Below are 115,343 nucleotides of genomic sequence, written 5' to 3'. Positions count from 1 at the left end.
CGATGATATCGCAGGACGGCAGATGGGTGATGGTATTCAACGGTGAAGTGTACAACTTCCGCGAAATTGCAAAGGAACTCACCGTACAGCTGCGCACACATTCCGATACGGAAGTGATCCTCGAAGCATTTGCCAGCCTGGGACCTTCGGCTGTGAAAAAATTCAATGGCATGTTTGCCATTGCACTGTATGATGTAAAAGAAAATGCATTATACCTCTTTCGCGACCGCATCGGTGTAAAGCCATTGTACTATGCGGCATTTGACAACAATGTCTTCTTTGCTTCCGAACTGAAAGCCATCACCTGTATCCGTGAAATAGCACAACGGCTGCAAACCGATCAGGATGCCATCGCGCTCTATCTGCAGCTCGGATATATTCCGCAACCCTACACGATCTGGCAACAGGTGAAGAAATTTCCCAGCGGCTGCTACATGAAAATAACTGCGGATGATATGCAGCTCACCCGCTGGTGGAAACCGGAGCAAGTCATTCAGCCGTCTGTTATAAGCGATGAGAAAAACGCGAAAGATCAGCTGCTGCAGCTCATGAACAGCGCCGTCAGTTATCGCATGATCAGCGATGTGCCATTCGGTTCTTTCCTCAGCGGCGGAGTAGATTCATCGCTTGTTACGGCCCTCGCACAGCGCAACAGTACTTCAAAAATCAATACGTTCACCATCGGCTTTTATGAGAAACAATTTAATGAGGCTGCTCATGCAAAAAAGATCGCCGCGCACCTGCACACCGATCACCATGAACTGATGGTTACACAGGAGGAGGCTATGCAACTCTGGCAAACGTATATTGATACGTATGATGAACCGTTTGCAGATTCATCAGGCATTCCCACCTTAATCATTTCGCAGTGGGCAGGCCGGCAGGTGAAGATGGTGCTGACAGGCGACGGTGGTGATGAGCTGTTTATGGGTTACGGCATGTACCGGTGGCCACAACTGCTGCAAAACCCTTTGGTGCGCATGGGAAGAAGGCCCATCGCCACAACATTGCATGCGGTGGGCGGCAGGTATGCCCGCCTTGCCTGGCTGTTCAGGTATGAAAGCGGCAAGCACCTGAAACAACATATCTTCTCCCAGGCTCCTTACTTTTTTACGGACGGAGAAATTGAAAATTTATTGATACAACCACGCAGCCTGCCTGTACTGCCTGTTTTTGCCACTTCGGCCGGCAGGCGAATGACACCGGCGGAAGAACAATCTTTTTTCGACATTGAATATTACCTCAAAGATGATTTGCTGGTGAAAGTAGACCGCGCCAGCATGAAATATGGCCTCGAATGCCGGACTCCGTTTCTTGATTACCGGGTCGTGGAATTTGCATTGAATCTTTCACCAAGTTTGAAGATGAACCGGTCGGGATTGAAAATCCTTCCCTCATTACTACTGAAAGATTTACTTCCGCCTGAACTTTATGAACGCCCCAAGCGTGGCTTCTCCATTCCTTTGCTGCATTGGTTACAGCATGAATGGCATCACCTGCTGGATGATTATCTGTCAGAAGAAGTTATTCTCCGGCACGGCATCGTGAAATATGCCATGGTCAGTTCACTGAAGAAAAAATTTCTTGACGGCGAACATTATCTTTATAACCGGCTGTGGAATCTCGTGGTTCTTCACCGATGGTTTGAACAACACATCAGTAAATGAAGAGCGAGTCAACACATGTGCGCTGCCTGCTTTGCCATCATTCAGATCTCCGGGTAATGAAGCGTTACGCGGCACACCACCTCGTCTGTTGCAATCACTGCGGTTTTGTTTTCGCCGCCCGCATACCGGATGCGGGCACCCTGCTCCGGCATTATGAAGGTTACGGAAGGAAAAACTATTTGTCACCCATCACCGTGCTTCGGTATGAAGAATTGCTCCTGTCTTTTGAAAAGTTCAGGCAAAGCAACCGGTTGCTCGACGTGGGTTGCGGCATCGGTTTCTTCCTTGAGGTAGCGAAAGCAAAGAACTGGCAAGTACAAGGCACGGAATTTACGGATGATGCCATACGTATCTGCCGTGAGAAAGGATTATCGGTGCAGCAGGGAATGCTGCAGGTTGAAAATTATGAGTCCGTTTCCTTTGATGTGATCACATCATTTGAGGTGATGGAACACATCAATAATCCGCGTGAAGAAGCGCAAAAGTTTCATGCATTGCTGCGGAAGGGAGGCATCGTATATGTTACCACACCAAATTTCAATGCATTGTCCAGGTACTTGCTGCGCGATAAATGGAATGTAATCGCTTACCCTGAACATTTGTCGTATTACACAAAAACGACATTAAAAAAACTATTCACGGAAGCAGGCTTTTCTTTATTGAAAATGCATACTACCGGATTCAGCATTACACGGGTAAAGACAAGCCTCCGGCTGTCGCAGCAATCATTTGTTTCGGCCACTTCCGATGATGAAAAACTCAGGGAAACGCTGGAATCCAGCCGGATGCTGAAGATGCTTAAATCATTTGTCAATCGATTATTGTCATTGTTTGGTATCGGCGATTCCATCAAAGCAACCTTTATAAAAAACTGATGGGGAAAATAATTCTATACATTTCTTATGACGGCATGACCGATCCGCTCGGGCAGTCGCAGGTGATTCCCTACCTCGTCGGGCTTGAGCAAATGGGCCACACCATTCACGTGGTAAGCGCAGAAAAAAAAGACCGCTATCAAGCTGCGGGCCGACCATTTCGGAAAAAGATGAAAGAGATGAAGCTGCATTGGCATCCGGTTTTCTATTCCAACAAGTATCCCGGCATATCCGCCTATCTCACTTACAGGCGGCTGCGCAATGAGTCGGTGCAGCAGCTGATTAAATGCCACGCCGAAGTGGTGCATTGCCGAAGCTATATTCCGGCGCTGATCGGGCTGGATTTTAAAAGGCAGTCTGGCGTTAAATTCATCTTCGATATGCGCGGCTTCTGGGTGGAAGAGCGTGTAGAGGGAGGAATATGGAATCTGAAATATCTGTTATACAGGAAAGCGTATAGTTTTTTCAAACGCAAAGAGCTGGAGTTCCTGGCAGAGAGTGATGCCATCATCAGTCTTACCGAGCGTGCACGCATTGATTTGCTGCAGCGCAACCTGCCCTCGCTCACGGCGGAAAAAATTACCGTGATACCGTGCTGTGCCGACCTCGACTTTTTTTCGCCGGCGAATGGCGCTAAAAACCCGGTGAATGTGCGCAAAGAAATCGGCATCAACCCACAAGCATTCGTACTCTGCTATGCAGGTTCTGTTGGCAGCTGGTACCTGCTGAAGGAGATGCTGCAGTTTTTCAAACTCCTGTCATCATTGACAGCTGATGCGAAGTTTCTCATCCTTACCCTGGATGATCCCAAACTTATCATGAAGCAGGCCGATGCGATGCAAATTCAGGCCAACACCATTATTATAAGGCAGTCGGAACGACGACTCATGCCCAAGTATCTAAGCATTGCGAATGCAGCGATCTTCTTCATAAAAAATTCATTTTCAAAAAAAGCTTCTTCACCCACCAAGATGGGTGAATATATGGGCATGGGCATTCCGATTGTTTGCAATGCCGGCATCGGCGATGTTGATGCCATCATGCAGTCGGCCAATTCCGGTATAGTGTTGCCGGCGCTAAATGATAAATTGATGAGGGAGGCAGCAGGGCGATTGCTGCAATCTACTTTTCCGAGGCAGGCCATAGTGGATGCTGCACAGTTTTATTCGCTTAAAAATGGTATTCAGCGCTATCACCAGATTTATACTTCCTCCTGAGTGAAGATGGATTGCGCTACGGTCAACATATTATTCATCGGCCCTCATCGTCCCGACAGGAACGGCAGTCAGCGGTTCAGAATGGAACAGTTCTTTCCATATCTTGAAAAAGCAGGATGCAGATGTGATTACTCCTGGTTTCTGAATGAAAGAGACGACCGCATATTTTACCGTCGCGGAAACGTGCTGCAAAAAGGGTTGGTGCTATGGAAAGCAATAGCCATCCGTACGCGCGATGTACTGCGGGCCGGCCGCTATGATATAGTTTTCATACAGCGGGAAGCATTCATGACAGGCGCAGTATGGTTTGAAAAAATGTTTGCACGCTCAGGCGCAAAAATGATTTTTGATTTTGATGATGCCATCTGGCTGGAAGACACCAGTGAAGCCAACCAAAGATTTAAATGGCTGAAGCGCCCGGCAAAAACAGCGGAAATCATTGCCATGGCCAATCATGTTATTGCCGGCAACAGCTACCTCGCACATTATGCAGAACAATATAATCGTCATGTCACCACGGTTCCAACAGTAGTGGACACATTGCGTTATACTGCCAGCGACACTCCAGGCAAGGCCGGGAAACCGGTGGTGATCGGCTGGCTGGGCAGCAGCTCTACCATGAAGCATTTCCGGTTGTTGCTGCCGGTGCTGGAAAAGCTGAAAGAAAAATACAACGAACGAATCATCATTAAAGTGGTGGCCGACAAGAGCAGCACGGCAGCAGCGCCATGGATTGTACTGGAACCATGGAGCAGCGAACGCGAAGTGGAACTGCTCCGTTCTTTCGATATCGGTGTGATGCCACTGCCGGATGATGAATGGTCGAAAGGAAAATGCGGCTTCAAAGCCATTCAGTATATGGCGATGAAAATGCCGGCTGTGGTTTCCGCCGTTGGAGTAAATACGTCCATTATTACACATGGCCGCAATGGATTTATTGCCACCAGCGCGGAGGAATGGGGACAGTACCTGTCAATGCTGATCGAAGACCAGGGCACACGGGAGAACATCGGACTTGCTGCCAGGAAAACTGTTGAGGTACAATACTCCGTTCAGTCACAGCTCCCGGTCTTGACGGCACTCTTCCATACCCTGGCCGGCAAGTAACTGCAGCAACCCTACTTCCGCAAGCGTTTATTCAACTGTTGCTAATGGCGCATCCTTCGCCGTACGGATAAATGGCTGCCGCTTTCGCAGGTGCATTTTCTCCTTCTGCTTCCGTTGCCGCTCAACCTTGGTGAGGTGATTGAGTACAATTAATCCAACAAGGAAAAAAGGAATACAGGGAATCTTATACCGCACAAGTGCGCCAAAGTTATACGAGGTGAAGCCGACAGCAAAAGAAAAGACAATGGCGAAGAAGAAACAGAAAAAGAGGTCAGGATTCGAAAAGATGGACACGACAATTCTTCCAATCCCGTTCTTGTAAAGAATATACAGGGTGAAGCCCATAATAAAGATACTCTCCAGCGCCGCTATCAGCATGACGGAGTTATTGGCTTCCCATAAATATGGCCGGAAGAGTGTCACATTCACCGCCACCGGAATTTTACTGATGATGCTCGTCCAGCTTCCATCTATATGGCCCAGGCTGTAACCGGAAGCATTGGCATTCTCGGCAAGATAGCCATGCCACTGCTGAAAACGCTCGGAGGTGCTGATCACATTTTGGAGCGAGAATTGTTCAAACTCGGCACCCAGCCGGTTAACCATCAGGAAGCCAAAGCCGATGGCTATTGCCAGTACCGAAGGGCCGGCCATCACCCGCAGGAACTGGTTACTGATTCTTTTCCGGTAGGTCAAAAATATCCAGAGCAGCAATGCAGGTATGAAGCTGATGATGATGTATGCCTTTACTTCCAGTGCTATGTAACCGGTTACCAGCAATATGAGGCTGTTGCTGATAATATTCCTGCGCTTGAAAAAGATCTGGTGGGAAGAATAGGTCACCCATCCGAGGCAGCCGAACGTGATAGAATCTTTCAGTATGCCTGATCCCCAGAAAAAAACAGAAGGCACGAACAAGACAGCCCAGGCCAGCGGCGTGGTGAGTTGCGGATACATGGATACAAAAGTCTTCAGCAACACCCATGCCCCCGTAAATGATAATGCAGCAATCAAAACTGACATGGCAGGATAGGAATGAAAGGTCAGCACACTCAGCAGGCCATAAATCTTATCCGACATCCAGCCGGAAGGATCGTGAAAATAGGTGACGCCCCGCGTATACTCATAGGTGTTCATCGTTATCTCATTCGAACGCAGGAACAATAAATCAAAGAATGCGCTGTATGACCGCTGCAAGGCGAGATTAAAAGCATTCGCATCTTTGTAATAGTAAAAAGTATCGCCGCCGCCATTGTAATAGAAGAGGTAGATAATACCGAGTGAGAGCGCACCGACAATTCTTATTGCCAGGCCGGGAATGAAATATTTTTTTAGCGGTGAGTTTTCATACCGGAAATTCCGGTAGAGATACGCTATCAGCAGGATCGCAATCAAATAGACCGGCAGCAGGATTATATCCTGAAAATAAAAAACCTTTATGCCTTCACCCCTGAACATCTGGTAATAAAATTAACAAACGCATTCTTAAGCGGGATGAAAAAACACGTTACACCTTCTGCAGTCGTTCGGCTGCTCTTTCCAGCGTCTCCTTCTCTTTGGCGAAACAAAACCGGAGCATATGCCTGTCAACACCATGATGATAAAAGACGGAAGTAGGGATAGCAGCTACTCCCTTTTCCTTTGTAAGGCGCACGGCAAAATCGGTATCCTTCTCGTTGCTGATGCCTTTATAACTCAGCATTTGAAAATAACTGCCTGCTGCGGGCTTCGCTCTGAACCGCGAGCCTTCTGTGAGTTTCAGAAAATAGTTACGCTTCTCTTCATAGAAGGCACGAAGGCCCAGGTAATGCGACGGATCTTTCATCATTTCGGCGAAAGCATATTGAATCGGCGTGTTGGCGGAAAAAACGATGAACTGGTGTGCTTTCCGGAATTCGCGCATCAGTTCTGCAGGGGCGAGGCAGTAACCCATTTTCCAGCCGGTATTGTGATACGTTTTGCCAAATGAAAAAACCACGAAACTTCTCTCCGCAAGCTTCGGATAGCGCATCACACTCTGGTGTTCACCTCCGTCGAAGATGATATGTTCATATACTTCATCACTGAGGATAATGATGTCGGTATTTTGTGTGAGCTTCTGCAGTTGTTTCATATCCTGCGCCGTCATCACCATGCCGCTCGGGTTGTGCGGCGTATTGATGATGATCATCTTCGTGCGCTGATGTATCAGCTTCTTTACGGCATTCCAGTCGATTGCATAGTCGGGCGCCTCCAGTTCAACGTAGATGGGAACGCCGCCGTTAAGTTCTACAGAAGGCGCATAGCAGTCATAGGCAGGTTCAAAAATGATCACTTCATCTCCATCCTCCACCACGGCAGTAATGGCTGCATAGATCGCCTCTGTTCCGCCTGCCGTCACAGTAATCTCCGTTTCAGGATGATATTTTGCGGCATATAAATTTTCCGCTTTTGCGGCAATGGCTTCGCGAAGCGGTAGTATGCCGGGCATCGGCGCATACTGATTCAATCCTTTGCGCATGAATTGCTCCACGAGCGCAATCAGCTGTTCGTCGCACAGGAAATCAGGAAATCCCTGCGAGAGGTTGATGGCGCCATGTTCATGCGCGAGTGCTGACATGATCGTAAAAATGGTGGTGCCCGTTTTAGGCAGCTTCGACTTTATATGAGCAGGATAATCCGGCATAGTGCAGTATCGATGATTTATTAAGATTTGTCTGGCTGAGCTTATACTAAAAGGTGCATTCCTGTCTGCTGATGATGTTATGATCTTGCCGGCAGGCAACATCAGAAGTAACAGCATCTTGTTTAAAATGCACCCGGTTCATACAGCCATGAAAAAATTATGGTGATCAGGTGATAATTATCTTTCTTTGCTTTCATCGCTGATCATTTTCTGACTGCAAGTTAAATTCGGGAAACGAACTGACCAATGTTTTTTATTTTCATCTTCTCCGTACTGCTGCAATATTCCCATAGTTTCGTTTCAACCCCTACGACAGGTACAACGGCAGCTCCCGGATATGAATGGTGGGACCAATGGCTTAAAAAAAACGTATCCGGCAAAGGTGAAGTGAATTATAAAAACATGAAACCTGAGCTGGCCGCGCTGCAGTCATTCATGGCAGAAATGTCGCGTAATGTGCCTGCCTCCGGCGCCCCGAAGAATGAACAAATGGCCTACTGGATCAACTTATACAATGCGGCCACTATTCAGCTTATCCTTCAGCATTATCCGGTTAAGAGCATCCGCGATATCAGTAACGGCAAACCATGGGATGATGTTTTTGTAACCGCAGGCACAAAAAAATATTCGCTTAACATTATTGAAAATGATATCCTCCGTAAACAATTCGCGGATCCGCGGATTCATTTTGCGATCAACTGTGCTGCCAAATCATGCCCGCGGCTGATGAATGGTGCTTTTGACAAAGACAGGCTCGAGATGCAGCTGAACAGTCTTGCCAAATCATTTATCAATGATGCATCCAAAAATAAAATCACGCCGACACAGATTGACATTTCTGAAATATTTAATTGGTATGCGAAGGACTTCACGCAGCAGGGCAGCCTCATCGGATATCTCAATAAATGGTCGGCCGTGAGCATTGCCCCTTCCGCATCCATCCATTACCTCAACTACGACTGGAGCTTAAATGAATTACCATGAAGCAGCATGATAGCTTACTGATGATATTTGTAAAAAATCCTGTTCCGGGAAAAGTAAAAACACGCCTGGCAAAAACCATGGGCGAAGAAAAAGCGATGGAGATCTACCGGCAGCTGCTTGACCATACACATAAAGTGACACAGAAGCTGGCAACTGATAAAATCGTTTTTTATTCGGATGAAATACCGGAAGAGGATATATGGGAAGAGAAAAATTACGGCAAGAAGCTGCAGGAAGGCAGCGATCTGGGCAAGCGCATGGCAAATGCCTTCAAATATGCTTTCAGCAAAGCTTATCGCAAAGCCATTATCATCGGAAGCGACTGCTTCGACATTACTCCCAAAATTATCAACGAAGCATTCGCTGCGCTGCCAGCCAATAATTTTGTGATCGGCCCCTCGCATGATGGCGGCTATTACCTGCTGGGCATGTCAACATTTTATGCTTCTCTGTTTAAAAACAAACGCTGGAGCTCTGACGAAGTGTTACACGACACCCTTATTGATATCCGAAATATCAACGGTTCTTACAAACTACTGAAGGAACTTACCGATATTGACACCGAAGCAGATCTTGAAGCAGTAAGAAAAACCATTTCCTGATGACATATAACTAACAGGTGGAGTTTGCAGTTATTCTATCCATTACTGTCATGGCCTCCATGTGGACTAACTCAACAGCGAAGGACGCACCTTCCATTCTGCTGAAGAACTTCTGTAAAAAAAAATGCATGCAACTGAATCTTAACAACAGCACTTTCTGATGACCTTACCGGAACAGGTGAAGCAGGCGGTGGACTTTCTGCACGCCAAAAATATCACGGCACCATTAGCAGGCATCATATTGGGAACGGGGCTTGGAAATCTTGCCACGCGTATCAGCAAGGAAGTGGAAATTGACTACAGTGATATTCCGCATTTCCCGCTTTCCACGGTTGAATATCATAAAGGCAAATTAATCTATGGTATGCTGGGAGGCAAAAAGGTGGTGGCCTTACAGGGACGCTTTCATTTATATGAAGACTATACCGTTCAGCAAATCACTTTCCCCGTCAGGGTACTAAAATTGCTGGGCATTCAGTATCTGCTGATCTCCAATGCTGCCGGCGGTCTAAACCCGGCTGTCACAAAAGGATCACTGATGATCATTGATGATCATATCAATATGCAGCCGTTTAACCCGTTGAGTGGAAAAAATTATGATGAGTTTGGCCCGCGCTTTCCTGATATGAGCTGCCCCTATGATGCCGGCCTTATCAAAAAAATGGAACATTGTGCGCAACAACTGAACCTCATACTGCACAAAGGTGTTTACGTGGCCGTGAACGGACCTAACCTGGAAACTAGAGCGGAATACCGGTTCTTGCGGATGATTGGCGCTGATGCCGTGGGCATGTCAACGGTGCCGGAAGTAATTGTCGCCAATCATATGTCGCTGCCCGTTGCTGCGGTTTCCGTAATTACAGATGAATGTGATCCCGACAACCTGAAGCCGGTCAACATCGCTGAAATTATTGAAACAGCAGGTAAGGCAGAAGTGAAGCTGACCACGCTCTTCGAAAACCTGGTGCGAGAACTGTGAAAGGTGCAAAGCAGGAAAATGAGTTGCTTAAAAATGAACAGAATATAAAACCAAACAGATGAAAACCTATTACAATCCTGATGACCTGAAAAAATTCGGAGACATCGCCGACTTCGACAAGCCGCTTGCTGATCAGTTTTTCCGCTGGTATGGCGATGTATTCAGCGAAGGTGCATTAACTGCGCGTGAAAAATCGTTGATTGCGCTGGCCGTGGCCCATGCCGTACAATGTCCGTATTGTATTGAAGCCTACACCGAAGACACCCTTGCCAAAGGATGCAGCGAAGAACAGATGATGGAAGCAGTGCACGTTGCTGCCGCGATCCGCGGCGGTTCAAGCCTCGTGCATGCCACACAGATGATGAACAAGGCAAAGGCCCTTACCATGTAATCACATCAACTGAATTCGTTTAAACCATCCTCATCCATTCGTTTCTCATCCTTCCCGGACTGCCTATGAAATCACTGCTCGCACAACATCATGAACTTTCCGACAGCGGCAGGCAGTTGCAGTTATTGGATAACGTGGTGTATGCGTCCGGCATCACCTCCTTCCGGCAGAAGCTGGACACGCTTGGATTTTATCCGCTGAAATCAACGGCAGTTGAAATATTACAGGTGAATATCGGCAAGATGTGCAATCAGACCTGCAGGCACTGCCATGTAGATGCAGGGCCGGACCGCCGGGAAATAATGACAAGGGAAACTATGGAGCAATGCCTGCAGGTGTTGCAAACTTCAGCCATTCCAATCGTTGACATTACCGGCGGCGCGCCTGAAATGAATCCGCATTTCCGTTGGTTTGTCGAACAGTGCAGCAGCCTCGGCGTGAAGGTGATGAACCGCTGTAACCTCACCATTATTCTTGCCAACAAAAATTATCACGACCTGCCTGAATTTTTTGCGCGGCATAAGGTGGAGCTGGTAAGTTCACTGCCCTTCTACAATGCCGACAGAACAGACAGGCAACGCGGGGAAGGCGTGTTTGATACATCCGTAAAAGCCATCCAGATGCTGAATGCCGTTGGATATGGAAAAGAAGAAAGCGGCCTAATCCTCAACCTCGTTTATAACCCCGGCGGCGCCTTTCTTTCCACAGGCCAGCAAGTGCTGGAGTCGCAGTTTAAAAAAGTATTACACGATCAATATGCTGTTGTCTTCAACAACCTGTTCACGATTACCAACATGCCGATCAGCCGTTTTCTCGATTACCTCGTCAGCAGCGGCAACTATGAATCATACATGGAGAAACTGCAGGCTGCATTTAATCCTGCCACCATCAACGGATTAATGTGCCGCAATACCATCTCCGTCGGATGGGATGGCCACCTGTATGACTGTGATTTCAATCAGATGCTCGATTTAAAAATAGGCAGCAATCATGCACACCATATCAGTCATTTCAATATGACCGATTTAAAGCACCGCGAAATAATCATCTCACAGCATTGTTATGGATGCACGGCAGGCGCAGGCTCAAGTTGCGGCGGTGAAGTGGTGAAATAAATCAATGCAGTACATCACAATCATATGGAGGTTATTCCTTGCGCTAATAAAAGTTATAAAGAGTCGTGCACAGAAATTTTTAAGTATGAAAGCAATCCATCTTCCTATCTGCTGCCACATCCTGAGCGTTTAATTTACGCTTGCATACACAGGCGGTCTTGTTTCAACTTATATACAGATGCCAAACGCGGTGATGCCATTCATGCGGCAAATGCTTCCGCTATACCTGCCAGCTTTGAGGGATCTTTTTGAAGCAGCACCATGATTGCTGCTGTTCCTGACCAATTGCATAAATTTACCGCCTTCAATAACTATACAGTTGCATGATGTCAACATCCGCGGTAAACGAACTGAATGAAAAAATACAGCAGCAAAGCACGTTTATTGATGCATTAAAAAATGAGATGGCGAAAGCCATCATCGGCCAGCAATACATGGTTGACCGGCTCATTCTTTCCCTGCTTTCGAATGGCCATATTCTGCTCGAAGGTGTGCCCGGCCTTGCTAAAACACTGGCAATTAAATCACTGGCTGCTGCCATCCATGCCGGATTCAGCCGGATTCAGTTCACCCCCGACCTGTTGCCCGCCGACCTGCTCGGCACCATGATTTACAATCAGCAAAAAAATGAATTCACCGTAAAGAAAGGCCCTGTCTTTTCCAACCTGATTCTGGCCGATGAAATTAACCGTGCCTCCGCGAAGGTGCAGAGCGCATTGCTGCAGGCGATGCAGGAACGGCAGGTTACTATCGGTGATCAAACCTATGCGCTGGATGAACCTTTTCTCGTGCTGGCCACACAAAATCCGCTGGAGCAGGAAGGAACCTATCCGCTGCCGGAAGCACAGGTAGACCGTTTCATGCTAAAGGTTATCATCAGCTATCCGGAAAGGGAAGACGAACGGCAGATTATCCGGCAACAGATTGCAGATGCACCGCTGGCCATTCAACCGGTTGTGACACCCGCCGACATTTTAAATGCCAGGCACCTGGTACGTGATATCTACCTCGATGAAAAAATCGAACAATACATTCTCGACATTGTGTTTGCAACACGCAACCCGGCCGCATTTAAGCTTGAAAGAATGAAAAATCTGCTGCGGTACGGCAGCTCGCCGCGTGGCAGCATCAGCCTTGCATTAGCTGCAAAATCAGCAGCCTTTATGCAACACCGTGGTTTTGTAATACCGGATGATATCAAGGATGTTTGCATGGATGTATTGCGCCACAGAATCGGCATAACGTATGAAGCGGAAGCGGAAAATGTAACAACCGATGACATCATCCGCGAAATCATCCGTAAAGTAGAAGTGCCTTAGTACCGACAAAATGCTACACCGCATCTTTATCAATTTAAACAGCAGGCGTGGAAACCACTGAACTTCTTAAAAAAGTCCGCAAGCTGGAGATCAAAACTAAAGGCATGGTAAGTCAGCTTTTCTCGGGCGAATACCACAGTGCCTTTAAAGGGCGCGGCATTTCTTTCAGCGAGGTGCGCGAATATGAAGTGGGCGACGAAATCCGTTCGATCGACTGGAATGTGACTGCCCGCATGAATCATCCATATGTAAAAGTGTTTGAGGAAGAACGTGAACTGGCCGTTATGATGATGGTGGATGTGAGTCATTCGGCGATGTTCGGCACACAAAAAGAATTCAAACGCGACCTGATGGCCGAGGTGAGTGCCCTGCTCGCCTATTCCGCCATCCGTAATAATGATAAAGTAGGCCTGATTCTTTTCAGCGATACTATAGAAAAATTTGTGCCGCCGCAGAAAGGCAACTCACACCTGTTACGGATAATCAGGGAACTGCTGGACGTTACACCCGTTTCAAAAAAAACCAATATCGCATCGGCACTGCAGTATCTCAACAACGTCATTAAAAAAAAGTGTGTGGTTTTCGTACTGTCGGATTTTATGAACGACGGCTTTGAACCGATGCTGACGATCACTGCACGCAAACATGATGTGGTTGGCATCCATGTGTATGATGAACGGGAAACAGCATTGCCCGACATCGGCCTGCTGCAGGTGCAGGATGCAGAAACCGGGAAGATCATATGCATTGATACCGGCAGTGCAGCACTGCGTGGAAATTATGCAGGCAAATTCCGGCAACACGTTCAGCAGGTGACTTCCGTCCTGCAACGTTGCGGCATTGATTTCATCAGCATCCGTACCGGTGATCATTACATCAGGACACTGATGCAGTTATTTGAAAGAAGGGCTAAAAAAAATTAATCCATTTCAATCATCATTGCGTGAAGAGCAGGAAAGGAAAATGCATGTGGCTGACAGTAATGATGATCATGGCGCCGCTCCTGTTCCTGCATGCACAATCCGTCCGTATCACGGCCACACTGGATTCCACCAATTACCGGGTTGGTGACTGGATCCGCATTCAGCTTTCGGCAGAACATGCCAGCCAGGCAACCATGCTGTGGGATCAACCCGTGAAATTGGCTGTTCCGGGTTTTGAAAAACTTGCTGAATCGGCAATTGACTCCATTCAGCAAAATGATTTTCTTACCGAAAGGAAGACCATTACCATCACAACATTCGACACCGGTGTATGGCAGATTCCGCCAATTACTTGCTACTTCCTGCATGATGGAAGAACGGACAGTGCATCCACAAATTCATTGTCAGTGTATGTATCATACGTTGCGGTTGATACTGCCGCGGCAGCCCGGCCAATGAAAGGGATATTTCCCGTTGCCACTGACCACTTCAGTGTATGGTGGTTGCTTTTGTCCGTCATCTCCCTCATCCTGCTGCTGCTAACTGCGTGGTATTTTCTCCTGGTTAAAAACCGGAACAAACCATCACACATCCTTCAAAACAACGACAGGCGACTGCCACATGAAAAAGCATTTGATCATCTTGTCCTGCTCGAACAGCAAAAGCCATGGGAACAAAAACTGGTAAAAGAATACTACGTGCAGGTGACACAGATACTGAGGGAATACATTGAAACAGGACTTGGCATGCCGGCACTGGAAAACACCACGCATGAACTCATCGCCGCACTGAGAAAAAAACCGCTGGATGAAACGCTGATCCGGCAGTTGAATGCTGACCTGCAACTGGCCGATCTCGTGAAATTTGCCAAAGCACAGCCGGCAACAGCATCGCACCTGCAAATATTACATACTGCCAAAGTATTTATTCAACAAACTGCACCCGTCACACCATCACCGGAACAGGAGGGCGGCGCAACATGATTCATTATGCAAATCCTGAATGGTTTTGGCTGTTGAATATCATTCCGCTGCTGATCTTATGGTATATTCTTCGTCACAAAAAGCAACTGCCGTCCATCCGGGTGTCAACCATTTCATGGTTCGTTACACCACCGTCAGCGCGTAGCTATCTCCGGCACAGCCTCTTTGTTTTACGCTTGCTGTCTGTTGCTGCATTGATAGGTGCTTTGGCCCGGCCGCAAGCCGTGCTTTCAAAAAACACGATAGCCAGCGAAGGAATCGATATCGTCATAGCTATGGATATTTCTGGCAGCATGCTGGCCCGCGATTTTGTTCCCAGCCGGCTGGAAGCTGCAAAAAAAGTAGTCATTGAATTTATTCAAAAGCGCCCTAATGACCGTATCGGAGTGGTATTCTTTGCCGGTGAAGCATACACCGGTTGTCCGGTCACCATTGATCATGATGCGCTCGAACAAATCATCACGCATGTTGAAACAGGATCTATCGAAGACGGAACCGCCATTGGACTTGGACTTGGAACAGCGGCCAGCAGGCTGATAGACAGCAAAGGCACAACAAAAATCATCATCCTCATCAGTGATGGGGAGAATAATGCGGGAGCAGTGAAACCGCTGGAAGCTGCGCAACTGGTGAAATCATCCGGCATTCATACTTATTGTATCGGCATCTTCTCACCGGCATCAGAAAAAAAACCCGTTACAGTTAACGACAGCACCTATGCTGCCATCGGAGGACCAACGGCGGAAACGACGTTGCTGCAGATAGCGGAAGTAACAGGGGGCAGCTACTTTCGCGCCGGCAGTGAAAAATCACTACAGGAGATATACCGGCAAATAGACCTGATGCAAAAAACAAAAGTGGATGTTACAGCTTATAACAGGTATGAAGAACGTTTTAACTTACTGGCTATCCTTGCAGCGCTGTTATTGCTGGCAGAAATAATTTTCCGTTACACCTTACTTCGTACCAATCCCTGATGCAGCTTCAACAACCATATTATCTTTTGGGCTGGCTGCTGCTACCGGTACTTGTGTGGCTGTTCATTCATTACCGGCGCAGTCGTAAAAAATCCCTGCAGCAATTCGGAGAGTGGCCATTAGTGTCGCAGCTTGTTGCAGCTAACAGCCTGGCACGGCCTGTTATTAAATACTGCTTGCTGCTTGCTGCATTTTCTCTCATTATCTTCGGATTGGCGAATCTGCAGACAGGCACAACTTCCCGCAGTATTCATCATGAAGGTATTGACCTTGCCATACTGCTCGATGTCTCTAACAGCATGCTGGCGGCCGACGAACAGCCTAACCGGCTCGAAGTGGCGAAAGCATTTGCCACGCAGTTGATCAATGAAATGCCGGATGCAAAAATTGCCTGTATCACCTTTGCCGCAGTACCCGTGTTGCAGACACCATTAACGGTCGATCACCGTGCTGCGCAATTGCTCATCGGCAGCATCAATGCCGGCGATGTGCCCGAACAAGGCAGTGATATAGGTGCAGCTTTGATGGAAGGCATTCGCTCTTTACCGGAGAATCAGCAGCATTACCGCGCTATCGTACTCATCAGCGACGGGGAAGACCTGGAAAGTAATCTGAAGAAGGCCCTCCATGACGTAAAACAGGAACAGGTGGTTGTGTGTACCGCCGGCATTGGCAGTGAAAAAGGCAGTACCATACCTGTGACGGTAAACGGAATTGTAACCGACAAAAAAGATCAGCAGGGTAACGTGATCATTACCAGGTTCAACCCGGCAACATTAAAAGCAATAGCCCTGAGGAATAACGGCATATTTGTAAAACCGGAATCCGGCAATCAGTCAGCATTGCGCAGCATTGTAAAGCACCTCGATGCCATGAATAAGAAACAATTCGATGAGCAGTTGCTGCTGGAGTATGATTCCATGTTTCAATGGTTCCTGTTCGCTGCTTTACTGTTGTTGATTATTGAATTGCTGATGACCAACAGGAAGATGGCTTTGTTTGGAAAACAAAAATCATCATGAACCGGAATCTATTTCAATATGCCGGCTATTGGCTGCCGTACTGTGTGCTGATCTGCTTGTCATATTCAGCAGCCGCACAATCACCGGAATCGCTGATGGCGGAAGGAAACAAGGCCTACGCCGCCGCTAATTTTAGTGAAGCGCAGCGCCTGTACGAATCGGCATTGTCGCAAAGTGCAACACATCAGTTTCCCGAATGGCAGTTTAACCTTGGCAATGCACTCTATCAGCAGCAAAAATTTACGGAAGCACTTTTACAGTTTAATCAACTTTCAGCAGCATCTGTCTCTGGAGGTTTAAAAGCTGCATCGTATTATAATGCAGGCAATTGCTATCTGCAGCAAAAAAATTACATGGCTGCGCTTACAGCTTATAAAAACACATTACGCCTCAACCCGCTGGATGAAGATGCACGTTATAACCTCACGCTGGTCACCGCCCTGATGGCGAAGGATGCCCCTTCTTCCAAAACTGCTGCTGCCAGGCCTAAAACATCACTTCAGCCGCCGCCGGCAAGCCTGTCACCTGAAGAACAACGCCGCCTGCTCGACCAGTTAAATGATGCCGAGCATAAAACCCTGCAGCAACGGCCCAAAAAACTGCAGCAGCAAAAGAAAAACCTGAAAGACTGGTAACCTGCGTCACTTACAGTCATCTCCGGGTATTACTTCATTGTAACATCACCCGCCTCTATGTAAAAACTGTACAGGTAGCCACCCAAAGACTGACCTGTTAACGGATGTATGGAAAAAAATTTAAAAAAAATTCAGAAAATGTAACCAGGCTATCTTCTTTATCGTATATTTGCGATATACAATAACAAATATGGCCTCCCATAAAAAAGACGAATTCACCCTGAAAGAAAACGAACTGGCTGCATTTGCCAAAGCGTTGAGCCATCCCGCGCGCATCGCCATCCTCAAAACTATTGCAGCACGCAACAGTTGTATCTGCGGGGAAATTGTAGAGGTATTGCCGCTGGCACAATCCACTGTTTCGCAGCACCTCAAAGAATTGCTGAACGCCGGCCTTATACAGGGAACCGTTGACGGGCCCAAATCCTGCTATTGCATCAACTGGAAAACATTCAATAAATTCTTCGACAGCTTCAACTCCTTTTTTAACAAAGCGAAAGCGATGAATGAATCCTGCTGCTGAAAACTCAACACCTCACAAAAAAATTAATGACCATGGAAACCAATGAAAAAATTAAAGAACAGGTTAAGGCCACTTACCGTGAAATCGCACAGCAGGAGAAATCATTCAATGCCGCTTCCTGTTGCGGCGCCACCTGTTGTTCCGGCGAAGTGTATAATATAATGGCAGAAGAATATACTGCGCTGAATGGCTATCAGCCTGATGCCGACCTCGGTCTTGGTTGCGGACTGCCCACCCAATTTGCCGTTATCAAAAAAGGTGATGTAGTGATCGATCTTGGTTCTGGCGCAGGAAATGATTGCTTCGTGGCTCGCGCTGAAACGGGCGAGGCCGGCAAAGTAATAGGCATTGACATGACAGCTGAAATGATCAGCCGTGCAAGAGCTAATGCCGAAAAACTCGGTTTTCACAATGTTGAATTCCGGCTTGGCGAAATTGAGCACCTGCCGATTACTTCAGGACTGGCAGACGTGATCGTCAGCAACTGTGTACTCAACCTCGTTCCTGATAAGAAGAAAGCATTTTCAGAAATATACCGTGTGCTCAGGCCGGGCGGACATTTCAGTATTTCCGACATCGTATTGACAGGTAATCTTCCGGATAAAATTCTACATACGGCAGAAATGTATGCCGGCTGTATCTCCGGCGCTATCCAAAAGGAAGACTATCTCCGCATCATCCATGAGGCAGGCTTTGAAGATATCAGCCTGAAAAAGGAAAAACCGGTCATCATCCCTGACGATATTCTGTCTGCTGTTTTAACGGAAGAAGAGATACGTCTTTTCAAAAACAGCGGAGTCGGTATTTACAGCATCACCGTATCTGCCTCCAAGCAGCGTGAAAAAAAGAATGATGCCGCAGCCGCCTGCTGCGATAAATCGGTTTGCTGCCAATAGATAAATTACCAACGGCGTCATGACGTTCATACAGATGACATCAGCACATTATCCTGCAGTGCGGGAAATATACCTGCAGGGCATTGCCACAGGTAATGCAACATTTCAGACATCCGCCCCGGAATGGGAAACATGGGATCAGGAACATCTTGCATATTGCAGGATAGTCGCCGTGCAGGATAACGTAGTGATAGGCTGGGCGGCACTAACACCTGTTTCCGGCCGCTGCGTTTATGCCGGCGTGGCTGAAGTAAGTGTTTATGTCAACGATCACGCAAGGGGAAAGGGCACCGGTAAAAAATTACTGCAACAACTGATACTGGAAAGCGAGCAACATCAGATCTGGACTTTACAGGCAGGCATTTTTCCCGAAAACACTGCCAGCATCCACCTGCATAAATCACTGGGATTTCGGGAAGTAGGCTACCGCGAAAAAATCGGGAAGATGAATGGCCGGTGGCGCGATACGCTTCTGTTTGAAAGAAGAAGCAGGCAAACGGGAGTTGATGAATAGCAGCCAATCCGTTACAGTCATGACACGCAAAATTGTGATGCCTTTTATTATCAGCTATCGCAGGCGATAACAGGCTGCTGTTGCCATCTTCCCTTCACAGCATACTTACGCGAATGAAAAAAATAATTGATCTGCAGTGAAAAGATGCAGCCATGTTCTTCTATTCTTTATAAAATTTGTCCTCGTGCCATTTTGATGGGTTCCCGATAATGCAAACAAAAATGTTTTGATAGGATTGTTCATTCCGGGTGATGTGATCATGGAAGCGGCCTTGCCACTGAAAATATTCATGTCCATTTTTATTGCACCATTGTGTTACGGATGATTTGAATTGCTGAACAATAACAGACAGCGAACCTGCAACAGGTTTGGAAAATTTGTTTTGATGGCGTGACAGTGATACAACAGCCCGTTTCCCTTGTAGAACATCCGTGCTATGCGGCACCGTCGTCGCCTGTGATGCCACAGCATTCGCATGATCCGCCAATTCAATAATTCCATGAATGTGATTGGGCATTACAATATGTTCGTGCAATACCGCATTTGGAAAATGATTGGGAATATTCAGCCAGCATTCATTTGCGAATTGACCGATTTCCGATATCAACATAACCTATGATGTCCAACAGTTTTGATTTCTCCGAAAAAATGCTCCCGGTCCTTGGTGCAGATAGTAATAAAGTATAATCCTTCCTTAGCATAAGCGTATCCTTTTAACCTTACTGACCTGCGGTGATAGATTTGAAAATTGTATTTCATATTGCTATAGCATTTGATAAAATATTAGACAGCTGATTATATAATTGAGACCCACACTTCATCCGGCAATCCAATAATTCAATAATTAGCAAACGAAAAAAAAGCGGGCTTGCAGATTTTCAAATCTAAAAAATCAAAGCAAATTCGAAGCCGTACGGACATCACATGTGATGTCTCAACTCACCTTTCTTCCAACAATCCTATCAATCAATAAATAGCCCGCGAATTACCAAATACTGATTTGAAACAAGAGGCTGCACCTTCAGTTCAAAACCTTTCCGTGCAATAATTCAGCGATGTGATATTTTTGCCGCGTCATGAAGCGCTCACCCATCCGTATCTTCCTGCTCCTCGGACTGATTTCCATCAGCGGCGCGCTCATCACGCAGCTCTTCTGGCTGCAAAAAGCCATGAAGGCAAAAGGCGATAACTTCGACAGCAATGTAGTGCTCTCTCTCCGCCGTGTGGCCGAACACCTCGATGTCTCTTCCACCAATTCTATCATTACACTGGAAGTGGTGCGTAAAATTTCTGACCGCACCTTTCAATTGTCGGTGAATGACAAGGTGGATTGCAATGTGCTGGAATATTACCTGCGCACAGAACTCTCCTATCCCAGCCTTGATGTTGACTTCAACTACCGGATACACGAAGCGGAATCAGATAAACAGGTATTCAGCAAAGACGTTGACCTGAAAGATCAGAAAAGCCTCTATGCTGTGAGTACCGACCTGCCAGTTTTTTTCAACGGTTCCTATAATGTCATCATTTATTTTCCCACGCGGGCAGCTTACATCGGTGTGAAAATGACCATCTGGCTCTTCTCTTCCTTCATTCTGCTGGTAGTTACCTGTTTCTTTGTCTATACGATCTTTATTATTCTGCGGCAATTCAGGTTAGTAGAAATGCAAAAGGATTTCGTGAACAACATGGCACATGAGTTTAAAACACCCATATCCACGATTGCCATCTCCGCGGAAACCATCAGCAAGCCGGATATCATAGAGCGCCCTGAAAGACTTTACAGCTATGCGAACATTATTAAGAATGAAACCAACCGGCTGCGCAACCAGGTTGACCGTCTGTTACAGATCGCCAAAATGGAGAGCGATAAGATTGATCTGCATGAAGAAGAGACGGATCTTCATGCGCTGATCCGCGAATTGCTGCCCAACCTGAGCATCAGGGCGGATGAACTGCAGGGCCGGCTTAGCCTCCGGCTTAATGCAAAGCACCATATTGTTATGGCCGACCGTGTTCATCTTATCAATATCCTCTATAGCCTGGTGGACAATGCCATTAAATACACGGAACAAACTCCGTCTATCGAGATCTGCACCTGGACAGAAGCGGATGACTTATGCCTGTCGGTGAAAGACAACGGGATCGGTATCCCGGAAGAGCACAGGAAGAAAATCTTCGACAAGTTTTACCGTGTGCCAACCGGCAATATTCACAATGTAAAAGGGTTCGGACTGGGGCTGCATTATCTTAAGCTGGTGGTAAATGCCCACAAGTGGAAAATAAAATTAGAGAGTGAAAAAAATAAAGGAAGTAATTTTATCATCTCAATTCCCTGGATCAAAAAAGAAACTGTACATGGCAACTCCTAAAGCCACTATCCTGTTGGTGGAAGATGATACGAACCTCGCATTCGTGACGAAAGATAACCTCGAAAACAAAGGTTATGCCGTGCAGCATTGTTCAGACGGAACTACGTGTTTTGATTTATTTAGCAGGGAACAGTTTGATCTTTGCCTGCTCGATGTGATGTTACCCAAAATGGATGGCCTTGCACTGGCACAGAAGATCCGGGAAAAAGATAAGCATGTGCCTATCATTTTTATCACCGCCAAATCAATGCTGGAAGATAAAATCGCAGGCTTTAAAGTTGGCGGCGACGATTATATTTCAAAACCGTTCAGCATTGATGAGCTGCTGTTTAAGATTGAAGTGTTTCTGAAACGCAGCAAAGTATTCGTTGAATCGGTGAATACACAACAGCAGTTCACCATCGGCAAATACGCATTCGACTTTGCCAACCTCACTTTAGTCATCAACGGCACAGAAAACACGCTCACCTTAAGAGAGGCGGAAGTGCTTCGTTTTCTTGCACAGCATCAGAATGAACTTGTGCCACGCGAAAACCTGCTGAAGCAAATATGGGGATCAGATGATTATTTCCTCGGCAGAAGCCTTGATGTTTTTATTTCCAGGCTGAGAAAAAACCTGAAGGATGATAGCCGCGTTTCCATTGATAACATCCACGGCGTAGGATTTAAACTCGTTGTGAAATAACCAACCGCCAGACTGGTTTCGCATGTATCACCGGTACATCATTGGGTAAGATGGTTGCTGCCACATTCAGAACGCTTCATTAAAATCAAGATACAAACCACTCGATCCATAGGCGCCGAAGGCATAGTCAATGGTAAGGTTGGTTTTGGATTGCTGGCTCAGCATTATTCTCAGCCCGATGCCGGCTGCCGGATCAATGGCAGCAAACAGGCTGAGGCCAGTATCAGTATCACTGGCGGTGGAAGCATTCGCGAATAATACACCGCCTAAAAGGTCGGGCCATCTCCTGAACACAACAGGCAACGGAAAACGCCATTCCAATTCCGCATATAACAGATCATGACCACGTATCTGTCCTTGCTTATATCCGCGTGCCGATCTGCCATAGGTATCCCAGCCCACCGCCGGCAGATCAAGATATGGCGTGACACCGGAGGTGAGCAGGTTAGCATAAGTCCACAGTGCAATGATATGCCTGGATGACTGATGAGAAAGGCTGAAATAGTGCCGGTATTCAAGCCATAACGTGCTGGCGCCTTTATCGCTGCCCAGCCATTGCTCATTTAACCTGAGTGAAGCGAATGCATAATTACCTTCAGCAGGAAATACCGGGTTGTTCCTGCTGTCGAATAATGCATTCAGCGAAATACCCGATGATTTATATTGCTCTGTATTAAATCCATGCTGCAGGCTATAGCTATCATTACTGGTTGCGGTTACAGAATCAGGCACCTGCTCACTGAACACATCATTAATATGCCGGTGCAGGTCGAGATGATAACCGACGCCGGCAAAAAAACGGGATGTACCCAGTCGCATCATTGCTGTTTCATGAAACCTGATCAGGTCGAAATCAACCTGTTGCTCAAAAGGGACAGGCTTGTCCGCTAACGGCCCCGAACCTAATCCGTACGTCTTCTCGGTAGAAAAAAATAATCGCCAGTCTCCCTTCAGCATCCAACGGTCATTCCGCAAAAAGAGGTCAGACTTGATAAAGTTGATGGATTGCTTTTTTGTTGTGTAAATAACGGCGCCAACGGCATTGGAGAGCGTGGTGGTTTGCCTGTCACCCATGTACCATCCGGCAACACCGGTGACACCAAACATGAAGCCATTGGAAGGATTGGAAGCAATAGCCGGTAACACTGCAAAAGACACCTTTCTGTCCTTTCCCTTTTTTGCACTTACCGCCACGGAATCCTGCCCGAAGCAAAAAATGGGTATCTGTATACATACAATCACGAACAAAGTGATGATGCATTTCATCCTGTAAAATAATTGCTGTGGCAGACAGATATCATCAGCCCGGTCAATGAATTCAACTGTTGATGGTAGATACCTTGCTCTAAATAGCCGTATAGGCGGCCGGCTTTGCATGTAGCGCTAACCTTAATAAAACATTATCCGGTGCAGCACATTTAATGCTATCCATAAGATGCATACAAAGAAACCTGTTGATAGTATCCATGCACCGAGTTCAACACCGGCGTCTTTGGAAGAGCGGTTCGCGTGATTGTTTTTTGTGGCCATGTGTGTGTTTTTTGGATATTCAGGTCATCAATGTAGCTGTTGCCTTTATAAATAGTTATATTAGGAATTTGAAGATATCCACATTTCTAAGCAATATTTGCACACTTTCAGGTAATAGAACCCTGTATGAAGCACGAATATCCTGGCATGGCGCTTATGAAATGGCTGCAAAATAGGATTCGTGCAGCTGTATATTTCAACGGGTATCAGCATCGAAAAGTTGAGCAGGACCTCTCCAGTCTTCGGTGATATGGATGCCAAAAAAACAAAACCCCACTGCAATGCAGAAGGGTTTTGTTGCGAGTCAGCGATAGCTTAATTATTCCAACACCACTTTGCTTTCATTACCCCGATAACAATCAAGTTTAAGATTGTTATCCATCTGGCCCACCATTGATTTCAGCAAATCGCCATAGCTGCTTATATCATTTACGCGTTTCCACAATTCTTCGCGGCGGCAGCCTGCCTGTGGTGCATATTTTATACGGTACCACTTATTGTTTTTATCATACACCATCGTAAAAGTCTTGGTTTCCGTACCATTGCTCATATAGACTTCAAAATAGGTGGTGATCACGAGGTCGCGTACCATGGCAGGCAGCTTTATCGCATTGGCCATTCCGGCATTATCGGCAATCATCATTGTATAGTAATAGCGGGCCGACTCTTTGCCGTCATATTTAAATGTCCTGGTACTGTCGTACTTCAGTTCATAATAAACTTTTTTGCCCGGCCAGTTTACGGACTTGTCCAGCATTCCTTTTTGATTCTGGGTAAGCAACTCCTTCATCAGCACCTGGCTGTTGCCCGCGAATGGAAGGAGGAGTGTTACCATTACAAATATTATTCTTACAAGGTTTTTCATGACCATTTTCTTTTTTCCGTGAGTTTATCGATGTTATTTTTTTGCTTCTGCAGTGCTACCGTTTCCCAGTTTCACATTTTTCAGCAAATTGTTGGCAATACAAGTTCCAATGGTCACACCATCCAGTATGGCCGCTTCATAATGGATGCCGCCATACATACGGGAATAGGCAGCTTCATGGGCAGCGGCATTAAATGATTTGAATGTTCTCGGATTAAGCCCGATCACAAGATTAGTGCTGTCTGTAAACTCCACATTGTCGCCAAAGTAGTGAGTGAGGATAGTGGATGCTGCACCAGAAAATCCGGAGTGGCCTGAAGGATATTCGGGAAATGGTGGCGTTTCAAGGTAAGGCTCCCAATCCGGCTTGCCAAGCACTTCCGCAATGTAGGTTTTCGGACGGAGCAAGTTAACCTTGTATTTTATTTTCCATACAGAGATCGCTGCATTGTATTCTGCCATGCCGAGATATGCGAATAACTCGCAGGTCTGTGCCAGGTTATAGTTGTTCTTGTTGATTTGCTGCTTGGCCATTTTCATCCAGTGGCCCGGCGGAGTGTATGTTTCTACAGGACAATCAGCCCAGTACAAAGAGGTAATCCGGTCATACTCACTGAAAGAAGTATCAATGCCGTAGAGCTTGGCAGTAAACTTGTAAAACTCTGAAGTGGAGTCCTGGCTGTAAGGGATCGTTGGATCCTGCATACATAATTCAGTCGTATCAATACCCATCGGACGTAGCGTGCCGAAGTACGGCTCAAATGCAGTCTTGTCAATATCAGTAGGCTCCCACAGTTCAGGGTGCGCAGGGTCGCCGGCACGTGAAGGGGATTCATAAATATTATTCTCGCGGGTATAATCGTATAAATCGGTTTTCATGTAATCAATAAATGCATTGGCCAGGTCCTCACCATACTTTTTGGAACGGGCAGAAACATCGGCATTTCCGACAAGACTGTCACGCAGGTGGTTCATTTTATCGCGTAACTGAACAAGTGCTACCGTGTTAGGCCCCATGTAACGGGCTATGCCTTCATCACAAACCAGGTATGCACAGTTATTCACTACCGTAGGCCAGTCGTACTCCATATTCGCATCAGGCACCGGCAGTTTATCAAGTCCTTTCAACTGACCGGCCAGTGAATGACCATCCGGAATGCCATGCACAACAGATTCATACATAGCTGCGCCCAGGTAACCCATTGCGCGTGCTGCCGGAGGCGGACCGATTCGCTGAAAGCGTATCTGGTCCAATAACAGGTCAGCCCAGGCTATCGCCATCTTATTGGAAAATTCTGTAGCCGGTTTTGATTTTTCATTGTACACGCTGCCGCTTGTGCCGCCGCCGTTTTCACAACTGTAAAAACTGCCGGCCACCAATGCAAGAAGCAGCATCAGCACAGGAACTGTTTTTTTCATAATAGAATGATTGGTTAGGTGAGGATTCAAAAAAAGCGGCTCAAATGTAGTTATTAAACGTTTTGTTCAATTTCTGACGGATATTTTTTTTGTTAATGAAAGCTAAACAATAACGGCATTTAATTGCTAATGCCTCACCCGGCACCATCATAAACTTTTGGCTACGCCGGCATAGCAGTTCCTCAATTAAGGCTAACAAAAAATGCAGCGTGATCTGTAGCAGGATTTTTTTGTTAATGAAAACCTAAACATCTTATGTGGTGCTATTAAGTTGATAAATTTGCCGGCTTACATGAATTATCCATGCAACCTGCGGTTTGAAAAAATCTTTTCACATTCCTTGCTGAAACGGTTCGTGGCACATTCCCAAATCTTTAAAATCAATAAACAATAAATTACACACTATGAGTAATTTTTTTCCGCGCCTCAGGGCTTACCTCGCTGTAACTGCTGTTGCGCTCTTGCTGGCATCTTGCAAGAATTTCGATCACGTGTATTCACGTAACTTCGATTTCCCCCCTGCTGACAGCACAAAATTTGCACGGCTCGATGAACCATCGGGTAAGTTATTCGACCTGCTAACCGATAAATCCACCGGCATCGATTTTGCCAACCGCATGGATTTTAAGTTTCTTGACGACAACAACCTGTATGTAAATTATTATAACGGCGGCGGCGTGGCCGTGCTTAATATTAACGGTGATTCATTGCCCGATCTGTATATGACCGGTAATAAAGTGGCCGATCAGATTTATGTGAATGAAGGCAACATGCACTTTAAAAATGTTTCCCAAAATTCCGGTATCCTTCAGAAAAATAAAGGCTGGTCAACCGGTGTTGCCGTAGTTGATATCAACAACGATGGATTTGATGATGTGTATGTATGCCGCTCCCGCTGGAAAGATTCCCTTGCCAATCTGTTTTACATCAATAACGGGAACGGAACGTTTACTGAAAAAGGTAAAGAATATGGCATCGACTGCTCCGACAGTTATACGATGGGTGCCGTATTTTTTGATTACGACAATGATGGCGATCTCGACCTCTATGTTAAAAACCATCCGAGCGATTTTGTTGAACGCATGCGCTTCAACAACCTCGAAAAAGTGGAACAGGGCAAAAATCAAAGTGATAAATTCTACCGCAATGACGGCAACGGCCATTTCACCGATGTTTCAAAGGAAGCAGGTATCAACAATCACGGTTATGGCCTGGCTGTTTGCGCCGCTGATGTGAATGATGACGGATGGATGGATGTCTACGGCTGCAATGATTTCGCCATGTATGACTATCTCTACATCAATAATGGTAACGGAACATTCACCGATCATTCAGGCGACTGGCTGTCAAAAAGCTCGATGTTCAGCATGGGCGTTGATATTGCCGACGTAAACAACGATGCTTGGCAGGATATCGTAACCTGCGACATGCGTTTTGATCATTCTTACATGCGCCGCTCTTTTGCCCTGGGCTTGCGCAGAAATGAGTTCAGCAACATGGTGAGCAGCGGTTATCATTATCAGTATGTAAAAAATGCATTGCACATCAATAACGGCAACAACACCTTTTCTGAAATAGCCAACCTCGCTGGCGTAGACGCTACCGACTGGTCGTGGGGCCCGCTGTTCTGCGATTACGACAACGATGGCCTGAAGGACCTGTTTATCCCCAATGGCTACTACCGCTGGCTGAATATTGATGAACGGGAATTGTACCAGGCCATGCGTGATGCAACCCGCCGCCAGGACAGCGTTGCGTACAATAAACTCTATGCACTCGTAAGCAAGAAAAAGCTGATTGTGCCGAATTATATTTATAAGAACAACGGTAACTTCACCTTCTCCAACGAAATCGACAACTGGGGTTGCAACCTGCCCACTATCACGCACGGGGCCGCATTGGCCGACCTCGACATGGACGGTGATATGGATATGGTGACCAGCGTTACAGAATCTTCTACCATTGTTTATCGCAACAACTCTGAGAAACTGGATAACAATCACTACATCCGTTTCAAACTTACCGGAAGCGATAAAAACATTAATGCCATCGGCACCAAGATTTATATCTATTCCAAAAGCGGCATGCAGATGGTGCAGCACCATGTCGTACGCGGCTACCAGTCAACATCAGAGAACATTGCACATTTCGGCCTCGCTAAAGATGACACCGTTTATAAAGTGATCGTTATCTGGCCTGATGAAAAAACGCAGGTACTGAAAAACCTGGCCGCTAACCAGGTGGTGAAGCTCGACTATAAAAATGCCGTCAACGAAAAGATTGACATTCATGCGAAATACACCCCCATGTTTGCCGATGCCACAGTAAAACTTGGCGTCGATTACAAGCACGTGGAAGATGAATATGAAGATTTCAAAAAGGAATTGCTGCTGCCGCATAAAATGAGCCGGTTCGGTCCGGGCCTCGCAGTGGCCGATGTAAATGGCGACGGGCTCGAAGACTTTTTTGTCAGCGGCGCAATCCGTTCACCGGGTGAATTATATTTTCAGACAGCGAACAAAACTTTTGTGAAGGCACCTTCTCAGCCATGGGTGAATGATAAAGCAACGGAACAGCTTGGCGTGTTATTTTTTGATGCTGACGGCGATGGCGATGCTGATCTCTATATGGCAACCGGCGGCAGTGAATTCAGCCCTGAAGATCCGCTGCTGAATGATATGCTGTTTATAAATGACGGTAAAGGCAACTTTACTAAAAACACGAAAGCCATTCCCGACATGCGTGTCAGCGGCTCCTGTGTAGTGGCCGGTGATTATGATAATGACGGTGACCTCGACCTCTTCGTGGGCGGTCGTGTAGTGCCAACCAAATATCCGCTGCCTGCGAAGAGTGCAATTCTCCGCAACGACAAAGGTATGTTTACCGATGTCACGAAAGAGGTTGCCCCCGAACTGGAGAAAGGTGGCCTGGTATGCGGCGCTATCTGGACGGATTACAATGCGGATAACAAGCTTGATCTGATGATTATCGGCGAATGGATGCCGGTGACTTTATATAAAAATGATGGTGCAAAATTTTCCAATGCAACGGCCGAAACCGGCCTTGCCGATGCAACCGGCTGGTGGAACAGCATTGTTTCCGGCGACTTCGACAATGACGGTGACCTCGATTATGTGGCCGGCAATGAAGGATTGAATTCACGGTATTATCAGCCAACAGCTGAACAACCGATTGACTTGTATTCATCCGACTTTGATAAAAACGGCACCAACGACATCGTGCTTTCTGTTTACAACTATAATAAATCATATCCGGTAAAAACCAGGATGACGATGACAGAACAGATTCCGATGATCGGTGACAAATTCAAGCTGTATAAAACATTTGCTTTAGCCACCACGGAAGAAGTGTTTGGCAAGGAAGCACTCGATGCAGCAACACATTACACGGCAAAAACACTGGCTTCTTCCTATATCGAGAATCAGGGCAACGGGAAATTTGCGGTGCATGCCTTGCCCATGGAAGCTCAATTCTCCTGCCTGTACGGCATGTTGCCTTATGACATCAATAACGACGGAAACCTCGACATCATCGCTCACGGTAACTTCTTCAGCCCTGAATCAGAAACAGAGAAACAGGATGCCTGTATCGGGTTAACGATGCTGGGTGATGGAAAAGGCAACTTCAGGCCATTGAGCATCAAGGAATCAGGCTTTTTCTCCAATAAAGACGCTAAGGCGCTGGCAATTATCTACCTCGGTAAAAATGAATCACCTGTTTTGCTGGGCACCAATAACAATGATAAAATGTTCGCCTATAGTTTCCTGTCTAACATGCAAAGCAAGATTGCGCTGACCGAAAAGGACCGCTTCGCGGAAATCTATTATAAAGATGGCCGCAAGGAAAAACGCGAGAACAACATCGGTTCAGGTTACCTGTCTGAAGGTTCGAAAACAATATCCTTTGTGCCCGGGTTAGTTGATAAAGTGGTGGTCACTGATTATCTCGGTCAGCAGCGCACCACCTTCCAGGGACAAGCCATAGCATCCAAATAACTATTTCAGCTAACGTTTAAATAATCAGTAAAATGAAATCAGGAATGAGAAATACGGGATATGTGGCTGGAATACTGCTCTCCATAGCGCTGCTGTCGGCGTGTAACAGCGGTTATAAGAAAGCAGATCTTACAGTAGTGGATTTCCCGACATATGACAGCACCAAATTTGATCCGCTGGATAAACCAAGCGGTAAACTGTTCGACATACTTACCAGCGCAACAACCGGCCTGGACTTTTCGAACAACGTCGGCTTTCGTATGCGCAATGACAATAACATCTACCAGTATTTTTATAACGGTGCAGGTGTTGCCGTACTGAATGTCAATGGTGATTCGCTGCCGGATATTTATTTGACCGGCAATCTTGTGCCCGACAAATTGTTTTTGAATGAAGGCAATATGAAGTTTAAAGACATTTCCGCGGCAGCCGGCATTCTTACAAAGAACAAAGGATGGTCAACCGGAGTGTCGGTGGTCGACATTAACAACGACGGATTTGATGATATTTATGTCTGCCGTTCCCGCTGGAAAGATTCACTGGCCAATCTTTTATACGTAAATAACGGTAATGGCACCTTCACGGAAAAGGCCAAGGAATTTGGCATTGATGCCCCTGATACCTACACCATTATGGCCAATTTTTTCGACTATGATAAGGATGGCGACCTTGATCTTTTTCTCGCCAACCACCCGACTGACTGGGTAGAGAAAATGCGATTTAATAATCTCGAGAAAATAGAAAATCACACCAATCAAAGTGACCGCCTTTTCAGAAATGATAACGGCCACTTTGTGAATGTGTCGAAAGAATCTGGCATAGACACGCACGGCTATGGCCTCAGCTGCACAGTAGCAGACTTCAACGGAGATACCTGGCCCGACCTTTATGTAGCCAATGATTTTGCCATGCACGATTACTATTTTATCAATCAGGGCAATGGCAAGTTCAAAGAGTCTGCACGAGAGGTGCTGAAGAAAACATCGCTCTTCGGAATGGGTGCCGACGTAGGTGATATCAATAATGACGGTTACCCTGATATTTTTGTGGTAGACATGAAGTTCGACCGGTCCTATGTACGCCGTTCATTCATGCTCGCACAACGCCGTTCGGAATTTAACAACATGGTGAGCAGTGGCTATCACTACCAGTATGTACGCAACATGCTGCAGCTTAATAACGGTAATGGCACTTTCTCGGAGATTGCCTGCCTGGCCGGTGTGGATGCCACAGAATGGTCATGGGCTCCGTTGCTGGTAGATCTTGATAATGATGGTTACCAGGATCTTTTTGTATCCAACGGATACTATAAAACCTTTAACATCGATGAACGAGAACTGATACAAGGGCTGAAGGATGCCACACGCCGTGGCGACAGCGCGATGTTCAGTAAGATCAGCGCTATCATCAATAAGAAGAAATTAAAAGATCCCAACGTTGTCTTCAAAAACAATGGCGATCTGACCTTCACGCGCATGACCGGCGAATGGGGCTTTAATCAACCCACCATAACACACGGTTCCGCTTTCGCCGACTTCGATCTCGATGGTGACATTGACATCGTGAGCAGCAATACAGAGGAATCGCCTTTTATCTACCGCAACAACGAAGCACAAACACTCAAGCATAATTTCATTGAGTTCAGGTTCGACGGCAGCCCGCAGAATAAGAAAGGTATCGGCGCTGAAGTGCACCTCTATACCAAAAACGGTTTGCAGTATCAGACCAATCACATTGTAAGAGGCTATCAGTCAACCTCACAGGACCTGCTTCATTTCGGACTCGGCGATGCAACCACCGTGGACAAAGTGGTGGTGACCTGGCTGGACGGTAAGACACAAACTTTAACCGGCCTCTCGGCCAACCAAATCGTGACACTGCACTACTCCGACGCCAATGAAAAAGCGCCCGATCAGCCGAAACCGGATTTGCTTTTCACGAATGTCACCGGCAAACTCAAAATTGATTTCAGGCATGAAGAAGATGCTTTCGATGATTTCAAACGCGAATTGTTGCTCCCCGAAAAGAACAGCTACTTCGGTCCGGGATTAGCCGTTGGCGATGTAAATGGTGACGGGCTCGACGACTTTTTTGTAGGCGGCGCCACCCGTCAGTCGGGAGCACTGTACCTGCAGTCAGCCAATGGTGAGTTCGCCGTTTCAGACGGTCAGCCATGGGCTACCGATAAGGCAGCGGATGAAATGGGTGCACTGTTCTTTGACGCTGATGGTGACAAAGATCTCGACCTCTATGTGGCTACCGGCGGAAGCCAGTTTAATATGGAAGACAAAAATTACCGCGATCACCTGTATATCAATGATGGCAAAGGAAAATTCGCCGCTGGCGATAAAGCACTGCCTGATGTATTTACCAGCGGTTCGTGTGTGGTGGCAGGAGATTATGATAATGACGGCGACCTTGATTTATTCATCGGCGGAAGACTGACACCACAGCATTATCCCACACCTGCACGCAGCGTAATCCTGAAAAACGACCAGGGGAAATTTACGGATGTAACCGCTGCCATCGCACCTTCACTTGAAAAAGCAGGACTCGTTTGCTCAGCGGTATGGACTGATTTTGACAATGATCAAAAACTGGATCTCATTATCGGTGGCGAATGGATGCCGGTGACCTTCCTGAAAAATAACAACGGTAAATTCGATAACATCACCAGTCAGACCGGTTTACAAAATATGACGGGCTGGTGGAACAGTCTCGTTTCTGGTGACTTCGATAATGACGGCGATGTGGATTATATCGCAGGCAATGAAGGTCTCAATACCCGTTATTATAAGCCAAGTGAAAAAGAACCGATTGATCTGTATGCATATGACTTTGATAAGAACGGCACCAACGACGTGGTGATTTCGTTCTATAACTTCGGGCAAAGTTATCCCGTAAAGAACCTGCAATACAGCGCTGAACAAATGCCGGTGCTGGCCAAGGAATTCAAGACCTATTCAGGATTCGCCCTTTCTTCCACCAAAGAAATCTATGGACCGAAAGGATTGGATAAAGCGTATCACCTCACCGCAAATACACTGGCAAGTTCTTATATCGAAAACCTCGGTAACGGTAAATTCGCAATGCGCCCGTTGCCCGTGCGCGCACAGGTCTCCAGCATGTTCGGTATGCTGGCCTATGATGTAAATGGCGACGGCAACCTTGACCTCTTGTATCATGGCAATTTCTATAACAAGGAATCGGAAACGGAACGCAATGATGCATTCATCGGCGAGACACTGCTCGGCGACGGTAAAGGCAACTTCACCTACCTGCCAAGCCGCGAAAGCGGTTTCTTCTCTGATAAGGATGCCAAGGCGCTGGCTGTAATAAGTGTCGGTAAAAACCAGACGCCTGTAATACTCGGCACTAACAACAACGACAAGATGTTTGCCTTCCAGCTGAACACCAATAGCAGCAAGGTGAAATACACAGAGCAGGACAGGTATGCCGACATCTACCTGAAGGACGGGCACAGGATTCATATGGAAATGAATTTCGGATCCGGCTTTCTTTCACAAAATTCGAAAGAGATTGCTTTCATCCCTTCCATCACCGAAAAAGTGATTATTACCGATTACAAAAATCAGCCGCGCACCGTTTTTCAATCCGAAGCGCTTGCGGCGAAGTAATTGTTCACAGCATCAGCAATGCAAAAGTCCCTGCTTCACGGCAGGGATTTTTTTTGTCCGTCACTACAGCGGGAAGTAACAGGCTGTAGGTTGAATAATGACTGGCGACAGTAATGATGCACAGCAGGGAAATTGTATCATATAGCTTGTGAAAGTGCTCCTGCATTTGTTACGCAGAAACCATAGACAATATTACCGCAGCCGGTTGTAAACTAACAGGCTCCGTAGCTGAAAAATTTATTGGAAAAATTCTTACCTGTTACTCTTCAGGTGCTGCATGCTGCCTACCGTCATCTCCACTTCCAGGTCCCAGTTCGCTCGCAGGGTGATGTCATCTGTATAGTTATAAATTTTCTCCGGTTGCAGGTGTTTCCAGTAGCTGCCGGTGTCCCATCGGTTGTTGCCATTCATGTCTTCAATCACTTTCAGCGAATAATCTCCCGGGCGCATTGCATTAAACTGCAGCTCCGTGAGCCCGTGCTTCAGTTTGCCACGTGCCACAACCTCCCTGGAACTGTTGCTTAATTCATAAAAATAAGTGTGGAGAGAATCTGTAGTCACCTTCAGCAAAAGGTTACCGGTTGCTGATTTTTCGAAGGTGACGAATGTGATGGAGACGCTGTCATTAAACCGCCCATACACATCCCTGAAAGCAGAATCAGGAATCATCAGCGTATAACTTGTTTTTTCGCTGAAGGGAAAATATACCTCACCTCGTTTCCTGAGCGTCAGCGTATCGGCAACCAGATTTGCTGCAGCCGGCGTGCTGACTTTGGTAGTATCATTGGTCAGCAGCAGCACTTTGCCCGGCATCAACATCGTTACCGGCGTTGAAAACTGCAGCAGCATGGGTTTATCCGGTGCCTGTTGCTGGCTGCTGCGCCCGCCTTTTAATGCTGAAGTGATAGTAAATTTCGGCAACAGCACTTTGTCCTTTTCATTCACGGGTTTCATGCGCACCGCAATGGTATCTGTAAAATCGCCATCCTTCAACTGCAATGTTATACTGTCTGATGTAATATCATTCAGAAAAAAAACAGCAGTGTCCCTTGCTGCATTGTATTGAATAACGCTATCTGCCTTCCTGACAGTAAGTGGTGTCACCTGTAACTGATTTATTGGTTTCGCAAAAGCGATAGAAATCCTGCCGGGCTGTGAAGCGTGCGCACCCAGCAGCTTCTGTTGCTCTGCAGCAGGTTTAAACAGAAGCAGAGCATAAAAACCGGTGCTGTCTTTAATCTCAATAGCAGAGTCGGAAAAGGCAATGTCTTCCCCCGGGCTATATTGCAGATCTGCATTCTGATCACGCAGCCCGATGAGCTTGTAGGAACCTTCTTTGATGTGGCTGATTTCAAAATGGCCATCCTTGGCAGAATGCGCATAATAAGACGGCCGCTCTTTGGCCACTACGGAGTCTGTCTGGTCGCTGTATAGCATGGCCAGTACATTTTCTTTCGGCAACCCGTCTTCGGCGCCCCTGACTATTCCCTGGATATTCAGCGAGTCGATGTAGTCACCGGTTGAAAAAACATATTGATAATTCACCATGATATTTCCTTCGGTGATGTCTTTAACTGCTGCGCCGAAGTTAACGGTGTAGGTTGTTTGTGGCTTCAGGGTATCATTCAGGGTAATGCTGAGTGTTTTCCCGTGAACACGGTACTGTGGCTTTATCTTCAATGCCGGCGAAAAAAACACCTGTGAACCAAAATCTCCGGTCTGAATAAATTCATTGAATGTGATCGTGATCTTCTGCGCATGAAAATGAATCGAAAGATTATCAGGATTGCTGCGGACCGGCACAGGCGGTGTAATATCCTTATCGCCTCCGGTAGGTGCCATCTGGCTTGCACAGGATTGCAGGAGCAGGGCAATGATGGAATATGAGAGAATTTTTTTCAGCATGCTGGCAGAATGGCAAAAGTAAGGTGGCAGGGCGAGAAAGAAGAAGGTATAGCAGTAGTAGTCCTTTACGCACGAATCATTCTTTGATGCAATGTTGCGCTTTCCCTCAACATCATGCTGCTATAACCTTGCACATCACTGAATGACTGCCGGTTTCCAGCTGCATAAAATAGATGCCTTCGGCTAAATCATTCATCGTAACGGATATGCTTTGCGCTCCGGCTTCATACGGTGCATTGATCAACGTCCGGATAATTCTTCCCTGCACATCCATCAGTGTTATGATGACTGAGGATTTTTCTGTGAGAAAGAAATCGACCGTTGTCCGGTCAGCAACAGGGTCAATAGCGATGCGCGAACAATAAGCCGGTACATCTTTAACAAATTCAACCTGTACATCGGGCCGCAATGCAACAGGATTAGTTTGTGCCAGTGCGGGTTTCGGAAAAATGAAACTACAAAACAAAACAAGTAAAAGGCAGCAGGAGGAGTGAGATTTTATCATACAAGACTATTGCCGTTTGATAATTTTCTCAAAGCAAAATATTAAAAAAAATAAACCTGCAAATAAAAAGCCCTGCTGCATAGTGTTTTGCAGCAGGGCTTTTATCTCGAAAATGACGGCATTAATTTCTTCTGCCGCCCATAAATATCATGATATAGTAAACCAGTGTAGCCAGGGAAGAAAGTGCAGCAACCACATAGGTCATAGCAGCCCACCACAAGCCATCTTTTGCTTTTTCACTGTCGGCACCTGCCATAAAGCCGCTGTTGTTGATCCATGCCAATCCGCGCCGGCTGGCATCAAACTCCACGGGCAAGGTAACAAAGCTGAATAAAGTGGTCATAGCGAATAACACGATGCCAACGAGCAGTAATTGCGGAAACACCTGCAGGGTGAGGATGCCTGCCAGCAGGATCCACTGCATCCATTGTGAAGAGAAACTCACAATGGGCACCAGCCGCGATCGCAGGTTCAGCCAGGCATAAGCCGTTGCATGCTGAACGGCATGGCCGCATTCATGGGCGGCAATCATGGCTGCCATCACGCTTCTGCCTTCAAACACTTCAGGACTGAGGTTAACCGTTTTATCCATCGGGTTATAGTGATCCGTCAGCTGACCGGGCACAGAAACGATCTTGACATCATAGATGCCATTGTCGCGAAGCATTTTCTCCGCCACATCAGCGCCGCTCCAGCCGTTGGGCGTAGGATACTTACTGTATTCCGACATCTTCGAACGCAATCGTGCCTGTACGAGAAAACCTACAAGCAGCAAACCGATCATTACAACAAAAAACAACATTTGCATAGTTGGTTAAAAGTTTGGTTTTATAACGCAAAGATACCATAGATTGTTCAATGCATCGCGAAGAGAGACGGCTGCCGCCCTTAATTATTTTACCGGAATCAGCACGATTTTAATCCTCTGCAAATGCTGTGTCAGGTGGAAAATAACGCCTGCCTTCCGGCATTTACCCATGTGAAACATCTATATTTGTGCGAAACATAACAGTCTTGGAAGGAATACAATCACATATTGAAGCATTGATCTTTGTTGCCGAGCAACCTATTTCCATCAAAGATTTACAGGAATGTCTTATTCGCCTCGTGGGACTCGAGCTCAGCAAGGATGAAATTGAATCACATGTAGAGGCACTCGTACAGAAATACCACGACGGTGATTTCGCCTTCGAGATGGTTCCCATTGCCGGTGGCTATCAGTTTCTGACCAAACCGGCTTATCAGCCAACCGTCAGCGAGTTCTTAAAAAGCAAGCTGAACAAAAGACTTTCCACCAACTCGCTGGAAACACTGGCCATCATTGCTTATCGTCAGCCGATTTCCAAACCGGATATTGAACGTATCAGGGGCGTAAACTGCGATTACACGATTCAGAAACTGCTGGAGAAAGAACTTATTGCGATCATCGGCAGAAGCGAGGAAGTGGGAAAGCCGCTGCTGTATGGCGTCAGTACCTTCTTCATGAATTATTTTGGTATCAACTCCGTGAATGACCTCCCGAAGTTAAAAGACCTGGAACAGCCAACTGACAATGTGATTGGTTCGCCTTCGGACAATTGATAAAAGTTTCCCGAAAATTTTTTTTCCCGCTAAAACATTATCACCCGAAGAGTATCGGCTGAATAAGCCGTTGCATTTCGGGTGAATGAATTTCTTCTTCCGGGTGCTCCATGCGCGTCAGTATTTCCGTTACCTCATGGATAGCCTGTCCCTTTTGCAGTGCCTCTGCATATGGAATATTGGAAAACGAAACCATCTGGTACGGCGAAATAAAACGATCAGGGTAAGCGGCAGCAATCAGCTTCTCTATTTTTTTCTTGTGCAGGAAATGCGGATCAGCTACCAGGTCACGCATCTCAATGAAGTTATTCAGTGCCAATTCCGCGATAGCATCAGCATTCGGTTTTCTTGATTGTTCAAAGGCCGGAAGAATCTTGCTCCAGTCATCTGCATAGTAATCCATCAATTCATGCAGCACCGTGCAATCTTCAAACCCGCAGTTCATGCCCTGCCCGAAGAAAGGAACAATGGCATGTGCCGCATCGCCAATCAGGCAGGCTTTGTCTTTATAGCTCCAGGGAAAACAACGCACCGTGACGAGGGAAGCAGTCGGGTTGTGTGCGAAATCTTCTTTATAGGTTGGCATCAGCGGGAGCACATCGGGGAAATAGGTGCGGAAAAAGTTTTCGATGTCTTCGCCTGTTTTTAGCGCTGAAAAAGAAACAGGGCCGTCAAACTGAAAGAACAAAGTGCAGGTAAAACTTCCGTCGAGGTTGGGCAGTGCAATCAGCATGAAATTTTTTCTCGGCCAGATGTGCAGGGAATTTTTGTATAGCTGATGTGTACCGTCCTGCCCGGCAGGTATGGTTAGTTCTTTATAACCATGTTCAATATAGGATTGCGATAAATTGAACCGGTCGAGAAACTGCATGGTATGCCGCAAGGCAGAGTAAGCGCCATCCGCGCCGAAAATCAGATCGCTTTCCGCATAGGGCTGCGCACTGTGTGCGTCAAATTTCACCTCCGGCTTTTCAAGGTCTATAGATTCAGCGCGCTGGTTGAAATAAATTTTTACACCGGTCTGCGCTTCGGCCAGGTCCATCAGCGCCATATTCAGTGCACCGCGTGAAACAGAATAAATGGCCTGTCCTTCTTTGCCATATGGCTGCTCATTGGCGGTACCGTCCACAGCATGAATCATCCTGCTGTGCATGGGAATGGCAATCTTACGGATTGCCGCTTCCAGTCCTGCCGCCTGCAGGCCTTTCCATCCGCGGTCGCTTAATGCCAAATTGATGGAACGGCCTGCCTGAATTTTTTCCCTTCGCATGTCAGGGCGGCGTTCATAAATGGTAACATGGTTGCCCCTTTTCGCCAGCAGCACTGCCAGCAGTGAACCGACGAGCCCGGCGCCGAGGATGGTTATTTGTTTTGTCATAGTATGAAACTAAGAGAAGTTTTCAAGATCGCGTTATTGGATTTCACCCAGAGAGGATACCGTTGAAAAAAATTTTAAGGATCATGCAGCAGGGTGCAAATTTTTACTCATAATTCCCGAAGTACTCTGCCGACATTCCAAACGTCTTCAAAACTATTGTATAAAGGCACCGGCGCCATACGAATTACATTCGGTTCACGCCAGTCTGTAATCACGCAGGCTTCCGTTAAGCGATTGAAAATCTCTTTTCCATTAGCGGATGCAATCAAAGACAACTGACAACCGCGCCAGGCAGGATCTTTTGGCGTGATGATCTGTAATGTTTTTGAAGGATGATTATTATTGAAGTCGTCAATAATAAACTCAAGGTATGCGGTAAGCTGTAAGCTTTTATTTCTGAGATTTCCCATACCGGCTTCATCATACAGCTCCAGTGATGCCCGATGAATGGCCATCGGGAAAACCGGTGCATTACTCACCTGCCAGCCGGCTGCTCCGGCTTGCGGATGAAATCCTTTTTCCATTTTGAAACGCGTCGCTTCCTCGTTGCCCCACCAACCGGCAAAGCGTGGCAGCTCAGAATTGTTGCCATGTTTTTCATGCACAAATATTCCGGCCACACCGCCAGGGCCGCTGTTCAGGTATTTATAACTGCACCAACAGGCAAAATCAACTTGCCATTCGTGCAGCTTCACCGGGACATTTCCCACCGTATGCGCAAGATCAAATCCAACCATTGCACCTGCTGCATGACCGGCTTCTGTAATGGCTTTCATATCAAACAACTGACCACTCAGATAATTGACACCACCAAACATGATTGTAGCAAGCTGATCTGCATTGTCTTTGATTGCCTGCAAAATATCTTCCGTCCGCAAAGTGAATTCACCTTCGCGCGGCTTCATTTCAATTACTGCATCATCAGGGTCAAGACCATGATAGCGCACCTGCGTTTCCATCGCATACTGATCCGATGGAAAAGCATTCGCTTCCATCATGATCTTATAACGTGTTTTCGTCGGGCGATAAAATGAGACCATCAATAAATGCAGGTTGGCAGTAAGTGAGCCCATGGCAACTACTTCATTTTTATCAGCTCCGACAATTTTTGCCAATGCTTCTTCGCAAAAGTGATGATAGTACAACCATGGATTCTTTGCATGGAAGTGTGCTTCCACACCATGATGCTGCCAGTCCAAAAATTCCTGTTCTGCATAATCGCGTGCTTTCTTAGGCAGCAATCCCAACGAATTACCTGCTAAATAAATCACTCGTTTACCGTTGATTTCGGGGATATGGAACTGATCACAGAATTTCCGGAGCGCATCAGTAGCATCAAGTTGTTGCGCAAAGGCCTGCGTATTTTCAAACTTCATAGTATATCAAAAATTGAAGAATCAAATATCGGAGGATAAACGGAAAATTGAGGATAACTTTCGGAATACTGTGACAATTATACTTTTAAATGCCGCAGCTTGCGCAATTGAGTCGGATTTCCTTTGGTATGGAAACCATCAAGGCCGTAATCCCTCGTATTGACAATTTTACCGATAATTCTATAGTTGCCAAAAACTATGTATCTGTAAACTTTCTTTCGGGTAGTTAGTTCAGGGCATTCCGGCAATAAGTAAGAGTTTTGAAAATTCAGCGTTTCATTCACGATTCACTCTTCATACTTTGCAGCGAATTCCTGAGAAACCCTTTCCTTAATGTACTTATAAATTTGCCGGATTGCGCCTTCGGCAAAAGCAGTAATAACTACCTCATATTTTTCTACGGTCCTTTGCATGCCGCTCCTTTATACGCTTCATAACTTCTTCAACAGAATAAACTCTTCCATGTTGAATATCTTCTTCCGCCAGGCGGAAGCGATCCTAAAATTCCTTTTCTGTAACACCATATACCTTAAAAAAATGCTCATCCTTACCGGCACCATTCTTTTTCTTGTCCTCTGAAAAATTGATTTCCTCCGCGCCGCTTACATCTTCTGCAAACTCTTTTGCCAGCATCGCCTGTTTACGATTTTTGAATTTTATGGTTAGTGTTGTCAGTATCTGAATGTGTCTTTCTAAAATAATCAATTGTTTGTGCAAGAAGTAATTAAGGGTTTGCAGGTGGTACCAGTTCTATCCTGACATGCCAGATATTTCTCCCTGATAGTATTCACTCTTGAATGTTGCTTCACGTTCAGCATCTAAGTATTGCTTGATTGTTTTATGTGTTAAAGCAGGTGCACTCAATTCACATGAGTTAAGATTTGAAAGTCCGGAAAAATTTGGTTGCCCTTAGATCCATTCAATTTCAAATCACTTCGCTATACCAGCCCGGTTATTTAAACCATTCCGCATACATCACATAATTATTGGCAATGCGCATATTGATCTGTTCAAAATGTTCCGGTGAGAGTTCTTTCACTTTTTTAGCCGGGACACCTGCATAAATGCTGCCTGATTCCACGCGGGTATTTTCAAGCACTACGGATCCTGCCGCGATCAGCGAATTTTTTTCCACTACGGCATGATCCATTACGATAGCGCCCATTCCCACCACCACATTATCTTCCAGCGTACAGCCGTGCACAATGGCACCATGGCCGATGGAGACATTGTTGCCAATGGTTGTGCTGGCTTTCTGATAGGTGCAATGAATTATTGCGCCATCCTGTATATTCACCTTGTTGCCAATGCGGATAAAGTGCACATCGCCACGCACAACGGCATTGAACCAGATGGTGCAGTCATCGCCCGTGATTACATCACCAGCTACTACAGCATTTTCGGCAAGGAAACAGTTTTTGCCAAACTGCGGCTCAATGCCATTGATGGATTTGATGATTGCCATATCAGATCTGAGATGTTTTTCATTTGCAGTGAATACAGTTTCAACGGCCGTAAATCATTTTCAGGTGTTCATTGGTTTCAGCCGCTTTAATGGCGCCGACTCTTTTTTCCAGGTCTGCCATTTGAATATTAATCCAGTCAAGTCCGGTCATCAGTTGCTGTTTTTCATCAGCGCTCAATTCATCACGCATCAGCATATTGGTAGCGGTTTCTTTCTGCTGATCCATGGCCGAATACACATTTTCAAGCGCATTGGTAGCTGCCAGCCGCACATACCATCGCGCGTTATTTGCCGATATCTCATAGAGGAGCGGCAATGCTTTTTCAATAACTGCTGTGTCAGTAGACCACCGGGCGAGGAACTGCCCGTAGTTCACAGTGGAATAGTAAGATACATCGCTGCCGCTCAGGCGTGACATAAAGAAATCATTCTTTTCAGGTCCGCCCATCCTGGCATAAACAGTCTCCAATCCGTCTCTCACCTGCTCCGATGAGTCCTTCTCCAGCATTACGGCCGCCTTGTAAGCTTTCATGGAATCAACCTCCACCATTGCTTTTAATGCAGTGGAGATGACGAGGAATGAACTGTCGCGCAATGCGTTTTCCAGCACACCGGTGACTGATGTATCCTGCCATCCGGCTATGTTCTCTAAAGCGGCAGCACGCACTAATGAGCTTGAATCGTGCATTGCCAGTTCCTTTATTTTATTTGCAAAAACAGATTGGTCCTGTGCTGCCATGTCGGGAGGAATGCTTTCCACGGATAGCCTGCGTATCGCGGCATCGCGGTCGTTCATTCCCATCAGCAAAACCTGTTCATACAATGGACTGGCGGCATGCTGCGCGAAATAGCTGATGGATTCATGGCGGTCCATGAAGAGCGGCGCATGCTCCAGCTGAAAGGCAAAAGCGGAGTCAGATTTATTATCCGTCTTTTCACAAATCAGTGCCTTGCCGGCATCCACATTTACAAGGTCGGGAGGCGTTTGGCAGGAAAAGGAAAATTCCTGCATGGCATCTGTGATCACTTTTGCATAACGTGTTACGTTTCCGCCTTCATAAACATCAATATCAACCGGTAACCTGAAGACCGGTGTACCATCATTGGTGTCTTGCACCTGCTGAACGGTAACGGTTTCCTTTTTTGCATCAGCGTCATATTGGTAACTGATATCCAGCACCGGATGCCCTGCCGAGAAAAACCACTGATTGAAAAACCAGTTTAAATCCTGGCCGGTGACTTCTTCAAAAGCCAGCCGCAGTTGTGCCACTTCAACGGTTCCGAAGCGATGCGCGGTGAGATATTTATTCAAAGCACGGAAGAAGGCTTCATCACCCACATAGCTTCGCAGCAGGTGAAGCACTCTTCCGCCCTTCTGATAGCTGATAGGATCAAAAATATCTTCCTTGTCCTTATAATCATACCTGATGAGCGGCTCATTGCCCAGCCGCGACATATAGAGGTATAATTCAAGATCGTCATTAAGATGATTGTCTGCTTCATCCTTTCCGTATTGATGTTCCATCCACAGGTATTCTCCATAGGTAGCAAAGGATTCATTCAGCGGAATATTGGACCATGATTCACAGGTTACAAGGTCGCCAAACCACTGATGAAATAATTCATGTGAAATGATATCTTCCTTATTGCCGTCAATCATTTCTCTTGTTGTCTGATGCATGTCTTCATACATCAAAGTGGCGCTTACATTTTCCATGGCACCGGAAATGTAGTCGTGCACCACCACCTGCGAATACTTAGGCCAGGGATAAGGCACGCCGAGCAGGCTGGAAAAGAAATCAATCATCTCCGGCGTATTGCCAAAAATCGCCTGCGCATATGGCGCATATTTTTTATCAACGTAGTAGTTGACTTCCATATTCTTCCAGTGATCTTTGATAACGGCAAACGGTCCGGCCGCCATCATCACAAGATAAGGTGCATAAGGGAGGTCGAGTTTCCAGGTATCGGTATGCGTTCCATCTGCATTATCCTTTGAAGAAATCATTAATCCGTTAGAAAGGGTAACAAATCCTTTTTCCACCGTCATCGATAATTCCGTTGTCATTTTCATATTCGGCTTGTCAATCGTCGGAAACCAGCAGGAGTTACTTTCCGTTTCACCATGTGTCCAGAGTTGCCGCGGCTTATCAGGATCTTTTCCGTCCGGATTAATAAAGTATAATCCTTTTGCATCGGTAATGGCTGCCGACCCTTTCACCTTCAGCTCATTGGGTTTCGCGGTATAGTCAATGTAAACAGTGTACTGATCATCGTCTTCATACGTCTTGTCCAGCTTAACATTGATGCCCGTCGAATCGTGCGTGTATTGCAGCGGTATGTTGCCTTGCTTGCGCACGAGCTCCAGTTTATGTAAATCAAAACCCTTCGCATCGAGCCACAATGAATCCGTTGCATAAAAATGAGGAGAAAGCGTAATCCAGGCTTTTCCGTTGAGTTGTGTTTTGCTCCAGTCGAAGCTGACATCCAGCTTCGTATGAATAAGGTCATTAATAATCGTGTGTGAAGAGCGGTAAACCTGCGGGGTAACCACAATGGCATCATCACTGAACTCGTAGGACAAGCTATCCGAAGGATCTAGTGCATAAGGATCATCAAGCGCTGTGGTATCGGCATTGGAGATATCGGAAGCGGACATCCTTTGCTTCACAGAACAACTGATTACACCCGTAGCGAGCAGCAACAGGCTACAATAGATAAGAATTTTTTTCATCGTCATTGAATTAAATTATCCGGGCTATTCAGCAGGCCGTTTGCTGTGTCACCTTTGCGGTAATGAAACATGATACGAAACAAAAATAGGATTAAACGGTGACAGCCAATACCGGTTATGATATCCCGGCCTGACATCGGATGCTTCATTGCCCTGGCATGACACCTTGTTGCCGGCACCGGTTGGACTAAGCCGGATTAATCTTGTTGCCGCGTACGCAATTATCAATTTTATCATTTGCTTTGTATGACCAAACGGTCAAAAAAATAACATTCATGTACAAGGTAACAGTCGATCAGGATAAAGAAAGGGAAATCGAACTAACCGGCAACGATTTCACGATAGACGGCAAGCAAGGCACCTGGGATAAGATTTCCATTGGTAACCGGCGTTTTCACATCGTGAAAGATAACCGCTCTTTTACCTGTGAAGTGCTGCAGTCGGTAAAGGAAAAAAAGACCTTTACCATTCGCGTGAACGGGCATATCTACCAGGTAAAGGTGAAAGACCGGTTTGATGCCTTGCTGAAAGAACTGGGCATGGAAGGAACAGCTGTACATAAGGTGAATAACATAAAAGCTCCTATGCCGGGATTAGTGTTAAAAGTCATGGTGCAGGTTGACCAGGAAATAAAGGAAGGTGATTCCGTGCTGATTCTGGAAGCCATGAAAATGGAAAATGTTATTAAATCTCCGGGAGCCGGCATCGTGAAAGCCATAAAGGTGGTTGCCAAAGACGCAGTAGAAAAAAATCAGGTGCTGGTAGAACTGAAATAACCTGCCACAAAGCACTTCCTTGCTCTGAAAGCTCAGACTACATTATAGGTCAACATTGAGATTGTTTTAGATATGCAAGCAAGCTTACATTACCGCTTCCGTCATATGTTTAACAGCACTCATGCCGGACACCGGCAAAAACCAAAGGGCTCATTAACCATTACATCACTTGCGTGAAGATCAGCATGAACCGTAAAATTATCTTGGATGTGCCGTTGTTGATACTCGTGCTGTTTGCTACGATGCCTGCCTGTGAAGCACAGAATTCCTATAACCCATACGAACTGAAGGTGAACAAAGAACTCGCCTATTTTACTACGGGAGTGGTAATGAACCTGGGAGGGTTGCTGGCACGAACCGGCAAAACACCATTTACCACGCAGCAGGCGCTTACCGACACCAATACTGATAAAATTCCTTCCTTCGATTTAAGTGCTGTCAAACAATCAAACGCTGCTTACCTGAATGCCAGCAACTACGCTTTATATGCTGCAATGGCTCTTCCGCTTCTATCACTTGCAGATGGGCGCATCAACGACAATGCCGTGACCACGATTTTGTTGTATGTCGAAACCATAGCAATCGGTTCGGGTGCTTATAACCTGACCTCCGGGCTTGTCAGCAGGCGGCGTCCGCTGACCTACAACACACAGGACTTCACCATTGAAGAACGCACGGCATCCAACGTAAAAGAGTCTTTCTTCAGCGGCCATACCAGCATATCGGCCTGCGCATCATTCTGCGGCGCCAAAATATTCAATGATTTTCACCCGCATTCAAAGCTTACCCCTGTTGTATGGACCGTTGCAGTAACTTTTCCTGCATTTATCGGCCTTGCCAGGTATAAGGCCGGTAAACATTTTCCGAGCGATGTAGTGACGGGTTACGTGGTGGGTGCCGGTATTGGTTACCTGATTCCGCAACTGCACCGCATTGATCACGGCGACAGGCTCAGCATTGCCCCAATGCTTGGCAACGGCAAAGGTTTGTACCTGAGTTATGCCTTCTGAAACAGCAGCCTATTAATGTTCAATCACGCCGCACAGCAGCCTGTTGTCCCCCTTTCGTGGACTTGTTGACGTTCCTGCCCCTGGATATTTTTACAGCTGTATTAGGTAACATAAAATCCAATAAGATGAAACATCAATTATGCCTTTCGATCCTGTTGATTATGGCCATTACCGTTCAGCCATCATCAGCACAAACCATTAAGAATGCTATCACTAATGAGGCGGTGGTAAAAATACAAACGAACGTTACGGATGATGAGGTGACCATTGAATGGGATACAGAGCGCGAAAAAAATATCCATTGCTTCGTACTTGAACGTTCCCTGGATGGTGTAAACTATGAGATGATGGCCATGGTACCCGCGAAAAACCGATATGCCGTTGGCGCACACTATAAAGTATGTGACCGGGAAACATTACTCCAACCGGGCATGATACTTTATTACCGCTTAAAGACGATTGACATGAATGGTATGCATGGCATTACCACGCTCATTCTCGAAAAAGACGGTGCAGGACTCATCAGCAGCCGCTGATGTTACAATTTAACTCCGGGAACTCCGCCGGCTGATGAGGCCGGCGGATTGCTTTTTATCGTTGCCGTATTGCGTAACGATATCATGCTTTTGGCACATCATTCCTTCCACCGGAGTTTTTTTCCGGTTTCAGAAATGCTGCTTTACAATGCGCAACATTTCGTTTTGTACATTGATTGTATCTTTCCATCCGGAAACTCAGCAAGCTGAAACGGCAAGCTGACTTTCTCCAAACTCCGCTGATATGCCTCCTGACAACGCTTTAGTTATAGATCAGTTTTACCGTGCATTTCAGGCCCGTGACTTCCGTACCATGCAAACCTGTTATCATGAGCAGGTAGTATTTTCCGATCCTGTTTTTCAGCAACTCAAAGGGAAGGAAGCAAATGCCATGTGGCATATGCTGATTGCCAATGGCAGCGACCTTCAGCTCACCTGGCGTGATGTGAAAGCAGCCGGAGATACGGGCACCTGCTATTGGGAAGCGGCTTATACTTTCTCAGGCAGTGGACGAAAAGTAGTGAACATCATTCATGCAGTCTTTGAGTTCCGTGATGGTAAAATTTTCCGTCACACCGACCAATTTGATCTGTGGAAGTGGACCCGCATGGCTTTGGGCATTACCGGAATTTTACTTGGCTGGAGCAACTTCTTCCAAAATAAGATCAGGAAAAAAGCGGGCATTGCTTTGCACAAGTTTATCGAAGCACATCCTGAATATCGCTAAACCTGCAAGCGCTGTTCCCGTTGAATGAAAAAGGTTATACTGCTAAAAGTATTGGTGCTTTGTGTCCTTTGTGGTTAAAGGAGAAAAATGAACCACAAAGAGCACAAAGGCATTCACGAAGAACACAAAGGTTATCGCTCTATTACTATCTTATTACGCACGTAATCATAGCCTATTTTAGAAAACAGGACATAAACACCAGGAGCGAGGTCAGACAAATCGATGTTAAGCGTAGATTGCGAATCGAGTGAAACAAAGTGATGCTGCATCACCTGTCCGAGCATATTTATCACCCGTAAATCCATATCGCCCGCTGCCGGATTTTGAATAAACAATGTAACCGGGCCTGCTGTCAGGCTTGGCGAAACGGTGAATGTATTTTTCGCGATTGAACTGATCACGGAAAAACTATTGGTAGCCGTATCATTAAAGATAAACTGATCCGTTTGATTGTTGGGCATCGTGCTCCAGGCGGTGGCAACATGATCACCTTCACTGGTGAAATACAATTCATCAAACGTAATCAGTTCCGATTCACCGGTGGCCAGGCTTCCGGTAAAAATTTTTTTGGCCGGATCCTGTCCGTCTACCTGGTAATAGATAGTGGCATTGGTCAGTATGTCTGAGCCACGGTTGGTCAGTTGTACCTGCGGCTTGAAGGAAAGAAAGCTGATCGTATCCGCTGCATGGGTGATTTTTGACACCGCGGCATCATTCGCAAAATAAACACCCTGGCAACCGGCAGGTGAACTCAGGATGCTCTTGCGGGTGCCGTTGAGGGTAGCGTTCATCACCGCGACCTGCCCTTTGGTAAACATATACATGCACCGGTCATCTGTATAATCCATATAGTTCATGAACATAACGCCGGGCTCAACGGGCGAACAGTTATCGGTTAGCGGATACGAAGGGCATCCGAAATTGGCATCTGCCTGGTTGGGTGTGTCAGCGATATTGTCACTGCCGCTGCAGGTTCCGTTGTCATCACCCCAAACATGCGTAAGCCCAAACCAGTGCCCCACTTCATGGCTGCAGGTTCTTCCCTGGTTATATGGATACACGACGGTGCCTTCCCTCCCAAAAGCACGATAGAGAATTACCACGCCGTCGGTTTTGGAATTGCCCGAATTGCTCTGCGGCAACGTGGCATAGCCCAACACACCGCCGCCGAGGTTGCAGGTCCATATATTGAGATAATGCTTCGCAGGCCAGGCATCATCGCCACCTTTGGCAGTAAACTTCATGCTGTCACCCGTCGTGAATAAACTCACTGTGGTATTAGTACGGACAATGCCGCTGGTGGAATCGCCGTCAGGATCATACGCGGCAAGGCAAAACTGAATCTGGCTGTTGGCTGCCATCGGCCTGAAGGCTTCCGGTATTTTTGAAGTATCCGGATTGCTCATCATAAAATCTTCATTCAACACATCAATCTGTGACTGAACCTGCTTGTCTGATATATTCTGTGAGCTTGTTTTATAAATCACATGCACCACTACCGGTATCGTAACAACATCCCGTGTTCCGCCAGGATTATTTTTTATCCATTCGCGTGCTGCCAGGGCAGTTTCTTCCACATCCTGTTTAGTGCCCGGCTGCTGCATTTCGTATTGTTCCAGCACCTGTTGCGTAGCACACCGCACCACTTCCTGCGCCTCGGCAAAGGGCAGCATAACAAACTGAAGCACTATCATGAGGACCATTGAAATACGCATCAAGATCATGTCTGAAGAAATTAATCCCTGTTTGATTGTGTATTAACCACAGCTTAAAGTTACTGTAAGCGACTTAATCACCAAATCTCTTGCAGCCCGGCGCTCATAATGGACCTGGCAATGCTGCTCTTTCATGATACGCTGAGAACAGGATGGTATGAACGATATCGTAATGAAAAAAGTATCAATGTGCCCGGTCTCCACGCATTTGCACCACAGCCCACTGATTGCGAAAAAACTAACTTTGTCACTTCCTGCATGACCCTGAATAATATTTTTCTGCTTTGCATTGCATTGGTCTGTTTGCCGACGGCTGCGGCAAAGGCACAGAACAGGAAAACTGTGGTTGCTATACGCATCAGCGAAGCACCCAAGATTGACGGGCTGTTAAATGATGATTGCTGGAAATCCGGTGTGCCATACACTGATTTTGTGGAAGCCGTGCCTGCATTCGGAGCACCTGCAAAAAACCGTACGGAAGTAACGGTAGTGTATGACAACGATGCCATGTACGTTGCCGCAAAATGTTTTATGACACCCGATAGCATCTGGCTGCAACTTACCGAACGCGACGATATCTTTTCATCAACAGATGCCATCGCATTCGCATTTGATACCTATCATGACGGGCAGAATGCACTGGGCTTCGGTGTTACACCGCGAAATGTACAGGGTGATTTTAAGCTGATCCTCAACAGCGACGACGATTTTTCCTGGGATGCCGTGTGGGAAAGCAAGGTATATATCGCCCCTGATGGCTGGTATGCGGAAATGAAAATCCCTTATTCGGCTTTGCGCTTTCCAAAAGTAGCGGTGCAGGACTGGACCATAGACTTTTATCGCATCGTCCGCAGCACGCGATACGAATATCATTCCGCGGGCATTAATCCCGAAGAAAACGGAATCGTATCGCAGTTTCAACCTTTGACGGGCGTCTCGGATATCGAACCACCGTTGCGGCTGTCCCTCTCGCCCTATGCAACTGTATACGCCAATTTTTTCCGCGATAAGCTCAACAATATCTCCAGCAGTGATCTTGATTTTAAAGGCGGCATGGATCTGAAATGGGGCATCAATGAAAGCTTCACACTGGATGCCACACTGATACCGGATTTCGGGCAGGTGCAATCCGACAACATTATTTATAACCTTTCGGCGCTGGAAGTGCAGTACGATGAAAACCGATCCTTCTTTACGGAAGGAACAGAATTGTTTACGAAAGCGGAATTGTTCTACTCGCGGCGTATCGGTTTTGTCTCCGATTATTACAGCACACACAACGACACTACTGTAACAGTAGACAATCCGCCAATCAATACGCGCCTGTTGAATGCAACCAAGATTTCCGGGCGAAACCGGCATGGACTGGGAATCGGCGTATTTAATGCCATAACAGGAAATACTTATGCAACAGCTACCGGCAGCGACGGAGAAACAAAAGAGGTGTTATATGATCCGCTGACGAACTTTAATGTGCTGGTGCTTGATCAGGGCCTGAAGAATAATAGTTACCTGACTTTTACCAACACCAATGTGCTGCGGGATGCCAAAGGCAGAAATGCCAATGTAGCCAATGTGATGTCTTTCATCGCCGATAAAAAACAACACTATGCCGGCTTCGGTTACCTTGCCGTCAGTACACTGATGAACAAAAGCACTGACAACGATGATATCGATTTCAGCAATGGCTACCTGTATCGCCTTTCCTTCAAAAAAATCTCAGGCAACTTCACTTATGATCTTTCTCACCTTGCCATCAGCAAAAACTATGATCCCAATGACCTGGGTTACCTGACTATCAGGAATCAGAATACTGAAGAGGCGATTCTGCGGTACGACATCTATAAGCCATTTGGTAAATTTCTTGAATTGCACAGCGAAAACACACTGGCATACGGCTACCGCAACAGTGATGGAGCCTACACAGGTGCCACCTTTGACGGCAGCACCTTTATGCTTACCGGGAAATACCTTGGTTTCTTCGCTTATTACTTTGCCGCGCCCTTTGGCGAGCATGACTATTATGAGCCACGCGCTGAAGACCGTTATTATGCGATGCCTGCCATCTATGAGTTGGGCGCAGGTATCAGCACCGATTACCGCAAGCACATTGCGCTTGATATCGAAGGCGGCCCTGCCATCTGGAATGAACAAGGACGCATCAAGTACCGGTGGCAGGTAACGCCCCGCATCCGCATCGGCGACAAGGTGCTGCTTGTTCCGCAGAACGAAACACATTTGTATTACAATGATGTTGGATTTGTGGATACGGATGATACAGGCAATATCATTTTTGGACGGAGAGACATCAAGGAATATGATACCAACCTCAGCGGCAATTATATCTTTAACAGTAATATGTCGGTAGGATTAAAATTAAGGTACTACTCTCAGAAAGGAATATACGATCAGTATTATACGCTGGAGCAGGACGGCTCACTGGGAACAACAGGTTATGATGAAAGCAATGACTATAACTTCAATGCATGGAATATTGATCTGAATTTCACCTGGTGGTTCCTTCCCGGCAGTGAAATCAACCTGGTCTGGAAAAATTCCATCATTGGATTTGATGATCAGGCCACCTTAAACTTTATCAAAAACCTCGATCATACTTTTGATTTCCCGCGCAACAATAACATCTCCGTACGCATCAAATATTACCTCGACTACCAGGATGTGAAACGCGGTGTAAAATGAACAGCTTCATGCTTTCAGGCATTTGCTTTTATATAAAGCAGGACAAACGCTAAAACAACCGTCATGCAAAACATTCTCTACCAAAAAGATTATGAAGAAATCATTGCCCGCATCGGCCAACTGCGGCCGGATGCAAAGCGGCAATGGGGCAGGATGAATGTGAACCAGATGATCTGTCATGTCAGTGATCCGGTAAGGGGTGCATTAGGCCTGCGACAGTATAAAGACGCCGGAAATATTTTCTACCGCACCATCTTAAAGTGGTTGCTCTTTTATGTAATGCCTTTTCCGAAAAACTCGCCGACGGATATCGAATTCAATCAGCTGGAAGGCACGGGAACACCGGTGACCGGTTTCGGCCATGATCTGCAGCTTTTGCTTCAACTGCTGGAAAAGCTGCATGCAACACCTATGGACGGTTCCCTCACCCGGCATCCTTTGTTCGGGAAACTATCTGCCTGGGAATGGGGACGACTCACGGCCAATCACCTGGATCATCACTTACGGCAGTTTGGAGTTTAGCATTGCAGAGGCTATATCAAAACAGGCAATTAATGCGTTCATGCCGAATTTATTTCGGCATGACCATAGACATTTTGAAACAGATTGCACAAAAATCGAAGCCGGGCGGATACTATTCAGCCGCTGCCGGATGCAGTTTAAAATGTTGTTGGAATAAACTGTTTAGCCTTTATCTGCGGCATGCTTTCTTCTCGCCGTCACTATCTTATCGATCAGCAACAGGCCGAGCACTACATTCATCGACAGGAAGAATAATGTGAAAGACGGATTTTCCAGGAAGGACCAGTTCACCACCGGCAACGCCACCCTGGGAAGTTCAAACCCGGAAGCGCTGCCGCTCCAGTCCATTTTATAGATAGTATAAGCAAGCATTCCGCCAATGGTGCAAACAAAGAATGCTGCAATGATGTAAATAATCCTGTTATCCACCCTCGTTTTTAAAGCTACGGGATGCGGGCCGGCCAACACCTGTTCCATCACCCGGTTTCGAAAACCCATTGATGGCTCATCCAATTCAACAGCCTTAAGTTGTTGCTGTAAAATCAACAACTCATCATACCTGCTTTTAACCGCAGGATCTGACTGCAGCAATCGTTCCATGATGGCGCGTTCTTCAGGAGAAGAAAGGCCGTCTATGTAATCCCAGATACGATCTTCCATGTTCATCATCTTACCAGGTCTTTAACTTCATGTTTTAAAATCAATTCCAGCTTATCGCGCAGCCGTTGCCGGGCGCGGTGTAATTTTACTTTCACGGTGTTTGCTTCATATCCGGTGGCCGCCGCAATTTCCTCCAGCGATTGTTCCCCCCTGTAAAACAAAGTTAGTATAACGGCATCATCCGGCAATAACAGCCCGATCGCTTTTTCCAGGTATTCCGCCCTCGACTTTTCTTCCACCAGGCTGGCTTTCATATCCGACGCCGTATCTTCCACTTGTACATAAGTTGCTTCATCGTCAATCGATTGAACATCCAGTCTTTTTTTCCGCAGGAAAGTCATTGAAGTGTGGTACACAATACCATACAACCACGTCGTAAATTTTGACGTGCGCTGAAATGCTGCCATTGAACGGTACGCTTTCACAAAACAATCCTGCGCAATTTCTTCCGCATCCTCACGGCTTTTGGTAAAACGAAGCGCCAGCGAAAAAACATAGCGCTGATGACGGTTCACCAATTCCGCAAATGCCGATGCTGTCCCCGCCAGCACCTGGTCGATAAGTTCTAAGTCGGTTTGGTTATCTCTCATGAACTAAACGATTAGACAACACCATTCGCAGACAGGTTACACCCTGCTGCTGAAAGATAAGGATTTGACACCGTACAGGTTGATATGCTGCCATAAACCTTCCTTATCAATCATAGATTTCGCCGGCACCATAGACAGATCGGCGATGGAATGTTGCATTTCTGCGGCAGGTGCGCATTTTTTTTGAAAAAGGCTGTAACCTGCCGGTAAAAACGGTTGTCATATGCTGCATAACAAAAGCAAACAACTTTTTTAACCTCAAATCTCTTTAATTATGGATCCGGTAATGATTCCCATTTTAGTTCCGCTTGGTGTTTTCGCCATGGTTTTTGGCCTTCGCTATTTCGAAAACAAAGAACGTATGTCGATGATTGAAAAAGGCATGGATCCGGGCCTGCGCCGCAGAAGACCCAACAGTCCGCTGACTTCATTGAAGTGGGGCCTGGTACTGCTGGGTGTCGGCCTTGGCTTAGTGATCGCCTACTGGCTGACCACCTTCGTGTTGCATACCATGCAGGGTGAAGCGGTTCCCATTTACTTTGGATCCATCGGCATCTTTGGCGGCCTGGGCTTGATTGTGAGTTACTTTTTTGAGAAGAAGGCACCGCAGGATCAGTAAAAGCCCTGCTTTGTAAAAGCCTTTCTTTGCAAAAGTACTGTTGAAAAAAAGGGTTTGGGTCAGTAGGCCCAAACCCTTTTGCATTATAGCCAACGTTTTTCCTGCAGCATGGCTCTTTGCTGACGGCTATTGCTTCTTCATTCAAAAATGATCGGACTGCGCCCGTTCAATCAGTCCCACACTCCATGCTTCCGCCTTTTCAGAGAATAAAAGTTTGGAGCGTGTCCATGTGGACTTGAAGAAATCGGAAAACCGGTAATGATCGAGAAAGTGCTCATCCTCCCAGGTGCTGTACGTGAAGAATATATGCGGAAAATGCAGGTCCTGTAACAACTCCACATGGTGGCAGCCATCAAATGAGGCGATGGTTTGTTTCACCTCTTTAAATATCTCAAGAAAATCTTCAATCTTATCGGGTTGCAGCGTCAGTTTGACTAATCGGGTAATCATGTTTTCATTATTTAGAAAGCGATGACACGAAATTAGCCACATCAGGCCAATAAATTTTATTTGCTCTGTTAAATTTCCTTGCGTGGAAATCACTTCGAATATTCGGTATCTTTGAGCGATTGTCTGACGCTGCCCGACAGTGAATAAATTGCATTCTTTTTACAGCAAGAGGCGATAACATCAGGGAGCGGCAGCAGCAATGCAAGCGCAGCAGCAGTAATTATTTTTACAACCAATAACATTTCACATGGCTTTAGAAATCACCGGAAAATTAGTTCAGGTAATGCCGGAACAAACCGGGCAGGGTCAGAACGGTCCCTGGACAAAACAGAATTTTGTAATAGAAACACAGGATCAGTTTCCCAAAAAAGTGTGTATCGTCTGCTGGAATGACAAAGCGGAAATCCTGAAGCAATTAAAACCCGGCGATGAACTGAAGGTGGCCATCAATATTGAATCACGGGAGTACAACGGCAAATGGTATAATGATGTAAAAGCCTGGAAAGTGGAACCTGTTAGCGGTGGCCGGAATAATGGTGCGGCCGATTATCCGCCTGACCGTGAGGTAAACGACTATACCCAAGCACCTCCTGCTGATATGAAGGACGACCTGCCATTCTAAAAGGCAAGGCAATAGCAAAGGCAATAATGCAGCGAATTTACTTGACGGCCGCTACAACGTCTTTCATTTATCCTGCCATCATCGCTGATTGCTGAAGCACTTTTTCGTAATAAGCTTCATACAGCGGCAGAATCTTTTTAATATCATATTGCCTGGCATGTTCCAGGGCTTGCAGCTTGAACTGATGGTGCATTGCCTCATCAGAAAGGATGGCCACGGCATGACCGGCCATGGCTTCAATGTCGCCGACATCGCTCATAAAACCGGTAACACCCTGCACCATAATCTCAGGTATACCACCGCTGTTGGTGGATATCACCGGCACCTGACAGGCCATGGCTTCCAGGGCTGCCAAGCCAAAGCTCTCGGTTTCCGAAGGCATTAAAAACAAATCACTCACCGCCAGCAATTCCTCCACCGGATCCTGCTTGCCGAGGAAGCGTACATCTTCCGCGATTTGCAGATCGCGGCAAAGAATCTCCAGGTTCTGTCGCTCGGGCCCATCACCTACCAGCAACAATTTACAGGGAATCTTCTCCCGCACTTTTTCAAATATCATCACCACATCTTGTGTCCGCTTTACTTTCCTGAAGTTGGACGTATGAATGAGAATCTTTTCTTCATTGGGTGCAATGGCCTTTTTAAAATGCTCCTTCTTTGCTTTGCGGAAACGGGTGAGGTCAACAAAGTTGGGTATCACTTCAATGTTTGTGCTGATCTGAAAATTCTGGTAGGTTTGGTTTTTCAGGTCGGCGGAAACGGCGGTGACACCATCGGACTGATTGATGGAAAACGTAACGACAGGCGCATACGTCGGATCCTTTCCTACCAGCGTAATATCTGTTCCGTGCAGAGTGGTGATGTATGGAAGGTCAATACCCTTCGTCTTTAAGATCTGTTTCGCCATATACGCAGTGGCGGCATGCGGAATCGCATAGTGCACGTGCAGGAGGTCGAGCTGTTCAAATTTCGCAACATCCACAATCTTGCTCGAAAGCGCCGTTTCATACGGTGCACGTTCAAACAATGGATAATCGGCAAAGCTCACTTCATGGTAAAAAACATTTTCTACAAAAGAATCCAGCCGGGCCGGAGAGCGATAGGTGATGAAATGTATTTTATGGCCTTTTTGTGCCAGTGCTTTGCCCAGTTCTGTGGCCACTACACCGCTTCCGCCATAGGTTGGGTAACAGACGATTCCGATTTTCATTGCTTTATAAACCGAGGTTAAGAAATGAGTTGTTGAATGAGTACCAGCTGATGACGAATGAAACTGAATCCTTATTGCACCCTTCAGACCAGATGGCAAGTAACATAGCAAGTTAGCAAAAAGTTTCCCCCGTCTTTATTTGCAGCATACTGAGGGCATACAACATTTCTGCTGCATGATTTCTTATTGCAATAGCCGGAACATTATTTGCCCTGCTGCCAATACAACTTTGCGGGCCACACTTTTTTCATTTTGGCAATAAGATAAGCCCCGTAAACAGCAAACGGCCTGATTTGTATTTGCTATTGTTACAACCAACTTAACGGGTATTTGCATGGCTTGATGCACGCAAGCATCATGGCCACTTATACGCTGCGCCCAGATTATAGGAAGGCGCTTCAGCAACCAGGTTTCCATAAGCTCCGCCCAGTATACTACCATTGATACTCCAGTGTTTTCCAAGTGACTGGTTCACTTTTATACCAATCGCAAAAAACTCCTGGTTATTTACATACAATCCGGTCTTTAAATAATCTGCACGTTGTGTGGAATCATTCAAAAATGATTTATCAAGATCCAACAGTAATATCAGATAAGTTTTCTGTTTGAAGAAACCATAGCCGGCTTCTGCTGTTGCGTTGAACGATTCACTGTGATGATTAGAGCGCAAAGTTATGCCGGCTGAAACAGAGGCATACCATGCTTTACCGCTGGTTCCTGCCAGCAGTGACGGCTGGTAACTCCAGCAATCATAGCCTGTTTGAAGTCCGGTCAGTGTATCTGCAGAGCGTGTGTTCGCATCCGTTCTGAACTGTGCCGCCATTTTCCATTCCGTATCTACCAGTTTATATTTGAGGGCTGCACTGATGTTGCCGGGTCCGGCCAGGTTTCCGGAAGGAAATGGAACATCCACTATGTCTGAATCCACTGAAAATGTTTCGGATCCCGTAGCCACAAATTTTAAAGAAGTAGTTGCGAGAAAGGTCAGCTTACCCGTTAGTCCATATTCAAAATATCCCTGAATCGTTTTGTCTGTTACTTTTCGGTAGAGCTGATAGGAGTCACCATTGTTGTTATACAACTGCTGAGTGGCGATACTACTGAACGAAAGTTGCGCATATCCGGCGCTTTTATTTTGAGTCCAAGGCCCTCCTGCTGTTGCTTCGGCAGCAATTAATAATAGCAGCGTGATACATTGAATGATCCTGAAAGTCATGCGCCAAAATACTCAGCAATCAGGAAACGGTGGTACCAATCTTTTCACCTTTCAGTAAACGGAGCAGGTTGCCGGTAACATTAATATCAAATACGATGATAGGCAGGTTGTTTTCACGGCACAAGGTAAAGGCAGTCATATCCATCACATTCAGCTTCCTTTCATACACTTCGTGGAAGGTAAGCGAATCGTATTTGGTAGCGGTATGGTCTTTCTCGGGATCTGCAGTATAAATGCCGTCAACGCGTGTTCCTTTCAGCAGCACCTCCGCGCCGGTTTCAATGGCACGGAGCGATGCCGCGGTATCGGTAGTGAAAAACGGATTACCGGTACCGGCGCCAAAAATCACCACTCTTCCCTTTTCAAGATGGCGTATGGCTCGCCTTCGGATATAAGGCTCGCAGATCTGCTCCATCTTGATAGCCGACATCAGCCGTGTTTTGATACCATATTTTTCCAATACACTTTGCAGGGCCATGCCATTCATCACCGTAGCAAGCATGCCCATATAATCGCCCTGTGCCCGTTCAATACCTGCTTCTTCAGCATCCATGCCCCGGTAAATATTGCCTCCACCGATGACAATAGCCACCTGGATGCCGGCATCCACCGCTGATTTTATTTCCCTTGCATACAGGTTCGTCATCTCAGGATCAATGCCAAAGTCCTGTTTGCCCATCAGCGATTCGCCGGAGAGCTTGAGCATGATGCGTTTGAATCTGACCATAGGTAAAGGGTAGCTTAAAAGGGTAATATATCATGGCATCAAAGAATGCCTTTCAATGCAGTCTATTTGTTCATTATGCCCACGGTCACCGATGAATAAAAACCGGCAATGGCGATGCCTTTGTAAATTGAACGATGCAAACATAAAAAAACAGGACGGCTAAGAAGCCAAAACGGCTTCTTTTTTTTATGCAAATGATTGCTGCAGGCAACAAGCTGAAGTTACGAAAAAAAAAGGGTGTCAATTCAATTATGCCTGCTCTTCAAACAATTGTGCAACCGGCAATCAAGAAAATAAGCGTGCAACAAATAATACAACGTACCATTCCGGAGTAAATCATGCCGGCCCGTTTCATTTATTGTTATGAATCATCTGTTTCCAAAGGCATAACATCCACCGCACACCTTTTATCTTTCTCTGCAAGGCTGTCATGATTCCTGCAGCTTGCTCGTCACCGCAGCCTACCAGGTTCTCCGGAGCGCTTCATCCATTCTTCCTTCATTCCACTCCATGCGCCATTTGCCGGCTCCGCCAGCAGCTTCTTCGTTTCGGGTTGTTTAGAGCCTTGCTCTTTCCCCTTACACCAACAACCACGAATCATGAGTAGCTACGCTCATGCGGTCATTCCGTGGCATTGCGTTTCATTTTCGTCCTCATTCCCTTCAGCACTCAGTCCATACGGCTGCAGCGTGTGCCAGCCGAGGCATTACTGAACAACAAGTTTTTTTGCATTACAACCATTGACGGATTTAAAAACCAAGAAATATATTCCTGGCAGCAAATGCGAAATGTCAATGCTTGATTTCCCTTCAGATAAGTACCTGTCAATGACAAATGCTTCCCCCAGAAAATTCATGATAGTCAAGGTACCAAAACTATTAACTTCAACCAGTATTGAATGTGAGGCCGGATTAGGAAAGACTGAAAGCTGAAACTCATCCACCTTGCTTTCTTCGATGCTGACCTGTGAATCATTTATTTTGGCAATGAATGCATCTGAACACTCTTCCATAAAAGACACTTCAATAGCGCCGAAGTAAGCCAGGTCATAAAAATCTCCTGTCACATAAATATTGTTAAATTCATCAACCCCCAGATCAAACGCGTAGTCGCTCAGCCAACTGCCAGCTGTCAAAGTCCAAATAGTATTCCCATCAGTATCCAGCTTCCCTATTAAAATGTCTTCATTGCCAAAGGTTATTAGTGTATCAGAACCGATATTCAGTGTATCTCCAAATACTCCACAAAAGGCAATGTTATTGTCAACGGTTGATTCAAGACTATATATATTATCATTATACCCGGATTGAATTTGCTTCGCCCATTCGCAGGTACCATTCAAATTATATTCAGCTATAAAAGCGCCCTGCTGGTCTCCAAAGGATAGTTCGATGCTATCAAAATGGGCAGTGTACGCTGCACATCCCCCAATAAAAAGTTGATCATTCAGTATCATTAATGCCCTGACTTCATTATTCCAGCTTCCGTCAATAACATCGGCCCATTCTAAATTTCCCTGACTATTGAATTTTACCAGGAGAATGGCCTGGTTGTCCGATTCCAGCACGATACTATCCAGGACAATATCATTTATGAAATATCCGACAGCATAAATATTGCCGGCCTGATCGGCACAAACTCCCCTGAGAAAATCGTCAAAAAAGCCACCGGAAGCATGCGTCCACTTTATGTTTCCAAATGAATCCACCAGCATCAGAAAAAAATCAGTTCCTCCATTGCTGTAATATGTTGCATAGGGTGTTGAAAATTTATTCCAGTAAAATCCGGTAATTGCTACACTACCCGAATCGCTGAAACAGAAATCAACAGGGATAATGGACGTACTATCCCCACCAAATTGCTTTACCCAAACTACATTTCCATCCAGTGTGAACTTCGCAAAGAAGAAACCTTCTCCCGGGACATCAGTCATAGGTATCGTATCAATTATTCCTGATTCATTGATACTACCGGTGAGATAAATGAAGCCGTCTCTGTATTTTATTTCAGTTCCGTAATCGCCAGACTGACTACCCGCTTTCTTTGCCCATAGCAGATCCCCGGAAGCGTTGTGCTTAACAATGAACAGGTCGTCATACAGTAGTCCGTCGTTCAGGAGACTTGTTGTATTAAACTTAATAATGTTTTGATATCCTCCTATGGTGTAGATATTGCCAAAGTTATCGACAGTAATACCATCACCCCTCGCACATTCTGTACTGGTGCCTGTTCTGACCCATTCCCATTGCTGTCCGAAAGAAGCTGAAATGGCAGTTATAACGATAGCAAAAGCAATTTGACATTTAAGCAACATTATATAAAGAAACGAAACAAACCCGCACATTCCCTTAATACCAAGGCTGTGTGATTTTGTCCCATATTTTGGGGATGGTCATCACCTGATCACGCACTTATTTTTGCCGTCCATTAAGTACAGCACCTACAAGAGGAAACAACACACGTAAAAACTCATTCCACATACAACACATACATTTTCAAAAAAAACAGAATATGAAAACCATGCGTACCATGAAACAATTTGCCATCCTAATTTTAATTAATTTGAGCACTGCTCCATTGTTTGGGCAAACACCACAACTGGTGAAGGATATTTTGCCCGGGACAGGCAGTTCGCTTCCTACTTTCCTTGCAGAGATCAATGATACAGCACTTATTGCGGCTGAAGATGCGAATGGAAACGAATTGTGGAGAACAGATGGAACAAGCGCAGGCACTTTTCTGATAAAAGATATTAATCCCGGTTCCGGCAGTTCATTCCCCTCTTATATCGGAACACTGAACGGAATCGTTTTTTTCAAAGCCACAGATCCTGTCAATGGAACTGAATTGTGGAAAACAGACGGAACAGCAGCAGGAACAGTGCTTGTAAAAGATATCTATATCGGCCCGACCGGATCAGATCCTGCCTTGATTGCAGTCCTTAATGGTGTGTTACTTTTTAAAGCGAAGGATGCACTTCATCAAACTGAAATCTGGAGAACCAATGGCACCACTGAGGGCACTTTTTTGCTAAAGGATATTTACAACGTATTTTTTGGCAACGGCAGTTCCAATCCATATCCAATTGCGATAGTGAATGGTGTTGCACTTTTCGGCGCAACAACATTCAGTAACGGAACAGAATTATGGAAAACAGACGGAACAGCATCCGGCACCGTTTTAGTCAAAGATATTTTTTCAGGATCGTACAGCTCATCTCCAACCTTGTTAAAAGACTATAACGGATTGATAATTTTCCGTGCGCAAGATGGAAACAATGGAACAGAATTATGGAAAACAGACGGAACAACAACCGGCACAGTCTTAATTAAGGATATAAATCCCGGATCACTCGACTCATCACCAGAATTATTAACAGAATTAAACGGTGTACTTTACCTAAGGGCAACAAATACAGCGGTTGGAACTGAATTATGGAAAACGGATGCTACTGAAGCAGGCACCGTTTTGGTGAAGGACATCCGGCAGGGAAAAGACAGCGGCAATCCTTACTATATCGGAGTCTTTAATCAAACCCTGCTTTTTGATGCTTATGAACCTGCGCACGGAAGAGAACTGTGGTATACAGATGGCATCATCACTAGCGTTGCAGACCTGGAACCGGGTGTCGGCTCATCCTATCCTGCTTCCATGGGAAATGTGAACGGTTCACTGATTTTTAGTGCCAGCACTACGTTCAATGGAGGAGAGCCTTGGGTGATTAGTCAGGCAAATAATATGATCGATTGGTTAAAGGATATTAACGCGGGCGGAGCGAGCTCTTATCCTTACTTTATCATGGATGGAAAAGAAAAAATGTTTTTTTCAGCTACGAATTCTATCTACGATTATGCATTATGGAAGACGGATGGCACAACGGCAGGCACCGCCGTAGTAAAATCTTTTGACCTCGGGCCGGGTGGTTTGGAAATTCAATTTATTACTGATTTGAATGGTGTATTATTGTTTGCCGCTGCTGATCCTGTCAACGGATATGAACTATGGAAAATTCTACCTCCCCAATTAATAAACTCCAGTTCAGGCGTCAATGGTATCATTTATCCGGATGGCGCCATCCTTGTGGAAAATGGTGACACACAGCTCTTTACCATTACCCCTGATCCCGGCTTTTGTATCAGTGAGGTTTTCGTGGATGGCGTTTCTCAAGGTAAGATCAGCAGTTTTACATTTAACAATGTAACAGAAGGGCATACCATTTCAGCAACGTACGCTCCATCAATAACTGTTTATTCAGATGAAGACAATGACCTCTTCGGCAATCCATTAACAGGATTCACTGCCTGTGCCATCGATCAGGGATTTGTAATGGATAACACCGATTGTAATGATACTAATGCAGCCATTCATCCCGGCGCACCTGAACAATGCAATGCAATAGATGATAATTGCAATGGAATTACGGATGAAAATACCCTCACCGCAGTTATTTCACCGACTGGTACCGTGGAGGTCTGCAAGGGAACCGATGTAACTTTTACAGCAAGCACCGGTACCGGTTTTTCCTATCAATGGAAGAAGAATGGTGCCATGATAAACAATGCAACTGCATCCACTTACGTGACTGCCGCAAAAGGCGATTATACCGTTGTGATCACTGGCGCCTTTAGTTGTAGTGCCACTTCACCGGCAACTACGCTCAAAACATTGAGCAAGCCCGATGCCATCATCACGCCGCAGGGCAGTCTTGATATCTGTGCAACAGGTTCGGTAGTGCTACAGGCTAATTCAGGAAGTAATCAATCTTATCAGTGGAAGAAAAACGGCAGTAAGATCAACGGTGCAACGAACCAGCAATTTACTGCCACCGTTGCCGCAGGTTACAAGGTGATTGTAACCAAAGCCAATGGGTGTGAAAAGACATCGCCGGAGATTGTAGTCACGAAATCCTGCAAATTGTCGGGAGAAACGGGCGACAACAATGCGGTCAGCGTCTATCCCAATCCTTCAGGCGGAAAATTTGTCGTAAGGTTTATGAACGAAGAAAATCAGACAGTAACCATTGAAGTGATGAATGCACTGGGGCAAGTGATGATGATTGAAAACATCGTTGCTGCAAATGGAGAATTTCTGAAACAAATCGCTTTCGATAAGGAGGCAACCGATGGACTATATTTTGTACGGGTTACCACGCGACAGGGAATTTACACATCACGGATCATTTTGCAGCAATAGGAAGGCGCAACGGTTTGGATTAACCAATGAAGGATTTGAACGCCCACTCATTAACCTTCGTGCATGATTGTCCGCAAAAGAGCATGGGTATGACAACTGATTATGCAGGTGGAAGGAGTTAACCTGAGGTTGATCTGATTATTCCCTGATTAAATCAATAGGTATGGTACCAGAAGCAGATGTGGTGACACCCAAAACGGTATAACCCCAATTACCATTCATCCTGAAGACCGGTTTAGCGGAGGCCAGGCCATCAATCGTATAATTGCCGGACGCATTGTGACTAACCCCGCCATATGAAAAACCTGATACCCAGGAGCCGGTTGTATCATTGATTGGTGTGCATTGTATTTCCCATTCAATTCCAATTACAGCGTCTTTAACTTTAATGGTAAACATTTTGGAGAGATCATCAATGTGGCCTGAGAAAACAGCATCCTGATAAGTTCCATTTGCACGGAAGCCCTTACAGTATAGTTTCCGATATTCCTCCACCCGGTTATCATAATCCATATAGCTTTTTTCCATCTCCTTTGCTTCTGATTGATCTGAATTTTTCTTCCATTCATCCTTGGTAAGATTCATCGCCTGCATTGCTTCATTCCTGTCTTGCCGTGCCTTTTCAGTACAAACCTGTTCATTACCACATTGATGAAGCGCTCTTTGATAATAAATATCAACAGAATCGAATGCTGCTTTCATGATTCTATCCATTTTGTCTATCTGTTCTTTCTTTTTAGTGATGATAATTGCAATTTCATTTAAAAGGCTATTGTAAGCTTCTTGTTCAGCTTTGATAAACCGCGGATCATTGCAATGGAGGTTTTTCGGACGATTGTTTGCTACCGTTGATATTGCCTCCTGCATGGATGTGCCGGTAACAGCACTATCTGCCTGACGATAACTACTTTCTTCACAAGAGAAAAAAAAGTAAAAAGGCAGCAAAATACAATTGGTTTCATAGCAAAAAATTTAATAGGTTTCACTAATGTAAGTGGAAGAAAATTGTCAATACAGAATTTGGGAAAACAATTACCGCGTTAGTGCAGTGATAATATTTGATGAACGATTACCACTTTGCAGTATTTAGTCTCTACTGCTTGCATGGGAGAAAACAGAAGGAGAGGATAAAACGAGCGGAAATGCAGAAAACTGTTTTATATCACTTCAGGATTAGATGTTGAAGCTACCGCTTATGGGTACACCTGGAGGTTATGTTTATTAAATATCTGAATTATTTTTCAGGCATTGTTTATGTCATAGAAAAAATAACGCATGCTGCTTTTTTATTGTATTTGTATGCAAGCCTTGATAATTCGTTTTTTCAATCCCATAAAAAGATACCGGAGCAAGACCTTCAGCAGTATTAAACCCAACCCCCTTCCGGCTGTTGCAAAGCCTTTGTCAATTGAACCATGAAACATAAAAAAGGAGAGAATCAAATTCTCTCCTTTCACTTTTTAGTTCGAAAGCGACACCCGCTTAAAGGCTGTTACCCGCAATTCCTTATCGATTCCCCTCAGCACGTCGGTTACCGTTTTCTTGTTATCCTTCACGAATTCCTGGCTGAGCAGGGTATTTTCTTTGAAATATTTCTGTAAGGCACCGGCAGCAATTTTATCAATCATTGCATCCGGTTTGCCGTCTGCTTTCGCCTTCTCCCTGGCGATATCCAGCTCACGGTCTACCACACTTTGCGGCACCGTGGTCTGATCTACTGAAACAGGATTCATGGCAGCTACCTGCATGGCTAAGTCTTTGCCTATGGCAGTAACGGCGTCGGAAGGCGGCTGATTGAAAGCCACCAATACACCTAATTTGTAATTGGAATGGATGTAAGGCACCACGCAGGCACCTTCGAGGCGTTCCACACGGCGTATTTCAATCTTCTCGCCGATTTTGCCCACCATTTCAATGACCTTTTCGCCGATGGTAACTCCTTCATAAGGAAGTGATGCTATTTGTTCCGCGGTTTCAATGCCATTATCCAGTGCCAGCTTTGCCGCTGCATTGGCGAAAGCCATGAATTCATCATTCTTCGCCACAAAATCAGTCTCACAGCTCAGGTTAAGCACCACACCTTGTGTCATCGTGCTGTTGGCAATGGCGATTACTACGCCTTCTTTTGCCTCCCGGTCTGACCGGAGTGCAGAAACTTTTTGTCCTTTCTTACGGAGGTAGTCAATTGCCTTTTCAAAATCACCGCCTGATTCTACCAGTGCTTTCTTGCAATCCATCAGCCCCGCACCGGTTTGCTGACGAAGCTTATTTACGTCTGCTGCTTTTATTTCCACCATTGGTTTTGAGTTAAATTGTTGATTAATTAAAATGTCCGTCAACACGAAGCCGCTCCACAGCATGCCGAAATCAATATCGATTGCCTGTTAAGCGCAACAATACCTGTTACTTCGCCCGCTGCTGCCGCTGTGCCGGCCGTGCCGGACCACGGCGCCGGTTTTGTCCGCCTGCCGGTGTTTTGCCGCTACCGCCGCCTGCAGTTCTGCCACCTCTCTTCGCACCGCCGCGTTTTTCGCGTTCTTCCTCATCTTCACCCATGTTAAACTCGCGACGCAGTTCAGCACTTTCATCATCATCCTGTGCGGCATCCAGTGCTTCTTTATCTTTCTGCCGTTCTTCCAACCCTTCCATCAGAGCTTCCGTCAGGTAATTGGTGATAATGGCAATAGATTTAGTGGCATCGTCATTGGCCGGAATGGCAAAGTCAACCTGCGTAGGATCGCTATTGGTGTCCACCATACCGATCGTCTGTATATTGAGCTTCTTCGCTTCTGCCAGCGAAATATGTTCATGCATGATATCAACCAGGTAGATGGCAGCCGGCAACCGGTTGAGGCCGGCTATACCACCGAGCACTTTTTCCAGCTTGGCCTTATCACGCATAAGGCGCAGCCGTTCTTTCTTCGTGATGTTCTCCAGCGTTCCGTCAGTCAGCATCTTTTCAATGCCCTGCATTTTTTTAATTGATTTGCGGATAGTGGAAAAATTGGTGAGCATACCGCCCAGCCAGCGCTCCGTTACATACGGCATTCCGGCGCGTTGCGCTGCTTCCGCCACAATCTCTTTTGCCTGCTTCTTAGTAGCCACGAAGAGGATTTTTTTACCGCTTCTTGCGATCTGCCGCATGGCAGCCGCCGTTTCTTCCAGCGCTTCCAGCGTTTTATTCAGGTCGATGATGTGGATCCCTTTGCGCTCCATAAAAATATAGGGCATCATTTTAGGATTCCATTTTTTCTTCAGGTGACCAAAATGTACACCTGCTTCAAGCAATTGTTTATATTGAATTTGTTCCATGATGCGGATTCGGAATTTAGTACGGTGATGAGATTAACGTTTGCTGAACTGGAAGCGTTTGCGCGCCTTCTTGCGTCCCGGCTTTTTGCGCTCCACGGCCCTTGGGTCGCGGGTGAGCAGTTTCAATGGTTTTAATGTGGCCTTGTATTCGGGGTTGATCTTCACCAGTGAACGGGAGATACCAAGCCGGATGGCTTCAGCCTGTCCTTTCACACCACCGCCTGATACATTAATGATCACATCGAACTTGCCGCCGAGATCCAGGAGTTTGAAAGGCTGTTCAACAACCTGCTGAAATATGCGCTGCGGGAAGTAGTCGGTATAATCTTTACCGTTCACCACAATTTTTGAATCACCGGTAGCGGGCATGATATACACGCGTGCCGAGGCTTCTTTTCTTCTGCCTATGGAGTTAGTTTTTTCCACCTTGTTTTAAGGATTAATGATGCGTGAGGAAGTGAATTATTTTATGGGTTGTGGTTTCTGCGCAACGTGATCATGTTTTTCACCTGCAAACACATGCAGCTTGCTAAACATGGCACGGCCGAGACGCGTCTTCGGCAACATGCCGCGAACCGCTTCTTCCAGCAGGTAGGTCGGCTTTTTCACCAGCAGTTTTTCAGGGGTGGTTTCCCTTTTACCCCCGGGATAACCGGTATAGGTAACAAGCACCTTATCAGTCATCTTCTTGCCGGTAAGGCGGATCTTTTCCGCATTGATTACCACTACATGATCGCCGCAATCAATGTGCGTAGTGAAATACGGTTTGTGCTTTCCGATTAATAAGGAAGCAATCTTGGTTGACAAACGGCCGAGTGTTTGTCCGTTGGCATCAATAAGAATCCAATCATGCTTCACCGTCTGATCGTTGGCATGTTTTGTACGGTAACTTAAGGTATTCACGTGGTCAGGATTTATTGCTGGTTAAAAATTGGGATCGCAAAGGTAGAGGGATAAGCCAAAGAAACAAGGAAAAGGGTAGAAAAATTCAGCCTGATACACATAATTAGTTGATAATGAGCAGCACTTTCGCTTATTTTCTGCAACAGGCCGGCATAATTATCCTTCCGGGAAGATTGAGTTTCGGATCTGAGGGGCCGACTGTTCAGCGGTTACAATCTGCCGCCATAAACACAGGCATCATCATCATTCACTGCTCTTTCAACTATCTTGCACCCATGAAAAAATACGATTTTCTCATTATCGGCTCCGGTATTGCCGGGCTTACCTATGCCCTGAAAGTGGCTAAGTTCGGAACCGTCTGCATCATCACTAAAGCTTCGGAAGATGAATCGAACACAAAGTATGCACAAGGTGGTGTAGCCGCTGTTTGGGACTTTGAAGAAGACTCTTATAAAAAACACATTGCCGATACCCTTGATGCAGGGGCAGGATTGTGTGACAAGAAGATTGTGGAGATTGTGGTGAAAGAAGGACCGCAGCGTGTAAAAGAAGTAATTGAATGGGGCGCCCGATTCGACAAGAATGCCGAAGGCGAATACGATTTGGGCAGAGAAGGTGGCCACAGCCGGCACCGTGTTTTGCATCACAAGGATAACACCGGCCTTGAAATAGAACGCACCCTGCTTAAACAGATACAACGGCACCCGAACATCACCCTGTTCACGCACTACTTTGCCATTGACCTTATCACACAACATCACCTCGGCATTGAGGTAACGCGCAGAACAAAAAACATTGAATGTTATGGTGTTTATGCCCTCAATACCAAAACAAAAAAAACGGATACGCTGCTTTCACGCATCACACTCCTTGCCACCGGCGGCGCGGGACATGTTTACCGCAACACCACCAATCCCATCATCGCCACCGGCGATGGCATTGCCATGTTATACCGCGCCAAAGGAAAGGTGCAGGATATGGAATTCTATCAGTTTCATCCAACAGCCCTTTACCATCCCGGGGAGTATCCGAGCTATCTTATTACAGAAGCCATCCGCGGGTTTGGCGCCATCCTGCGAACGCTGGACGGTAAAGAGTTTATGCAGAAATATGACCGGCGCAAATCACTTGCTCCGCGCGACATTGTAGCACGTGCCATTGACAATGAAATGAAAAAACGCGGCGATGATTGTGTGCTGCTCGATTGCCGGCATCTTGATAAGAAAAAATTCATCGAGCATTTCCCGAATATCTATGAGAAATGTCTTTCCATCGGTATTGATATCATGAAAGACATGATTCCCGTGGTGCCTGCAGCACATTATTTATGCGGCGGCATAAAAACAGATGAATGGGGAAGAAGCTCTGTCAGGAATCTGTATGCCTGCGGCGAATGCGCGTGCACCGGCTTGCATGGCGCCAACCGTTTGGCCTCCAACTCGCTGCTGGAAGCCATGGTGTTTTCTCACCGTGCCTACCTGGATGCAGTGAAAAAATTTGCGAAAATTTCCTACCGTGAAAAAATTCCGCGGTGGAATGCCGAAGGCACGTATAACCCGGAGGAAATGGTATTGATCACCTTTACCCGGCAGGAAGTGCAGGACATCATGAGCAACTATGTCGGTATCGTACGATCCAACTTACGATTGAAGCGCGCCCTGGAAAGGCTGGAATTGATTTACCATGAAACGGAAACGCTGTATCAGCGCACCGTTGTGTCACCGGAACTTTGCGAGTTGCGGAACCTCATCAATATCGGCTACCTGATTATCCGTTCGTCCATCGCACGCAAAGAAAGCCGTGGACTGAATTATAATACCGACTACCCGAAAAAGCTGAAGGTGGCGAAGAACACGGTCTTGTAATCATCGCTGCATCAATGGCTGGGGTTCATCATATTCCTCATAACCTTGCCCTTCATCAAACGGCTTTTTACCTGATAAGAAAAAATTGCCTGCAGCGTTTGGGAAGCCGGGCCTGTCCTCTGTGTGCTCCGGTTGCATACAAATAACAGATCAATGCGTTATCAGCAAAGTGCCATTGTTGATGGCTGGCAAATCACTCTTCGTTTTGCGAATGCGAATTGGTCATTGAAAAATCCGGGTCTAATGATGCTCTATGAAAAAGCTTTTCTTCATAATGCCCTTGCTACTGCTGCTTTCTTCCTGCAAAAAGGATCAGGTAATCATCACCGATTCCAATGAACTGCAGCAACAGCCCGCCTGGAAAACGGAAAAGTTCAAAGCGGATTATACCATGCAGTTTCCCGGCTATTATGATGGCGGTTATATGCAGGGATTTGAAGGCGGTACATTTGACAAGATAAGAGATGATACCCGTGTTCATTTCACCTATTCGTATTCGAATGGCCTGCAGTATTTTGATTTTGGCGACACCCTTGCTGATAAAAACACCGATTCCATTGCTGTGGGTGACCTGCTCCTCATTCTTCCCTACCGCATCAGCCTCACCGAAAACGGCGACACGGCCGGTATCTTATTTTACAATGATGTATGGTCTGTCAGTACTGCTGTGCTGTATTGGAAAGACGGCGGAGTTTATAAAAATGCGCTGCGCATCGGGTATGCCAATGACATGAAGGAGGAAATGCTGACCATCCTGAAAACTATCCGGCACAACTGATACCGGTAGACATCTCCTTTATCACCTTGCTACACTGATTACGAATCTTGCACATCAGTAGCTGTGCCTGACTGAACAATATCCGTTGCACCAGTGACTATAATAATAGGCAAACATTAATTGATGTAGCAGCTCAAACGGTAACCCGCGATGTGAAGGCACGCTCTTCCGGCATTTACCTCCTCAACGACATGATGGGTGCAACTACCATGACACAACAAGTTGTTATTGAATGACGGGGTTGTACGGTTATAAAGTGTGCAGCCCGTATTAATTGCACGGGCTGCACACTTTTAATAAAACACCATCGGTAAATCATGCGGCAGAGGAAGTGCTTATCTCCTTGACACAAGAGAGAAGGACTTGCTGCACGTGTTTCCTGTTAAGTTAATAGAGTCATTCAAACTAAACCTTTCCGTTCTGTCGCATTCCTTTTAATAAATGACTCTTTACTTTTTACCGCGCAATCACCATTTGCCTCGCATCCAGTATCTTCCCATCTGCATACAATGCATATTGGTAAGTACCGGAAGGCCATGTTCCGGTCTCCATCACAACAAATGTTTTTTCGTTGCTGACCGGTATGGCGGCGACAATTTTTCCGGTAGGAGATTCCGTAATCATAATGGACGCTGATTCACATCCTTTTGGAATATTGAAAGGAATCACCGTGCTGTTGTCAAGAGGGTTGGGAATATTCTGACCGAGCAGTGGTGCGAATGAAATTTTAGCAACTGCATCGTCCGGTGATGTTGCGCCGGCAAGCAACTGATTCACCTGTGATTGCAACACATCAAGCTGTTGCTGCTGCGTGGCAACTTGTAAACTGAGTTGCTCATTTTCCGATTGCAGGTCTTTATTCATTCCTGCCAGTTCCTGCACTGCCTTTGTTAGTGGCACCACAAACTCGGCATAACGCAGTCCCATCACATTGCCACTCTTATCCACGCCACTGAAATCATATCCTGCCTTTGCCGCCGCGGCCTCCACTTCCTGTGCAATGAAACCGCTGAAGGCAATTTTCTCAATCTCATAACCACCATCCGGCGCCACCTCACCGGTCATACCCAACAACAGCTGCTGCTTTGCCACATTGTAGTGAAAAGTTACCGGCCGCAATTGCGTGATAAAATTTAAACCCGCCACATTTTCCTGCACCTGGTCCTTTATCCGGACATCACTGCCGGCAGTCCAGTTCACCTGGCAGCTATAACTGGAAACGGAGGCATCGCCGATACGCACTTTATTGCTTGCATCCACAACGGCACCATTGCCGATAACGGTTGCATTCGACAAGCCGTCTGCTGCTACATCAGCACTATAACCCAACGCTGTATTATTATTTCCACCCTTATTATTGCCAAGCGCAGCATAACCCTCCGCCACATTGTTTTTTCCGCTGGTATTGGCAGCAAGGGCATAATATCCGCTGGCCGTATTACCTGATCCGCTGTTATTTGAAAGCAGGGAATTGTATCCACTGGCGGTATTGGAACTCCCTGAAATGTTGGCGTGAAGGGAGTTGTTGCCGAATGCGCTGTTACCGGTTCCATCTGTATTCGCGAATAGCGCACTATTCCCGAAGGCGCTGTTATCATCGCCTGTTGTGTTTGATTGCAACGACTGGAGGCCAACCGCTGTATTGGGTAACCCGGAGCCTCCTCCTGTGCCAACATCTATTCCATTAACAACACCATCAATGATTACATCGCCCGACACTTGCAGCATAGCGGCCGGATTGGCTGTGCCAATGCCCACATTGCCATTGCTGCTGATCCGCATCACCTCGGCATTATTTGTTTTTATCACCACCGGTTGCGCATCAGTGGTGCCCAGGAAATTGGATGACGGATCAATGCCGCTGTTGCCTTTGAGCAACCATCCCGGCTTGGGCGTTACCGGCGACCAGCCGCTTCCGGCATAGTAATAGAAGCCTGCATTGCTGTTAGTCTGATAGATCAGCAGGCCTGTTGCCGGTGCAGCTATTGCGTCGCGCTGACTCTTGGTCATGCGGGGCAACAACACTCCTTTCGTGACAGAGGTGATATCCAGCAACGATGATGCATTCGGTGTCGCGGTGCCGATTCCCGCGGCGCCGTTGGCAGGGAAAATGTTTTGTGCAGAAGTGCTTTTCACAGCAAGCAACAGCACTACGGCAAGGGCAACTCTTGTGAGAAAGTAAAATGGTGTTTTCATGATTTTAATTGCATTTTAAAAGCGGATGGTGAATGGAGCATGTACCTAAAAGATAAAAAATTATGGCGGAAGAAGTAAACAGCCAATGAAAGCGTACCGGTTCAAATGCTGCGCGCTGTTTCCTTTCACTTTCAGGCTTATCCTTGTAATGTATTTACCTTACTACGCTGCGTATCTCCTCATTGTAATCCACCACTACCTCATTCCATACTGTCATCATCTTGTCCCAGCTGCCGGCACCATAAAGTTTTTCGAATGCCTGTTGTACGCCCCAGTCACTACCAAAGTCAGTGTAGTCAGTAAAACTGGTCACAAGCCCGACATCGGCACCGCCCGGATAGTGCACCTGGCTGCGGTAAACCAGGAAGGCCCTGTTGCCCAGGGATGCATAGGTCTTACTCAGCTGTTCAATAATCTGATTGAACCTTTTCATCTCATTGCTCTTTACATCAACGGCCCACGTATCATAATGATCTGATCGAGCCAACATCTCACGGCCGGTTGACATTTCCGTATCGTACTCAAAAATAATTGCTGGGTCATACTTCTCAATCAACGGATCCACATTCTTGTTCCAGTCGTCATTATGTGCTGCCTGGTCTTCACGCGGATCGAGAGCCGCATAACTGGCAGGCCCCATCACCCAGACATACCATCCCGTCCGTACCCCGTAGTCAACCGAACGGAGGCCTGCGGCATAAGGTCCGGCAGGATGAAACCGGGCGATATGCGCTTTCACCGCCGCTTCCATCTTATCAGCCATTCCCGCCTTCGGTAAGAAATGCATGCTTTCCACAATCACGGCCTGCCGTTGCGCCGGCGGTTGTGCTACAGCACTGTACAGCCATGCAGATAAGAAGAGCATGATCAGCAAATTCCCTTTCATGATTTTTGTTTTTATGATGAAGGAAACAAGATAATGTAAAGTTTGATGAAGGTCCGGCAATAAATTAACCAGCTTCCGCTCATCATCAACATAAAACTATTCATTCCATTGATGCCGGATCATGGAAATTTCCGCCGGTAAAAATCTGAACCGTGTGTTCATCAGATTGGGTAATATTGCAATCGATACGATATGACCATGCAATCCTCCCGACAACTGGCTGCCATATTGTTTGCCGATATCCAGGGGTTCACATCGCTCATGGAAAAGGATGAAGCCATGGCAACTCAATTACGGGATAAGTTTAAAAACAACCTGGAAGAGGAAGTTACCCTCCACCATGGCCGCGTCTTAAAATTAAGCGGCGATGGTGCCCTTTGCATGTTTAACAGCGCCATTGAAGCCGTGCAGGCCGCCATTGCCGTGCAGCTTCTTATGCGGCAAACGCCGGAAGTGCCGCTCCGCATCGGCATACATGAAGGCGATGTGCTTTTTGAAGAAAGCGATGTATATGGCGATGGAGTGAATGTTGCTTCACGCATTGAATCCTTCGCGGTAGCAGGCGGCGTATTCATCTCGGGACGGATCTATGATGATATCAGGAATCAAAAAGATATCGAGGCCGTGTTGATGGGCAAATACGAATTGAAGAATGTGAGTAAGCCCGTAGATATTTACGCCATCAGCAACCCCGGCATACTCGTTCCGAAAAAAGAACAGTTAACCGGCAAAGGAATGAGGGTTAAGACACGGTGGATATGGCCGGCTACCGCAGCTGCATTGACTTTGCTTGCTGCAGTTTTCATATACCTGCTGTTTTTCAAGACGCCGGCCGTGATTGACAAGTCAATTGCCGTGCTGCCTTTTGTTGACATGAGCGCCAACCGCGACCAGGAATATTTCGGTGACGGGCTGAGTGAAGAGTTACTGAATGAACTTGCACAGATTCCGGAGCTGAAAGTAATCGCACGCACTTCCTCCTTTTCCTTTAAGGGTTCAAATGTGGATCTCCGGGTGATCGGTGAAAAGCTCGGCGTAGCGCATATCCTGGAAGGCAGTGTCAGAAAAGATAAAAACAAGATCCGCATCACGGCGCAGCTGATCAGAACAGCCGATGGCGTTCATTTATGGTCGGGCACATTTGACAGGGCTATTGATGACATCTTTAAGGTGCAGGATGAGATTGCTCAGGCTGTTGTAGGCCAGTTGGTATCTGCAATCCTGGATACCGGCGGCGATCAGCATCACAGTAATCCTGAGGCCTATAATTTGATGTTGCAGGGTAAATACTTCGCTTACTCCGGCAGTATCGAAGGATCGCTCAAAGCACTTGAACTGCTGAACAAGGCTTATGCCCTCGAACCCGGCAATGCAAAGATCAGTGTGCTGCTTTCAAATGTATATGCCGACCTCACCAATACCAGCTATTACGGAACTATTGAAGGATATGCCAAAGCAAAGTTGTTTGCAGAAAGAGCCATTAAACTGGACAGTAAGCTGGCAGACGGATGGCTGGCTGAAGGCAGGATCAAGCAGAAGTACGAGCAGGACTGGGAAGGAGCCGCCGCCGACTATAACAGGGCTTACGAGCTGGATCCGGAGAATGGGGCCATCATTCACCGGAGGGCAAGTCTGTTCCGCACCCTTGGTAAATATGACGAATCCATCCGCCTTTTTCAAAAACTGACAGAGATAGATCCGGTCAATACCCGGGCATTTTCAAGCCTCGGCATTACTTATGTAAATGCCCGGCGTTATGAAGATGCTATTAAACAATTCCGGAACGCACTCGAACTGAGTCCGGATTACCCTTTTACGCATTCCGCGATTTCGATTGTTTACTTAGTACAGGGCAAGACAGACAGCGCCTTGCAGGAGATAAGACTGGAACCTGACAGCGGATGGAGGGCAGTCTATCTTGCTTTAATCAATTTTGAATTGGGTAATAAGGCTGAGTCAGAAAAAGAGCTGCAGGAATTTATTGCCACCGGAGCTGAGGACTGGGCTTACCAGATTGCAGAAAATTATGCCTGGCGCAACGATGCTGATAAGGCATTCTACTGGCTGGACCGGGCTTATGATCAGCGTGACGGCGGGCTGGATGAAATTTTGGGCAATCCTTTGTTTGATAAGATAAGGGATGATCCGAGATTTGATGTGTTACTGAAGAAAATGAAGCTGAAGTAATGCAACTGATTTGGGACTATCCTCCATTTTGACGAAGATTTATATCAATTCGCTAACCAGCATCCTCACTTTTCAATGTCCTATATAAATTGTAATTTTTACCCTACATTAAGAACCAATGATTTAAGCATCTCAATTCCCGTTAAGAGTTAATCCCTATATTTCGCCGGAGATATCAGCCCTTACCGTGACCACGCAACCACAACGCCAGCTTGCAGCTATCATGTTCACCGATATGGTTGGCTTTACCGCGCTTATGCAGCAGAATGAAACGATGGCACGGCAGCAGCGGGATGCCAGCAAACTGATCATTGAAGATGCATTAGGCAAATTCCGGGGCAAGCTGTTGCAGTATTATGGCGATGGCACCCTTAGCATCTTCAACAGCGCCGCGGATGCCGTGCAGGCTGCCATCGAAATGCAGACCCGCTGCCGGCAGGATAAAGTAGACCTGCGTATTGGTATCCACAGCGGCGATGTAATGTTTGATGATACCGGCGTATATGGCGACAGTGTGAATATCGCCTCAAGGCTGGAGTCGCTGGCTGTTCCCGGCAGCGTTTTTATTTCGGAGAAGTTAGTGGATGAGATCCGCAATCAAAGCATTGATGCGCATCCGCTCGGATACTTCGAGCTGAAAAATGTACAGAAACCGATACAGGTTTACGCCGTGGCGAACCCGGGTCTCATCGTTCCTTCCAGGGATGAGGTGAAGGGAAAAGTGAAACAATCACTCAATGCCGTGGCTGTGCTGCCTTTCACCAGCCTCAGCTCAGACCCTGAAAATGAATTTTTCTGCGATGGCATCACGGAAGAGTTGCTGAATGTGCTGGCAAAGATTGACGGGCTGCAGGTGACTTCCCGGACTTCGTCCTTTGCTTTCAAAGGAAAGAATGAAGACATCCGTGAGATAGCCGCAAAGCTGAATGTACAGAAGGTACTGGAAGGCAGTGTGCGTAAAGCCGGCAAAAAAGTGCGCATCACCGCGCAACTCATCAACGCCGCTGACGGCTATCATATCTGGAGCGAGACGTACGAGCGCAGCATGGAAGATATTTTTGCCGTGCAGGATGACATCGCAAGGGAGATTGCCAACCATTTCCGCATTAACCTAAGTGAAGCGGATCATAAGAAGAAACTTGCCAAAGCGCCTACGGAAAATCTTGACGCCTACCGGTGTTACATTAAAGCATTGCAGTTGTATGACCGCGCTGACCCGGTATCGCGGCAGCATGCGATAGCCCTTTTTAATGAAGCCATCGAACGCGATCCTAATTTCGCCTATCCGCACGGATGGCTCGCATCACTGTATGCATTTTTCGGGCAGATTGGCGCCATGCCCGCGGCCGAAGCTGCCCGTTTAACGAATTATCATGCGGCTCAGGCAACAGCCATTGATCCTGATAATGCCATGTCGCTGATTGCCATGGCAACTATTAAGTTTTACAATGAATGGGACTGGCGGGAAGCAATGCGGCTTACGGAAAGAGCCGTTACCATCAATCCCAATGATCCGATGGTATATATAGTGAGGGCGGAGCTCCGGTTTCCTTTACTGCAATTTGATGAGGCCATTACCGATGCCAAAATTGCTCGCGACCTCGATCCGCTATCAGTGGATATAGTGGCAACACTTACCCGCATCTGCGTCACGACCGGACATTTTGAGGAGGCGGAAAAATATTGCCGGGAGGCGGAGTTACTGGATGCCAATCACATCCTGGTAACTAACATGCGCGGTTACCTCACCGGACTCAAAGGCGACTGGAAACAATCGATTGAACTGTTTGAAAACGTGCAAAAAATTGCCGGTGACTTTCCCCTGATCTTGCTGGCTATTGCTTATGCCAATTCAAAACTCAACGATATGGCGGCGCTGCAGCAGTTGCTGGAAAAGGTGATGAAGCTGCAGGAAGAACAACCCGATACACACTTTGATTTCCTGCTATTTTCCATATCGATGTGGCTGGGCGACAAAAAGAAAATGGACCACTTTTTCGCAAATTGCGTGGAAAAGAAAATAATATGGGCCATCATGTTTTATGGAACCATTTTTATGGATAACCTTAGGACCTATGCACCGCTGATAGCACAGCGGAAAAAAATGGGATTACCCATCCTTGGCGAGTGAAAGCCTCCTGGCAGGCCATGGTGGTCGCATGGCACTTCACCTGCTCAATACGATGTAGTCGCTCAGTACGGTTTTCAGAAATGAAACAGGGTCTTCCGGTTTTGCTGTAAGTGACATTTGCCCTGCAATCTTATCTGCCAACATACGAATCGCTTCATGATGCGCGGCATTATCATAAAATTTCAACCGGTCAAGCGCCTGTTTGACCAGTAACATTTCCTGCTCCGAAAAAACTTTTACACCGGTGTAAACGGGCTCATATGCTGAAGTGGCATGCAGGGCCAGCACTTCTTCCAAACTAACCGTCTGCCACGGTGCCAGTTTGATGACGGCAGTACCGGCCAGCAGGTCTCCAAGCCGCTGATGCCTTTCCGTAGAACTGATCAGCAACAACGCAACAGCCCCAAGGGAGAACCAGATATCGATGAACCGGAACGCCCAGCGGATCAGGTAATCACCGGCTGTTGGTTCTTTGCCGTTCAGTTTCATAATCTTCAGTCCGGTCATGCGCTTGCCTATGCTTTGTCCATTCCACCAAACTTCCTGCACCAGCGAATAAAAAATAAGAAACGGAAAAATCAGCAGGTACAGCACATAGTCAAAATCTCCTGTATCAATCACCGCGGTGAAGAGTAATACCAGCAGCATCATGCATACAAATAATACCAGCACATCAATAAAAAATGACAGCAGCCGGTCACGCACCGATGCCAGCGCATACTGAATGGTTACGTTTTGCGAAGTGATGATGTCTATGGTTTGCATCCTGAGCGCACCGGTTTTGTATCGTCTGTTGCAAAGGTAGCTGATGGTTCATCAAACCGATTCGTAACTTTCCATTGGCAATCATTTAAAACATAAATGCATCGGGCTTCCGTATCAGCGATGAATAAATCCAACCGACAGCGTTTATAATGCGGATAAATTTTTCTGAAATTTTTCCATCTTACAGTTTACATGCGCGAATCTAATTTCATACGGCAGAACCGGGATAAATGGAAGGAGTTTGAAGAGATCCTTAACCATGAAAAAAAAGATCCTGAGAAGCTCGGCAACCTGTTTGTGCAGATCACCGATGACCTTTCGTTCTCGCGCACCTTTTATCCGAACCGTTTTGTTCGTGTGTATCTCAACAACCTTGCACAACGCACCTTCCTCAGTATTTACAAAAACAAAAAGGAAAAACGGGGACGCTTTTTTCTTTTCTGGAAAGAAGAACTGCCATTGCTGATCTATGCTTCGCGTGTTGAATTCCTGCTGTCATTTTGCGTTTTCCTGCTTTCCTTTTGCATCGGAGTTTTCTCCGGCATGCATGATCCGGGCTTTGCCGCTTCGATACTTGGTGACAGCTACGTGAACATGACCGTGGAAAACATCAGGAGCGGCGACCCGATGAAAGTGTATAAGGAATCCAATGGCATGGACATGTTTCTCGGTATCACCTTCAACAACCTGAAGGTGGCTTTCATGACCTATCTGTTCGGCATTCTTTACGCCGCCGGCACTTTAGCCATCCTGTTGTACAATGGCATCATGGTGGGCACCTTTCAGTATTTCTTTATCGAACATCATGTCTTTCGCGAGTCATTTCTCGCCATCTGGATGCATGGCACGCTGGAGATTTCCTGCATCATCATCGCCGGCGCCGCAGGGCTCGTGCTGGGCAAAGGGCTTGTTTTTCCAGGCACTTATTCGCGGCTGCAATCACTGCAGCTTTCCGCCCGCCGGTCGTTAAAGATCATGACAGGCATTGCTCCCATCATCGTAAGCGCCGCCATCATCGAGTCTTTCTTCACCCGTTATACCGATGCACCCGATATCATCAGGCTCTGTGTTATTTTGCTTTCCCTCTGTTTTATGCTGTTGTACTTTGTATGGTATCCATTTCAAAAATCGCGCAGCAATGCTTTGCCCGTTGAAGCGCAATCGCCGGTGATCAGTGAGCAGATGCCTGACTTTACCATCATCCGGAACAATGGAGAAATATTCGGCGACCTTTTTATTTTCTTCCGGAAATATTTCCGCAACATACTCTTGTTAAACGTATCGCTTGCCGCAGTGGCAACCATGCTGCTATGGATAATCAACCCGGACGACTGGCGCAATGACTACCTCTTCGGTGCCTGGTCATTTTTAAGAGCCGGCGCTTATTTTCATCATCATTCACTCATTGTTTATGGCTGCAACACGCTGATGTTTGCCATCAACGGCACCGTAGTTTATGCATGGCTGATAAGAGAAGCCGGGCGCACTGCACAACGTTCCGCGACAACTTACCTGTCCTTTTTCCGTCAGCATTTCATCAAAGTGTGTATTATATCAGCCACCGTCAATGCGATTTTCTTACTGCCTGATATAATGACCTGGCTGCTGTTTCCGCTGCTGTTCCCCCTTTTGTTACTCTGGTTATTCACCACGATCCATCAGCAGGCCAATCCGGTTGCCGCATTCCATCATATCCGCCGTTTTATGGGTGAAAGCCTTTTCAGCATCTACGGCTTGTTCGCAATGCTCACGCTGGTTTCATTCATCCTCTACTTCTTCATTGACTCGCCGGTGATCTGGTTTTTCGTAAATGTGTTTAAATGGAATGTCCTGCTCGAACAGGAAACCGTCAACCTGGTGTATGACTTCATCCTCCGGTTCGTCACCCTTTTCTCCATCAACTTCCTGTTATTTATTTCACTGGCTGGCTTTGGCCTGCAATATTTTTCGCTGAAAGAGATTCATGATGCCGCCAACCTGAAGCATCGTATAACCCTGATCGGATCAAAAACAACGAAGGCATGAATAAACACTTTCGCCTTGTGATAGCAGTGGCCGCTGTATTCAGCTTTTTGCTGCTGCACCAGGCTGTTGCTTTGCCGGCGCAAGCAGCCGCTTACGGATCTGCCATGCAGCCGGAAACTGTTTTCCCCGGTGTTACAGATTCCATTGCAGCCATCACTACTTCTCCTGCTGACTCGTTCCAAATCAGAGAGCGGACGGGGGCGCAACAAGCATACTATAATCAAGACATCAGTCCGCGACAATTTGATATGGAAACCTATAAAAAGCTGACCGACGGACTCGACTACAGTGGCAAGCCTCCGGAGGAGGAACCCGTGGCAAAGGAGCAGCATAAAGAAGAAACGACTGCCATCAATATCTCTCAGCAAACGCTGCGACTGATTGCCTTCGTGGTGCTTTTCACGGTCCTCATTATCATGCTGCTAAAAGCTTTTGGATTTCAGTTTTACACGGGCAGAAAAAAAGATAAGCAGGAACAAGAATATGTTGCAGCAACTCCTGAAGAGAATGGCCCGGCACAGATAAAGGAACGTTTGCTGCAGGAAGCCATTCAACAACGTGATTTCAGGCTGGCAGTGCGCCTCTATTACCTGATGATCATTAAAGCATTAGCTGCCGCTCAGCTGATACGCTGGCAAAAGGAAAAAACAAATTTCGATTATGTGCATGAACTGTACAGTACCACAGCCTATGGCAGTTTCCGCGAAGCGACACTGCTTTTTGAACAGGTGTGGTACGGCGAATTGCCAATAACGGAACAGCACTTTGATGCGCTGCGACAGCAGTTCCATCAACTGCTTGCTGTCATTAAATCAACTTCATGAAAAGCAACCGTGCAGCATGGATTATTGCAGTGATTGCTTTTTGCATCCTGATTGCTTTCGTATTGTACCGTTTCCGTGATGCGAAACAGGTGAACTGGTATGCCATGTACAGGGAAAACGGAGAACAACCTTATGACGTAAGTGTGATCGCGCAATTGCTGCAACACTATTTTCCCGCATATACTTTCACAGCCATGCATCAATCAGCAGCAGCAACACTGCCGCTCACGGATACGGCAAAAAGCAGCTATATCTTTATCGGCGCTCAGCTTTACCTTGCTGAAAATGATATCAGCCGCCTGCGCGATTTTGTATTCCGTGGCAACGATGCTTTTATTGCCGCGGAGATTTTGCCCGGTGAGTTGTTGGACAGCATCATACACCTCGAAGAATTTTCAGGTGGCCGTTTACCTTATCTCACCGATTCCTTCATCCATATCAACTTCAGTCATCACTCCTTGTTCAAACAAGACGGTTTCCGGTTCGGTTATGTTTTTGAATGGAAGAGCGCCATGAACAACTGGAATTATTTTCCCGATTCATTAATGCAGGAAAGTGGCGATGCTTATGTTTCACTGGCAACGGTGAATGATTCTTTCCTCAACTATATTAAAGTTCCTTACGGCGCCGGCAACTTTTACCTGCATTCCACACCGATCTGCTTTTGCAACTATTATCTCCTACAGCCGGAAGCGCTGGAACATGCACAAAAAGTTTTCTCTCACCTGGCCGCTTCCAATATCTACTGGGATGAATTCAGCAAGGTGCCGCAAACGGCTCCCGGCAACCGCGCCGGTACCGACACGCCATTGCATTACATTTTGTCTCAAACCGGCCTTCGCTGGGCCTGGTATGTCTTATTGTCAATGGCTGCACTCTTCCTGCTCTTCCGCGCACGACGCGATCAGCGCATTATTCCAATAGCTGAACAACGCAGCAATACATCCCTTGAATTCATACAAACCATCGGCAGTCTTTACCTGCAACAGCAGGACCACCGTGCACTTGCCCTGCAAAAAATGAAGCTGTTCCTGGCTTTCATTCGTCAGCGTTATGCTATACAAACAAAAAACATGGATGCAGACTTTGTGATGAAACTTGCTGAAAAGTCGCAGGTGCAAAGCGCAAAGATCCGGCAATTGACAGAAGACTATACAACCATTGAAAACATGCATGCAATCAGTAAAGAACAACTGTACACATTTCATGCTGCATTGGCCGATTTCTATCAGGCGTGTAAATGACTGTTTCCCTTTTGCAGCACATCATGATTAGAAGCTATCTCAAAATACCTGGAGTCATCCTGTCCTGATTCATAGGGATCAGGATCTCTTCCATTCATTGACAGATGCCGAAACAAATACGGCATCACCGCATTGATTGCCTTTTTTGAGACAGCTTGCAGTTGAATCTGCGCCTTCCATCCGTTTTGGTTGAAAAAAAATAATTCCCTCAGGCAACATTTAGCTATCTTAATGCATCAGCCCTCAGTGAACCGCTGCCGCATTGGAATTGAATGAAATAATCAAAGGTTGTCTTGCAGAAGACCGGAACTGCCAGGAGGAGTTATTCAACCTCTTTGCTGGCCGGATGATGACATTGTGCATCCGTTATTGCGGCAGCCGGCAGGATGCGGAAGATGTATTGCAGGAAGGTTTTATCAGCGTATTCGATCACCTCGCAGCATTTCGCAACGATGGAGCGTTTGAAGCGTGGATGCGCAGGATATTCGTGAATGCCTCATTGTCTCACCTCAGAAAATCACACATCAAATATGAAACCGCATCATTGGAAACCGTGGAGAGTGATGCTGAAGATGCATCGCTGACCGGCCAATTCGCTGCCAGGGAGCTGCTTGAAATTATTGCATCGTTACCGGCAGGTTACCGTATCGTCTTTAACCTTTTTGCTGTGGAAGGATATAGTCACAGAGAAATTGCAGGTATGCTGCAGATATCGGAAGCGACATCACGCACACAATTTTTTAAGGCAAGAAAAGCGCTTCGCACAAAGCTCAGTCACAAGGAGGTGTCTATATCATGAAAATTCCATCCAAAAACTGGCCGGAGAAGATCAGTGAAAAAATGGCTGACTACGAATCTCCTGTACCCGCAGGCCTTTTTAATAATGTTATCAAAAAAAGACAGCAGCGGAAATGGCTGGCCGGCATCCGTAGAAGCAGCAGGTATTCCTGGCTGCTGTTACTGCTGTTTATACCATTCACATGCCATTATTTTTATCATCCGCTTTTTACGAATTCCGGAAGTATGGTTTCCGGAAGTGATATAGCTTCTGCAACCGGCGAACCGCTTCCCTTAAAAGAAACAAATCCTGTTTCTCCAGATAAAGTTTCTTCCTTTCAACCCATTGCTTCCGGCAATGAAAAAGATCCGGCTCCAACTAATAGCATCGATCGGGATAAACATTCCGTTGTGAAAAGCAAATCGGCTAACCATCCACCACAGATAAGCGATGTCGCGGATGATGCTGCATCCGGAGGTTTCCGCAACACTGCCAAGGTTGCTGAAAAAGAAAAGCAAACTTCTGCAGTGCAGCAGCATTCGCCGACTGCAGCCCATGATCTCCCTTCATCATCAGCGCTACCGGAAAGCATAAGTTTCAACTCCGGTCACCCGTCCCGTGAATCTGATTTGAACCCGCTGTTACCATTGTATGCAGCATCCCTTTTCGAAGCAACCAGCACAAGTGAAACAATACTTTCTGAAAAAACAGCTGCGGTCAATGCTGCATCAGCCGCCACAACCGAAACTTCACCTGCTTCCCGCAATTTACAATGGTCGCTGGAGGTGCTCTTTTCTCCTGACTTTTCTTTTCAGCAGCTGACTGATCAGCCCGGTGATTCATTAATGCTTACTGATTGGAACAAACACATGCAGCATGCATATACTGCCGGATTAAGAGTTAGCGTGCACACTGATGGCGGACTGTTTTTGAAATCAGGCATGCTCTATTCAACACAACAGTCAGCATTTACGCTCCAGAAAAACTGGCAGGTATCCATCATTACTGACAGCACCTATTATTACACCATCTGGTCGCCATTCAAAGATCCGGTTAATGTTTTTTACAGCGACACTGTTATTTCCACCATCGATTCCATTGCATCGTATCAATCATCTGTCAAATATGCATTTTGGAATATTCCCATGTTGATTGGTTACACCTTTGATCTCCAAAAATTTCAGGTCAGTATGCAATCAGGGATCATATGTAATGTAAGCTTCCAACAAAAAGGATCGGGTATTAATCCGGAAACACTGGAACCGGTTACTTTACCCGAAAAGGATGCTTCTTACTATCGTTACCGCGCCGCGTTGAGCTATTATGGTGGAATAGAAACGGAATATCGCTTTAATGATCACATAGGTATTTTCGGAGAACCTTATCTTCAAATGCAGTTGAAAACAATTACCGGTGAAGACGCACCGGTAGCACAGCAGCTTTATCAGTTCGGTTTTAATACAGGCATAAAATTCTCATTCTGAAAAACAGCAGGCAACATTGCAGGCAACTGATGCATCAATGGATGGTAACCGGTTCGTTCAGTAATTAATGCTAACCATCTAAATCAACCATCATGAAAACCTTGAAAGTATTTACAACCCTCTTGCTCCTTTACTGCATTGTGTTTCATCAGCAATTATTTGCACAGGGCTTACATTACAATGCTTCCGCTGTGCTTGATACCGGCAACATTGCCGCAACCATCAACTCCAACGGCCTTCTGTTCAGCAAGATTGATGTCAACGGTGCAGGCACCACAGTCAATATTCAGCCTGGCTTCGAAGTACCGAAAGGCAGTAATGTGCATGCAACTTTTGCGGCAGATCTATGGATTGGCGGCCTCGATGATCAGGGGCAGTTGCACATGGCGGCATCTACCTATCGCCAGGCAGGTGATGATTTTTTCCCCGGACCCATTAACCTAAGCGGCGTTGCAGGTGATACCGGAACGTGGGATCAGGTGTGGAAAGTAGGGAAGAAGGAAATAGAGTATCATAAGAATCATTATGCTGATGCCGGATATGCCCTGCCTTCCGGTATAGCCGGCTGGCCGGGAAACGGACCTGCAGGATTCGATGCCATCATGGCGCCATTTGCCGATCTGAATAACAATGGTATTTACGAACCTGCAGCGGGAGATTATCCATCCATCTATGGTGATCAGGCCGTGTACTTTATTTTCAATGACCTTGCTTTACCACATACGGAAACTGCAACCAGCGCACTTGGCGTGGAATTACATGGCATGGCCTATACGTACAGCGAGGAAACGAATCCATTGCTTTCCAACTGCATTATTTTCAATTACATCTTAAAAAATAAATCAGCCAACAACTATCATGATGTATATGTCGGGTTGTGGAATGACTTTGATCTCGGTTGTTATTCAGATGATTATGTTGGAACAGACGTTGCCAAAAATTCCATTTTCGCCATCAATGCAGATGCTGTTGACGGGCCCGGTTGCGCCTTTAATTATGAAGACACGCCGCCCGCGCTTTCAGCAACATGGCTGAGTCATCCGCTTTCAAAATCTATCGGTTATCACAACGATTTTTCACCGCTTGGCAACCCTGAAAACGGCGAAGACTATTATGGCTACCTGCATGCAACCTGGAAAGACGGTTCTCCGCTGGCTGTAGACTCGCTCCATCCGGAAGGCTATGCAGGTGCGAACCTGGCGGATTTTTATTTTCCCGGGTTTTCTGATTCATCGGTTACAGGGCAACCCTCCAACTGGTGGTGGAATGCCGGCCTTGATCCTACTGATATTCGCATGGTGGGATCAACTGGTCCACTGAACCTTGCGGCGCAGGAAGTGCTCAGCCTCGAATTCGCTTACATTTACAATCCGATGAATGGTGCGGATGAAAATGGCGCCGGCAGGCTGATTCTTTCCGATGTCATTCAATCGGTCATTGATCAGTATAACGCCGGAACGATCTCTGCCATCCATGAGCCGTTGGCAAATACGGTGGAAGTGCAGGTTGCCCCCAATCCATTCCATGATTTCACCAACATCAGCTTCAAAGGAAACTTCGAAAACATCTGTATAATGGATCTTACTGGCAGGATTGTTTTTAGTGAAACAATTCAGGGCCGGTCTTCCATTCAGTTAGATCGGATTGGTTTGGAAAACGGTATGTACGTGGTGAAACTTATTTCACCGCATCAGCAGCTGACAGCGAAAATGCTTATTCAATAGAAAGCCAATTGTTAAAGTAATTTGCAAACCGCCGTCAACATAACGGCGGTTTTGCTTTTATGACATCCTGCTCTATTTGATTTTCTGCAGAAGTTATCTCAGGTACCATCATGCCCGCGTCGTAGTAATATTTACCGCTGCTGTTTTTAAAATTTTAGATACTTTGCGATGAACAGGTAATACATGGATCCAATAAATGAAGACAGTATCTCACGTGGCGATCATCCGGATCAGCAAAGAATAAGTGATGCGGTAAAAAATATCCGTACAGAAATTCAAAAAGTTATTGTGGGCCAGGATGATCTGCTCATGCTGCTCATCACCGGATTATTTGCAGGCGGCCATTTGCTGATTGAAGGTGTTCCCGGAATTGCTAAAACATTAGTCGCAAAGCTGCTTGCAAAAACGCTTTCCATTAAGTTTTCCCGCATTCAGTTTACGCCTGACCTGATGCCGTCGGATGTGACCGGCACTTCTGTGTTCAACTTTAAAAATTCTGAATTCATCTTCAACCGCGGGCCTGTATTTTCAAATATCGTTTTGATCGACGAAATCAACCGTTCACCGGCCAAGACGCAGGCTGCCCTTTTTGAAGTCATGGAAGAACAACAGGTTACCGTGGACGGCTCCACCTACAGGATGGAATTTCCATTCATGGTGCTGGCCACGCAGAACCCTATTGAGCAGGAAGGCACTTATAAACTGCCGGAGGCGCAGCTCGACCGTTTTCTTTTCAGGGTGAAAATCAATTATCCTTCACTGGAGGAAGAAACAAAAATCATTGCGCTGTTTAAAGAAGATTTCAGCAACCGCAAATCGGAGGAGGTGCAGCCGGTATTTTCTGCCGCTGATATTGCAGCATGCCGGCAGCTGACAGAGCGCGTGCATATTAAAGATGAACTGGTGGCATACATTGCGCAGATTGTGCATCAGACACGCAACCATGGCGACTTGTTTTTAGGTGCTTCACCGCGTGCATCACTTGCCATGCTGCGTTCGTCAAAAGCCCTGGCAGCTATCAAAGGCCGCGACTTCGTAACACCTGACGATATCCGGTTTGTAAGTTATCCGGTATTGAACCACCGTATCATTCTTACGCCAGAAAGAGAGATGGAAGGCATGGAAGTGGAAGAAGTGATCAGTGAGATCATCCGCAAAATTGAAGTGCCCCGATGATGTACCTCCTGCGGCACCTGTATTTGTCGAATCGCCTTTTTATTATCGCCGGCGCAACAGCAGCTCTCTTTTCCGTCAGCTTTTTTCTGCCGTTCCTTTTTGTCGTAGCGCAGTTGTTACTCGTCCTGCTCGCTGCCATCACGGTAGCAGATGCGGCCCTGCTTTTTAATCCTTCGGTGAAGATGAGTGGAAAGCGCATCATGCAAAAGATATTTTCGCTGGGCGATGAGAACAGTGTGGTGGTTGCGCTGGAAAACAACAGCACCTTATCACTGCGTATCAGGCTGATTGATGAACTGCCTGAACAATTTCAACGGCGTGACTTTTCCTTTCACTTCAATATTGTACCCGGGGAAAAGAAGCATATCACCTACAGCCTTCTTCCGGTGACACGCGGCAACTATCACTTCGGCGATCTTAACCTGTTGCTGACAACAGGCATCGGGCTCTGCCACAGACGCCTGGTCATTGGTGCAAGCGCCGAAATACATGTGTATCCATCCATCGTGCAGATGAAGCGGTTTGAATTGAAGGCCATTTCAACCATTGCAACCCATGAAGGCATCAGGAAACTCAGGCGTATTGGTCACAGCTATGAGTTTGAAGAAATAAAAGAATATGTACGTGGTGATGATCACCGCAGCATCAACTGGAAGGCATCGGGCCGCCGTCATACCATGATGGTTAACCGTTATGCAGATGAAAAAGCGCAGCAGGTATATGTCGTGATTGACAGGAGCCGCACCATGCGGATGCCCTTTCATGGCATGAGCCTGCTCGATTATGCCGTGAATACTTCGCTGGTAATGGCCAACCTGGCCCTTCGTAAAAGTGATAAGGCAGGACTGATGTCTTTTGCCGATAAATATCAAACCTTCATCAAAGCGGATCGTGGACGAAGGCAGTTGCAGAAGATCCTGGAAGCACTTTTCGCGCAGCGCGAAGAAAACATGGAGGCAAATTTTGAATTGCTGTACCGGAGTGCACGCTACCACATGCATGGCAGAAGCCTCGTATTCCTGTTTACCAACTTTGAAAGCCGCTACGCGCTGGAAAGGGTTTTGCCGGTGTTGCGGCGCATCAACCGGCTGCACCTGCTGGTAGTTGTCTTTTTTCAGAATGCGGAAGTGGAAGACTTCAGCAGGAAAACAGTGACTGCCATCGATGACATCTACGAACAAACCATTGCGAAACAGTTCCTGCATGAAAAAATGCAGCTCGGCACAGAATTGCAACGCTATGGAATACAAAGCATCTTATCAAGGCCTGAAGAGTTGTCGGTCAATACCGTGAACAAATACCTTGAATTTAAAAGCCGCGGACTCATCTGACGGTAAATCGCCGAATCACTTGCGCTGTTCAAAACAATGTTTGGGAAGCGGGCTGAATGGCGCGTACGGTCAACTTGATAGCTGATGAAATGACCCGGAATATCGCAAACAGGCAGATAGCGTACATTGGCAGCCACTAAATACTAACCGCAACAATAATCAGGATTTTATGAGAAAGATCATTTCATTCATGCACATTTCGCTGGACGGTTTTGCAGCCGGACTGAATGGCGAAATGGATTGGATTAAAGTTGATGATGAAATTTTTCAACATGTAGAAAGACGGATCGGCAAAGGTGATACGGCATTATACGGGCGGGTGACCTTTCAGATGATGGAAAATTACTGGCCAACTGCGGCAGATAAGCCGGCAGCCAGCCGGCACGATATCGAACATGCAAAATGGTATGGCAAAGTTCACAAAGTTGTTTTGTCATCAACATTGACGGAAACGGGTTTGACCAGCACGCGAATCATCGGCGACAACCTTTCCCGCAACATTCAGGAAATAAAACAACAGGCCGGAGAAGAAATCCTGCTCTTTGGCAGCCCGACCGCTGCGCATTCACTGATGCAAGAACAACTCATTGACGGCTACTGGCTATTCGTTAATCCTGTAATACTCGGACAAGGCATTCCGTTGTTTAAGGATATCAAAGACAAAATAAATCTGCAACTTATCTCTACGCACCGGTTTAATTGCGGCGTGGTAGAATTGAATTATGAAGTCGGCAATCGATAATCCTGCAGTGCAGACAGCCCTTCGGCCTGTTTCCGGTTTTGATAAACGGTAATCATTTTCTCTTCCCTGCTAAATAGCTGAGCAAGCAGCGGATCATTGCCTGGCCGGGAGCTATCCAAAAAAAATTAGGTTTAGCAAAATATTTTCGTACATTTGTCGCCTTAATAATCAAAAATTTTAATTACAAAATGAAAAAAGGAAAAGTAAAATTCTTCAACACCACAAAAGGTTTTGGATTTATCAATGACAGCGCAACCGGACAAGACATCTTTGTACATGTAACCGGTCTCGCACAGGACATTCGCGAAGGAGATGAAGTGGTATTTGAAGTAACACAAGGTAAAAAAGGCTTAAATGCAGTAAACGTACGTTTAGCATAATCATTTAATTCCTTTCCCGGAAAAGCCTCCTTCATCAGGGAGGCTTTTCTGCTTTACAGGGGTCTCAGCGCCGTTTTTTTCTGCTGTATAACCGATGCCGCTGAATATAAGCAGCCACTTTTTCCGGAACGAGGTAACGGATGGATTTGCCTTCCGTCAACTGTTGCCGGATCATCGTAGAAGAGATAGCAAGGTAGGGAGCATCAAAAAACATAAGGTTAGGATGCTTTATCAATTCCGGAGTTGCAGGCTGCTGCCTGTCATACACCAACACCTTATAGTTATCAAGGATCTTTTTATAGTCTTTCCATAGCCTGAAAATGTGCAGGTTGTCTGAACCCATGATCAGTGCAAATTTCCTGCGCGGATATTGCCGGGCGATCATCTCCAGCGTATGAATGGTATAAGATGGTTTCGGCAGCCGGAACTCGATATCGCTCGCAACAAAATATTTATTGCTTTTGATGGCGATCTTCAGCAGATGAAGCCTGTCTTTTTCAGGGAGCAATAATCCTGATTCCTTCAGCGGATTTTGCGGTGAAACAACGAACCAAACCTTATCCAGCCCGGCTTGCTGCCGCAAGGATTCAGCAATAATCAGGTGGCCGGTATGAATGGGATTGAACGAACCAAAGAAGAGACCGGTCATCGTGAATGGTGAATGGTGAAGTCACAAAATTAGGAATCATTAATACATTCACTATCTGACTACTGATCATTCACCATCCGATATTCACCAATCAAAGTGGCTTGAACCGTTCAAAGCCCTGAAGGCAATCAAAACAATAATGCATGCTGCGGCAAAGTGTTGAGCCAAACATGGATTTCATGGTGGTGTTGCCGCTGCCGCAATGCGGACATGCCGAATATTCAATATCCGCCAGGCTAAAATCGCCCGCATGGCGTAATGGTGTTCCGAGTCCGAATGCTGCAAGGCTGCGCTTTCCTTTTTCCGTGATTCGGTCGGTATTCCAGGTAACGGAATCATCAACCTTCACCTGCACATCCTGATAGCCGAGCGACATCACTTTCTGTTGTATCTGCGACTGCAGCAGCCTGATGGCCGGACAAGCTGTAAAAGTGGGCAGCATCATGATGGTTACGGAATCCTCCTCCACTATGATATCTTCAATGATGCCCAGGTCCACAACAGACAACACCGGGATCTCCGGATCCATCACTTCCTGCAAGGAAGAAAAAATGCTGCCGGTTGCTGTTGTTGCTGCCGTTACCATGCCACGCCCTCCTCCAGTTTAATGACTTCCGCCATTTCCGCAAGCAACAGGGGAAGAAAAGCGGTGTGTTTTCCCTGTCTTCCTCCATAATAAATCGCATCGTCCTTCACTTCCGGAAAATCCAGCCCGGCCTTCTTGAGTTGCAGCCTTATGCGTTCCTCCCAGTATTGCTGTAATAATTTTTCACCCGCGAAGATATCCTGCGCAATAAGTTCATCCTCTCCATCACTTGTTTCAAACAATCCGAGTGCGAATGGCATAGCATAGTTCAATGCTGACTGCATGCGTGTATGACTGAGCGCTGTGCCGTGTCCGAGACGGGTGATCCATGAATTGGCATGCAGCACATGGTATTTCAATTCTCCTTTGATTTTCCTTGCCAGGCGGGCAAGCGCTTCGTAAGACGACGACGACAGCATTTCAAACCGTATGGCTGCCGCGTGATCAAACAGGAAATGACGCGCGAGGCTGAAATCATATTCACCAATCGGCAATTCCACCAGTTGACAACAACGGAAACCGGCGGCATTGCGCAGGAAAGCCATCTGATCAGGTTCTTCAAATCCTGCCTTTTCATGCAGAATGGTATAGAGCGACAATGCATGCCCAATCTGATCCTGCGCCATAGAGGAAAAAGCGATGTCTTCTTCGAGGATCGGGCCGAGCCCCGTCCATTCGCTGTTTCGATGCCCCAGCACCAGGGCATCATCGGCCATCTTCAGCATCAGTTCGTGTAACGGATTCATACGTTGGTTATTTATCAGCCTCTGCATGCTGCAGCTTCTGCTCTTTCTTGAATTGATTGATCTTATCGCGCAGTTTGTAACCGCCGGCTTCGCGGTACATCTTTTCCGGCGTGGTCTCAAACATGTCGGCATTGGCATATCCCAGCGAATAGATGTCCGATGACTTTACCACCCACATATTGGCGCATTTCAGCCGGCGGCCGTATTGTTCCTTGGCAAATATCAACGCCATCTCCGGATCAGGCGCATGTACCACACCGGCGTGGATGTGCTGTTCGCCGCGTTTTTTCTGGTGAAACACTTCGAAGGTGCCCCATTCCTCCATCGTCTTCAGTTGTTGAAAAGCAAGCGACGGTTCCATGTCAAGGCGCTGAATGCGCGGATCGATTATTGGTGCTTTTGTTTTCATCGTGCCATTTATTAAACAATCATCAGGCAAGCGGAATGGAAAACTCCTGGCGTGGATTCATCAGTGCTTCCCGCACCCAGCTGCCGTGATCTTCGGCGAAACGGCGGGCGGCCAATCGTTCTGCATTGCACGGACCATCGCCATTAATCACCCGCAGAAACTCATCCCAGTCAGGATCACTGTATTCCCACTTGCCGGAAACGGAATTTTTTTGCAGCAACGGATCAGGCAGCGTGAGTCCAAGTTCCCAAATCTTGGGCACATACGAATCCAGGAACTGCTGCCGCATATCATCATTGCTGGCCATCTTCACTTTCCAGCGCATCAGCTGCTCGCCATGCTGCGACTGCTGATCCGGCGGACCGAAGAAATGCATGATCGGCTTCCACCAGCGGTTGAGCGCTTCCTGTACCATTTCACGTTGCAACGGTGTGCCCAGCGCCATCGCCACAAATGCATCGTAGCCCTGCTTGATGTGAAATGATTCTTCATAGCAGATGCGTTCCAGGGCACGGCAATAAGGGCCGTAAGATCCTTTGGAGTTAGCCACCTGGTTTACAATGGCGCCGGCATCAATCAGGAAACCGATGACAGGAACGTCGGCCCAGGTAAAGGCGGGATAGTTAAAGACGTTGGAATATTTTGATTTTCCGCTCAGCAAATCGCTGATCATTGCCTCGCGTGATTTACCCAGTGTTTCGGCAGCATTATAGAGTAACTGCGCATGCCCTACTTCATCCTGCACCTTTGCTATCAGTGCCAGCTTGCGGCGAAAGCCCGGTGCACGGGTGATCCATGCTCCTTCCGGCAAAGCACCCATCACTTCACTATGTGCATGTTGTTCAATCAGCCGGATGAGTTGCCTGCGGTATTCATACGGCATCCAGTCTTCCGGCTCAATCTTTTCACCGCTGTTAATCGTAGCCTCAAATGCTGCGAGCAGGACGGGATCATCCACATGCTCCTCACGTTCTTTTTGAGTAGGTTCAGTAAAAATGTAGCCGCCGCCGTACATATAAAAAGATTGAAGGGTGTTTTTCCGTCGTGATGATGAATGGTTTATGCTATTTATTTTCTCATGCCGTCGAGGATGAGCCTGGAGAGGTTATCCGCAATCTGCACAGGTGTAAACTTCCCGTTTGGATCATACCATTCATACACCCAGTTGAGTGATGAAAAAATGGTGAGCACAGTAAATGTTTCATCCAGCTTGTTAAATGTGCCGTTGCTCATGCCTTCTCTTATAATCTTGCGGAAGATGTTTTCGTAGTTGCGTCGCAATGCTTTGAACTCGGTAAGAAACGGCTCACTCAGGTACCGCCAGTCGTGGAAGAAAACAGCGGAGGCATCGGTGTTGGAAGTAATTACCGCAATATGCGATCGGATAGCCTTCTCCAATATCTTATCAGACAGCTTTTCTTCATTGATCACTTTGTCAATGCCATTGAAAAATTCAGCAGCCATCCGGAAACAGATTTCTTTCAGAATGCCCTCCTTTGAGTCGAAGTGATTGTAGAAACTGGCCGCTTCAATGCCTACATGATCTGCCAGCTCCCGCATGGAAACAGCACGGTAGCCCTTCTCCCTGAATTTATGCTGTGCTATCTTCGTGATCTGATCTTTCCGCTTGATCGTCTTGTCTTTAGGCATCGCAGACTAACATTTGTTAGCAAAAGTAATTGGTTATTTCTGAAATAAAAAAAAGGCCGGGAGCTGCAGCCCAAAGCTGATCATCGCTGTGAACAGTGTTTGTGTGGCATTACAGGTTCGCAAGGTTGTCCAAAAACCAGCTTACAGATTATTGCAGCCGGCGATAACAAAAAACATCATTGCCAATTGTAACATAAGATCATCTTTGTATGTCCTATAGCAACCCGGACAGATTCCTGTGAAAATTAGTTTTGGTGGCTAACCGTCAAATGTTACTTGCACTGAACATGAAAATCAACAGCATCTCCTTACCAACCATTGAGTGCAGTCAGTTGGCTGCAACATGGTTAATGGTTTTGCTGTTGCTTTTTACATCAGCCTGGCCGGTAGTCGGTAAGTCGAAAGCAGTGGTGTTTCAGCAGTCGATGTTGTCGAAACCGGAAGGAGAGTTTGATGTGCTGGTGGTACCCATCAAGAGAGCCGAAAACCTGTTGCTGGTGGAAGCAACGGTTGATTCCGTCACCGGTAATTTCATCCTCGACACCGGTGCTCCTTATCTTGTATTGAACAAGACTTATTTCCGGAAAGGAAAAAGTAAAGATGGTGTCAGCGCCGGCAGCGTGACCGGAGGTTTTAATGCACAGATAACACAAACTACCGTTAACCGGCTTTCTATCCAGGAATTGTTTTATAAGTCCATGCGGGCCGATCTCGTCAGCCTCGGGCACATAGAAGACAGCAAAGGGGTGAAGGTACTTGGCTTACTCGGCACAAGCCTGTTCAATGACCTGGAAATGGAGATAGACGTAGACAAAAGTGTACTATACCTGTACCGGCTTGATAAAAGCGGCGAAAGGATCAAACAAAACAGTGCAACTGCAGCGACAAAATCTGATCTGCAGGTTCCCATTGATATGGAAAACAATGTCATTTTCATTGCGGCAAAAGTAGGCGAGAATAAGCTGCGGTATTGTCTCGACACAGGTGCGGAAATTAATGTGCTCGGCAATGATGTCCCCAAAAAAGTACTTGAGCATTTCCGGCTTGGCAGCAGGAATTCACTCACGGGTACCAACAATCAACGCGTTGAAGTTTTCGGCGGCGAGCTCGATGAACTCACGATCGGATCACACACCTTTACGAATTCACAAACCATTCTGGCCGGACTGGCCGGACTTCAGGCAGCTTACAATACCGGCATCGACGGCATTCTCGGATTTAATTTCCTCGCGGAAGGGCGCGTGATTATTAATTTCCGTAAAAAGCAATTAACCATGTATTTTTATAACACGAAGCCACAATGATGAAAAGCTCTTCATACCATCCAATGCATGTTGCCGGCAGGCACTCTGCCTTCCTGCTGCAGCTATTGAATGACAGGGTGAATGGATTGTTGCCTAAGCAGTGGCGCAGTTCAGGATGGCTATTAGCTGTAATCTTAATGTGCTTGTTGTTACCGGTCGCTGCCACTGCGCAAAAGAATGAATCGCTGCGGATCGAAAACGGGATGATCATCGTCCGGTTTGACAAACAGTTGCCCGATGAACTCAATAAAATGCTTGGTTTTTTTAAACTGAAAGAAGACAGCCTCTGGACCTACCGGCAACTTGGCACACTCAGTAAAGAAGGGTGGTCTATTCATCATGCAGACAAGAACGTGATTGAGATTGCCAAGCCTGTAGATAAAGGCGATGCCATCAGCTGGGGACAACAGCCCATTTACATCGACCATCCGAAAGCAGTAGCCGGATCACCCGGTTATCCATTGCCTGTGGAGTATGGTACCAACAGCTGGAAATCCGCACCTTCCGTATTTGAGAATCCAAAGAAAGATGAAACCATTTTCCGCCTGCGCGGTTACACACAGGCCTCGCGTGTTTACCTGAGCGGCAACTTTAACAACTGGAGCACCAATGGCATTGCCATGCAACGAACCGACAGCGGTTGGGTGGCCATTCAAAAACTGAAACCGGGCAAGTACCTTTATAAATACATCGTAGACGGATTATGGATTTACGATGCAAACAACCTCCGGCGTGAAAGTGACGGACAAGGTTCCTATAACTCGGCCTATTTTCATTACAACTATGTCTTTGCACTGGATGGATATAGTGACGCTAAGCGTGTAGTACTCTGTGGCAGTTTTAATAACTGGAATGAAAAGGAACTTATAATGCAACGCACGGCAACAGGCTGGCGGCTGCCGCTGTACCTGAATGAAGGCACACATGCTTATAAATTTATAGTGGATAAAAACTGGATCCTCGATCCGAAGAATAAGGTAACGCGGCCCGATGGCAATGGCAACTTCAATTCCTTCATGAGCCTTGGCGATACCTTGTTTTTCACGCTCAACGGATACACGAATGCGAAAAGCGTAATCCTGAGCGGAAACTTTAATGCATGGAACACGCAGGAGTTGCAGATGACGAAGTCTGCCACAGGATGGAAAATTCCCTATGTATTGCGGCCCGGCACTTATGAATATAAGTTTATTGTTGACGGACAATGGATCACCGATCCGGCCAATCCTGTTACTTCCGGCAGCGGTGACTTGATGAATTCTGTGCGCACCGTTAAAGCCAACTATACTTTTCAATTGCGCAAATATCCCGATGCTAAAAAAGTATATATCAGCGGCAGCTTCAACAATTGGGCGGAGCCGGGCTATCCCATGCAAAAGAACAATGGCATCTGGTCAGCGCCGGTTTACCTGCCGGCCGGAAAATATACTTACAAATATATCGTGGATGGTAACTGGATCATCGATCCGGAAAACCCGTTGTATGATGAAAATGAATATGGCACAGGCAACTCCGTATTGTGGATAGAACCGGAGGAAACATACTACGATAATTGAGTTTTATCCAGCAAGGGTTGTTATCTATTGGAATGTATGATCCACGCTGATGCCGCAGGTGTTACTTCCGTTGATGAATGAAGTCAGCTTTATCAAAATTAAATAGCGTATGAAGCAGCAGCCTGTTCCATCTTAAGTGCAAGTGGTTTCAAATTACAACTAAACCGCTGTCACAGCGAGAAACCATTTTGATCTTAGTGTAACAAAAATGCCCTCAGCGTAAACCGGGGGCATTTTTGTTGAGTGATCAATCTCTCTTACTTCGGAGAGGCCGCTTCTTTGGGTGCTGCTTTTTCCGGTTTGTTTGCATGCAGCTTATTATACATGCCTTCCACCTTTTTGTGCTGCACATTGATAGCTTCCCAGTCTTTGGTCATGGCCTGCACATACTGTTCATGTTGAGCAGCCGGCGTGCTGTCGTAACGGTCGAGCCTGGTTTTGAAATCATTCACCATGCTATTCAGCTTCGCCGCTTCATTGCTGAATTCAGCATTTTTTTCTGATGCCGCTTTGGCGGTGTAGTCCTGCACCTTTGGTTGTATTTCATTCAGGTGCTTCGTGAACTCCTGCTTCTTGGCATCTTTCGATTCCGTTTTTTTTGCCTCTGTAGAAGCCGCAGAGGCCGGTGCCTTTGTTTGGGTTGTTTGTGCAGTGGCATGCATGGTCAGCAATCCGCTGATGGCAACAGCAAACAATGTAATTTTTACGCTTGTGCTTTTCATAAGTTTTTTTTAGGTTAAGATTTAATGTTAGTATGAGCAACCGGATTCAATACATGTGCCATCGCTGTCGAGTCTTAACAAATCTGAAAAACTTTAACGCATTTTAACCTGTCTTAACCTTGACAGACATTAGATGCCACTGATTTTAACTATTCCGATTTTATCCGTTGCCTGCGCTGTAACAAAATAAGATGTAAGCCACTGCCTTTTTCAATGCATACCAGCGATTCAGATCAATAATGGAAAGAAATGGTACATACTTAACTTCACCGTTTGCAATGCAAAACATCATCACCACTAATCCATTAACACGTTTGATCAGGATAATCAGAACAGACGCTGAAAATTCCGATTTCATAGAACTGGTAAAACAGCTTGACGCAGAACTCGTCGTACGCGATGGTGAGGATCACGCATTTTATGCGCAGCTCAATAAAACAGGCACAATAAAACATGTGATCGTTGCCTATGACAACTTCAGCCCCGTTGGTTGTGGTGCCATCAGGAATTATGATGCAAATGTGATGGAAGTAAAACGGATGTATACGGTGCCCGCTGAGCGCGGGAAAGGCATTGCCACCATGCTGCTGCAGGCATTGGAAAAATGGGCGGCAGAACTGTCAGCCGGAAAACTCATCCTCGAGACAGGGAAGAATCAACCGGAAGCAATTGGTCTTTATCATAAGAACCATTACCACCGGATTCCCAACTACGGTCAATATGCAGGGTTGGAAAGCAGTGTATGTTTTGAAAAAATATTACCAGGTTGATTAAATAATGCTGCTTTTTGAGTGAGTTATGAAAGTATCATAACACTGCAGCAACCATCGGGGCTGTTGCTTATGCAGTTCACCGTGCAACAAAGCATTAATTTAACACCATGTAAAGTAATGGCTATCGGCAGCACCGGCCAATCACTTGCCTGCTTCTGGAACAGCCGACGCTTTGTCAAATCAGTTTTATGCCAACAGCCTCCCCGAATTATTTCTGGCAGTATAATACAGACTACTGGTTAAAAAAATTAAACAGTGGCGCATGCGGCCTCAGTGAACAAGCGGCTGCACAGATCCATGCGAAGACCGGCAGACAAAAGAGAGCACAATCTGTTTTCAGTAAAGAAACCAAACTATTCATCGCACAATTCAAGAGCCCGCTCATGCTGCTCCTGATTGGTGCTGTTGTTCTATCTGCATTCCTCGGCGATCCTTCCGATGTTGTCATTATTCTCTTCATCATCCTGTCATCAGGGTTGCTCAGTTTTTTTCAGGAACGCAATGCCGGCAGGGTGGTGGAGAAACTGCAGTCGATGATTTCGCTGCGCTGCAACGTGATACGTGACGGAATAGAGCAGGAAATTGACTCCGTGGCGGTGGTGCCCGGCGATGTTCTCGTATTTAATGCCGGTGATATCATACCCGCGGATTGCCTGATTCTGGAATCGAATGAACTGCATGCCAATGAATCGAGCCTTACAGGCGAATCCTTTCCTGTAAGAAAGCAGGCCGGCACATTACCTGAACAGACGGAACTGCCAAAAAGAACAAACTGTCTTTGGGAAGGGTCGAGTATCGTAAGCGGCAATGCCAAAGCGCTGGCGATTCAAACAGGCAACAACTCCCTGTTTGGAACCATTGTACAAAGTGCTTCCGCTACGGTGGAAACAACCTTCGAAAAGGGCATCAGGGACTTCGGTTTTTTCCTGATGAAGATTACACTGGTGCTCTCCATCTTTATCCTCCTTGTTAACCTGCTCAATCATAAGAGCGTCATGGAATCGGCGCTTTTCGCCCTCGCGCTGGCGGTGGGAATGGCTCCCGAATTACTGCCCGCTATCACCACCATCGCCATGAGTGCAGGCGCCAAACGAATCCTTCAGAAAAAAGTAATCGTAAGAAAACTCACCTCCATTCAAAACCTCGGAGAAGTAAACTTACTCTGCACCGACAAAACCGGTACTATAACGGAAGGCATCATCAGGGTACACGGCCTGGTAAATGGCGGCGGAAGTCACGATGAGTTCGTTGAACAACTTGCAGTATGGAACGCCAGCCTGCAGGCAGGTTATGCCAACCCGATTGATGATGCGCTGAAACAACTTAGCCATGCAGCAGGATCACCGCCACTGAAACTCAGTGAAGTGCCCTATGATTTTATCCGAAAGCGCCTGAGCATTGCCGTAAAAACAGCCGATGAGAAGCTGCTCATCAGTAAGGGCGCCTTCAGGGAAATAGCCGGCATCTGCACCGCCGTCAGATTGCCGGGCAACGTCATCACGCCTCTCCATGAGCACATCGATGCACTGAATATGCTCTTTGAGGAATATAGCGCAAACGGCCTGCGTGCCATCGGCATTGCTTACAAACTGATCACCACAGACAACATCACAAAAGAAGATGAGAGAGACCTGGTTTTTGCCGGATTCATTTTATTACAGGATCCGGTTAAACAGGCTATTGCGGAAACTATTGAATCACTGCAGACATTACATATTGGCCTTAAGATAATTACCGGAGACAATAAGAATGTAGCGAAGTCAATTGCCATGCAAATCGGCATTCCCGATCCGGTAATCATGACGGGCGAAGAGCTTATTAATACCAGCTCTGAAGCGCTTGTTCAGCTGGCGAAGAGGACACACCTTTTTGCGGAGGTGGAACCACAGCAGAAAGAGCGTATTATTCAAGCATTGAGGAAATCTTATACCGTCGCCTATATGGGCGATGGAATCAATGATGTGTCAGCGATTAATGCCGCGGATATCGGTATCTCTGTTGACAATGCTGCTGATGTGGCAAAGGAGGCCGCCGATATTGTGCTGATGGAAAAAGATTTATCAGTATTGGTGGATGGTATTACTGAAGGAAGAAAAACATTTGCGAACACCTTAAAATACCTTTATATCAGCACAGGTTCCACGTTCGGCAACATGTGCAGTGTAGCAGCCGCATCACTTATCCTTCCCTTTTTGCCGATGCTTCCGAAACAAATCCTGCTGACCAATTTCATGACTGATTTTCCATACCTGGCGGTGGCATCTGATAATGTAGATGATGATCAGTTAAAAAAACCGGGGAAATGGAATTTGAGGATGATTCGGACCTACATGCTTGTTTTCGGTATTCAGAGTTCTGTATTTGATGTGATCACTTTCCTGGTTTTATACTATGTTTTACGGGTGAAAGAATCCGCATTTCAAACGGGCTGGTTCATTGAATCTGTCCTTACGGAATTGCTCATCCTTTTTATTATCCGCACACAAAAAAATTTCTTTAAAAGCAGGCCTGCGAGGTCATTGCTGTTGCTCAGTGTAACAGCGCTTGCACTCACCATTGTCTTTCCTTACCTTCCATTCGCTTCGGAAGCCGGCCTTATCCCTTTACCGCTTCCTTTCCTCGGAGCAATTGCCGCCATTGTAGTGGCCTACGTCATTACCGCGGATTTATTAAAAGTCTGGTTTTTTAACCGGTACCAAAACAGCTGATGATAAGGTTAGGACAACCGGTGGTGAATGACCACTTCATTTGCCATACAGACTTTTGATAATGATCACATCGCCGGTTCAGGATATCATCAACTCAATGTGAGCAAGCATGCTTTTCAACAGTTGTGCATAACCGGTGTGGAGATTTTGTGTACAATATCAGGCCGGAAAATTTGCAAAGCGTACAGTGCGTGATGTATGTTTGGTTCACTGATTAAAACATCCGGTCGTTTAGCAATAGACGGCCTTCCGATCGAAAGAAAAGAAGAAGCAGCATCGCAAGGTGAGGCACGGGTTCGAAGGTCAGGGCAGCATAGGGAGCTACGGTTGCTTAGGCTGCGAAAGCGGAATTAATCGAACAGATTGATTCCGCTTTCTTCGTTTTAATACTTACTGTATATTCTCCTGTTTCTCCATCAACATTCCTTAAGTATGTGAAACTTGAGTGATGTTTCATCATGAACTGCTGTGCATCCGCTCTGCATTGATGTGCTTATGTACAATTCATCGTGTGCGTTTATTTACTGTCTATATCAATCCACAGATATCCTGATTTGGTTGTAGACTTCCGTGGTTTTGTATTACATGAAATGGTGCAACTAAAAATCAATTGGATCCTGGCATGATATACGATGATAAACAGGACAGGTCATATTGGTTGGCCGTCATTGTGTATTTTTGCAAAATTCAAATTGTACAATATGTCGAAGTATTTCATCAGGGTGAAACCTGTATTGCTTGCTTTTTCAGCCGCCGCCGTTATCATCAGTGCCGTATGTCTCTCTTTCGGTTTCTTCAGACTACCGCAGGGCGACAATAAAGAATTGCTCGGGCTGGTGATGGGCGGAATAAATGCTGTTCATTATTCACCCCAACCGGTTGATGATGCTTTCTCACAGAAGATTTTCAAAGAGTTTATGGAGCGGGTGGATTACAACAAAAAAATTTTCACGCAGGGTGATGTGGATCAGCTGGCAGCCTATAAAACCAGTATAGACGACGAACTGAAAGACAGTGCCTATGTTTTTTTTGATGCCGTGATGAAGATCTACGACCAACGGGTGGAACAGGCACGCCGGTACAGTATTGAACCGCTGAACAGTCCTATCGATTTCAGTATCGATGAAAGCATAGAGACCGATGGAGATAAACTTGCTTTCGCAGCCGATACCAATGCCTTACGCGAACAGTGGCGGAAGTACATGAAGCTGCAGGTATTACAGCAGTTGCGGACTTCCGAACAGCAACAAAAAAAGGCGCATGAAAAATCGGATACGGTGAAGATCAAACCGTTTGACGTTCTTGAAAAAGAAGCACGTTCAAAAGTGCAGAAGAACAACAAGGATTTCTTTGATCGCCTTGATGAGCTGGAGCGCAGCGACTGGCTGGCTGTTTATATCAATACCATTTCCAACATCGAAGATCCGCACACGGAATATTTTCCGCCGGTGCAAAAGCAAAACTTCGATATTCAGATGACCGGACAGCTGGAGGGAATTGGTGCGCAGTTACAACAAAGAGACGGCGAGATCCGTGTTGCCAGCATTGTTGCCGGCAGTGCCTCCTGGCGGCAAGGGCAGCTGAAAGCCAATGATGTGATACTCAGTGTAGGGCAGGGAGCCGCCGAACCGGTGAGCATTGAAGGGATGCGGCTTGACAAAGCCATTCAGCTGATCCGCGGCAAGAAAGGAACCGAAGTAAGACTCACGGTACGCAAGCCCGACGGATCGCTGGTGATTATTCCCATCGTTCGCGATATCGTGGTACTGGAAGCTACCTATGCAAAATCCGCTATCATCAATTCAGGCGGTAAAAAAATAGGTTATATCCGCCTGCCGGAGTTCTACGCCGACTTTGATCAGAAGGGCGGCAGGAGCTGTGCAGGTGATGTGCAGGCGGAACTGGAGAAGCTGAAAGCCGAAAATGTAACGGGCGTTATACTCGACCTGCGTGATAATGGCGGCGGCTCGTTGCAGGAGGCAGTTAAGCTCGGCGGCTTGTTTATTCCCGGCGGCCCCATCGTTCAGGTTCGTCCACGTGGTTCAAAACCAAATGTCTTATACGACACGGATCCTGCTGTGACCTACAGCGGGCCGCTCACCATCATGGTGAATTATTACAGCGCTTCCGCTTCTGAAATTGTTGCGGCAGCCATGCAGGATTATCACCGCGCTGTGGTAATCGGCAGCAGCAGCACCTACGGAAAAGGAACCGTTCAGAATTTTTTCAACCTCGATGATTTTGTGGCATCAGAAGGTAACGATGCTCCGAAACTGGGTTCATTAAAAATCACCATTCAGAAATTTTATCGCATTAACGGCGGCACTACGCAGCTGAAAGGTGTTACACCGGATATCATAGTTCCTGATCCGTACTCACAGATCACCAATGGAGAAAAAGAAGATCCGTATGCCATCGGATGGGATGAGATCGCACCGGCGAAATACCAGTCGTGGAATACCACTTATGATCTGGCAACCCTGAAAAAGAACAGCCAGCAACGCATGGCCGGCAATCCGCTTTTCCAATTAATAGAAGAAGAGGCTGTCGATTACAAGTACCGGAAAGACCACTCCGTGTATTCGCTCAACTATAAAAAATTCAGCGCACAACAAAGCGAGCTGGATGCGAAGGAAAAGAAGTATGATGCCATTGATGCTGACTCCATGCTCGTTTCCGTTTCCAATCTCGCGGCCGACCTGTCAAAAATAAATGCGGACAGTACGGCGATGGCACGCAACGATCAGTTTCTTAAAAACCTGCGGAAGGACCTTTATCTGTCGGAAGCGACCAAGGTGATGAATGAAATAAAATGATTGCGGCAACCCTGTTGGCCGATATTTAATGGCAACCATTAGTTTCGGAATATTGGAAAATGCCGGGAAGATCCTGCAGTCATTGAACACCGGCGGATAGTGATATGCAGCCTTTTTGTGCAATCGCATCATTGCCTGCTATCTGCCATTCACCTTAATATCCACTCCGCCATTTCCCTGATCCGCCTTATTGATCCGGTAACGGAATGAAAGCATTGCATATCGCCCGATTGTGTTGGATTGCTGCTGCATCAGATAATTCAGTTCACTGGTTTGCGTAATACCTGCATTTTTATCCAGGAGATCAAATACGCTTAACGTTATTGTGCCCCTGTTGGATTTCAGCAGATATCTTGATACTTCCGCCCGGATTAACGGAACCAGTGTGCTTACATCAAACCCGTCCACACCATAATGGTTTACATCGGCATTGAAAGAAAATGTCCACTGCTTCGAAGGCATGTAATGCATTTCAAAAAAATAAGACCAGTTGAAATAATGATAATTCATGGCTGACTGAACAGAATACGCTGCGTTGGTGAGCTCGATTCCGCTGCCCAGCGTCGCGTCAATTTTATCCTTTTTCCGGTTGTCAATGCTAAGGTTTATGCCATGTGTAAAAGAGTTGATGATATTCTTCTCGCTGTTGATGAAGCTGATTCCCCTGCCAAAGTGCTCTTCCAGCGAGAGATGAATATTCAGACCGGCCGGCCGGAAAGGCGTTGAAAAATCAGCGCCGGCAGTTGCGGAATATTCACCCGGCACATTCACCAGCGTCAGCGACTGGCTTAAATCATTTTGTATGGTACGGGAAAAATTGATTTTATCCTTTATATATCCTACCCGCAGTGAGGTGAATAAAGAAGTAAAAGAAAACTGATCAAAAAGCATCCAGGTAGCGGAGAGGTTGGATGCATACTCCGGCTTCAGGCTGCGGTTGCCGGTAAACAGTTGCAGCGGATTGATATTGTTGGTCACAGGCAGCAACTGATTTGCTTCCGGCGCATTGACTGATGCATCATACGAGAACTCCAGCCGCGAACCGCGCCTGATCTCTTTCGATAATGAAATCTGCGGCACAATGTAGATATCGTATTGATGCTGCGCTGCATCATTATCCAGTTTGTCGGAAAGTGTTATGCCTTTTGCGGCCAGTGACAGTCGCCATTGCGTTTTTTTTGAGGAGAACCTCAACGCAACTCCCGGCTGTATCCAGAGATCATTGCGGGCGAATCCGGGGCTGAGTGAATCAACAGGCGTGTCATCCGGTGCCGGCATTCCCTGTTCACGATTCAGTATCTCATGCGTGCCGCCAATCCTGAGTAAAGGCACGAGATAGAACTTGCTGTTCAACTGATGTTGCCAGGAAAAACCGGTCGAATAATCCACGGTACTGTTATGATCATCGCGGTACTGCCTGCTGCTGTCTTCGGCAGCATCCGGAAAATAGGCGGTGAGGTTTTTCCATTCCGAACGGGTAAGTGAGCTTTGTGCCGACGATGTGAGTTCAACCCTGAACACATTTTCGCCGTTCCTGTTTTTGCGCAGATACGTAAGTGTTGCATTCCCCTTTACACTGCCCGTCCGTTCATAGGAAATGCTCTTCAGCAAATTAGTGAGCGAATCTGCCGAGAAGTTTTCAGTCTGTGTGCTGTCATTGATGCGCCTGCCGTTGAATGCCAGGCTGCCATTGGCGAACAGGCGCTGCAGGCTGTCCGGCGCATTCCTGCAGTTGAAGTTGATTCTGTTACCGACACTTAAGCTTTGCTGCAAGGTGCCGGCCGAGGTAGCAAATGTAAAGCCCGGTGCAAAATTCTGCGATAAAGATGTTTGGGAAAGCTGCTTGTCATATCCGTTACCAAGGTAGCTGACATTGATCCTGTTGCCCGGCATTGCTTCATGGGTAAAATTCAGCCCTGCCGCACCGGAGGTGACGAGTCCATTCACCTGCTGGCCGAAATTCAACGGCATGGCATCATCACCTGTTTCCAGCCGCATACCACCACCGTTCATCATGCTGCCAATGCCGCCGTTAAAATCTATGTAATCATTAAACGAGAATCCAAACTGGTTAATGTTGTTCAGCATGCCCAATGCCGCAAACTGATCTGATTTGGTAAACCGGTACAACTTTGCTGCTGCCTGGTAATGTGAAGCCGTGCCTGCACCTGCCGTTACATTGCCAAGCCAGGCGCTTTTCTTATCGTCTTTCAAGAGCAGGTTAATCGTCTTGCTTCTTGAGCCGTCATCAATACCCGTAAAATCAGCTTCTTCAGATTGCTTATCAAAAACCTGCACCTTGCGCACCGCATCTGCCGGCAGATTTTTAGTGGCGACTTTCGGATCGCTGCTGAAGAATTCCTTTCCATCCACCAATACCTGGTTGACTGATTCTCCCTGCGCTTTGATGTTACCGGCCTGATCTACCTGAATGCCGGGAAACTTCTTCAACAGGTCTTCAACACTTGCATCGGGTTGCGTTTTAAAAGCGTAGGTATTGTATTCCAGTGTGTCGCCTTTCAGTTGTAATGGAATGCGTTCTGCCTTCACCTCCACGCTGTCCAGCATAACGGGAAGCGCCGGCACTATCAATACACCAAGATCCTGTTCACTGCCGGCTGTAAGTTCAAGCGGAACAAACCGGGTTTGGTAACCGATGCATGCCAGCTGAAGCAGGTATTTCCCGGGTGATACCTCCCTGATTTCAAAATCACCTGTTGCATTGCTGATGCCGAAATAATCCAATGTTGAATCGGACGGATTAAGAAGTGCGGCGGATACAGAAGCCAGTGCAATGCCGTTTTCATCCATCACCGCACCATGCAGGTTCAGCTGTGCAAACAACGGAGTGGAAAAGAAAAAGAAGAATATGCTTAGTGACCGCTTCATGCAACAGGATCAGTGTTCATTAATCCGGATGATCACATTGCCGCCATTTCCGTTTTCTATTCCCATTTCCTTCAGCTTCTCATCACGTATCTTATTGAATTCCGCTTCGGTCACTTTTTTCCCTTCCTTAGGTTTCACGATCATGGCAGCAGAATCACCCGGCCTGACTTCCACTGCAGTGATAACCCTGTCACCATTATTCACAGAAACCTCCAATACCAGCCCGGGTAATCCGGTAAAGCCTGCCGGGCCTGTAGCAACAGGAATTGAAGCTGTAAACCAGGCGGTGATATTTTTACCATCTTCAATGCGCGTTGCTTCCTGGCATGGATAGTTTAATATGTTTTTCTGATTGCCGGTAATTTTCCAGCCTGTTGATTGGAGGTCTCTTTCAATCAGGAAGAGTCTTTGCATGAAGTCGCGCTGATCAATGCACTTTTTGTTTTTTATATCACAATAGAAGCGGTTATCCGGCGCATCCATTTTTATATGAATGCCCTCACTTCCATCGATTGATTCATGTTCCACCATGGCCGGCTCATTTTCCTTATCCGGATCATTGGCATACAATGACTGGTCAGGCTGAAAGTAGAGCACTGTATATGCCATGCGTTCGTGCGGAAGATTAGGAGGCGGCGGTGCATCGCCCTGAATGTTAAAATGCAGGCTTGTTTTTTCATGGTAATAAACGGTACCTGATGTTTGGGCCATAACAGCGGCGTAAGGAAGAAAAGTGACCAATAAAAAAATCATTTTTTTCATGAGTTAAGGTTTTGCCGTAAAAATATCTGCCCTGCCGTCAACTGCCGGTTAATGGTAACCCAATTAAGGTTAATTAAGGTTAATGACTTACAAAGCCATGGGCTTACGTTTAACTTTGCTTCCACGCAGTGATGGATACGCACAAAAAAATATCGCTCCTGGTCTGGCTGATGGCAGTCAGCGAATTGTTACTCGCACTTTTTGTTTTGCGTTGGTTACAATCGGAATACAACAGTGAAAAAATGCTGTTGCAGAAAAATCTCGCTGACCAATTCCGTGATGCAAGATCAGGGTTAATGGACTCCATCATTTCCAGGCGCTTCATTAATCCGATACTGGAGGAAGGTCTGATACACGACATGCAGGCAAGGCCGGATTCAAACCGTACTGCGGGATCATCCTACCGTATCATCGCCCTCGATACCACGATGGTGTCCACACCACATGACTCCGTGCGAACCAGCATCACGCTGCGGCAGGTGGAGCAGATGGCCGGCAACGAAGAAGTGAATATTCAAATTTCCGGAGACACCATGGACGATCGCCTTTACAGAGGCGTTAAACTTTTTGTTTCCCGTGCAGGCGGAACCAACCGTTTTTTTGATCAGCACCTTGAACTGCGGGACACTGCTTTGCTGAAGAAACTTTTTGAGGATAACCTGAACAGGCAAAAGCTGCCGGTGAAAGTGACATGGCTGAAAGATACCTCTTCCCTGGCCGGTGCTGCACCGTTATTTTATTTCGACAGCCATTTTCCTGATCAGCCATTTGCTGCCGTCATTGAAAATTATTCCGGACTGCTGCTGCAAAAAATCCTTCCGCAGACCGGCTTTGCCCTGTTGCTGTTGCTTATAACGGGTGCCGCATTTCTTTTTGCTTTGCAGAGCCTGCGCAGTCAGCAACAGCTGGCCGTGATGAAGGATGATTTCATCAGCAATATGTCGCATGAGCTGAAAACGCCTCTTTCAACTATGCAGGTAGCTGTTGAGGCTATGCAGCAGATGAAGCCGGCAGCGCAAGACGAAAAGCTGGGTGAGTATCTCGGCATTACAGCGCAGGAGTTGACACGGCTCGATGTGCTGCTGAATAAAATTCTGAACAGCCTTCTGCCGGTTCATGCAACAAGCCCTGTACCGTTGCAGGCCGTCGCGCTGAACAGGCTGATTGAACAAACCATACAATCACTCGGCCCCGTGCTGCAACAGCGAAATGTGAAAGTGCATTTCCAGTCAGCACCGGGTGATGTATTCATCCACGGAGACGCGGTGCAGCTGCAGGGGATTCTGAATAATCTTTTTGATAACAGCCTGAAATATGGAATTCAGCAACCCGAAATTTCCATCACATTGTCACAATCGGCTGACAGGGTCACCCTGCTATTCTCCGACAACGGGCCCGGTATTGCAACAGCATATCTTGAAAAGGTATTCGATAAATTTTTCCGCGTACCCTCCGGCAATATCCATGATGTGAAGGGTTATGGACTTGGCCTGCACTATGTTTCGCAGGTGATGAAACAACATCACGGCTCGATTTCCGTAAAGAATCTTGCCGATGGCGGTTGCTGCTTTACATTAATCTTTCCTTTGCTGCCATGAAGACCAAGCTGCTCTATGTGGAAGATGAAGTGAATCTTGGACGCATTGTTTCTGAAACACTGCTGCAACAGGGTTTTGATGTACTGCTTATAAAAGACGGCGCCAAAGTGATTGAAAGCTGCATTTCTTTTTCACCTGACATTTGTGTGCTGGATGTGATGTTACCACACATAGACGGATATGAACTTGGCAAAAAAATACGTGAAAGATTTTCTCAGCTGCCCATCATTTTTCTCACCGCAAAAACACAAACCAATGATGTGGTAAAGGGATTTGAATCGGGTGGAACCGACTATATGCGTAAGCCATTCAGTATGGGTGAACTTATCGCGCGCATAAATAATCAGCTGCAGCTGGTCAACAGGCAAGTTGTTCCTGATGGCAATGAAGAGATTCCATTAAGTGCCTTTACTTTTTATCCGAAAAAACTGGAGTTGCACCGTGACGGTTACGTCATTAAACTTTCTAGCAGGGAAGCTGAAATTTTACAACTCCTCGCCGCACATGTCAACAGGCCGCTGGAACGCAAAATGCTGCTGATGCGCGTCTGGGGCGACGATTCTTTTTTTCATTCCCGGAACCTTGATGTTTATATCCGCAAGTTGCGCGGTTATTTTCAAGAAGACAGCGGCGTTGAAATAATCACCCTGAAAGGAAAAGGGTATCAGTTTATGGTGGAAAAATGAGATGGCAAAACTCAGCCATCGTTGCAACAGTAATGGCTGGATGTATATTAATGTTGGTAAACGACCGGTTTCATCCACTCCCTGCTTTTGCCATTAAATGCATTATCCTGTATGGATACCGTAACGAGGTACATGCCATTTGCTGCATTATTCCATGGTTCCAGCTCTGTGAGTAACACGCCATTAATCAACCTTTCTTCTTTACGGAATATTTCCCGCCCGGTCATGTCTTTCACGCTGATGATTGCATCGAAGTTCAGCATTGCATCATCCAGTGAAAAATAAACCGTAACCAGCTGCCCTGCCGGATTGGGATACAGCAGAAATGTTTCATCCCGTGAGGTAGCACCTTCCAGGATTTCTTTACAGGAATTGGTCACCTTAACACCATCGGAAATTTTTTCGCAACCGTTGCTTTTAGTGACAATAACTTTGTAAGTGCCGGTGGCCGTGGCTGTATATGTTTTTTTGGTCGCACCAGTTATCAGTGTGCTGCCTTTCTTCCACTGATAGCTGAGATCAGATCCGCTGTTTGCCTGCAGCTTCACTGAACCGGTACCGCAGATATCGAGGCTGCTCAGGGGCGTGATGGTGGCAGCCGGTTTGTTCATCGTACTCATGGTGGTTTTCGGCGAAGTGGAAAGGCAACTGAAGCTGTTGCTTTCCGTAACCTGGTAGTCGCCATGTTTGGTGGTTGCATAACTGCTTCCGGTGGCACCGTTGATGGCTGCGCCATTTTTCAGCCATTGATAACTGATGCCGGTTCCGGTATTGGCAACAAACACAACTTCCGTGCTGTTGCAAACGGAAACGGCTCCTGCCGGGCTGATGGTGGCCACAATTTTATAATCATCCACAAGGCCGTTGCAGTCATCGTCAATGCCATTGCACAGATCTGTAGCGCCGGGATGAATCGTTGCTCCTCCGGCCTGGAAACTATCATTGCAGTCAGTGTTATCTGCAACATAACCCATCAGCGAATCTTGCGCATTTGCTACCGCAAACGGATTTCCATAGCCATCATGGTCGGCATCCTGGTAAACAAATACTTCATCGATCAAACCGTTACAATTGTCATCAGCAAAATTGGGCATCTCCGGTGCCCCGGGAAAAACGCCGGCACCTCCGGCATACGGATCATCATTACAATCCGTGCTGTCGGCCGAAAACCCATAAGGCGCTTCGATGGCGACCACTGTTGCCATGGTAGTCCCAAATCCATCCAGGTCGGCATCAACATAAAATACCGAAGTCTCATCCGTCAGTCCGTCACAGTCATCATCCAAACCATTTGCGCGTTCCGCTGCTCCGGGGTGAAACAATGCACCTTCGGATAACGGATCATCATTGCAATCGATGTTGTTGGCCACGTAACCGTTCGTTGCTACGGCCGATCTGATAAACGTTTGCGGATTACCAAATCCGTCACTGTCAGCATCCAGGTAAAATTCAGATTCAAGGCTGCAGTTTTGCAATGACGGATAGATAGTATCATTTGTAGCAAGCCGGATACTGTCGCGTTTCATCCTGTATTGCTGAATGAGGTTTGCATAAGACGGATTCATGATCAGGTTGTGGTTTTCTTCCGGATCAGCAGTAAGGTCAAAAAATTCCTCGGTGAGCGAGCTGCAATAACTGTAGATGTATAAATAATCCATCGATCGTATGGCTTCCCAGTTGTTACCATTATCAGTATAATTCTCGAGAAAAAAATCCTTGCGGTGCACCTGGCCCTCCGCCAGCTGGTGCAGCGATACGCCATCCATATTAAATGTATCGGGAATACCTGCGGCTTCCAGCATGGTTGGCGCAAAATCAATGTTCGCCGCAAACTCATCGGTTACCACGCTGCCGGCAGCAAACCATGCCGGGTAACGGATAAACAGCGGCAGCCGCAATGATTCATCATAAGAGAGTGTTTTTTTCTCAAGATCATGTTCGCCCATCATGTATCCATTATCACTGGAGAAAATAATCAGCGTACTGTCGAGCACATGGATTGAATCGAGATGTGCGAGCAGCCTGTTTACGCTATACTCTGCGGCATGACAGGTTTCATAATAATCGCGTATCGACTGCACGAGTGTGGCGGAATCGCCTTCAAACTGATGGCCTGGATACAGGTAAGATGGAAAATCGCCATGATATGGCTGAAAGTTTTCCGGCACATCAACCGCTGCGAACTGGTACAGGCTGTCTTCTGTGCTGATAGGTTCATAGGGAAGGTGAGGAACACGGTGAAAGAGGCACAGCAGCCATGGCTCTCCCTGCGGCACCTTGTTATCAAGAAAATCAATGGCGAGGTTGGTATAAATCACGGCATCGTGCCCTGTGTAGTTGATCGTACTGCTGTCATTAAAATGGATGGGTGGATCAAGATGTTCATCATCATCTGTTATCGCCCAGTAATCAAAGCCCTGTGGTGTGTCCGGCAGTTTTTTTCCGAGCAGCCATTTTCCGATAAAGCCCGTATAGTAGCCTGCGTCACGAAGAATCGAAGACACATAAGTTAGTCCGGGTTTGGGCGAAGTGCCATTGTCGAACGCACCATGATGATGCGCATACAAACCGGTATACATTGACGCCCTGCTGGGCACACACACGGAGCTTGTTGCGCCCATGAACCGGAAGTTCACTCCTTCTTCAGCAATCCTGTTGATGGAAGGTGTATTAAAAAATGCAGGACCGCCATTCGGCTGAAACATGCCATACCGTGCATCGTCAAGCACTATGACCAGGATATTGGGCTGCTGTGCTGATGCCATGCGACAGTTGCATGCAATCAAGAAAGCGGCACAGGCAAGCATTGTAATATTTTTGATCAGGCTACGGCATTTTCTCTTATTGGCTGCCGGCATTTTTCTATTAATAGCATTATGCGGTGTACCATCATTGAAGTCAATCATATCAGGAATCAGGGTTGTCAGTTAAAGCGCTTGGATGCCATTGTTGAACACTTGCATCCTTTCAATTGCCGGCTGCAGTTACCTCTCCGCATCATCATGCCATGTTAATGCATGAAATCAATGTATGCCTGCAGTGGTCACCGTTGAATTACCACCTGCCGTATCCACTGTAGTTGTTCAGTGTTGTTCTTGCCGTTAATCAATACCTGCAGCACATAACTTCCGTTGGGCAGTGCTTCGGCCGGAATTGAAGTTGTCAGCACCTCATTTACCGGAGCAATGATTTCCTCATACACGGTTTGACCCAGGCTATTCATCAACCGGATGGATGCAACCATCCCGCCGATTGTTGCCGGGATGTTGCACTGACTGAACGGGACGGATATCATGAAGTCTCCATCTGAAGGATTAGGGTAAACGGTAAGCATCTCATCAGGTTTCACCTGGCCGGGAGTAATGAACCGGCATGTTTTAATGACCGTTGCTGCAGGTGAAGTTTTTTTACATCCATTCTTCTTGGTTACTACCACCTTATATACGCCTGCCATGGTTGCCGAATAATTCTGAGCGGTGGCACCATTCACTTTGCTTCCGTCTTTCTTCCATTGATAACTCAGGTTCGCTCCTGCATTGGCCTGCAATAAAACCGAGCCGGATGTACAGATATCCAGGCTGCCGGCAGGAGTGATGATTGCATCAGGCTTGCTGAGTGTATTGATAGTAGTTGGTGGTGCGATGGAATAACAATTAAAACCATTGATTTCTTTCACCTGGTAACTACCCTGCTGACTGGTGGTATAGGAATTACCGGTGGCATTGAGGATTAATACTCCGTCTCTTACCCATTGGTATAAAAGCCCTGCCGTGGTATCGGCAAATAAGGTAACATCGGTACCTTTACATACCTCCACCGTACCGGCAGGTGAAAGTGCAGCCACAAAACTGTTCTCATCTGCCTGGCCATTACAATTATCGTCGAGGAGGTTGCATACATCGGCAGCCAGGGGATTGACATTCGCATTCTGATCATTACAATCGGAATGGTCTGCTACATAACCATCGGGGGCGAACATAGCTAACGTATCCGTCATTAAATCTCCAAAACCATCGCCGTCATTATCAGCATAAAATACGGCTGTTGGTACTTCGGCTGCCAGCTTAACAACCCAGTAATCGCTAAGCCCTTTGTTTGGCTGTGACTTATCGCCATTCATACCGGAACTTGAATGACCGCCAATGATGAATCCACCGTCTGCCGTGCGTGGCACATCATGCAGGCGCTCGTCATTATTAGCGCCGACATCGAGGTCCCAGATTTTATTGCCTGCAGCGTCTGTCCTCACCAGCCAGTAATCTGTCAATCCTTGCGTATCCTGAGATTTATCACCACCGGCATCTGATTCCGACCAGCCGCCAACAATAAAACCTCCATCTTCCAGCTCATAGATGGATTTCCCCTTATCATCAGATGGACCACCTAACCGGTTGTCCCAAAGTTTAACGCCATTGCCATCGGTCTTCACCAGCCAGAAATCATACGCTCCTTTTCCGGCCACAGTGACATCTCCGTTTAATTCCGACCTGGTATAACCAGCCAGCATAAAGCCACCATCATTTGTCTGGTCAAGCGCATACATGTACTCATTGTCATCGCCACCAAAGCGATGATCCCACAACTTCATGCCGTTTGCATCTGCTTTCACCAGCCACATATCG

General features: G+C 46.5%; 94 protein-coding genes (2 of these 94 cut by a window edge). 53 read left to right on the top strand and 41 right to left on the bottom strand.

Annotated features, from left to right (window positions below):
- The 4 genes in view from asnB to K1X61_09315 are tightly spaced (at most 56 nt apart) and all read left to right on the top strand, a layout consistent with a single transcriptional unit that may run on beyond the window.
- Positions 1-1,667: the 3' portion of an asparagine synthase (glutamine-hydrolyzing) gene (gene asnB / locus K1X61_09330; protein MBX7108835.1), read on the top strand. It extends 181 nt beyond the left edge of the window; only the last 1,667 of its 1,848 coding nucleotides appear in the window; the start codon falls outside the window, past its left edge; it ends in the stop codon at positions 1,665-1,667.
- Between the two features lie 56 nt (positions 1,668-1,723).
- Positions 1,724-2,542, top strand: coding sequence for a class I SAM-dependent methyltransferase (locus tag K1X61_09325; GenBank protein ID MBX7108834.1), 819 nt, complete (start codon positions 1,724-1,726; stop codon positions 2,540-2,542).
- Positions 2,542-3,759: a glycosyltransferase gene (locus K1X61_09320; GenBank protein MBX7108833.1), complete on the top strand. Its 1,218-nt coding sequence runs from the start codon at positions 2,542-2,544 to the stop codon at positions 3,757-3,759. Before K1X61_09325 ends, K1X61_09320 begins: the two co-directional genes overlap by 1 nt.
- Before the next feature lie 6 nt (positions 3,760-3,765).
- Positions 3,766-4,866, top strand: coding sequence for a glycosyltransferase family 4 protein (locus tag K1X61_09315; protein ID MBX7108832.1), 1,101 nt, complete (start codon positions 3,766-3,768; stop codon positions 4,864-4,866).
- Positions 4,867-4,893: 27 nt separating this feature from the next.
- Here K1X61_09315 and K1X61_09310 read toward each other — a convergent pair whose 3' ends face one another.
- Complete coding sequence (locus K1X61_09310; protein ID MBX7108831.1) at positions 4,894-6,324, bottom strand: hypothetical protein; 1,431 nt, start codon at positions 6,322-6,324, stop codon at positions 4,894-4,896.
- 49 nt (positions 6,325-6,373) lie between these two features.
- Positions 6,374-7,531, bottom strand: coding sequence for a methionine aminotransferase (locus tag K1X61_09305; GenBank protein MBX7108830.1), 1,158 nt, complete (start codon positions 7,529-7,531; stop codon positions 6,374-6,376).
- Positions 7,532-7,777: 246 nt separating this feature from the next.
- Here K1X61_09305 and K1X61_09300 point away from each other — a divergent pair, with 246 nt between their 5' ends.
- From K1X61_09300 to K1X61_09235, 14 genes are all read left to right on the top strand, one after another.
- On the top strand, positions 7,778-8,515 hold the full coding sequence (locus K1X61_09300) for a DUF547 domain-containing protein (GenBank protein ID MBX7108829.1): 738 nt from the start codon (positions 7,778-7,780) through the stop codon (positions 8,513-8,515).
- Positions 8,512-9,117, top strand: a complete 606-nt coding sequence (locus K1X61_09295; protein ID MBX7108828.1) for a TIGR04282 family arsenosugar biosynthesis glycosyltransferase — start codon at positions 8,512-8,514, stop codon at positions 9,115-9,117. Before K1X61_09300 ends, K1X61_09295 begins: the two co-directional genes overlap by 4 nt.
- Positions 9,118-9,277: 160 nt before the next feature.
- Positions 9,278-10,096 carry a purine-nucleoside phosphorylase gene (locus K1X61_09290; protein ID MBX7108827.1) on the top strand — a complete coding sequence of 273 codons (819 nt, stop codon included), beginning with the start codon at positions 9,278-9,280 and terminating at the stop codon, positions 10,094-10,096.
- Between the two features lie 58 nt (positions 10,097-10,154).
- Entirely contained in the window at positions 10,155-10,487 is a 333-nt protein-coding gene (locus K1X61_09285) for an arsenosugar biosynthesis-associated peroxidase-like protein (protein MBX7108826.1), read from the top strand.
- A gap of 65 nt (positions 10,488-10,552) precedes the next feature.
- The gene (gene arsS / locus K1X61_09280; protein MBX7108825.1) at positions 10,553-11,602 is read left to right on the top strand and encodes an arsenosugar biosynthesis radical SAM protein ArsS; all 1,050 of its coding nucleotides are present in this window, start codon (positions 10,553-10,555) and stop codon (positions 11,600-11,602) included.
- A gap of 323 nt (positions 11,603-11,925) precedes the next feature.
- A complete protein-coding gene (locus K1X61_09275) occupies positions 11,926-12,921 on the top strand; it encodes an AAA family ATPase (protein MBX7108824.1) in 996 nt (331 codons plus the stop codon).
- 47 nt (positions 12,922-12,968) lie between these two features.
- Positions 12,969-13,844, top strand: a complete 876-nt coding sequence (locus tag K1X61_09270; GenBank protein MBX7108823.1) for a DUF58 domain-containing protein — start codon at positions 12,969-12,971, stop codon at positions 13,842-13,844.
- A gap of 20 nt (positions 13,845-13,864) precedes the next feature.
- Positions 13,865-14,827: a hypothetical protein gene (locus K1X61_09265; protein MBX7108822.1), complete on the top strand. Its 963-nt coding sequence runs from the start codon at positions 13,865-13,867 to the stop codon at positions 14,825-14,827.
- Positions 14,824-15,804 (top strand): VWA domain-containing protein, encoded by a 981-nt coding sequence (locus K1X61_09260; protein ID MBX7108821.1) that lies wholly within the window; start codon positions 14,824-14,826, stop codon positions 15,802-15,804. The genes K1X61_09265 and K1X61_09260 overlap by 4 nt, the downstream gene beginning before the upstream one ends.
- Positions 15,804-16,826, top strand: a complete 1,023-nt coding sequence (locus K1X61_09255) for a VWA domain-containing protein (GenBank protein ID MBX7108820.1) — start codon at positions 15,804-15,806, stop codon at positions 16,824-16,826. Before K1X61_09260 ends, K1X61_09255 begins: the two co-directional genes overlap by 1 nt.
- The gene (locus K1X61_09250; protein ID MBX7108819.1) at positions 16,823-17,461 is read left to right on the top strand and encodes a tetratricopeptide repeat protein; all 639 of its coding nucleotides are present in this window, start codon (positions 16,823-16,825) and stop codon (positions 17,459-17,461) included. Before K1X61_09255 ends, K1X61_09250 begins: the two co-directional genes overlap by 4 nt.
- A 190-nt stretch (positions 17,462-17,651) precedes the next feature.
- A complete protein-coding gene (locus K1X61_09245) occupies positions 17,652-17,984 on the top strand; it encodes a metalloregulator ArsR/SmtB family transcription factor (protein MBX7108818.1) in 333 nt (110 codons plus the stop codon).
- 32 nt (positions 17,985-18,016) lie between these two features.
- Positions 18,017-18,880 carry an arsenite methyltransferase gene (locus K1X61_09240; protein MBX7108817.1) on the top strand — a complete coding sequence of 288 codons (864 nt, stop codon included), beginning with the start codon at positions 18,017-18,019 and terminating at the stop codon, positions 18,878-18,880.
- A 19-nt stretch (positions 18,881-18,899) separates the two neighbouring features.
- Entirely contained in the window at positions 18,900-19,394 is a 495-nt protein-coding gene (locus tag K1X61_09235) for a GNAT family N-acetyltransferase (GenBank protein MBX7108816.1), read from the top strand.
- A gap of 160 nt (positions 19,395-19,554) precedes the next feature.
- Here K1X61_09235 and K1X61_09230 read toward each other — a convergent pair whose 3' ends face one another.
- Complete coding sequence (locus K1X61_09230; protein ID MBX7108815.1) at positions 19,555-20,004, bottom strand: hypothetical protein; 450 nt, start codon at positions 20,002-20,004, stop codon at positions 19,555-19,557.
- Positions 20,005-20,470: 466 nt separating this feature from the next.
- On the opposite strand from K1X61_09230, the gene K1X61_09225 reads away from it, so the two are divergent.
- Together K1X61_09225 and K1X61_09220 are read left to right on the top strand one after the other, a co-directional pair.
- The gene (locus K1X61_09225) at positions 20,471-21,766 is read left to right on the top strand and encodes a HAMP domain-containing histidine kinase (GenBank protein MBX7108814.1); all 1,296 of its coding nucleotides are present in this window, start codon (positions 20,471-20,473) and stop codon (positions 21,764-21,766) included.
- Positions 21,753-22,451, top strand: a complete 699-nt coding sequence (locus K1X61_09220; protein MBX7108813.1) for a response regulator transcription factor — start codon at positions 21,753-21,755, stop codon at positions 22,449-22,451. Before K1X61_09225 ends, K1X61_09220 begins: the two co-directional genes overlap by 14 nt.
- A gap of 66 nt (positions 22,452-22,517) precedes the next feature.
- On the opposite strand, the gene K1X61_09215 is transcribed toward K1X61_09220, so the two are convergent.
- The 4 genes from K1X61_09215 to K1X61_09200 all read right to left on the bottom strand — a co-directional run bounded on the left by K1X61_09215 (position 22,518) and on the right by K1X61_09200 (position 26,265).
- Entirely contained in the window at positions 22,518-23,717 is a 1,200-nt protein-coding gene (locus K1X61_09215; GenBank protein ID MBX7108812.1) for an outer membrane protein assembly factor, read from the bottom strand.
- A 123-nt stretch (positions 23,718-23,840) separates the two neighbouring features.
- Entirely contained in the window at positions 23,841-23,981 is a 141-nt protein-coding gene (locus tag K1X61_09210; GenBank protein MBX7108811.1) for a hypothetical protein, read from the bottom strand.
- Positions 23,982-24,300: 319 nt separating this feature from the next.
- A complete protein-coding gene (locus K1X61_09205; GenBank protein ID MBX7108810.1) occupies positions 24,301-24,846 on the bottom strand; it encodes a hypothetical protein in 546 nt (181 codons plus the stop codon).
- Positions 24,847-24,879: 33 nt separating this feature from the next.
- Positions 24,880-26,265 carry a vanadium-dependent haloperoxidase gene (locus tag K1X61_09200; GenBank protein MBX7108809.1) on the bottom strand — a complete coding sequence of 462 codons (1,386 nt, stop codon included), beginning with the start codon at positions 26,263-26,265 and terminating at the stop codon, positions 24,880-24,882.
- Between the two features lie 404 nt (positions 26,266-26,669).
- Between K1X61_09200 and K1X61_09195 the strand changes: the two genes are divergently transcribed.
- Together K1X61_09195 and K1X61_09190 are read left to right on the top strand one after the other, a co-directional pair.
- Positions 26,670-30,281 carry a VCBS repeat-containing protein gene (locus K1X61_09195; protein ID MBX7108808.1) on the top strand — a complete coding sequence of 1,204 codons (3,612 nt, stop codon included), beginning with the start codon at positions 26,670-26,672 and terminating at the stop codon, positions 30,279-30,281.
- 44 nt (positions 30,282-30,325) lie between these two features.
- Positions 30,326-33,919, top strand: coding sequence for a VCBS repeat-containing protein (locus K1X61_09190; GenBank protein ID MBX7108807.1), 3,594 nt, complete (start codon positions 30,326-30,328; stop codon positions 33,917-33,919).
- Between the two features lie 252 nt (positions 33,920-34,171).
- Here the strand turns inward: K1X61_09190 and K1X61_09185 are convergent, their stop codons facing one another.
- The 3 genes from K1X61_09185 to K1X61_09175 form a co-directional block, all read right to left on the bottom strand.
- Positions 34,172-35,824, bottom strand: coding sequence for an Ig-like domain-containing protein (locus K1X61_09185; protein ID MBX7108806.1), 1,653 nt, complete (start codon positions 35,822-35,824; stop codon positions 34,172-34,174).
- A 112-nt stretch (positions 35,825-35,936) separates the two neighbouring features.
- Complete coding sequence (locus K1X61_09180; GenBank protein MBX7108805.1) at positions 35,937-36,329, bottom strand: T9SS type A sorting domain-containing protein; 393 nt, start codon at positions 36,327-36,329, stop codon at positions 35,937-35,939.
- 121 nt (positions 36,330-36,450) lie between these two features.
- Positions 36,451-37,137 (bottom strand): zinc metallopeptidase, encoded by a 687-nt coding sequence (locus K1X61_09175; protein ID MBX7108804.1) that lies wholly within the window; start codon positions 37,135-37,137, stop codon positions 36,451-36,453.
- A gap of 188 nt (positions 37,138-37,325) precedes the next feature.
- On the opposite strand from K1X61_09175, the gene scpB reads away from it, so the two are divergent.
- A complete protein-coding gene (gene scpB / locus K1X61_09170) occupies positions 37,326-37,910 on the top strand; it encodes an SMC-Scp complex subunit ScpB (GenBank protein ID MBX7108803.1) in 585 nt (194 codons plus the stop codon).
- Between the two features lie 40 nt (positions 37,911-37,950).
- Here the strand turns inward: scpB and K1X61_09165 are convergent, their stop codons facing one another.
- From K1X61_09165 to K1X61_09150, 4 genes are all read right to left on the bottom strand, one after another.
- Positions 37,951-39,288 carry an FAD-dependent monooxygenase gene (locus tag K1X61_09165; protein MBX7108802.1) on the bottom strand — a complete coding sequence of 446 codons (1,338 nt, stop codon included), beginning with the start codon at positions 39,286-39,288 and terminating at the stop codon, positions 37,951-37,953.
- 107 nt (positions 39,289-39,395) lie between these two features.
- Positions 39,396-40,664 (bottom strand): kynureninase, encoded by a 1,269-nt coding sequence (gene kynU / locus K1X61_09160; protein MBX7108801.1) that lies wholly within the window; start codon positions 40,662-40,664, stop codon positions 39,396-39,398.
- 952 nt (positions 40,665-41,616) lie between these two features.
- Positions 41,617-42,129: a gamma carbonic anhydrase family protein gene (locus K1X61_09155; GenBank protein MBX7108800.1), complete on the bottom strand. Its 513-nt coding sequence runs from the start codon at positions 42,127-42,129 to the stop codon at positions 41,617-41,619.
- A gap of 40 nt (positions 42,130-42,169) precedes the next feature.
- The gene (locus K1X61_09150; protein ID MBX7108799.1) at positions 42,170-44,863 is read right to left on the bottom strand and encodes a M1 family metallopeptidase; all 2,694 of its coding nucleotides are present in this window, start codon (positions 44,861-44,863) and stop codon (positions 42,170-42,172) included.
- Positions 44,864-45,138: 275 nt separating this feature from the next.
- On the opposite strand from K1X61_09150, the gene K1X61_09145 reads away from it, so the two are divergent.
- The 4 genes from K1X61_09145 (at position 45,139) to K1X61_09130 (ending at position 47,912) form a co-directional block, all read left to right on the top strand.
- Positions 45,139-45,639 carry an acetyl-CoA carboxylase biotin carboxyl carrier protein subunit gene (locus K1X61_09145; GenBank protein ID MBX7108798.1) on the top strand — a complete coding sequence of 167 codons (501 nt, stop codon included), beginning with the start codon at positions 45,139-45,141 and terminating at the stop codon, positions 45,637-45,639.
- Positions 45,640-45,824: 185 nt separating this feature from the next.
- The gene (locus K1X61_09140) at positions 45,825-46,649 is read left to right on the top strand and encodes a phosphatase PAP2 family protein (protein ID MBX7108797.1); all 825 of its coding nucleotides are present in this window, start codon (positions 45,825-45,827) and stop codon (positions 46,647-46,649) included.
- Between the two features lie 125 nt (positions 46,650-46,774).
- Complete coding sequence (locus K1X61_09135) at positions 46,775-47,185, top strand: hypothetical protein (GenBank protein MBX7108796.1); 411 nt, start codon at positions 46,775-46,777, stop codon at positions 47,183-47,185.
- 244 nt (positions 47,186-47,429) lie between these two features.
- A complete protein-coding gene (locus K1X61_09130; protein MBX7108795.1) occupies positions 47,430-47,912 on the top strand; it encodes a nuclear transport factor 2 family protein in 483 nt (160 codons plus the stop codon).
- A gap of 131 nt (positions 47,913-48,043) precedes the next feature.
- On the opposite strand, the gene K1X61_09125 is transcribed toward K1X61_09130, so the two are convergent.
- On the bottom strand, positions 48,044-49,606 hold the full coding sequence (locus K1X61_09125; protein ID MBX7108794.1) for a T9SS type A sorting domain-containing protein: 1,563 nt from the start codon (positions 49,604-49,606) through the stop codon (positions 48,044-48,046).
- 141 nt (positions 49,607-49,747) lie between these two features.
- Here K1X61_09125 and K1X61_09120 point away from each other — a divergent pair, with 141 nt between their 5' ends.
- Both K1X61_09120 and K1X61_09115 read left to right on the top strand, forming a co-directional pair.
- Entirely contained in the window at positions 49,748-52,327 is a 2,580-nt protein-coding gene (locus K1X61_09120) for a carbohydrate binding family 9 domain-containing protein (GenBank protein ID MBX7108793.1), read from the top strand.
- A 63-nt stretch (positions 52,328-52,390) separates the two neighbouring features.
- Complete coding sequence (locus tag K1X61_09115; protein MBX7108792.1) at positions 52,391-52,849, top strand: DUF1569 domain-containing protein; 459 nt, start codon at positions 52,391-52,393, stop codon at positions 52,847-52,849.
- Between the two features lie 162 nt (positions 52,850-53,011).
- Here the strand turns inward: K1X61_09115 and K1X61_09110 are convergent, their stop codons facing one another.
- Positions 53,012-53,518, bottom strand: a complete 507-nt coding sequence (locus K1X61_09110; GenBank protein ID MBX7108791.1) for a hypothetical protein — start codon at positions 53,516-53,518, stop codon at positions 53,012-53,014.
- The gene (locus K1X61_09105; protein MBX7108790.1) at positions 53,515-54,099 is read right to left on the bottom strand and encodes an RNA polymerase sigma factor; all 585 of its coding nucleotides are present in this window, start codon (positions 54,097-54,099) and stop codon (positions 53,515-53,517) included. The genes K1X61_09110 and K1X61_09105 overlap by 4 nt, the downstream gene beginning before the upstream one ends.
- Positions 54,100-54,385: 286 nt before the next feature.
- On the opposite strand from K1X61_09105, the gene K1X61_09100 reads away from it, so the two are divergent.
- A complete protein-coding gene (locus K1X61_09100) occupies positions 54,386-54,718 on the top strand; it encodes a hypothetical protein (GenBank protein ID MBX7108789.1) in 333 nt (110 codons plus the stop codon).
- Positions 54,719-54,859: 141 nt separating this feature from the next.
- On the opposite strand, the gene K1X61_09095 is transcribed toward K1X61_09100, so the two are convergent.
- The gene (locus K1X61_09095) at positions 54,860-55,168 is read right to left on the bottom strand and encodes an antibiotic biosynthesis monooxygenase (protein ID MBX7108788.1); all 309 of its coding nucleotides are present in this window, start codon (positions 55,166-55,168) and stop codon (positions 54,860-54,862) included.
- 247 nt (positions 55,169-55,415) lie between these two features.
- Here K1X61_09095 and K1X61_09090 point away from each other — a divergent pair, with 247 nt between their 5' ends.
- On the top strand, positions 55,416-55,790 hold the full coding sequence (locus K1X61_09090; protein ID MBX7108787.1) for a DUF3127 domain-containing protein: 375 nt from the start codon (positions 55,416-55,418) through the stop codon (positions 55,788-55,790).
- Positions 55,791-55,857: 67 nt separating this feature from the next.
- Here K1X61_09090 and bshA read toward each other — a convergent pair whose 3' ends face one another.
- From bshA to K1X61_09070, 4 genes are all read right to left on the bottom strand, one after another.
- The gene (bshA, locus tag K1X61_09085; protein MBX7108786.1) at positions 55,858-57,000 is read right to left on the bottom strand and encodes an N-acetyl-alpha-D-glucosaminyl L-malate synthase BshA; all 1,143 of its coding nucleotides are present in this window, start codon (positions 56,998-57,000) and stop codon (positions 55,858-55,860) included.
- A 355-nt stretch (positions 57,001-57,355) separates the two neighbouring features.
- Positions 57,356-58,216 carry a hypothetical protein gene (locus K1X61_09080; GenBank protein MBX7108785.1) on the bottom strand — a complete coding sequence of 287 codons (861 nt, stop codon included), beginning with the start codon at positions 58,214-58,216 and terminating at the stop codon, positions 57,356-57,358.
- A gap of 19 nt (positions 58,217-58,235) precedes the next feature.
- Complete coding sequence (gene pyrH, locus K1X61_09075) at positions 58,236-58,943, bottom strand: UMP kinase (GenBank protein MBX7108784.1); 708 nt, start codon at positions 58,941-58,943, stop codon at positions 58,236-58,238.
- A 706-nt stretch (positions 58,944-59,649) separates the two neighbouring features.
- A complete protein-coding gene (locus K1X61_09070) occupies positions 59,650-61,257 on the bottom strand; it encodes a T9SS type A sorting domain-containing protein (protein ID MBX7108783.1) in 1,608 nt (535 codons plus the stop codon).
- Positions 61,258-61,454: 197 nt separating this feature from the next.
- Here K1X61_09070 and K1X61_09065 point away from each other — a divergent pair, with 197 nt between their 5' ends.
- Positions 61,455-64,136, top strand: a complete 2,682-nt coding sequence (locus K1X61_09065; protein ID MBX7108782.1) for a T9SS type A sorting domain-containing protein — start codon at positions 61,455-61,457, stop codon at positions 64,134-64,136.
- A 138-nt stretch (positions 64,137-64,274) separates the two neighbouring features.
- Here K1X61_09065 and K1X61_09060 read toward each other — a convergent pair whose 3' ends face one another.
- From K1X61_09060 to rplM, 5 genes are all read right to left on the bottom strand, one after another.
- Positions 64,275-64,838, bottom strand: a complete 564-nt coding sequence (locus K1X61_09060) for a hypothetical protein (protein ID MBX7108781.1) — start codon at positions 64,836-64,838, stop codon at positions 64,275-64,277.
- Positions 64,839-65,596: 758 nt separating this feature from the next.
- Positions 65,597-66,433 carry a translation elongation factor Ts gene (gene tsf, locus K1X61_09055; protein MBX7108780.1) on the bottom strand — a complete coding sequence of 279 codons (837 nt, stop codon included), beginning with the start codon at positions 66,431-66,433 and terminating at the stop codon, positions 65,597-65,599.
- A 106-nt stretch (positions 66,434-66,539) separates the two neighbouring features.
- Positions 66,540-67,448, bottom strand: coding sequence for a 30S ribosomal protein S2 (gene rpsB, locus K1X61_09050; protein MBX7108779.1), 909 nt, complete (start codon positions 67,446-67,448; stop codon positions 66,540-66,542).
- A gap of 33 nt (positions 67,449-67,481) precedes the next feature.
- A complete protein-coding gene (gene rpsI, locus K1X61_09045) occupies positions 67,482-67,874 on the bottom strand; it encodes a 30S ribosomal protein S9 (GenBank protein MBX7108778.1) in 393 nt (130 codons plus the stop codon).
- 36 nt (positions 67,875-67,910) lie between these two features.
- A complete protein-coding gene (gene rplM / locus K1X61_09040; GenBank protein MBX7108777.1) occupies positions 67,911-68,351 on the bottom strand; it encodes a 50S ribosomal protein L13 in 441 nt (146 codons plus the stop codon).
- A 275-nt stretch (positions 68,352-68,626) separates the two neighbouring features.
- On the opposite strand from rplM, the gene nadB reads away from it, so the two are divergent.
- The gene (gene nadB, locus K1X61_09035; GenBank protein ID MBX7108776.1) at positions 68,627-70,216 is read left to right on the top strand and encodes an L-aspartate oxidase; all 1,590 of its coding nucleotides are present in this window, start codon (positions 68,627-68,629) and stop codon (positions 70,214-70,216) included.
- A gap of 253 nt (positions 70,217-70,469) precedes the next feature.
- Positions 70,470-70,994: a hypothetical protein gene (locus K1X61_09030; protein MBX7108775.1), complete on the top strand. Its 525-nt coding sequence runs from the start codon at positions 70,470-70,472 to the stop codon at positions 70,992-70,994.
- Between the two features lie 456 nt (positions 70,995-71,450).
- Here K1X61_09030 and K1X61_09025 read toward each other — a convergent pair whose 3' ends face one another.
- Together K1X61_09025 and K1X61_09020 are read right to left on the bottom strand one after the other, a co-directional pair.
- Positions 71,451-73,190, bottom strand: coding sequence for a tail fiber domain-containing protein (locus K1X61_09025; protein MBX7108774.1), 1,740 nt, complete (start codon positions 73,188-73,190; stop codon positions 71,451-71,453).
- Between the two features lie 154 nt (positions 73,191-73,344).
- On the bottom strand, positions 73,345-74,076 hold the full coding sequence (locus tag K1X61_09020; protein MBX7108773.1) for a hypothetical protein: 732 nt from the start codon (positions 74,074-74,076) through the stop codon (positions 73,345-73,347).
- A gap of 198 nt (positions 74,077-74,274) precedes the next feature.
- Between K1X61_09020 and K1X61_09015 the strand changes: the two genes are divergently transcribed.
- The gene (locus K1X61_09015; protein MBX7108772.1) at positions 74,275-76,263 is read left to right on the top strand and encodes a tetratricopeptide repeat protein; all 1,989 of its coding nucleotides are present in this window, start codon (positions 74,275-74,277) and stop codon (positions 76,261-76,263) included.
- Between the two features lie 187 nt (positions 76,264-76,450).
- Entirely contained in the window at positions 76,451-78,394 is a 1,944-nt protein-coding gene (locus K1X61_09010) for a guanylate cyclase (protein MBX7108771.1), read from the top strand.
- Positions 78,395-78,430: 36 nt separating this feature from the next.
- Here the strand turns inward: K1X61_09010 and K1X61_09005 are convergent, their stop codons facing one another.
- Entirely contained in the window at positions 78,431-79,159 is a 729-nt protein-coding gene (locus tag K1X61_09005) for an RDD family protein (protein MBX7108770.1), read from the bottom strand.
- 192 nt (positions 79,160-79,351) lie between these two features.
- On the opposite strand from K1X61_09005, the gene K1X61_09000 reads away from it, so the two are divergent.
- The 10 genes from K1X61_09000 (at position 79,352) to K1X61_08955 (ending at position 90,867) form a co-directional block, all read left to right on the top strand.
- Entirely contained in the window at positions 79,352-81,184 is a 1,833-nt protein-coding gene (locus tag K1X61_09000) for a stage II sporulation protein M (protein ID MBX7108769.1), read from the top strand.
- Positions 81,181-82,008 carry a DUF4129 domain-containing protein gene (locus K1X61_08995; GenBank protein MBX7108768.1) on the top strand — a complete coding sequence of 276 codons (828 nt, stop codon included), beginning with the start codon at positions 81,181-81,183 and terminating at the stop codon, positions 82,006-82,008. Before K1X61_09000 ends, K1X61_08995 begins: the two co-directional genes overlap by 4 nt.
- Positions 82,005-83,252, top strand: coding sequence for a hypothetical protein (locus tag K1X61_08990; protein MBX7108767.1), 1,248 nt, complete (start codon positions 82,005-82,007; stop codon positions 83,250-83,252). The genes K1X61_08995 and K1X61_08990 overlap by 4 nt, the downstream gene beginning before the upstream one ends.
- Positions 83,253-83,598: 346 nt before the next feature.
- Complete coding sequence (locus K1X61_08985) at positions 83,599-84,051, top strand: RNA polymerase sigma factor (GenBank protein ID MBX7108766.1); 453 nt, start codon at positions 83,599-83,601, stop codon at positions 84,049-84,051.
- Positions 84,048-85,514, top strand: a complete 1,467-nt coding sequence (locus K1X61_08980; GenBank protein ID MBX7108765.1) for a DUF2715 domain-containing protein — start codon at positions 84,048-84,050, stop codon at positions 85,512-85,514. Before K1X61_08985 ends, K1X61_08980 begins: the two co-directional genes overlap by 4 nt.
- Positions 85,515-85,606: 92 nt before the next feature.
- Positions 85,607-87,238 (top strand): T9SS type A sorting domain-containing protein, encoded by a 1,632-nt coding sequence (locus K1X61_08975; protein ID MBX7108764.1) that lies wholly within the window; start codon positions 85,607-85,609, stop codon positions 87,236-87,238.
- A 183-nt stretch (positions 87,239-87,421) separates the two neighbouring features.
- Positions 87,422-88,414 carry a MoxR family ATPase gene (locus K1X61_08970; protein ID MBX7108763.1) on the top strand — a complete coding sequence of 331 codons (993 nt, stop codon included), beginning with the start codon at positions 87,422-87,424 and terminating at the stop codon, positions 88,412-88,414.
- Positions 88,411-89,745: a DUF58 domain-containing protein gene (locus K1X61_08965; GenBank protein ID MBX7108762.1), complete on the top strand. Its 1,335-nt coding sequence runs from the start codon at positions 88,411-88,413 to the stop codon at positions 89,743-89,745. Before K1X61_08970 ends, K1X61_08965 begins: the two co-directional genes overlap by 4 nt.
- Positions 89,746-89,914: 169 nt before the next feature.
- A complete protein-coding gene (locus K1X61_08960) occupies positions 89,915-90,487 on the top strand; it encodes a dihydrofolate reductase family protein (GenBank protein ID MBX7108761.1) in 573 nt (190 codons plus the stop codon).
- A gap of 188 nt (positions 90,488-90,675) precedes the next feature.
- Positions 90,676-90,867 (top strand): cold shock domain-containing protein, encoded by a 192-nt coding sequence (locus K1X61_08955; protein MBX7108760.1) that lies wholly within the window; start codon positions 90,676-90,678, stop codon positions 90,865-90,867.
- A 64-nt stretch (positions 90,868-90,931) separates the two neighbouring features.
- Here K1X61_08955 and K1X61_08950 read toward each other — a convergent pair whose 3' ends face one another.
- The 6 genes from K1X61_08950 to K1X61_08925 all read right to left on the bottom strand — a co-directional run bounded on the left by K1X61_08950 (position 90,932) and on the right by K1X61_08925 (position 94,907).
- Positions 90,932-91,516, bottom strand: a complete 585-nt coding sequence (locus K1X61_08950; protein MBX7108759.1) for a nicotinate-nucleotide adenylyltransferase — start codon at positions 91,514-91,516, stop codon at positions 90,932-90,934.
- Between the two features lie 91 nt (positions 91,517-91,607).
- Positions 91,608-92,102 carry a phenylacetate-CoA oxygenase subunit PaaJ gene (gene paaJ / locus K1X61_08945; GenBank protein MBX7108758.1) on the bottom strand — a complete coding sequence of 165 codons (495 nt, stop codon included), beginning with the start codon at positions 92,100-92,102 and terminating at the stop codon, positions 91,608-91,610.
- On the bottom strand, positions 92,096-92,848 hold the full coding sequence (gene paaC, locus K1X61_08940; protein MBX7108757.1) for a phenylacetate-CoA oxygenase subunit PaaC: 753 nt from the start codon (positions 92,846-92,848) through the stop codon (positions 92,096-92,098). The genes paaJ and paaC overlap by 7 nt, the downstream gene beginning before the upstream one ends.
- Before the next feature lie 7 nt (positions 92,849-92,855).
- Positions 92,856-93,257: a hypothetical protein gene (locus K1X61_08935; protein ID MBX7108756.1), complete on the bottom strand. Its 402-nt coding sequence runs from the start codon at positions 93,255-93,257 to the stop codon at positions 92,856-92,858.
- A 22-nt stretch (positions 93,258-93,279) separates the two neighbouring features.
- Positions 93,280-94,272: a 1,2-phenylacetyl-CoA epoxidase subunit A gene (gene paaA, locus K1X61_08930; protein ID MBX7108755.1), complete on the bottom strand. Its 993-nt coding sequence runs from the start codon at positions 94,270-94,272 to the stop codon at positions 93,280-93,282.
- A gap of 53 nt (positions 94,273-94,325) precedes the next feature.
- Entirely contained in the window at positions 94,326-94,907 is a 582-nt protein-coding gene (locus tag K1X61_08925) for a TetR/AcrR family transcriptional regulator (protein MBX7108754.1), read from the bottom strand.
- A gap of 254 nt (positions 94,908-95,161) precedes the next feature.
- Between K1X61_08925 and K1X61_08920 the strand changes: the two genes are divergently transcribed.
- Both K1X61_08920 and K1X61_08915 read left to right on the top strand, forming a co-directional pair.
- Positions 95,162-96,211 (top strand): aspartyl protease family protein, encoded by a 1,050-nt coding sequence (locus K1X61_08920; GenBank protein ID MBX7108753.1) that lies wholly within the window; start codon positions 95,162-95,164, stop codon positions 96,209-96,211.
- Complete coding sequence (locus tag K1X61_08915; GenBank protein MBX7108752.1) at positions 96,211-97,767, top strand: glycogen-binding domain-containing protein; 1,557 nt, start codon at positions 96,211-96,213, stop codon at positions 97,765-97,767. The genes K1X61_08920 and K1X61_08915 overlap by 1 nt, the downstream gene beginning before the upstream one ends.
- Positions 97,768-98,024: 257 nt before the next feature.
- Here the strand turns inward: K1X61_08915 and K1X61_08910 are convergent, their stop codons facing one another.
- The gene (locus tag K1X61_08910) at positions 98,025-98,489 is read right to left on the bottom strand and encodes a hypothetical protein (GenBank protein ID MBX7108751.1); all 465 of its coding nucleotides are present in this window, start codon (positions 98,487-98,489) and stop codon (positions 98,025-98,027) included.
- A gap of 278 nt (positions 98,490-98,767) precedes the next feature.
- On the opposite strand from K1X61_08910, the gene K1X61_08905 reads away from it, so the two are divergent.
- The 3 genes from K1X61_08905 (at position 98,768) to K1X61_08895 (ending at position 104,786) form a co-directional block, all read left to right on the top strand.
- Positions 98,768-99,259: a GNAT family N-acetyltransferase gene (locus K1X61_08905; protein MBX7108750.1), complete on the top strand. Its 492-nt coding sequence runs from the start codon at positions 98,768-98,770 to the stop codon at positions 99,257-99,259.
- A 191-nt stretch (positions 99,260-99,450) separates the two neighbouring features.
- Complete coding sequence (gene mgtA / locus K1X61_08900; GenBank protein ID MBX7108749.1) at positions 99,451-101,970, top strand: magnesium-translocating P-type ATPase; 2,520 nt, start codon at positions 99,451-99,453, stop codon at positions 101,968-101,970.
- A gap of 701 nt (positions 101,971-102,671) precedes the next feature.
- Positions 102,672-104,786, top strand: coding sequence for a carboxy terminal-processing peptidase (locus K1X61_08895; protein MBX7108748.1), 2,115 nt, complete (start codon positions 102,672-102,674; stop codon positions 104,784-104,786).
- Between the two features lie 138 nt (positions 104,787-104,924).
- Here K1X61_08895 and K1X61_08890 read toward each other — a convergent pair whose 3' ends face one another.
- Positions 104,925-107,675, bottom strand: a complete 2,751-nt coding sequence (locus K1X61_08890; GenBank protein ID MBX7108747.1) for a TonB-dependent receptor — start codon at positions 107,673-107,675, stop codon at positions 104,925-104,927.
- A 9-nt stretch (positions 107,676-107,684) separates the two neighbouring features.
- Entirely contained in the window at positions 107,685-108,437 is a 753-nt protein-coding gene (locus tag K1X61_08885) for a GLPGLI family protein (protein ID MBX7108746.1), read from the bottom strand.
- 131 nt (positions 108,438-108,568) lie between these two features.
- On the opposite strand from K1X61_08885, the gene K1X61_08880 reads away from it, so the two are divergent.
- Positions 108,569-110,035: a HAMP domain-containing histidine kinase gene (locus K1X61_08880; protein MBX7108745.1), complete on the top strand. Its 1,467-nt coding sequence runs from the start codon at positions 108,569-108,571 to the stop codon at positions 110,033-110,035.
- Entirely contained in the window at positions 110,032-110,721 is a 690-nt protein-coding gene (locus K1X61_08875; GenBank protein MBX7108744.1) for a response regulator transcription factor, read from the top strand. Before K1X61_08880 ends, K1X61_08875 begins: the two co-directional genes overlap by 4 nt.
- Before the next feature lie 47 nt (positions 110,722-110,768).
- Here the strand turns inward: K1X61_08875 and K1X61_08870 are convergent, their stop codons facing one another.
- Both K1X61_08870 and K1X61_08865 read right to left on the bottom strand, forming a co-directional pair.
- Positions 110,769-113,486: a sulfatase-like hydrolase/transferase gene (locus tag K1X61_08870; protein ID MBX7108743.1), complete on the bottom strand. Its 2,718-nt coding sequence runs from the start codon at positions 113,484-113,486 to the stop codon at positions 110,769-110,771.
- A 278-nt stretch (positions 113,487-113,764) separates the two neighbouring features.
- On the bottom strand, positions 113,765-115,343 hold the 3' portion of the coding sequence (locus K1X61_08865; GenBank protein MBX7108742.1) for a hypothetical protein. The gene runs 773 nt beyond the window's last position; only the last 1,579 of its 2,352 coding nucleotides appear in the window; the start codon falls outside the window, past its right edge; its stop codon occupies positions 113,765-113,767.

The organism is Chitinophagales bacterium (assembly GCA_019694975.1).
Classification (GTDB): domain Bacteria; phylum Bacteroidota; class Bacteroidia; order Chitinophagales; family UBA10324; genus JACCZZ01.
Note: the sequence above shows the minus strand (reverse complement) of the source record. Positions and strands in the feature narration are given on the sequence as shown.

Coding starts and splice junctions, on each gene's coding strand:
- K1X61_09215 (MBX7108812.1), bottom strand. CDS start 23,717: ATGAAATGCATCATCACTTTGTTCGTGATTGTATGTATACAGATACCC.
- K1X61_09325 (MBX7108834.1), top strand. CDS start 1,724: ATGAAGCGTTACGCGGCACACCACCTCGTCTGTTGCAATCACTGCGGT.
- paaJ (MBX7108758.1), bottom strand. CDS start 92,102: ATGGTAACGGCAGCAACAACAGCAACCGGCAGCATTTTTTCTTCCTTG.
- paaA (MBX7108755.1), bottom strand. CDS start 94,272: ATGTACGGCGGCGGCTACATTTTTACTGAACCTACTCAAAAAGAACGT.
- K1X61_08980 (MBX7108765.1), top strand. CDS start 84,048: ATGAAAATTCCATCCAAAAACTGGCCGGAGAAGATCAGTGAAAAAATG.
- K1X61_09315 (MBX7108832.1), top strand. CDS start 3,766: ATGGATTGCGCTACGGTCAACATATTATTCATCGGCCCTCATCGTCCC.
- K1X61_09175 (MBX7108804.1), bottom strand. CDS start 37,137: ATGCAAATGTTGTTTTTTGTTGTAATGATCGGTTTGCTGCTTGTAGGT.
- K1X61_09275 (MBX7108824.1), top strand. CDS start 11,926: ATGATGTCAACATCCGCGGTAAACGAACTGAATGAAAAAATACAGCAG.
- K1X61_09220 (MBX7108813.1), top strand. CDS start 21,753: ATGGCAACTCCTAAAGCCACTATCCTGTTGGTGGAAGATGATACGAAC.
- K1X61_08985 (MBX7108766.1), top strand. CDS start 83,599: ATGATGACATTGTGCATCCGTTATTGCGGCAGCCGGCAGGATGCGGAA.
- K1X61_09155 (MBX7108800.1), bottom strand. CDS start 42,129: ATGGCAATCATCAAATCCATCAATGGCATTGAGCCGCAGTTTGGCAAA.
- K1X61_09150 (MBX7108799.1), bottom strand. CDS start 44,863: ATGAAAAAAATTCTTATCTATTGTAGCCTGTTGCTGCTCGCTACGGGT.
- K1X61_09260 (MBX7108821.1), top strand. CDS start 14,824: ATGATTCATTATGCAAATCCTGAATGGTTTTGGCTGTTGAATATCATT.
- K1X61_09130 (MBX7108795.1), top strand. CDS start 47,430: ATGCCTCCTGACAACGCTTTAGTTATAGATCAGTTTTACCGTGCATTT.
- K1X61_09305 (MBX7108830.1), bottom strand. CDS start 7,531: ATGCCGGATTATCCTGCTCATATAAAGTCGAAGCTGCCTAAAACGGGC.
- K1X61_09320 (MBX7108833.1), top strand. CDS start 2,542: ATGGGGAAAATAATTCTATACATTTCTTATGACGGCATGACCGATCCG.
- K1X61_08955 (MBX7108760.1), top strand. CDS start 90,676: ATGAAAAAAGGAAAAGTAAAATTCTTCAACACCACAAAAGGTTTTGGA.
- K1X61_09100 (MBX7108789.1), top strand. CDS start 54,386: ATGATTCCCATTTTAGTTCCGCTTGGTGTTTTCGCCATGGTTTTTGGC.
- rpsB (MBX7108779.1), bottom strand. CDS start 67,448: ATGGAACAAATTCAATATAAACAATTGCTTGAAGCAGGTGTACATTTT.
- K1X61_09120 (MBX7108793.1), top strand. CDS start 49,748: ATGCTGCTCTTTCATGATACGCTGAGAACAGGATGGTATGAACGATAT.
- K1X61_09290 (MBX7108827.1), top strand. CDS start 9,278: ATGACCTTACCGGAACAGGTGAAGCAGGCGGTGGACTTTCTGCACGCC.
- K1X61_09110 (MBX7108791.1), bottom strand. CDS start 53,518: ATGATGAACATGGAAGATCGTATCTGGGATTACATAGACGGCCTTTCT.
- K1X61_09180 (MBX7108805.1), bottom strand. CDS start 36,329: ATGATAAAATCTCACTCCTCCTGCTGCCTTTTACTTGTTTTGTTTTGT.
- mgtA (MBX7108749.1), top strand. CDS start 99,451: ATGCCAACAGCCTCCCCGAATTATTTCTGGCAGTATAATACAGACTAC.
- K1X61_09105 (MBX7108790.1), bottom strand. CDS start 54,099: ATGAGAGATAACCAAACCGACTTAGAACTTATCGACCAGGTGCTGGCG.
- K1X61_09070 (MBX7108783.1), bottom strand. CDS start 61,257: ATGTTGCTTAAATGTCAAATTGCTTTTGCTATCGTTATAACTGCCATT.
- K1X61_09020 (MBX7108773.1), bottom strand. CDS start 74,076: ATGAAAGGGAATTTGCTGATCATGCTCTTCTTATCTGCATGGCTGTAC.
- K1X61_08990 (MBX7108767.1), top strand. CDS start 82,005: ATGAAAAGCAACCGTGCAGCATGGATTATTGCAGTGATTGCTTTTTGC.
- K1X61_09205 (MBX7108810.1), bottom strand. CDS start 24,846: ATGAAAAACCTTGTAAGAATAATATTTGTAATGGTAACACTCCTCCTT.
- K1X61_09030 (MBX7108775.1), top strand. CDS start 70,470: ATGAAAAAGCTTTTCTTCATAATGCCCTTGCTACTGCTGCTTTCTTCC.
- K1X61_09000 (MBX7108769.1), top strand. CDS start 79,352: ATGCGCGAATCTAATTTCATACGGCAGAACCGGGATAAATGGAAGGAG.
- arsS (MBX7108825.1), top strand. CDS start 10,553: ATGAAATCACTGCTCGCACAACATCATGAACTTTCCGACAGCGGCAGG.
- K1X61_09145 (MBX7108798.1), top strand. CDS start 45,139: ATGTACAAGGTAACAGTCGATCAGGATAAAGAAAGGGAAATCGAACTA.
- K1X61_09005 (MBX7108770.1), bottom strand. CDS start 79,159: ATGCAAACCATAGACATCATCACTTCGCAAAACGTAACCATTCAGTAT.
- K1X61_08935 (MBX7108756.1), bottom strand. CDS start 93,257: ATGAAAACAAAAGCACCAATAATCGATCCGCGCATTCAGCGCCTTGAC.
- K1X61_08965 (MBX7108762.1), top strand. CDS start 88,411: ATGATGTACCTCCTGCGGCACCTGTATTTGTCGAATCGCCTTTTTATT.
- K1X61_08895 (MBX7108748.1), top strand. CDS start 102,672: ATGTCGAAGTATTTCATCAGGGTGAAACCTGTATTGCTTGCTTTTTCA.
- K1X61_09185 (MBX7108806.1), bottom strand. CDS start 35,824: ATGCTGAAAAAAATTCTCTCATATTCCATCATTGCCCTGCTCCTGCAA.
- K1X61_08870 (MBX7108743.1), bottom strand. CDS start 113,486: ATGGCATCAGCACAGCAGCCCAATATCCTGGTCATAGTGCTTGACGAT.
- K1X61_08910 (MBX7108751.1), bottom strand. CDS start 98,489: ATGAAAAGCACAAGCGTAAAAATTACATTGTTTGCTGTTGCCATCAGC.
- K1X61_09310 (MBX7108831.1), bottom strand. CDS start 6,324: ATGTTCAGGGGTGAAGGCATAAAGGTTTTTTATTTTCAGGATATAATC.
- nadB (MBX7108776.1), top strand. CDS start 68,627: ATGAAAAAATACGATTTTCTCATTATCGGCTCCGGTATTGCCGGGCTT.
- kynU (MBX7108801.1), bottom strand. CDS start 40,664: ATGAAGTTTGAAAATACGCAGGCCTTTGCGCAACAACTTGATGCTACT.
- pyrH (MBX7108784.1), bottom strand. CDS start 58,943: ATGGTCAGATTCAAACGCATCATGCTCAAGCTCTCCGGCGAATCGCTG.
- K1X61_09090 (MBX7108787.1), top strand. CDS start 55,416: ATGGCTTTAGAAATCACCGGAAAATTAGTTCAGGTAATGCCGGAACAA.
- K1X61_09255 (MBX7108820.1), top strand. CDS start 15,804: ATGCAGCTTCAACAACCATATTATCTTTTGGGCTGGCTGCTGCTACCG.
- paaC (MBX7108757.1), bottom strand. CDS start 92,848: ATGAATCCGTTACACGAACTGATGCTGAAGATGGCCGATGATGCCCTG.
- K1X61_08925 (MBX7108754.1), bottom strand. CDS start 94,907: ATGCCTAAAGACAAGACGATCAAGCGGAAAGATCAGATCACGAAGATA.
- K1X61_08975 (MBX7108764.1), top strand. CDS start 85,607: ATGAAAACCTTGAAAGTATTTACAACCCTCTTGCTCCTTTACTGCATT.
- K1X61_08915 (MBX7108752.1), top strand. CDS start 96,211: ATGAAAAGCTCTTCATACCATCCAATGCATGTTGCCGGCAGGCACTCT.
- K1X61_09230 (MBX7108815.1), bottom strand. CDS start 20,004: ATGTTGATATCGGAAATCGGTCAATTCGCAAATGAATGCTGGCTGAAT.
- K1X61_08960 (MBX7108761.1), top strand. CDS start 89,915: ATGAGAAAGATCATTTCATTCATGCACATTTCGCTGGACGGTTTTGCA.
- K1X61_09300 (MBX7108829.1), top strand. CDS start 7,778: ATGTTTTTTATTTTCATCTTCTCCGTACTGCTGCAATATTCCCATAGT.
- K1X61_09135 (MBX7108796.1), top strand. CDS start 46,775: ATGAAACATCAATTATGCCTTTCGATCCTGTTGATTATGGCCATTACC.
- K1X61_09210 (MBX7108811.1), bottom strand. CDS start 23,981: ATGGCCACAAAAAACAATCACGCGAACCGCTCTTCCAAAGACGCCGGT.
- K1X61_09225 (MBX7108814.1), top strand. CDS start 20,471: ATGAAGCGCTCACCCATCCGTATCTTCCTGCTCCTCGGACTGATTTCC.
- K1X61_08950 (MBX7108759.1), bottom strand. CDS start 91,516: ATGACCGGTCTCTTCTTTGGTTCGTTCAATCCCATTCATACCGGCCAC.
- K1X61_09295 (MBX7108828.1), top strand. CDS start 8,512: ATGAAGCAGCATGATAGCTTACTGATGATATTTGTAAAAAATCCTGTT.
- K1X61_08905 (MBX7108750.1), top strand. CDS start 98,768: ATGCAAAACATCATCACCACTAATCCATTAACACGTTTGATCAGGATA.
- K1X61_08995 (MBX7108768.1), top strand. CDS start 81,181: ATGAATAAACACTTTCGCCTTGTGATAGCAGTGGCCGCTGTATTCAGC.
- bshA (MBX7108786.1), bottom strand. CDS start 57,000: ATGAAAATCGGAATCGTCTGTTACCCAACCTATGGCGGAAGCGGTGTA.
- K1X61_09140 (MBX7108797.1), top strand. CDS start 45,825: ATGAACCGTAAAATTATCTTGGATGTGCCGTTGTTGATACTCGTGCTG.
- K1X61_09025 (MBX7108774.1), bottom strand. CDS start 73,190: ATGAAAACACCATTTTACTTTCTCACAAGAGTTGCCCTTGCCGTAGTG.
- K1X61_09015 (MBX7108772.1), top strand. CDS start 74,275: ATGCAATCCTCCCGACAACTGGCTGCCATATTGTTTGCCGATATCCAG.
- K1X61_08890 (MBX7108747.1), bottom strand. CDS start 107,675: ATGAAGCGGTCACTAAGCATATTCTTCTTTTTCTTTTCCACTCCGTTG.
- K1X61_09285 (MBX7108826.1), top strand. CDS start 10,155: ATGAAAACCTATTACAATCCTGATGACCTGAAAAAATTCGGAGACATC.
- K1X61_09165 (MBX7108802.1), bottom strand. CDS start 39,288: ATGACAAAACAAATAACCATCCTCGGCGCCGGGCTCGTCGGTTCACTG.
- K1X61_09125 (MBX7108794.1), bottom strand. CDS start 49,606: ATGATAGTGCTTCAGTTTGTTATGCTGCCCTTTGCCGAGGCGCAGGAA.
- K1X61_09200 (MBX7108809.1), bottom strand. CDS start 26,265: ATGAAAAAAACAGTTCCTGTGCTGATGCTGCTTCTTGCATTGGTGGCC.
- K1X61_08970 (MBX7108763.1), top strand. CDS start 87,422: ATGGATCCAATAAATGAAGACAGTATCTCACGTGGCGATCATCCGGAT.
- K1X61_08880 (MBX7108745.1), top strand. CDS start 108,569: ATGGATACGCACAAAAAAATATCGCTCCTGGTCTGGCTGATGGCAGTC.
- K1X61_09080 (MBX7108785.1), bottom strand. CDS start 58,216: ATGACTTTCAGGATCATTCAATGTATCACGCTGCTATTATTAATTGCT.
- K1X61_09115 (MBX7108792.1), top strand. CDS start 52,391: ATGCAAAACATTCTCTACCAAAAAGATTATGAAGAAATCATTGCCCGC.
- K1X61_08885 (MBX7108746.1), bottom strand. CDS start 108,437: ATGAAAAAAATGATTTTTTTATTGGTCACTTTTCTTCCTTACGCCGCT.
- K1X61_09065 (MBX7108782.1), top strand. CDS start 61,455: ATGAAAACCATGCGTACCATGAAACAATTTGCCATCCTAATTTTAATT.
- K1X61_09235 (MBX7108816.1), top strand. CDS start 18,900: ATGACGTTCATACAGATGACATCAGCACATTATCCTGCAGTGCGGGAA.
- tsf (MBX7108780.1), bottom strand. CDS start 66,433: ATGGTGGAAATAAAAGCAGCAGACGTAAATAAGCTTCGTCAGCAAACC.
- K1X61_09195 (MBX7108808.1), top strand. CDS start 26,670: ATGAGTAATTTTTTTCCGCGCCTCAGGGCTTACCTCGCTGTAACTGCT.
- K1X61_08875 (MBX7108744.1), top strand. CDS start 110,032: ATGAAGACCAAGCTGCTCTATGTGGAAGATGAAGTGAATCTTGGACGC.
- K1X61_09240 (MBX7108817.1), top strand. CDS start 18,017: ATGGAAACCAATGAAAAAATTAAAGAACAGGTTAAGGCCACTTACCGT.
- K1X61_09245 (MBX7108818.1), top strand. CDS start 17,652: ATGGCCTCCCATAAAAAAGACGAATTCACCCTGAAAGAAAACGAACTG.
- K1X61_09190 (MBX7108807.1), top strand. CDS start 30,326: ATGAGAAATACGGGATATGTGGCTGGAATACTGCTCTCCATAGCGCTG.
- K1X61_09095 (MBX7108788.1), bottom strand. CDS start 55,168: ATGATTACCCGATTAGTCAAACTGACGCTGCAACCCGATAAGATTGAA.
- K1X61_09060 (MBX7108781.1), bottom strand. CDS start 64,838: ATGAAAGCAGCATTCGATTCTGTTGATATTTATTATCAAAGAGCGCTT.
- K1X61_09250 (MBX7108819.1), top strand. CDS start 16,823: ATGAACCGGAATCTATTTCAATATGCCGGCTATTGGCTGCCGTACTGT.